General features: G+C 55.7%; 103 protein-coding genes, 9 tRNA genes, 3 rRNA genes and 2 other RNA genes (1 of these 117 running past the window's edge). 35 read left to right on the top strand and 82 right to left on the bottom strand.

What is annotated here, in order from left to right; all coding sequences use genetic code 11:
- The 6 genes from tuf to H0S68_RS01300 form a co-directional block, all read right to left on the bottom strand.
- Positions 1-320, bottom strand: the beginning of a protein-coding gene (tuf, locus tag H0S68_RS01325) for an elongation factor Tu (protein WP_020828747.1). 865 nt of this gene lie to the left of the window's left edge; the window shows 320 of its 1,185 coding nt (coding positions 1-320); the start codon lies at positions 318-320; its stop codon lies beyond the left edge, outside the window.
- Positions 321-429: 109 nt separating this feature from the next.
- Positions 430-505: transfer RNA gene (locus H0S68_RS01320), tRNA-Thr, on the bottom strand.
- A 6-nt stretch (positions 506-511) separates the two neighbouring features.
- Positions 512-586 (bottom strand) — tRNA-Gly (locus tag H0S68_RS01315).
- Positions 587-623: 37 nt separating this feature from the next.
- A non-coding RNA gene (locus tag H0S68_RS01310) (RtT sRNA) lies at positions 624-738 on the bottom strand.
- 46 nt (positions 739-784) lie between these two features.
- Positions 785-869, bottom strand: a tRNA-Tyr gene (locus tag H0S68_RS01305).
- 24 nt (positions 870-893) lie between these two features.
- Positions 894-969: transfer RNA gene (locus H0S68_RS01300), tRNA-Thr, on the bottom strand.
- Between the two features lie 398 nt (positions 970-1,367).
- Here H0S68_RS01300 and H0S68_RS01295 point away from each other — a divergent pair.
- Both H0S68_RS01295 and coaA read left to right on the top strand, forming a co-directional pair.
- Positions 1,368-1,916 carry a GNAT family N-acetyltransferase gene (locus H0S68_RS01295; protein ID WP_020828748.1) on the top strand — a complete coding sequence of 183 codons (549 nt, stop codon included), beginning with the start codon at positions 1,368-1,370 and terminating at the stop codon, positions 1,914-1,916.
- Positions 1,917-2,136: 220 nt separating this feature from the next.
- Positions 2,137-3,087 carry a type I pantothenate kinase gene (gene coaA / locus H0S68_RS01290; RefSeq protein WP_020828749.1) on the top strand — a complete coding sequence of 317 codons (951 nt, stop codon included), beginning with the start codon at positions 2,137-2,139 and terminating at the stop codon, positions 3,085-3,087.
- A gap of 45 nt (positions 3,088-3,132) precedes the next feature.
- On the opposite strand, the gene birA is transcribed toward coaA, so the two are convergent.
- From birA to H0S68_RS01235, 11 genes are all read right to left on the bottom strand, one after another.
- Complete coding sequence (birA, locus tag H0S68_RS01285; protein ID WP_046374700.1) at positions 3,133-4,095, bottom strand: bifunctional biotin--[acetyl-CoA-carboxylase] ligase/biotin operon repressor BirA; 963 nt, start codon at positions 4,093-4,095, stop codon at positions 3,133-3,135.
- Positions 4,092-5,129, bottom strand: a complete 1,038-nt coding sequence (murB, locus tag H0S68_RS01280) for a UDP-N-acetylmuramate dehydrogenase (protein WP_128865730.1) — start codon at positions 5,127-5,129, stop codon at positions 4,092-4,094. Before murB ends, birA begins: the two co-directional genes overlap by 4 nt.
- A 449-nt stretch (positions 5,130-5,578) precedes the next feature.
- Positions 5,579-5,694 (bottom strand): 5S ribosomal RNA (rrf, locus tag H0S68_RS01275).
- 103 nt (positions 5,695-5,797) lie between these two features.
- Positions 5,798-8,705, bottom strand: a 23S ribosomal RNA gene (locus tag H0S68_RS01270).
- Between the two features lie 233 nt (positions 8,706-8,938).
- Positions 8,939-9,014, bottom strand: a tRNA-Glu gene (locus H0S68_RS01265).
- Positions 9,015-9,159: 145 nt separating this feature from the next.
- Positions 9,160-10,700 (bottom strand): 16S ribosomal RNA (locus H0S68_RS01260).
- Together the 16S, 23S and 5S rRNA genes with 1 tRNA gene alongside form the textbook arrangement of a ribosomal RNA operon.
- A gap of 452 nt (positions 10,701-11,152) precedes the next feature.
- The gene (gene hemG, locus H0S68_RS01255) at positions 11,153-11,686 is read right to left on the bottom strand and encodes a menaquinone-dependent protoporphyrinogen IX dehydrogenase (protein WP_020824857.1); all 534 of its coding nucleotides are present in this window, start codon (positions 11,684-11,686) and stop codon (positions 11,153-11,155) included.
- Between the two features lie 22 nt (positions 11,687-11,708).
- The gene (gene trkH, locus H0S68_RS01250) at positions 11,709-13,160 is read right to left on the bottom strand and encodes a Trk system potassium transporter TrkH (protein WP_020824856.1); all 1,452 of its coding nucleotides are present in this window, start codon (positions 13,158-13,160) and stop codon (positions 11,709-11,711) included.
- Positions 13,161-13,195: 35 nt separating this feature from the next.
- On the bottom strand, positions 13,196-13,810 hold the full coding sequence (locus H0S68_RS01245) for an IMPACT family protein (RefSeq protein WP_046374702.1): 615 nt from the start codon (positions 13,808-13,810) through the stop codon (positions 13,196-13,198).
- Complete coding sequence (gene pepQ, locus H0S68_RS01240; protein ID WP_410529104.1) at positions 13,810-15,141, bottom strand: Xaa-Pro dipeptidase; 1,332 nt, start codon at positions 15,139-15,141, stop codon at positions 13,810-13,812. Before pepQ ends, H0S68_RS01245 begins: the two co-directional genes overlap by 1 nt.
- Before the next feature lie 117 nt (positions 15,142-15,258).
- Positions 15,259-16,455, bottom strand: a complete 1,197-nt coding sequence (locus H0S68_RS01235) for an MFS transporter (protein ID WP_041414122.1) — start codon at positions 16,453-16,455, stop codon at positions 15,259-15,261.
- Between the two features lie 233 nt (positions 16,456-16,688).
- Here H0S68_RS01235 and fadB point away from each other — a divergent pair, with 233 nt between their 5' ends.
- Positions 16,689-18,878 (top strand): fatty acid oxidation complex subunit alpha FadB, encoded by a 2,190-nt coding sequence (fadB, locus tag H0S68_RS01230; RefSeq protein WP_410529103.1) that lies wholly within the window; start codon positions 16,689-16,691, stop codon positions 18,876-18,878.
- 10 nt (positions 18,879-18,888) lie between these two features.
- Entirely contained in the window at positions 18,889-20,052 is a 1,164-nt protein-coding gene (gene fadA, locus H0S68_RS01225; protein WP_198639886.1) for an acetyl-CoA C-acyltransferase FadA, read from the top strand.
- Between the two features lie 168 nt (positions 20,053-20,220).
- On the opposite strand, the gene fre is transcribed toward fadA, so the two are convergent.
- The 3 genes from fre to pepE all read right to left on the bottom strand — a co-directional run bounded on the left by fre (position 20,221) and on the right by pepE (position 23,406).
- The gene (gene fre, locus H0S68_RS01220; protein WP_410529102.1) at positions 20,221-20,922 is read right to left on the bottom strand and encodes an NAD(P)H-flavin reductase; all 702 of its coding nucleotides are present in this window, start codon (positions 20,920-20,922) and stop codon (positions 20,221-20,223) included.
- 174 nt (positions 20,923-21,096) lie between these two features.
- Positions 21,097-22,617 (bottom strand): 4-hydroxy-3-polyprenylbenzoate decarboxylase, encoded by a 1,521-nt coding sequence (gene ubiD / locus H0S68_RS01215; RefSeq protein ID WP_020824849.1) that lies wholly within the window; start codon positions 22,615-22,617, stop codon positions 21,097-21,099.
- A gap of 63 nt (positions 22,618-22,680) precedes the next feature.
- On the bottom strand, positions 22,681-23,406 hold the full coding sequence (gene pepE, locus H0S68_RS01210; RefSeq protein WP_115057978.1) for a dipeptidase PepE: 726 nt from the start codon (positions 23,404-23,406) through the stop codon (positions 22,681-22,683).
- A gap of 244 nt (positions 23,407-23,650) precedes the next feature.
- On the opposite strand from pepE, the gene rfaH reads away from it, so the two are divergent.
- Positions 23,651-24,139, top strand: a complete 489-nt coding sequence (gene rfaH / locus H0S68_RS01205) for a transcription/translation regulatory transformer protein RfaH (RefSeq protein ID WP_020824847.1) — start codon at positions 23,651-23,653, stop codon at positions 24,137-24,139.
- A gap of 45 nt (positions 24,140-24,184) precedes the next feature.
- Here the strand turns inward: rfaH and hemB are convergent, their stop codons facing one another.
- The 12 genes from hemB to udp form a co-directional block, all read right to left on the bottom strand.
- Positions 24,185-25,207: a porphobilinogen synthase gene (gene hemB, locus H0S68_RS01200; RefSeq protein ID WP_020824846.1), complete on the bottom strand. Its 1,023-nt coding sequence runs from the start codon at positions 25,205-25,207 to the stop codon at positions 24,185-24,187.
- A gap of 14 nt (positions 25,208-25,221) precedes the next feature.
- Positions 25,222-26,004, bottom strand: coding sequence for a 3'-5' ssDNA/RNA exonuclease TatD (gene tatD, locus H0S68_RS01195; protein WP_128864859.1), 783 nt, complete (start codon positions 26,002-26,004; stop codon positions 25,222-25,224).
- 51 nt (positions 26,005-26,055) lie between these two features.
- A complete protein-coding gene (gene tatC / locus H0S68_RS01190) occupies positions 26,056-26,826 on the bottom strand; it encodes a Sec-independent protein translocase subunit TatC (protein WP_128864858.1) in 771 nt (256 codons plus the stop codon).
- A 3-nt stretch (positions 26,827-26,829) separates the two neighbouring features.
- Positions 26,830-27,396 (bottom strand): Sec-independent protein translocase protein TatB, encoded by a 567-nt coding sequence (tatB, locus tag H0S68_RS01185; protein WP_046374709.1) that lies wholly within the window; start codon positions 27,394-27,396, stop codon positions 26,830-26,832.
- Positions 27,397-27,399: 3 nt separating this feature from the next.
- A complete protein-coding gene (gene tatA / locus H0S68_RS01180) occupies positions 27,400-27,663 on the bottom strand; it encodes a Sec-independent protein translocase subunit TatA (RefSeq protein ID WP_020824842.1) in 264 nt (87 codons plus the stop codon).
- A gap of 80 nt (positions 27,664-27,743) precedes the next feature.
- Entirely contained in the window at positions 27,744-29,375 is a 1,632-nt protein-coding gene (ubiB, locus tag H0S68_RS01175; protein WP_259220048.1) for a ubiquinone biosynthesis regulatory protein kinase UbiB, read from the bottom strand.
- On the bottom strand, positions 29,372-29,980 hold the full coding sequence (locus H0S68_RS01170; protein WP_020824840.1) for an SCP2 domain-containing protein: 609 nt from the start codon (positions 29,978-29,980) through the stop codon (positions 29,372-29,374). The genes ubiB and H0S68_RS01170 overlap by 4 nt, the downstream gene beginning before the upstream one ends.
- A gap of 13 nt (positions 29,981-29,993) precedes the next feature.
- Positions 29,994-30,749 (bottom strand): bifunctional demethylmenaquinone methyltransferase/2-methoxy-6-polyprenyl-1,4-benzoquinol methylase UbiE, encoded by a 756-nt coding sequence (gene ubiE / locus H0S68_RS01165; RefSeq protein ID WP_020824839.1) that lies wholly within the window; start codon positions 30,747-30,749, stop codon positions 29,994-29,996.
- A gap of 79 nt (positions 30,750-30,828) precedes the next feature.
- Positions 30,829-32,376 carry a DNA recombination protein RmuC gene (gene rmuC / locus H0S68_RS01160; protein WP_201895834.1) on the bottom strand — a complete coding sequence of 516 codons (1,548 nt, stop codon included), beginning with the start codon at positions 32,374-32,376 and terminating at the stop codon, positions 30,829-30,831.
- A gap of 140 nt (positions 32,377-32,516) precedes the next feature.
- Positions 32,517-33,047 carry a DedA family protein gene (locus H0S68_RS01155; RefSeq protein ID WP_020824837.1) on the bottom strand — a complete coding sequence of 177 codons (531 nt, stop codon included), beginning with the start codon at positions 33,045-33,047 and terminating at the stop codon, positions 32,517-32,519.
- An 87-nt stretch (positions 33,048-33,134) separates the two neighbouring features.
- A complete protein-coding gene (locus tag H0S68_RS01150) occupies positions 33,135-33,917 on the bottom strand; it encodes a tyrosine-protein phosphatase (RefSeq protein ID WP_046374711.1) in 783 nt (260 codons plus the stop codon).
- Between the two features lie 172 nt (positions 33,918-34,089).
- A complete protein-coding gene (udp, locus tag H0S68_RS01145) occupies positions 34,090-34,851 on the bottom strand; it encodes a uridine phosphorylase (RefSeq protein WP_020824835.1) in 762 nt (253 codons plus the stop codon).
- Between the two features lie 512 nt (positions 34,852-35,363).
- Here udp and H0S68_RS01140 point away from each other — a divergent pair.
- Complete coding sequence (locus H0S68_RS01140; RefSeq protein ID WP_128864856.1) at positions 35,364-36,200, top strand: dienelactone hydrolase family protein; 837 nt, start codon at positions 35,364-35,366, stop codon at positions 36,198-36,200.
- Positions 36,201-36,292: 92 nt separating this feature from the next.
- On the opposite strand, the gene metE is transcribed toward H0S68_RS01140, so the two are convergent.
- Positions 36,293-38,584, bottom strand: coding sequence for a 5-methyltetrahydropteroyltriglutamate--homocysteine S-methyltransferase (gene metE / locus H0S68_RS01135; RefSeq protein ID WP_410529101.1), 2,292 nt, complete (start codon positions 38,582-38,584; stop codon positions 36,293-36,295).
- A gap of 90 nt (positions 38,585-38,674) precedes the next feature.
- Between metE and metR the strand changes: the two genes are divergently transcribed.
- Positions 38,675-39,625, top strand: a complete 951-nt coding sequence (gene metR, locus H0S68_RS01130; RefSeq protein WP_020824832.1) for an HTH-type transcriptional regulator MetR — start codon at positions 38,675-38,677, stop codon at positions 39,623-39,625.
- A 32-nt stretch (positions 39,626-39,657) separates the two neighbouring features.
- Here metR and H0S68_RS01125 read toward each other — a convergent pair whose 3' ends face one another.
- Positions 39,658-40,521, bottom strand: a complete 864-nt coding sequence (locus H0S68_RS01125; RefSeq protein WP_020824831.1) for a carboxylate/amino acid/amine transporter — start codon at positions 40,519-40,521, stop codon at positions 39,658-39,660.
- A 150-nt stretch (positions 40,522-40,671) separates the two neighbouring features.
- On the opposite strand from H0S68_RS01125, the gene H0S68_RS01120 reads away from it, so the two are divergent.
- On the top strand, positions 40,672-41,001 hold the full coding sequence (locus tag H0S68_RS01120; RefSeq protein ID WP_020824830.1) for a hypothetical protein: 330 nt from the start codon (positions 40,672-40,674) through the stop codon (positions 40,999-41,001).
- Here H0S68_RS01120 and H0S68_RS01115 read toward each other — a convergent pair.
- The 12 genes from H0S68_RS01115 to H0S68_RS01060 form a co-directional block, all read right to left on the bottom strand.
- Positions 40,982-41,938, bottom strand: coding sequence for an AEC family transporter (locus H0S68_RS01115; protein WP_142816108.1), 957 nt, complete (start codon positions 41,936-41,938; stop codon positions 40,982-40,984). The genes H0S68_RS01120 and H0S68_RS01115 overlap by 20 nt on opposite strands.
- Before the next feature lie 105 nt (positions 41,939-42,043).
- Complete coding sequence (gene ugpQ / locus H0S68_RS01110) at positions 42,044-42,790, bottom strand: glycerophosphodiester phosphodiesterase (RefSeq protein WP_048762269.1); 747 nt, start codon at positions 42,788-42,790, stop codon at positions 42,044-42,046.
- Entirely contained in the window at positions 42,787-43,863 is a 1,077-nt protein-coding gene (locus H0S68_RS01105; protein WP_201895838.1) for a sn-glycerol-3-phosphate import ATP-binding protein UgpC, read from the bottom strand. Before H0S68_RS01105 ends, ugpQ begins: the two co-directional genes overlap by 4 nt.
- A gap of 16 nt (positions 43,864-43,879) precedes the next feature.
- A complete protein-coding gene (ugpE, locus tag H0S68_RS01100) occupies positions 43,880-44,725 on the bottom strand; it encodes a sn-glycerol-3-phosphate ABC transporter permease UgpE (RefSeq protein WP_020824827.1) in 846 nt (281 codons plus the stop codon).
- Positions 44,722-45,609, bottom strand: coding sequence for a sn-glycerol-3-phosphate ABC transporter permease UgpA (gene ugpA, locus H0S68_RS01095; protein WP_041415156.1), 888 nt, complete (start codon positions 45,607-45,609; stop codon positions 44,722-44,724). The genes ugpE and ugpA overlap by 4 nt, the downstream gene beginning before the upstream one ends.
- A 162-nt stretch (positions 45,610-45,771) precedes the next feature.
- The gene (gene ugpB / locus H0S68_RS01090) at positions 45,772-47,091 is read right to left on the bottom strand and encodes a sn-glycerol-3-phosphate ABC transporter substrate-binding protein UgpB (RefSeq protein WP_020824825.1); all 1,320 of its coding nucleotides are present in this window, start codon (positions 47,089-47,091) and stop codon (positions 45,772-45,774) included.
- A 313-nt stretch (positions 47,092-47,404) separates the two neighbouring features.
- Positions 47,405-48,592 (bottom strand): PLP-dependent aminotransferase family protein, encoded by a 1,188-nt coding sequence (locus tag H0S68_RS01085; protein ID WP_048762265.1) that lies wholly within the window; start codon positions 48,590-48,592, stop codon positions 47,405-47,407.
- Between the two features lie 105 nt (positions 48,593-48,697).
- On the bottom strand, positions 48,698-49,399 hold the full coding sequence (gene livF, locus H0S68_RS01080) for a high-affinity branched-chain amino acid ABC transporter ATP-binding protein LivF (protein WP_020824823.1): 702 nt from the start codon (positions 49,397-49,399) through the stop codon (positions 48,698-48,700).
- Between the two features lie 3 nt (positions 49,400-49,402).
- Positions 49,403-50,170, bottom strand: coding sequence for a high-affinity branched-chain amino acid ABC transporter ATP-binding protein LivG (livG, locus tag H0S68_RS01075; RefSeq protein ID WP_020824822.1), 768 nt, complete (start codon positions 50,168-50,170; stop codon positions 49,403-49,405).
- Entirely contained in the window at positions 50,167-51,450 is a 1,284-nt protein-coding gene (locus H0S68_RS01070) for a high-affinity branched-chain amino acid ABC transporter permease LivM (protein ID WP_020824821.1), read from the bottom strand. The genes livG and H0S68_RS01070 overlap by 4 nt, the downstream gene beginning before the upstream one ends.
- On the bottom strand, positions 51,447-52,373 hold the full coding sequence (gene livH / locus H0S68_RS01065) for a high-affinity branched-chain amino acid ABC transporter permease LivH (RefSeq protein ID WP_020824820.1): 927 nt from the start codon (positions 52,371-52,373) through the stop codon (positions 51,447-51,449). The genes H0S68_RS01070 and livH overlap by 4 nt, the downstream gene beginning before the upstream one ends.
- 283 nt (positions 52,374-52,656) lie before the next feature.
- Positions 52,657-53,772, bottom strand: a complete 1,116-nt coding sequence (locus tag H0S68_RS01060) for a branched-chain amino acid ABC transporter substrate-binding protein (protein ID WP_046374714.1) — start codon at positions 53,770-53,772, stop codon at positions 52,657-52,659.
- 406 nt (positions 53,773-54,178) lie between these two features.
- On the opposite strand from H0S68_RS01060, the gene panM reads away from it, so the two are divergent.
- The 3 genes from panM (at position 54,179) to H0S68_RS01045 (ending at position 57,853) form a co-directional block, all read left to right on the top strand.
- Positions 54,179-54,571 (top strand): aspartate 1-decarboxylase autocleavage activator PanM, encoded by a 393-nt coding sequence (panM, locus tag H0S68_RS01055; protein WP_262244862.1) that lies wholly within the window; start codon positions 54,179-54,181, stop codon positions 54,569-54,571.
- Entirely contained in the window at positions 54,568-55,785 is a 1,218-nt protein-coding gene (locus H0S68_RS01050) for a DUF3142 domain-containing protein (RefSeq protein ID WP_400827285.1), read from the top strand. The genes panM and H0S68_RS01050 overlap by 4 nt, the downstream gene beginning before the upstream one ends.
- A 70-nt stretch (positions 55,786-55,855) precedes the next feature.
- A complete protein-coding gene (locus tag H0S68_RS01045) occupies positions 55,856-57,853 on the top strand; it encodes a hypothetical protein (RefSeq protein WP_260679877.1) in 1,998 nt (665 codons plus the stop codon).
- A gap of 59 nt (positions 57,854-57,912) precedes the next feature.
- Here the strand turns inward: H0S68_RS01045 and rpoH are convergent, their stop codons facing one another.
- From rpoH to ftsY, 4 genes are all read right to left on the bottom strand, one after another.
- On the bottom strand, positions 57,913-58,770 hold the full coding sequence (rpoH, locus tag H0S68_RS01040; RefSeq protein WP_020824815.1) for an RNA polymerase sigma factor RpoH: 858 nt from the start codon (positions 58,768-58,770) through the stop codon (positions 57,913-57,915).
- Between the two features lie 315 nt (positions 58,771-59,085).
- The gene (gene ftsX / locus H0S68_RS01035) at positions 59,086-60,039 is read right to left on the bottom strand and encodes a permease-like cell division protein FtsX (RefSeq protein ID WP_020824814.1); all 954 of its coding nucleotides are present in this window, start codon (positions 60,037-60,039) and stop codon (positions 59,086-59,088) included.
- Positions 60,029-60,700 carry a cell division ATP-binding protein FtsE gene (gene ftsE, locus H0S68_RS01030; protein WP_020824813.1) on the bottom strand — a complete coding sequence of 224 codons (672 nt, stop codon included), beginning with the start codon at positions 60,698-60,700 and terminating at the stop codon, positions 60,029-60,031. The genes ftsX and ftsE overlap by 11 nt, the downstream gene beginning before the upstream one ends.
- A gap of 5 nt (positions 60,701-60,705) precedes the next feature.
- A complete protein-coding gene (gene ftsY, locus H0S68_RS01025; RefSeq protein ID WP_410529100.1) occupies positions 60,706-62,361 on the bottom strand; it encodes a signal recognition particle-docking protein FtsY in 1,656 nt (551 codons plus the stop codon).
- 220 nt (positions 62,362-62,581) lie between these two features.
- Here ftsY and rsmD point away from each other — a divergent pair, with 220 nt between their 5' ends.
- Both rsmD and H0S68_RS01015 read left to right on the top strand, forming a co-directional pair.
- Positions 62,582-63,202 carry a 16S rRNA (guanine(966)-N(2))-methyltransferase gene (gene rsmD, locus H0S68_RS01020; protein ID WP_046374719.1) on the top strand — a complete coding sequence of 207 codons (621 nt, stop codon included), beginning with the start codon at positions 62,582-62,584 and terminating at the stop codon, positions 63,200-63,202.
- Positions 63,192-63,464, top strand: a complete 273-nt coding sequence (locus H0S68_RS01015) for a DUF1145 family protein (RefSeq protein ID WP_006317223.1) — start codon at positions 63,192-63,194, stop codon at positions 63,462-63,464. Before rsmD ends, H0S68_RS01015 begins: the two co-directional genes overlap by 11 nt.
- Before the next feature lie 27 nt (positions 63,465-63,491).
- Here the strand turns inward: H0S68_RS01015 and H0S68_RS01010 are convergent, their stop codons facing one another.
- The 4 genes from H0S68_RS01010 to H0S68_RS00995 all read right to left on the bottom strand — a co-directional run bounded on the left by H0S68_RS01010 (position 63,492) and on the right by H0S68_RS00995 (position 66,269).
- The gene (locus H0S68_RS01010; RefSeq protein ID WP_128864846.1) at positions 63,492-63,848 is read right to left on the bottom strand and encodes a DUF2500 domain-containing protein; all 357 of its coding nucleotides are present in this window, start codon (positions 63,846-63,848) and stop codon (positions 63,492-63,494) included.
- A gap of 127 nt (positions 63,849-63,975) precedes the next feature.
- Positions 63,976-64,656 (bottom strand): helix-turn-helix transcriptional regulator, encoded by a 681-nt coding sequence (locus H0S68_RS01005; RefSeq protein WP_142816116.1) that lies wholly within the window; start codon positions 64,654-64,656, stop codon positions 63,976-63,978.
- A gap of 598 nt (positions 64,657-65,254) precedes the next feature.
- The gene (locus tag H0S68_RS01000) at positions 65,255-65,941 is read right to left on the bottom strand and encodes a hypothetical protein (RefSeq protein WP_198639901.1); all 687 of its coding nucleotides are present in this window, start codon (positions 65,939-65,941) and stop codon (positions 65,255-65,257) included.
- Between the two features lie 22 nt (positions 65,942-65,963).
- Entirely contained in the window at positions 65,964-66,269 is a 306-nt protein-coding gene (locus tag H0S68_RS00995; protein WP_128864842.1) for a hypothetical protein, read from the bottom strand.
- 146 nt (positions 66,270-66,415) lie between these two features.
- Here H0S68_RS00995 and H0S68_RS00990 point away from each other — a divergent pair, with 146 nt between their 5' ends.
- The 3 genes from H0S68_RS00990 (at position 66,416) to H0S68_RS00980 (ending at position 69,039) form a co-directional block, all read left to right on the top strand.
- Positions 66,416-66,973 (top strand): tyrosine-type DNA invertase, encoded by a 558-nt coding sequence (locus H0S68_RS00990; protein ID WP_122076541.1) that lies wholly within the window; start codon positions 66,416-66,418, stop codon positions 66,971-66,973.
- A 637-nt stretch (positions 66,974-67,610) separates the two neighbouring features.
- A complete protein-coding gene (locus H0S68_RS00985; protein WP_122076538.1) occupies positions 67,611-67,991 on the top strand; it encodes a CaiF/GrlA family transcriptional regulator in 381 nt (126 codons plus the stop codon).
- A gap of 292 nt (positions 67,992-68,283) precedes the next feature.
- On the top strand, positions 68,284-69,039 hold the full coding sequence (locus H0S68_RS00980; RefSeq protein WP_142816118.1) for a LuxR C-terminal-related transcriptional regulator: 756 nt from the start codon (positions 68,284-68,286) through the stop codon (positions 69,037-69,039).
- A 94-nt stretch (positions 69,040-69,133) separates the two neighbouring features.
- Here the strand turns inward: H0S68_RS00980 and H0S68_RS00975 are convergent, their stop codons facing one another.
- Positions 69,134-69,691 carry a tyrosine-type DNA invertase gene (locus H0S68_RS00975; RefSeq protein WP_369982314.1) on the bottom strand — a complete coding sequence of 186 codons (558 nt, stop codon included), beginning with the start codon at positions 69,689-69,691 and terminating at the stop codon, positions 69,134-69,136.
- Between the two features lie 427 nt (positions 69,692-70,118).
- Between H0S68_RS00975 and H0S68_RS00970 the strand changes: the two genes are divergently transcribed.
- Positions 70,119-70,745, top strand: coding sequence for a lysoplasmalogenase (locus H0S68_RS00970; RefSeq protein ID WP_020824800.1), 627 nt, complete (start codon positions 70,119-70,121; stop codon positions 70,743-70,745).
- Between the two features lie 39 nt (positions 70,746-70,784).
- On the opposite strand, the gene H0S68_RS00965 is transcribed toward H0S68_RS00970, so the two are convergent.
- Both H0S68_RS00965 and H0S68_RS00960 read right to left on the bottom strand, forming a co-directional pair.
- Positions 70,785-71,162, bottom strand: coding sequence for an AprI/Inh family metalloprotease inhibitor (locus tag H0S68_RS00965; protein WP_122076532.1), 378 nt, complete (start codon positions 71,160-71,162; stop codon positions 70,785-70,787).
- 55 nt (positions 71,163-71,217) lie between these two features.
- Entirely contained in the window at positions 71,218-72,681 is a 1,464-nt protein-coding gene (locus H0S68_RS00960) for a serralysin family metalloprotease (RefSeq protein ID WP_020824798.1), read from the bottom strand.
- A 671-nt stretch (positions 72,682-73,352) separates the two neighbouring features.
- Between H0S68_RS00960 and H0S68_RS00955 the strand changes: the two genes are divergently transcribed.
- The 4 genes from H0S68_RS00955 to H0S68_RS00940 all read left to right on the top strand — a co-directional run bounded on the left by H0S68_RS00955 (position 73,353) and on the right by H0S68_RS00940 (position 79,164).
- Positions 73,353-75,668, top strand: a complete 2,316-nt coding sequence (locus H0S68_RS00955) for a zinc/cadmium/mercury/lead-transporting ATPase (protein ID WP_410529099.1) — start codon at positions 73,353-73,355, stop codon at positions 75,666-75,668.
- A 174-nt stretch (positions 75,669-75,842) separates the two neighbouring features.
- Complete coding sequence (locus H0S68_RS00950; protein ID WP_262255953.1) at positions 75,843-76,907, top strand: hypothetical protein; 1,065 nt, start codon at positions 75,843-75,845, stop codon at positions 76,905-76,907.
- Positions 76,907-78,043 (top strand): BamA/TamA family outer membrane protein, encoded by a 1,137-nt coding sequence (locus H0S68_RS00945; RefSeq protein ID WP_122080564.1) that lies wholly within the window; start codon positions 76,907-76,909, stop codon positions 78,041-78,043. Before H0S68_RS00950 ends, H0S68_RS00945 begins: the two co-directional genes overlap by 1 nt.
- Positions 78,043-79,164 carry a DUF4056 domain-containing protein gene (locus tag H0S68_RS00940; RefSeq protein ID WP_201895847.1) on the top strand — a complete coding sequence of 374 codons (1,122 nt, stop codon included), beginning with the start codon at positions 78,043-78,045 and terminating at the stop codon, positions 79,162-79,164. Before H0S68_RS00945 ends, H0S68_RS00940 begins: the two co-directional genes overlap by 1 nt.
- Positions 79,165-79,177: 13 nt before the next feature.
- On the opposite strand, the gene tusA is transcribed toward H0S68_RS00940, so the two are convergent.
- The gene (gene tusA / locus H0S68_RS00935; protein WP_020824793.1) at positions 79,178-79,429 is read right to left on the bottom strand and encodes a sulfurtransferase TusA; all 252 of its coding nucleotides are present in this window, start codon (positions 79,427-79,429) and stop codon (positions 79,178-79,180) included.
- A 220-nt stretch (positions 79,430-79,649) separates the two neighbouring features.
- Here tusA and H0S68_RS00930 point away from each other — a divergent pair, with 220 nt between their 5' ends.
- The 3 genes from H0S68_RS00930 to H0S68_RS00920 all read left to right on the top strand — a co-directional run bounded on the left by H0S68_RS00930 (position 79,650) and on the right by H0S68_RS00920 (position 81,434).
- Positions 79,650-80,315 (top strand): 7-cyano-7-deazaguanine/7-aminomethyl-7-deazaguanine transporter, encoded by a 666-nt coding sequence (locus H0S68_RS00930; RefSeq protein WP_020824792.1) that lies wholly within the window; start codon positions 79,650-79,652, stop codon positions 80,313-80,315.
- 40 nt (positions 80,316-80,355) lie between these two features.
- Positions 80,356-80,790: a GNAT family N-acetyltransferase gene (locus H0S68_RS00925; protein ID WP_259220060.1), complete on the top strand. Its 435-nt coding sequence runs from the start codon at positions 80,356-80,358 to the stop codon at positions 80,788-80,790.
- A gap of 80 nt (positions 80,791-80,870) precedes the next feature.
- A complete protein-coding gene (locus H0S68_RS00920; protein WP_048762234.1) occupies positions 80,871-81,434 on the top strand; it encodes a DcrB family lipoprotein in 564 nt (187 codons plus the stop codon).
- 46 nt (positions 81,435-81,480) lie between these two features.
- On the opposite strand, the gene glpC is transcribed toward H0S68_RS00920, so the two are convergent.
- From glpC to glpA, 3 genes are read right to left on the bottom strand one after another with little or no spacing between them, the layout of a single operon-like run.
- Positions 81,481-82,680: an anaerobic glycerol-3-phosphate dehydrogenase subunit GlpC gene (gene glpC, locus H0S68_RS00915; protein WP_410529098.1), complete on the bottom strand. Its 1,200-nt coding sequence runs from the start codon at positions 82,678-82,680 to the stop codon at positions 81,481-81,483.
- Entirely contained in the window at positions 82,677-83,948 is a 1,272-nt protein-coding gene (glpB, locus tag H0S68_RS00910) for a glycerol-3-phosphate dehydrogenase subunit GlpB (protein ID WP_128864863.1), read from the bottom strand. The genes glpC and glpB overlap by 4 nt, the downstream gene beginning before the upstream one ends.
- The gene (gene glpA / locus H0S68_RS00905) at positions 83,938-85,581 is read right to left on the bottom strand and encodes an anaerobic glycerol-3-phosphate dehydrogenase subunit A (protein WP_020824787.1); all 1,644 of its coding nucleotides are present in this window, start codon (positions 85,579-85,581) and stop codon (positions 83,938-83,940) included. Before glpA ends, glpB begins: the two co-directional genes overlap by 11 nt.
- A gap of 365 nt (positions 85,582-85,946) precedes the next feature.
- Between glpA and glpT the strand changes: the two genes are divergently transcribed.
- Together glpT and glpQ are read left to right on the top strand one after the other, a co-directional pair.
- On the top strand, positions 85,947-87,302 hold the full coding sequence (gene glpT / locus H0S68_RS00900; protein ID WP_020824786.1) for a glycerol-3-phosphate transporter: 1,356 nt from the start codon (positions 85,947-85,949) through the stop codon (positions 87,300-87,302).
- A gap of 83 nt (positions 87,303-87,385) precedes the next feature.
- Positions 87,386-88,465, top strand: a complete 1,080-nt coding sequence (gene glpQ, locus H0S68_RS00895; RefSeq protein ID WP_020824785.1) for a glycerophosphodiester phosphodiesterase — start codon at positions 87,386-87,388, stop codon at positions 88,463-88,465.
- A gap of 35 nt (positions 88,466-88,500) precedes the next feature.
- Here the strand turns inward: glpQ and yigL are convergent, their stop codons facing one another.
- Together yigL and pldB are read right to left on the bottom strand one after the other, a co-directional pair.
- Entirely contained in the window at positions 88,501-89,301 is an 801-nt protein-coding gene (gene yigL, locus H0S68_RS00890; RefSeq protein ID WP_128864836.1) for a sugar/pyridoxal phosphate phosphatase YigL, read from the bottom strand.
- Positions 89,302-89,312: 11 nt separating this feature from the next.
- Positions 89,313-90,350, bottom strand: a complete 1,038-nt coding sequence (gene pldB, locus H0S68_RS00885; protein WP_046374738.1) for a lysophospholipase L2 — start codon at positions 90,348-90,350, stop codon at positions 89,313-89,315.
- Positions 90,351-90,485: 135 nt separating this feature from the next.
- On the opposite strand from pldB, the gene rhtB reads away from it, so the two are divergent.
- Positions 90,486-91,106, top strand: coding sequence for a homoserine/homoserine lactone efflux protein (gene rhtB, locus H0S68_RS00880; protein ID WP_129941176.1), 621 nt, complete (start codon positions 90,486-90,488; stop codon positions 91,104-91,106).
- A gap of 51 nt (positions 91,107-91,157) precedes the next feature.
- Here rhtB and rhtC read toward each other — a convergent pair whose 3' ends face one another.
- The 3 genes from rhtC to pldA are packed head-to-tail and all read right to left on the bottom strand — an operon-like array spanning position 91,158 to position 94,556.
- Entirely contained in the window at positions 91,158-91,784 is a 627-nt protein-coding gene (gene rhtC, locus H0S68_RS00875; protein ID WP_020824781.1) for a threonine export protein RhtC, read from the bottom strand.
- A gap of 12 nt (positions 91,785-91,796) precedes the next feature.
- Positions 91,797-93,629: an ATP-dependent DNA helicase RecQ gene (recQ, locus tag H0S68_RS00870; protein ID WP_020824780.1), complete on the bottom strand. Its 1,833-nt coding sequence runs from the start codon at positions 93,627-93,629 to the stop codon at positions 91,797-91,799.
- A 48-nt stretch (positions 93,630-93,677) separates the two neighbouring features.
- Positions 93,678-94,556 (bottom strand): phospholipase A, encoded by an 879-nt coding sequence (gene pldA, locus H0S68_RS00865; RefSeq protein ID WP_020824779.1) that lies wholly within the window; start codon positions 94,554-94,556, stop codon positions 93,678-93,680.
- Positions 94,557-94,757: 201 nt separating this feature from the next.
- Between pldA and H0S68_RS00860 the strand changes: the two genes are divergently transcribed.
- Both H0S68_RS00860 and rarD read left to right on the top strand, forming a co-directional pair.
- A complete protein-coding gene (locus H0S68_RS00860) occupies positions 94,758-95,228 on the top strand; it encodes a thioesterase family protein (protein ID WP_020824778.1) in 471 nt (156 codons plus the stop codon).
- A 64-nt stretch (positions 95,229-95,292) separates the two neighbouring features.
- Positions 95,293-96,180 (top strand): EamA family transporter RarD, encoded by an 888-nt coding sequence (gene rarD, locus H0S68_RS00855; protein WP_020824777.1) that lies wholly within the window; start codon positions 95,293-95,295, stop codon positions 96,178-96,180.
- Positions 96,181-96,187: 7 nt separating this feature from the next.
- Here rarD and H0S68_RS00850 read toward each other — a convergent pair whose 3' ends face one another.
- Positions 96,188-97,246, bottom strand: coding sequence for an AbrB family transcriptional regulator (locus tag H0S68_RS00850; protein WP_046374739.1), 1,059 nt, complete (start codon positions 97,244-97,246; stop codon positions 96,188-96,190).
- Positions 97,247-97,357: 111 nt separating this feature from the next.
- Positions 97,358-98,308 carry a magnesium/cobalt transporter CorA gene (gene corA / locus H0S68_RS00845; RefSeq protein WP_020824775.1) on the bottom strand — a complete coding sequence of 317 codons (951 nt, stop codon included), beginning with the start codon at positions 98,306-98,308 and terminating at the stop codon, positions 97,358-97,360.
- A gap of 445 nt (positions 98,309-98,753) precedes the next feature.
- Here corA and H0S68_RS00840 point away from each other — a divergent pair, with 445 nt between their 5' ends.
- Positions 98,754-99,233, top strand: coding sequence for a WbuC family cupin fold metalloprotein (locus H0S68_RS00840; protein ID WP_020824774.1), 480 nt, complete (start codon positions 98,754-98,756; stop codon positions 99,231-99,233).
- A 56-nt stretch (positions 99,234-99,289) separates the two neighbouring features.
- Here H0S68_RS00840 and uvrD read toward each other — a convergent pair whose 3' ends face one another.
- The 6 genes from uvrD to lptM form a co-directional block, all read right to left on the bottom strand.
- Positions 99,290-101,452: a DNA helicase II gene (gene uvrD, locus H0S68_RS00835; protein ID WP_410529097.1), complete on the bottom strand. Its 2,163-nt coding sequence runs from the start codon at positions 101,450-101,452 to the stop codon at positions 99,290-99,292.
- A 77-nt stretch (positions 101,453-101,529) separates the two neighbouring features.
- Complete coding sequence (yigB, locus tag H0S68_RS00830) at positions 101,530-102,246, bottom strand: 5-amino-6-(5-phospho-D-ribitylamino)uracil phosphatase YigB (RefSeq protein ID WP_115057958.1); 717 nt, start codon at positions 102,244-102,246, stop codon at positions 101,530-101,532.
- Positions 102,246-103,157, bottom strand: coding sequence for a tyrosine recombinase XerC (gene xerC / locus H0S68_RS00825; RefSeq protein WP_020824771.1), 912 nt, complete (start codon positions 103,155-103,157; stop codon positions 102,246-102,248). Before xerC ends, yigB begins: the two co-directional genes overlap by 1 nt.
- On the bottom strand, positions 103,154-103,858 hold the full coding sequence (locus H0S68_RS00820) for a DUF484 domain-containing protein (protein ID WP_020824770.1): 705 nt from the start codon (positions 103,856-103,858) through the stop codon (positions 103,154-103,156). Before H0S68_RS00820 ends, xerC begins: the two co-directional genes overlap by 4 nt.
- The gene (dapF, locus tag H0S68_RS00815) at positions 103,855-104,679 is read right to left on the bottom strand and encodes a diaminopimelate epimerase (protein WP_020824769.1); all 825 of its coding nucleotides are present in this window, start codon (positions 104,677-104,679) and stop codon (positions 103,855-103,857) included. The genes H0S68_RS00820 and dapF overlap by 4 nt, the downstream gene beginning before the upstream one ends.
- Positions 104,680-104,737: 58 nt before the next feature.
- Positions 104,738-104,944, bottom strand: a complete 207-nt coding sequence (lptM, locus tag H0S68_RS00810) for an LPS translocon maturation chaperone LptM (RefSeq protein ID WP_020824768.1) — start codon at positions 104,942-104,944, stop codon at positions 104,738-104,740.
- A 78-nt stretch (positions 104,945-105,022) separates the two neighbouring features.
- Here lptM and cyaY point away from each other — a divergent pair, with 78 nt between their 5' ends.
- A complete protein-coding gene (gene cyaY, locus H0S68_RS00805; RefSeq protein WP_044554409.1) occupies positions 105,023-105,343 on the top strand; it encodes an iron donor protein CyaY in 321 nt (106 codons plus the stop codon).
- 49 nt (positions 105,344-105,392) lie between these two features.
- On the opposite strand, the gene H0S68_RS00800 is transcribed toward cyaY, so the two are convergent.
- Entirely contained in the window at positions 105,393-107,945 is a 2,553-nt protein-coding gene (locus H0S68_RS00800; RefSeq protein WP_046374741.1) for a class I adenylate cyclase, read from the bottom strand.
- A 316-nt stretch (positions 107,946-108,261) separates the two neighbouring features.
- Here H0S68_RS00800 and hemC point away from each other — a divergent pair, with 316 nt between their 5' ends.
- The 4 genes from hemC to hemY are packed head-to-tail and all read left to right on the top strand — an operon-like array spanning position 108,262 to position 112,285.
- Positions 108,262-109,203: a hydroxymethylbilane synthase gene (gene hemC / locus H0S68_RS00795; protein ID WP_410529096.1), complete on the top strand. Its 942-nt coding sequence runs from the start codon at positions 108,262-108,264 to the stop codon at positions 109,201-109,203.
- A complete protein-coding gene (gene hemD / locus H0S68_RS00790; protein ID WP_128864833.1) occupies positions 109,200-109,940 on the top strand; it encodes a uroporphyrinogen-III synthase in 741 nt (246 codons plus the stop codon). The genes hemC and hemD overlap by 4 nt, the downstream gene beginning before the upstream one ends.
- 23 nt (positions 109,941-109,963) lie before the next feature.
- On the top strand, positions 109,964-111,088 hold the full coding sequence (gene hemX / locus H0S68_RS00785) for a uroporphyrinogen-III C-methyltransferase (RefSeq protein WP_115057955.1): 1,125 nt from the start codon (positions 109,964-109,966) through the stop codon (positions 111,086-111,088).
- 3 nt (positions 111,089-111,091) lie between these two features.
- Positions 111,092-112,285, top strand: coding sequence for a protoheme IX biogenesis protein HemY (gene hemY, locus H0S68_RS00780; RefSeq protein ID WP_116691461.1), 1,194 nt, complete (start codon positions 111,092-111,094; stop codon positions 112,283-112,285).
- A 509-nt stretch (positions 112,286-112,794) separates the two neighbouring features.
- Here hemY and H0S68_RS00775 read toward each other — a convergent pair.
- The 7 genes from H0S68_RS00775 to thrP form a co-directional block, all read right to left on the bottom strand.
- Positions 112,795-113,061 (bottom strand): hypothetical protein, encoded by a 267-nt coding sequence (locus H0S68_RS00775; RefSeq protein WP_410529095.1) that lies wholly within the window; start codon positions 113,059-113,061, stop codon positions 112,795-112,797.
- A gap of 36 nt (positions 113,062-113,097) precedes the next feature.
- Positions 113,098-113,226: non-coding RNA, RtT sRNA (locus H0S68_RS00770), on the bottom strand.
- 31 nt (positions 113,227-113,257) lie between these two features.
- Positions 113,258-113,334, bottom strand: a tRNA-Pro gene (locus H0S68_RS00765).
- Positions 113,335-113,408: 74 nt separating this feature from the next.
- A tRNA-Leu gene (locus H0S68_RS00760) sits at positions 113,409-113,495 on the bottom strand.
- A 43-nt stretch (positions 113,496-113,538) separates the two neighbouring features.
- Positions 113,539-113,614: transfer RNA gene (locus tag H0S68_RS00755), tRNA-His, on the bottom strand.
- 62 nt (positions 113,615-113,676) lie between these two features.
- Positions 113,677-113,753: transfer RNA gene (locus H0S68_RS00750), tRNA-Arg, on the bottom strand.
- A gap of 135 nt (positions 113,754-113,888) precedes the next feature.
- Complete coding sequence (gene thrP / locus H0S68_RS00745; protein ID WP_410529094.1) at positions 113,889-115,292, bottom strand: bifunctional threonine/serine APC transporter ThrP; 1,404 nt, start codon at positions 115,290-115,292, stop codon at positions 113,889-113,891.
- Between the last annotated feature and the right edge of the window lie 51 nt (positions 115,293-115,343).

The following is a 115,343-nucleotide window of genomic DNA, read 5'->3' as shown; positions in this document are numbered from 1 at the left end:
GCAACAACCAGGATAGCGCCGTCCATCTGAGCAGCACCGGTGATCATGTTTTTAACGTAGTCGGCGTGCCCTGGGCAGTCAACGTGCGCGTAGTGACGAGTCGGGGTGTCATACTCAACGTGAGAAGTGTTGATGGTGATACCACGAGCTTTTTCTTCTGGCGCGTTATCGATCTGGTCGAAAGCACGTGCAGAACCGCCGTAGGTTTTAGCCAGAACGGTGGTGATTGCTGCAGTCAGGGTAGTTTTACCGTGGTCAACGTGGCCGATAGTACCGACGTTAACGTGCGGTTTTGAACGTTCAAACTTTTCTTTAGACATCGATTGTCCCTCTAAGACACGGATAAATCGGTGGTATCACCACATCAACCAAGCATTTGCTTGTTGAATCCAGAACAGAAAGAAAATCAGGGGGCGAGATAATAAGAAGTGGTGCTGATAGGCAGATTCGAACTGCCGACCTCACCCTTACCAAGGGTGCGCTCTACCAACTGAGCTATATCAGCACATCTTGGAGCGGGCAGTGGGAATCGAACCCACATCATCAGCTTGGAAGGCTGAGGTAATAGCCATTATACGATGCCCGCATCCTGGAACTCGGCTACCTGACTTTTCTGTAGAATTTTAAGGGAGGAGAAGGATTGTTTATCGCTTAACTCTCACCCTTCGAGTTGTTTGCGCTATGCGCTGTACAACTCGAACCTTGCGAAGGCTTTCGCCTTCTCCTTCTGCAAGTCAACCGTTGCGAGATTATCGCTGGCCAGTTAACTGCCTAAGGCAAGATATGGTGGTGGGGGAAGGATTCGAACCTTCGAAGTCTGTGACGGCAGATTTACAGTCTGCTCCCTTTGGCCGCTCGGGAACCCCACCAGATTTTAACTACTGTGACTTGATTGGTGCCGGCTACCGGAATCGAACTGGTGACCTACTGATTACAAGTCAGTTGCTCTACCAACTGAGCTAAGCCGGCATCAAGTGCAGCGCATTCTAGGTAGACCGGACGACCTATGCAACAAAAAAATTGCGTTAGTTGCACTTTCGCTCACAAATCACCCAATTTTGCACGGTGTCTTGCAATTTACTGCGCGTAGCGTGCAAAGATTCATCAACTGCAGGCATCATTCTCTACAATTTAATCCACTTTTTGCAAGTATTGACCCTTTCTTTCCCCGTGCCCGTTATCTCAAATCCGTAAACCCAAAACAGGAAACTGTGAGTGATATCGATGCACCAAAAAAGGGATGAGTGCCCCACGTAATGACATCAACTATCATTATTTCTCACCGCTTTCGCTGCCACAGCACCCACCACCGCTCTGGCGCAATTATTGCTTGTCTTCATTACCCCCTCACCCAGGAGGAATGACCGATGAAAATTGTCCTGATTAATGCCGCCACGCTGCCCATTTACCGAAATGAACTGGCTCGCCTGTTGACCGATGCGGTAACGCATGGGGCCTCAGTGGGCTACGACACACTGATCCCGCATGAAGACGCCGAGAGTTACTTCCACAGCCTGAGGCCTGCCTTGGCCAAAGGAGAGCTGTTGTTGTGGATTGCCAGAGACGAGCGCGGCGTCATTGGCACAGTACAACTGGAGCTGTGCCAGAAACCGAATGGACGCAACAGGGCTGAAGTACAAAAACTATTAGTCCACAGCCGGGCACGTCGTAACGGTGTCGGACAAGCCCTGATGAAAGCATTGGAACAGTCAGCACTTCAGCAACAGCGCGGCCTGCTTTATCTCGACACGCAGGCAGGTTCCGCTGCAGAGGCGCTGTATCGCTCATTGGGCTATCGCTGCCTCGGAGAGTTACCCGACTATGCCGCCGCACCCGATGGCTACTATCACCCGACGGTCATTTACTACAAACGCCTGTTCGCGGTTAACCAAACCTCCCCTGCCATCGCCAGCTAGCATGAAAGCGGTATCATTTCCTAGCGATACCGCTTTGCAACGCCTCTGCCATCAACTGCGCGCCGCTTCTCACAATTGACATAAACTGCCGCCAATCGATAACTTTTGCGAAAAAAGTCTACGCCAAAAACGAAGCTGTCTATAATATGCAGCTTGTTTATTATCTGGAGTTGGCGTCCGGCGCCTTTCCCAACCTGCGTTAACAGGCAGAATTTGGCTTATGATAAAAAGAGATCAATCTTTAGCGACGCCCTATCTTCAGTTCGATCGTACCCAGTGGGCTGCGTTGCGAGATTCGGTGCCGCTGACACTGTCAGAAGAAGAGATTGTTAAACTGAAAGGGATTAACGAAGATCTCTCTTTGGAAGAGGTGGCTCAGATTTATCTGCCGCTGTCGCGGTTGTTGAACTTCTATATCAGTTCCAACCTGCGCCGTCAGGCCGTACTCGAGCAATTTCTCGGAACCGATGGACAAAAAATCCCCTACGTTATCGGCATCGCCGGCAGCGTTGCCGTAGGCAAAAGTACCACCGCACGTTTATTACAGGCATTGCTCAGCAGTTGGCCGGAACACCGTAGCGTTGAGCTGATCACCACTGATGGTTTCCTGCATCCCAATAAAGTGTTGAACGAACGCGGGCTGATGAAGAAAAAAGGTTTCCCGCAGTCTTACGATATGCACAGCCTGGTCAAGTTCGTTTCTGAAGTGAAATCCGGCGCCAAACGCGTCACTGCTCCGGTATATTCCCACTTGATTTATGATGTTGTTCCTGAAGGAAATAAAGTCATCGAGCAGCCGGATATTCTTATTTTGGAAGGGCTCAACGTTTTACAAAGCGGTATGGACTATCCTCATGATCCGCATCGCGTATTTGTTTCTGACTTTGTTGATTTTTCTATATATGTCGACGCACCGGAAGAACTGTTACAGTCTTGGTACATTAACCGGTTCCTTAAATTCCGTCAGGGAGCGTTTTCTAATCCTGATTCTTATTTCCATAACTATTCCAAGCTGCCAGAACCTGAGGCTGTAAATATAGCCACTCAGCTGTGGAATGAAATCAATGGATTGAATTTACAGGAAAATATCCTTCCAACACGCGAACGTGCGAGCCTGATCATGACCAAGAGCGCTAATCATGCAGTCGAGAGCGTTCGTTTGAGAAAGTAATTTCATTAGCAACAAGGGGCCTAAGAGCCCCTTATTAATAATAATTTACTCTGCACTACGTAGCGATATTTCCCCGCCAATGAATGGCTTAATAACACCATTTTGCTCAAGCAATAATGCCCCTTGCTGATCGATACCGCGAGCAGTACCGAATATTTGCTGCTCACCGATTAATAGCTTAACAGGCCGATCAATAAAGTTATCCAACGCATGCCAGCGTGAAATAAAGGGAGTCAAACCCTCAATCTCAAACTGACGCAGCGATTGACGTAGCTCATTAAGCAAGGTCGCTGCCAGCTCATTGCGATCGATATTAATCCCCGCTTCCTGCAGGTTTATCCAGCCTTGATTAATGGCATTGGCATTAGTTTCACGCATCGCCAAATTGATACCTGCACCGATGACCAGCTGTGCCGCATCACCGGTTTTCCCTGTCAATTCGACCAAGATCCCAGCCAACTTACGATCGTTAAGATATAAATCATTCGGCCATTTGACTCTGACATCCTGCGCGCCGAGGCCTTGCAACACTTCGGCCATCACTATACCAATCACCAGGCTCAGACCCATTGCGGCGGCAGGCCCCTGCTCGAGGCGCCAAAACATTGAAAGATAGAGATTGGCGCCAAATGGAGATATCCATTGACGTCCACGTCGACCACGTCCGGCTTGCTGATACTCAGCGACACAGGCATCACCCGACTGCAGCTCAGCAATACGCTCCAATAGGTATTGGTTGGTAGAATCCACGACCGGCAGCACGGTGACACGCTTATCTGCCAATTGGCTGAGAATACGTTCGGCATCCAGCAATTGGATTGGAGCAGGCAGACTGTAGCCTTTTCCGGGTACGGTAAACACGTCCAGGCCCCACTCACGGATGGTCTGTATATGCTTGTTAATGGCTGCGCGGCTCATCCCCAGTAATTCACCAAGGTGCTCGCCTGAATGGAAACCACCATCGGCCAGTATTGCAATCAGCTTGAGGGGAACTTTGGTATCCTTCATGACAGAACCTCTACGGCATTCAACTCGCCATCCTTACCGATAAAGCGTACTTCTGGCTCTAACCAGACATCAAATTTTTTCGCTACGGTATTACGCACATGGCGTGCCAAGGCGACCACGTTTTGACTGGTGGCACTATCCACATTAACCAGAACAAGCGCCTGTTGACTATGTACCGCCGCACCGCCAATACGATAACCTTTCAGCTCACACTGATCGATCAACCAGCCAGCTGCCAGCTTCACCTGACCATCCTGCTGTGGGTAATGCGGCATACCAGGATATTCGAGCATCAGCGCAGCGGCCTTTTCACTACTGACCAACGGATTTTTGAAGAAACTACCGGCATTACCCATCACCTTAGGATCCGGCAGCTTACTGCGACGCATGGCGCACACTGAATCAAAGACCTGACGTGGGGTCACCGTTTGCGGATCCAGTTTTGCCAGCTCGCCATAATTAAGCATCGGGTTCCATTGTTTGTTCAGGCGCAAGCCTACGCCAACAATGATGTGCCCCTTCTGAAAATGATGTTTGAAAATGCTTTCACGGTAGCCAAACCCACAATCTGACGCTGAAATGCGATCGATAGCTCCCGTACTCAGATCCAATAGATCAACGTAGTCACATACGCTTTTGAGCTCGATGCCATAGGCGCCGATATTCTGAATGGGGGCAGAACCGACCAGGCCAGGGATCAGAGCCAAATTTTCCAGGCCAGGAATGCTGATATCCAGGGTCCGACAAACCAGGCCATGCCAATTTTCACCTGAGCTGACGTGGAGGAACCAGGCATCCTTTTCTTCTCTAATATCAATGCCTTTCAATTGATTGATCATGACCGTACCGGCAAAGTCTTCAAGAAACAGGACGTTACTTCCTTCACCGAGTACCAGCAGCGGCTCTTGGCGCTTTTGCGTTTTCTGCCAAACCTTGATCATTAATTCGATAGTGTTGGCAATGACCAGATGCGCTGCGTTGACCGGGAGCGCAAAGGTATTGTGGTTTTTTAATGACGCGCCTTCAGTAGACATAACGATAAATACCTATACGGAAATGAACCTCCACCTAGTCTACTCGATTCGGTACGTCAGACTAATATTTGTTTTCATTGATATTGCTTTTATCTGGAGATCATCCATAGATGAAATATTTCTAATTGTTTTATAAGGTAATTTCTATATAAATTAATTAGGTAATACATTAGAGATAATGGTTAAGGTGATTAATAAAAGTTTTTCTTGGTGGGTGCGCTTATTGTTGAGAGCCAAACCAATCCAATTAGGGTTGATTTACATTCATCTGAAAACAGTTATGTTTTTTAAACATTAACCATATTTATAATCGCGAATATAACTGGCAGGAATTTATTCGTAGGAAAGTGCAGATTATCGGCTAACAAGGCGCAGCCTAGCTGCGCCTTTTTTTCTTTTGCACACAGCAAAAAGGCCATCCTTGCGGATGGCCTCTTGGCTTATTTGATGCCTGGCAGTGTCCTACTCTCGCATGGGGAGACCCCACACTACCATCGGCGCTACGGCGTTTCACTTCTGAGTTCGGCATGGGGTCAGGTGGGACCACCGCGCTATTGCCGCCAGGCAAATTCTGTTTCATTCCAACCGCCACTCCCGTAGCCATTGAAACCAATCTCGGAACTCGCTGAAAATCTCTACAATCTCTCTAAAAACACCTTTGGTGTTGTAAGGTTAAGCCTCACGGATCATTAGTACTGGTTAGCTCAATGCATCGCTGCACTTACACACCCAGCCTATCAACGTCTTAGTCTTAAACGTTCCTTCAGGGACCTTAAAGGCCCAGGGAAGACTCATCTCGAGGCAAGTTTCGCGCTTAGATGCTTTCAGCGCTTATCTTTTCCGCACTTAGCTACCGGGCAGTGCCATTGGCATGACAACCCGAACACCAGTGGTGCGTTCACTCCGGTCCTCTCGTACTAGGAGCAACCCCTCTCAATCTTCCAACGCCCACGGCAGATAGGGACCGAACTGTCTCACGACGTTCTAAACCCAGCTCGCGTACCACTTTAAATGGCGAACAGCCATACCCTTGGGACCTACTTCAGCCCCAGGATGTGATGAGCCGACATCGAGGTGCCAAACACCGCCGTCGATATGAACTCTTGGGCGGTATCAGCCTGTTATCCCCGGAGTACCTTTTATCCGTTGAGCGATGGCCCTTCCATTCAGAACCACCGGATCACTAAGACCTACTTTCGTACCTGCTCGAGCCGTCACTCTCGCAGTCAAGCTAGCTTATGCCTTTGCACTAACCTCACGATGTCCGACCGTGATTAGCTAACCTTCGTGCTCCTCCGTTACTCTTTGGGAGGAGACCGCCCCAGTCAAACTACCCACCAGACACTGTCCTCACCCCAGATTATGGGGCCGAGTTAGAACATCAAACATTAAAGGGTGGTATTTCAAGGTTGGCTCCACGCAGACTGGCGTCCACGCTTCAAAGCCTCCCACCTATCCTACACATCAAGGCTCAATGTTCAGTGTCAAGCTATAGTAAAGGTTCACGGGGTCTTTCCGTCTTGCCGCGGGTACACTGCATCTTCACAGCGAGTTCAATTTCACTGAGTCTCGGGTGGAGACAGCCTGGCCATCATTACGCCATTCGTGCAGGTCGGAACTTACCCGACAAGGAATTTCGCTACCTTAGGACCGTTATAGTTACGGCCGCCGTTTACTGGGGCTTCGATCAAGAGCTTCGCCTTGCGGCTGACCCCATCAATTAACCTTCCAGCACCGGGCAGGCGTCACACCGTATACGTCCACTTTCGTGTTTGCACAGTGCTGTGTTTTTATTAAACAGTTGCAGCCAGCTGGTATCTGCGACTGGCTTCAGCTCCGAGAGCAAGTCTCTTCACCTACGCGCCAGCGTGCCTTCTCCCGAAGTTACGGCACCATTTTGCCTAGTTCCTTCACCCGAGTTCTCTCAAGCGCCTTGGTATTCTCTACCTGACCACCTGTGTCGGTTTGGGGTACGATTCTGTGTTACCTGATGCTTAGAGGCTTTTCCTGGAAGCTTGGCATCAACTACTTCTGCACCGTAGTGCATCGTCATCACGCCTCAGGGTTGATAAGTAACCGGATTTACCAGGTCACTCCCCCTACACGCTTAAACCGGGACAACCGTCGCTCGGCTAGCCTAGCCTTCTCCGTCCCCCCTTCGCAGTAACACCGAGTACAGGAATATTAACCTGTTTCCCATCGACTACGCCTTTCGGCCTCGCCTTAGGGGTCGACTCACCCTGCCCCGATTAACGTTGGACAGGAACCCTTGGTCTTCCGGCGAGCGGGCTTTTCACCCGCTTTATCGTTACTTATGTCAGCATTCGCACTTCTGATACCTCCAGCAACCCTCACAGGTCACCTTCAACGGCTTACAGAACGCTCCCCTACCCAACAACGCCTAAGCGTCGCTGCCGCAGCTTCGGTGCATGGTTTAGCCCCGTTACATCTTCCGCGCAGGCCGACTCGACCAGTGAGCTATTACGCTTTCTTTAAATGATGGCTGCTTCTAAGCCAACATCCTGGCTGTCTATGCCTTCCCACATCGTTTCCCACTTAACCATGACTTTGGGACCTTAGCTGGCGGTCTGGGTTGTTTCCCTCTTCACGACGGACGTTAGCACCCGCCGTGTGTCTCCCGTGATAACATTCTTCGGTATTCGGAGTTTGCATCGGTTTGGTAAGCCGGGATGGCCCCCTAGCCGAAACAGTGCTCTACCCCCGAAGATGAGTTCACGAGGCGCTACCTAAATAGCTTTCGGGGAGAACCAGCTATCTCCCGGTTTGATTGGCCTTTCACCCCCAGCCACAAGTCATCCGCTAATTTTTCAACATTAGTCGGTTCGGTCCTCCAGTTAGTGTTACCCAACCTTCAACCTGCCCATGGCTAGATCACCGGGTTTCGGGTCTATACCTTGCAACTATTCGCCCAGTTAAGACTCGGTTTCCCTACGGCTCCCCTATACGGTTAACCTTGCTACAAAATATAAGTCGCTGACCCATTATACAAAAGGTACGCAGTCACACCACGAAGGTGCTCCCACTGCTTGTACGTACACGGTTTCAGGTTCTATTTCACTCCCCTCGCCGGGGTTCTTTTCGCCTTTCCCTCACGGTACTGGTTCACTATCGGTCAGTCAGGAGTATTTAGCCTTGGAGGATGGTCCCCCCATATTCAGACAGGATGTCACGTGTCCCGCCCTACTCATCGAACTCACAATTAATGCATTTTAGTGTACGGGACTATCACCCTTTACTGTGCGACTTTCCAGACGCTTCCACTAACACAAGAACTGATTCAGGTTCTGGGCTCCTCCCCGTTCGCTCGCCGCTACTGGGGGAATCTCGGTTGATTTCTTTTCCTCGGGGTACTTAGATGTTTCAGTTCCCCCGGTTCGCCTCATACGACTATGTATTCATCGTATGATAGTGCAACGAATTGCACTGGGTTTCCCCATTCGGGTATCGCCGGTTATTACGGTTCATATCACCTTACCGACGCTTATCGCAGATTAGCACGCCCTTCATCGCCTCTGACTGCCTAGGCATCCACCGTGTACGCTTAGTCACTTAACCTCACAACCCGAAGGTGTTTCCACTTTCGCGCTGCTACATTTGAGAGACTCTATGACAGGTTAATCCTTACCCCAATACTTCTACGGAGGGATAAGTTTCAGCTGTCATGTTTCAATTTTCAGCTTGTTCCAGATTGTTAAAGAGCAATATCTTAAACACGACTCGCAAGAGTCATCTTTAAGATGTTTTCGGTTCCAAGAACCGGTGATAATGTCTTTCACTCATTATCGGATTGGCGTCCCCAAGGGGATTCGAACCCCTGTTACAGCCGTGAAAGGGCAGTGTCCTAGGCCTCTAGACGATGGGGACACGAAAATCCGATTAAACTGACTGTCTTAATCGGTTCGTATCAGCATGAGTCAGTGACTCATTACATCAACAGGTAGCGCTTTTGCTCATTACGTTTCTATCAGACAATCTGTGTGAGCACTTCACGCGAATCAATATCATTAGGTAAGGAGGTGATCCAACCGCAGGTTCCCCTACGGTTACCTTGTTACGACTTCACCCCAGTCATGAATCACAAAGTGGTAAGCGCCCTCCCGAAGGTTAAGCTACCTACTTCTTTTGCAACCCACTCCCATGGTGTGACGGGCGGTGTGTACAAGGCCCGGGAACGTATTCACCGTAGCATTCTGATCTACGATTACTAGCGATTCCGACTTCACGGAGTCGAGTTGCAGACTCCGATCCGGACTACGACGTACTTTATGAGGTCCGCTTGCTCTCGCGAGTTCGCTTCTCTTTGTATACGCCATTGTAGCACGTGTGTAGCCCTACTCGTAAGGGCCATGATGACTTGACGTCATCCCCACCTTCCTCCGGTTTATCACCGGCAGTCTCCTTTGAGTTCCCGCCATTACGCGCTGGCAACAAAGGATAAGGGTTGCGCTCGTTGCGGGACTTAACCCAACATTTCACAACACGAGCTGACGACAGCCATGCAGCACCTGTCTCAGAGTTCCCGAAGGCACTAAGCTATCTCTAGCAAATTCTCTGGATGTCAAGAGTAGGTAAGGTTCTTCGCGTTGCATCGAATTAAACCACATGCTCCACCGCTTGTGCGGGCCCCCGTCAATTCATTTGAGTTTTAACCTTGCGGCCGTACTCCCCAGGCGGTCGACTTAACGCGTTAGCTCCGGAAGCCACGCCTCAAGGGCACAACCTCCAAGTCGACATCGTTTACAGCGTGGACTACCAGGGTATCTAATCCTGTTTGCTCCCCACGCTTTCGCACCTGAGCGTCAGTCTTTGTCCAGGGGGCCGCCTTCGCCACCGGTATTCCTCCAGATCTCTACGCATTTCACCGCTACACCTGGAATTCTACCCCCCTCTACAAGACTCTAGCTTGCCAGTTTCAAATGCAGTTCCCACGTTAAGCGCGGGGATTTCACATCTGACTTAACAAACCGCCTGCGTGCGCTTTACGCCCAGTAATTCCGATTAACGCTTGCACCCTCCGTATTACCGCGGCTGCTGGCACGGAGTTAGCCGGTGCTTCTTCTGCGAGTAACGTCAATGCAATGTGCTATTAACACACTACCCTTCCTCCTCGCTGAAAGTGCTTTACAACCCGAAGGCCTTCTTCACACACGCGGCATGGCTGCATCAGGCTTGCGCCCATTGTGCAATATTCCCCACTGCTGCCTCCCGTAGGAGTCTGGACCGTGTCTCAGTTCCAGTGTGGCTGGTCATCCTCTCAGACCAGCTAGGGATCGTCGCCTAGGTGAGCCATTACCCCACCTACTAGCTAATCCCATCTGGGCACATCTGATGGCATGAGGCCCGAAGGTCCCCCACTTTGGTCCGTAGACGTTATGCGGTATTAGCTACCGTTTCCAGTAGTTATCCCCCTCCATCAGGCAGTTTCCCAGACATTACTCACCCGTCCGCCGCTCGTCACCCAGGAGCAAGCTCCCTGTGCTACCGCTCGACTTGCATGTGTTAGGCCTGCCGCCAGCGTTCAATCTGAGCCATGATCAAACTCTTCAATTAAAAGCTTGATTTGCTTCAACTCGTGAAGCGATGCTCGAAAATTAACTTTCGTAATATTCATCAGTTAAACACGTCAACTAAATGAATTATTGCTTGGTCACTCTTCAAGACTTGATATTTTTTTGAACCCGAAGGTTCTGGATATCGTCTTGTGGAGTGCCCACACAGATTGTCTGATAAATTGTTAAAGAGCAGTGAGTTAGGTTGCTAACTCGAGGTGGCGTATATTACGCTTTTCACCTGAAGAGTCAAGCTTTTTTCTTATTAAGAAACGGTGTTTTCACCGGCTTGAATCTTTCTGGCTGGGCGACTGGTTCTCGTTAGAGGAGTCGTTGTTCCCGGTCAGTGGAGGCGCATTATAGGGAGTTCTCAGAAGGCCGCAACCCCTAAATGCAAAAAACTTTTCAAGCGCGGTATTTTTCGACAAAACGCTGCACAAGCCAGCGTTTTCGTCACTTTTCATACTGAATATGGCCAAACTCCTGGGCAAAACGTTCCACTTGCTGCCAATCGGTGTATTCCACTTCTTTACTGCTGTCTGTTTCACCCCCGGTCATACGCATAATAAGTTGAATCATTACGCGATCGAGCCAGCGATAACGTGGATAACGAAGTGCGCCGGCAAACACGGCGCACTGTTTTGGCTGCCAAGGCGACGCAAGCAGGAACTTGCGGGTATAAGCATTGGTCTGCGGGGAACGTTTGTCCGCTTTACGGGCGGTCAGGTTGACGCTAAAGAATGCGCTCGGCATCCGGTTCAATTGTTCAGCATGGCGTTTGACGAACTTTCCCAATGTCGGATGGAAATGACCATAACGCACCGATGCGCCAATCAATACCTGCTGATACTGCGTGAGGTCAATATTATCCGCCTGCAGCAAATCGATCACATCGCAGCGCAGCGTATCCTGCAGTTTGTTTGCTATATAAGAGGCGATAGAACGTGTTTGCCCATCACGGCTAGAATAAAGAATCAGTGCCTTCACGGCGTTACTCCTTTTATCAAGGTCATTCGCGCCAGAACGTCGGCGTAAACAGAACCAGCAGTGTAAAGACCTCAAGGCGACCAAACAGCATCGTCAGAACCAGGATCCACTTTGCCGGTGCAGGCATGGTAGTAAAGTTATCCGCCACCACCCCCAACCCCGGCCCCAGGTTGTTCAGCGTCGCCGTCACAGCAGCGAAGGCAGAGAAATCATCCACACCGGTTGCGATAATGGCCAGCATGCTGACGATAAAGACCAACGCATAAGCCGAGAAGAATCCCCATACCGCCTCCAGGATCCGTTCCGGCAGTGCGCGGTTACCCAATTTTATCGTGTAAACCGCGTTAGGGTGCACCAGCCTTTTTAGCTCACGCGAGCCCTGCAAATAGAGCAACAGAATACGGATCACTTTCAGACCGCCCCCCGTCGAGCCGGCACAGCCACCGATAAAGGCAGAGCAAAGCAGCAACATCGGCAAGAATAACGGCCATTTGGAAATGCTGTCGGTAGTAAAGCCCGCCGTCGTCGCCATCGACACCACCTGGAAGAATGCCTGATTGAGCGTTTCCATACCGGTTTTGTAAACACCATGCCCCCAGAGTACGCCAGTGCAGACCACCACCAGCGTCAACTGGACGGCGATAAACATGCGAAACTCAGGATCACGCCAGTACACTTTCAGGCTGCGCCCGCTCAACAAGGCAAAGTGCAGGCCATAGTTACAACCGGAAATCAGCAGGAAAATAGCAATAATGGTGTTGATGGTGGGACTGGCGTAGTAACCGATGCTGGCATCGTGGGTAGAGAAGCCGCCAATGGCGATGGTCGAGAAGCTATGGCCTATGGCGTCGAACATCGACATGCCTGCCCCCCAGAGCGCCAACGCGCAGGCAATGGTCAGCAGAACATAAATCAGCCACAGGGTTTTAGCCGTTTCGGCAATGCGCGGGCGCATTTTGTTATCTTTCAGTGGACCCGGCATTTCAGCCCGGTACAACTGCATCCCCCCGACACCGAGGATCGGCAGTATTGCTACGGCCAACACGATGATCCCCATCCCGCCCATCCATTGCAGCATCTGCCGATAGAACAAGATGGCTTTGGGTAACGAGTCCAACCCCACCAAAGTTGTCGCCCCCGTGGTGGTCAAACCGGAAAACGACTCGAAGAAGGCATCGGTCAGCGACAAGTTAGGCCGCTCCGAAAATAAAAACGGCAATGCCCCGACGCTGCCCAGCACCGTCCAGAACAGCACCACGATCAAAAAGCCTTCCCGCGGCTTCAACTCGTGCTTTTGTTTACGGTTAGGCCACCACAGCATCAGGCCAATGGTCACCGCCACAAAGAAGGTCTGGCTGAACGCCCGCCCTGCCCCATCGCGGTATATCAATGCCACCAGACCAGGAATAAACATCGTCCCGGAGAACAGGATGACCAACAAACCCACGATACGGGTAATAGCGCGAAAATGCATTTCAGCACGATCCTTAGCAATTCAGTTGGGGGGAATTATTGCGAAATGGGGGTTAATTGCAAATTACCGCGACTGAGATCACGTAATTTATTCCCGAACGCCTCAACGCCGGTGACCGGTAAAGCCAGATGCAGCACGACGGAGGCACCATATTCCCCCTGTACAATCCGCCCTTCTGTTTGCTGCAACAGATTTTCTACCAGCGCCAACTGAGCATAGTCGCATTGCAAAGTATATTCGGCCTGCGGGATCTTGTAGCTTACGGCCAACTGTTTTAATGCCTGCTGCACCCCGCTGCCGTAGGCTCTTACCAAACCGCCGGTGCCCAACTTGATACCGCCGTAGTAACGTACCACTACGGCGGTGATTTCGCCTATGCCACTACCCATAAGCTGCGCAAGGATAGGTTTACCCGCCGTGCCGGAGGGCTCCCCGTCATCTGAGAAGCCTAATTGCTGAGAATCGGTCGGCGGCCCGGCGACAAATGCCCAGCAATGGTGCCGCGCTGCCGGGTGCTCATCACGTACCTGCTGAATAAACGCCTTGGCCGCATCAACCCCGCTGGTCGGCGCCAGCAGGGTGATAAAACGGCTCTTCTTGATTTCCTCGCTGACGCTAATGGGGCCTGCGGGGATCGGATAAGGCTGCATCAGGCCAAGTTCAGATCGCGCGTCATGTTCTCAATGCGCTTTTCATGGATCACGATATTGTCTTCAATACGGATACCACCATAAGGTTTCAGCGCATCGATACGCTCCCAGGCAAAGTGATGGCTGAATTCGCCGCTGCGCCACGGTGCCAGCAGGGATTCAATAAAGTAGAGGCCAGGTTCGATGGTCAACACCATGCCAGGTTGTAATACGCGGGTGCAGCGCAGGTATGGGTACTTAGATGGCGCCGCCAGGTGAGTACCTTGTTCATCCTGCATAAAACCGGCTGAGTCGTGTACCTGCAGACCCAGAGGATGGCCCAAACCGTGCGGCAGGAATGGCGTGGTAAGCCCTTGTTCCACCATGGCTTCTTCGCTGATACCGCTCACCAGTTTGTGGCTTTTAAGCAATTTGGCGATGCGCTGGTGCATCTGCACATGGTAATCGGTGTAACGCACACCGGCTTTGATGGTTTCCATCAGCGCCAACTGCTCGTTATTAAGATCTTTAATCAACTGGGCGAAATCGCTGCCGCTCTGGCCAGCATAAGTACGAGTCAGATCGGCCGCATAGCCGTTATATTCCGCACCAGCATCGATCAAAAAGCTCAGCATTTCAGCCGGCGGTTGGTGATCCAGCGTGGTGTAATGCAGTACCGACGCATGCTCATTCAGCGCAACGATATTGTCGTAAGGCACATCGGTATCGCGATGGCCTGTCGCCGTGAGATAAGCCAGGTTGATATCAAACTCACTCATGCCTGACAGGAAAGCTTCGTGGGCAGCACGATGCCCCATAACCGCGGTCTTCTGCGCTTCACGCATGCAAGCCAGCTCGTAGCCGGTTTTGATTGAGCGATGGAAGTCGAAGTAGTTCAGCACCGCTTTAGGGTTAACGTTTTCTGCCGAAATACCGAGATCGCGAGCGCGCTGTTGCGCATAACCGATATAGCCCACGCGCTCACGCTGGGCTGGCAGCTGCTGAGCGATATCGTCAGCATTGGCCAGCGGTATCAGTTCAACAGATTTGGTCCAGAAACTGTCCGGCAGCGGCTCAACGCTATGCCAGTAATCGACCGGCGAATAGAACCACAGCTTCGGTTTGTTAACGCCGTCCACCCACAGCCAGCAGTTTGGAACCGAAGTCACCGGTACCCAGGCTTTAAAATGCGCATTCACTTTGAACGGATAACTGCGGTCGTCCTGGAATATCCGCTGCAGTTCCCCTGAGTGAATCAGCAACGCGTCCAGTTTGTTGCGCGTTAACACTTCACGCGCGCGTTTTTGCAGTTCTGCCAGGTGGTCGTTATACAAAGAAGCCAGTGTTTCCATCACAATACCCTTTTACATACCATTAGAACGGAATGCCTCATCTTAGCACACCGTTCCTGCGTACCAACCTCATCGCCTCTGGCATGCGGGGCGCTTCGCAAATCACTGTAAATGTCGTTACATCCGCAGCTTAACAATTAACCAGGCGATAAAACCTGACGAGGCGATCGCGGCGGCCCACAGACCGTGATGCTCAAGCAAAACGGCACCGGCCGCAGCGATACCCGCCAGGCACTGCTGCAGAAACCCACACAACGCCATGGCATAGGCACCCTGCTCTTTGGCATCGCTGACGGCCATCGCCATACTGTTAGGGAACAATACCGCCTGGCCAAAAATCGTCAGGCAGTACAGCACAATGAATAACGCCATGCCGGAAAGCCCCACCAGCACACCGCTCCACCACAGCAGCATGATCGCGACGGTCGTCATAGCGACAATACTCGCTCCTACCTGCATTAGCCGTTTGCCGCCGAAACGCGCCACCGTCCGATTCACCGCCATCGCCCCGGTAAAGTAAGCTACGCCGATCACCAATCCTAGTGCCCCAAAGGCCGTCACGTTCAGACCAAACCCCTGCTGCATAATAAACGGGCTCACCTCTTGCAGGGTTACCGTAGTAGCGAACCCCAATCCACCGACGCATGCCGGCCAGAAAAACCCCGGCCGACGCAAAATGCGCCAATAGGCCGTGGCCATCGGCGGACGAGGCCCCGCCCCCCTGCCAGCTTCCAACGGCAGCGTCTGCATAAGCAGCAGGATCGCCAGCCCGGTGAGCCCCATCAGTACAAAGCCCATTTGCCAGTGCGAATATTGGCTCAGCAACCCACCGATAAACTGCCCACCGCCCAACGCGGCGATAAAGGCAATCGACAATACCGAAAGGCGTCGTGCCAGCTCGTCGCCGCTCCAGTTATCGCGAACAATAATGCGTGCGATGATCGCGGCGCCCCCGGCGGCAATGCCCTGCAGTGCCCTCAGCACCAATAATTGGGTGCCATTGCTGCAAAACGCCAGCAGCGCGCTGCAACTGATAAACAACGCCAACGACAACGTCAGCGGCAGGCGCCGCCCAAAGCGATCGGCCGCCGCGCCCCAGAACAGCACCGGTAGCGCGGCGCCAATGACGAATATTGATATCGATAGCTCGGTGGCGCGGCGCGTCATCGACAATTCCTGCATCACCGTCGGCAACGAAGGCAGATACACCGTTGTCGCCATCTGCGCCATGAAGACCAGCAAGCAGGCCAGCGTCATGGTTCTGGCGGGAAGACTCCAAAACCCACTCTGTTTTGCACATACCGCCTTACTCATTTCGCACCTCTGGGTGTTTAGCGCTTCGCTCCGGCAAGTGTATGAGGGGTTTCCCACACCAGCAAATCACCATAACGCATAAAATATAACTTCGTTATAAATCAAAATATTAACCCAGAGCCATGTGATCCGCCCTGCAAAAATGCAATCTCTTATTTGCATATTGTTAACATAAAAACCACACTCCTCATCATCTGGTCATACCAGATCAAACGCTGATTCAGGAGATAGACATGCTCTACCAAGGCGAAACATTACAACTGCACTGGCTCGACAACGGCATCGCCGAGCTGGTGTTCAATGCCCCAGGTTCTGTAAACAAGCTGGATACCCGCACCGTTGCCAGCCTGGGCGAAGCGCTCACGGTTTTGGAAAAGCAGACCGAGCTGAAAGGCCTACTGCTGCGTTCCACGAAAGCCGCCTTTATTGTCGGCGCCGATATCACCGAGTTCCTTTCTTTATTTGCGGCTCCAGCAGAAAAACTGCAGGAATGGCTGGTCTTTGCCAATAGCATCTTTAACCAGTTGGAAGATCTGCCGGTACCGACCATTTCGGCCATTAACGGCTATGCGCTCGGCGGCGGTTGCGAATGCATTTTGGCTACCGACTTCCGCGTCGCTTCACCGGATGCACGCATTGGCCTGCCGGAAACCAAACTGGGCATCATGCCCGGTTTCGGCGGTTCCGTACGTCTACCACGCCTGTTGGGTAACGACAGCGCATTGGAGATCATCGCCGCCGGTAAAGACGTCAGCGCCAAAGACGCACTGAAGGTTGGCCTGGTAGATGCAGTGGTTGCCCCGGAAAAATTGGTCGATGCCGCGCTGAAAATGCTGCAACAGGCGATCGACGGCAAACTGGATTGGCGCGCTTATCGTCAGCCAAAGCTCGAGCCATTGAAGCTTAGCCCAATCGAAGCCGCCATGAGTTTCACCACCGCCAAAGGCATGGTGATGCAAACCGCGGGCAAACATTACCCGGCACCGATGACCGCGGTCAAAACCATTGAGGCCGCTGCCAAGCTGGGTCGCGATGAAGCGTTGAAATTGGAAACCGCCAGCTTTGTGCCATTGGCCCGCTCCAAAGAGGCGCGCGCCCTGGTCGGCATTTTCCTCAACGATCAGTTTGTGAAAAGCCAGGCGAAGAAGCGGGCGTTGAATGCTGAAGCACCGAAGCAAGCTGCTGTGTTGGGGGCCGGTATCATGGGTGGCGGCATCGCCTACCAGTCCGCGCTGAAAGGCGTGCCGGTGATCATGAAAGACATCAGCGACAAATCCCTGACGCTCGGCATGAATGAAGCCGCCAAGCTGCTGAACAAGCAGCTGGAGCGCGGCAAGTTGGATGGCATGAAGATGGCCCAGGTGCTGTCGACCATTCAGCCAACGCTGGACTATGCCGGTATCGAGCGCGCACAGGTCATCGTCGAAGCCGTGGTCGAGAATCCTAAGATCAAGGCGGCAGTGCTGTCCGAAGTGGAAGGCCTGATTGGCGAGGATACCGTCCTGGCCTCCAATACGTCGACCATTCCGATTAATCACCTGGCGAAATCGCTGAAACGTCCGCAGAATTTCTGCGGCATGCATTTCTTTAACCCGGTACACCGTATGCCGCTGGTAGAAATCATCCGCGGCGAGCAGACCAGCGACAACACTATTGCTGCGGTGGTGGCCTACGCCAGTCGCATGGGTAAAACGCCGATTGTGGTGAATGACTGCCCGGGGTTCTTCGTCAACCGCGTGCTGTTCCCGTATTTCGCCGGTTTTAGCCTGCTGCTGCGCGACGGCGCGGATTTCCGCCAGATCGACAAAGTGATGGAAAAACAGTTTGGCTGGCCAATGGGCCCGGCTTATCTGCTCGACGTGGTGGGGATTGATACCGCGCACCATGCCCAGGCAGTGATGGCTTCCGGTTTCCCTGAGCGTATGGGCAAAGATTACCGTGACGCTATCGACGTGATGTTCGATAACCAGCGTTTCGGTCAGAAAAATCAGTTGGGCTTCTATCGCTACAGCCAGGACAGCAAAGGCAAGCCGCGTAAAGACAACGATGAGCAAACCGATGCCCTGTTGGCGACCGTCAGCCAGCCACGTCAAACCGTCAGTGACGAAGAAATCATTGCCCGCATGATGATCCCGATGATCAATGAAGTGGTGCGTTGTCTGGAAGAAAACATCATCGCCAGCCCGGCCGAGGCCGATATGGCACTGGTCTACGGCATCGGTTTCCCGCCGTTCCACGGAGGGGTATTCCGCTACCTGGATACGCTTGGCACCACCCATTACGTCGAAATGGCTCAGCGTTACGCGCATCTTGGCGCTCTGTATCAGGTGCCTGCCGGCCTACGCGCCAAAGCCGAACGTAATGAAAGCTACTACCCGGTGGCAGCGCCGCTGTCCGATGTCTCCACTGGCCAACCGGCATGAGGTCATAAAGATGGAAAACGTAGTTATTGTTGATGCCGTACGCACGCCGATGGGCCGCTCCAAGGGCGGAGCCTTCCGCCAGGTACGAGCCGAAGATCTTTCCGCTCACCTGATGCGTGCCGTACTGAGCCGCAATTCGGCGTTGGACGCAGCCGAAATTGACGACATTTACTGGGGTTGTGTGCAACAGACGCTGGAGCAGGGCTTTAACATCGCCCGTAACGCTTCGCTGCTGGCTGAGATCCCGCACAGCGTACCGGCCGTAACCGTCAACCGGTTATGCGGCTCCTCCATGCAGGCGCTGCACGATGCAGCGCGCGCCATTATGGTCGGCGACGCGCACGTCAGCCTGATTGGCGGCGTCGAACATATGGGCCACGTGCCGATGAACCACGGCGTGGATTTCCACCCGGGGCTCAGCCGCAGCGTGGCAAAAGCCGCCGGCATGATGGGCCTTACTGCCGAGATGCTGGCCAAGATACACAATATCAGCCGTCAGATGCAGGACGAGTTCGCCGCGCGTTCACACCAACGTGCGCATGCCGCCACCCTGGCCGGCTACTTCAAGAATGAAATTATTCCCACCACCGGCCACGACGCCGACGGTGTGCTGACACGTTATGACTTCGACGAAGTGATCCGCCCGGAAACCACCGTTGAAAGCCTTGCGGCACTGCGCCCGGCATTCGATCCGGTCAACGGCACTGTGACCGCCGGCACCTCTTCGGCCTTGTCCGACGGGGCATCCGCCATGCTGCTGATGAGTGAATCTCGTGCCAAAGCGCTCGGTCTGAAAGCCCGTGCACGCATTCGCTCAATGGCGGTCGTCGGCTGCGATCCGTCCATTATGGGCTACGGCCCGGTGCCTGCCAGCAAGCTGGCGTTGAAGCGCGCCGGCCTGACCGTGCGGGACATCGACCTGTTCGAACTGAACGAAGCCTTTGCTGCACAGTCATTGCCATGCATCAAGGATCTGGGCCTATTGGACAGCATCGATGACAAGATCAACCTGAACGGCGGCGCCATTGCGCTGGGTCACCCGCTGGGTTGCTCGGGCTCCCGCATCTCGACCACCCTGCTGAATAACATGGAACGCCGCGATGTGCAGTTCGGTCTGGCGACCATGTGTATTGGCCTGGGCCAGGGGATTGCCACCGTCTTTGAACGCGTTTAGCTGTGTCTATTTGGCCTGACTGCGTCACACTTTAAACCGCAGCACGCCAACAAGTTTAGTTGCCGTACTTCCCGCCTGTCAGGGGCGGGTTTTTTTATGCCTGAAATCCGCAGACGGCCAATAAAAAAGGGCAGCCATTGGCCACCCCATTTTTTCCCGCTTCGCCGCTTAGATAAACGAGAAGGCGTCGCCAAACATGTGCGCTTCCAGCGCGCCACGTTCGGCACAGAAGCGTTCACGAGCGATTTTCGCCATCTCGAAACGACCGGCAATATAAATGTCGTGCTCCGCCAGCGTACCGAAATCCTGCAATACCGCACTGAGCACCGTGCCGCTGCGGCCACGCCACTCTTCTTCCGGTTGTTCAACCACCGGAATGACTTTCAGGTTCGGATGCTGCACTGACAGCGCTTCCAGCTCGCTCAAATCATACAGGTGCTTGAGCTCGCGCCCGCCCCAATAGATAGAGATATCGCGGTCAGGCTGCTGCTCGAGTGCGGCCAACAGAATCGAGCGCGCATATGAGAAGCCGGTGCCGCCGGCGATCAACACCAGTGGACGGCTGCCCTCTTCACGCAGCCAGGCGTCACCGTGCGGAATATCAACGGTAATCGCCTGCTCTTTCAGAATGCGATCCATCACTGCCATGGCGTACAGATTCAGTTCCGAAGCACCGATATGCAGTTCAATATAATCCTGCTCTGTCGGGGTCGATGCCAGCGAGAACGGACGCTTGTCGCGCTCATCCATCACCACCAGCAGATACTGCCCTGCCTTGAAAGAAAACGGCGCCTCTGGCACCAAACGTACCCGGTAAACCGTATCGGTAATGGCCTCTACGGAGGTCACTTTACAGCTCAATATTGTCATGCGTTCCCTCTGTCGGGTCATCAATGCAAAACTGAGAACAGAGCCTGACATACCCTTCATATTTGAAGCTGCATCTTTGTTGGCTTTTCTCGCTTACCCCAGTCACTTACTCAAGTAAGCTCTTGGGGTGCGCTGCGTTGCCGCCGCAATGCAACTCCAATTATTTTGGGTACATTATAATGTCGGTTCTCTGTCACTGAAAATTGCGAGCTCATCCCAGATGTCATCGATGCGCGCACGCACCTTTTCATCCATCTCAATCGGACGGCCCCATTCGCGCTCGGTTTCACCCGGCCATTTATTGGTGGCATCCAGCCCCATCTTCGAACCCAAACCGGAAACCGGTGAGGCGAAGTCCAGATAATCTATCGGCGTATTCTCCACCATCACGGTATCCCTTGCCGGATCCATTCTGGTGGTAATCGCCCAAATCACATCATTCCAGTCACGCGCATTGACGTCATCGTCGCAGACGATAACAAACTTGGTGTACATAAATTGACGCAGGAACGACCAGACGCCCATCATTACGCGTTTAGCATGACCAGCATACTGTTTCTTGATGGTCACCACCGCCAGACGATAAGAACAGCCTTCAGGCGGCAGATAGAAGTCGACAATTTCCGGGAACTGCTTTTGCAGAATGGGAACGAAGACTTCGTTCAGCGCCACGCCCAGCACCGCAGGCTCATCCGGCGGACGGCCGGTGTAGGTCGAGTGGTAAATGGCATCGCGACGCTGGGTGATGTGAGTGATGGTAAATACCGGGAAGTGGTCGATCTCGTTGTAGTAACCGGTGTGATCGCCATACGGGCCTTCCGGCGCCATTTCACCCGGTTCAATGTAGCCTTCCAACACGATTTCCGCGCTGGCCGGCACTTCCAAATCGCAGGAGAGGCACTTGACCACTTCGGTTTTGTTGCCGCGCAGCAGCCCGGCAAAAGCATATTCAGACAGGGTATCCGGTACCGGCGTCACCGCGCCGAGGATAGTGGCGGGATCCGCCCCTAATGCCACCGCAACCGGGAAACGCTCACCGGGATGCGCCTGACACCATTCCTGATAATCCAACGCGCCGCCACGGTGGGACAGCCAACGCATGATCACTTTATTTTTGCTCAGCACCTGCTGGCGATAGATGCCCAGATTCTGGCGCTCTTTTTGCGGTCCGCGGGTTACCGTCAGCCCCCAGGTGATCAGCGGCGCAGCGTCTTCCGGCCAGCAGTGCATCACCGGGATACGGCTGAGATCAACGTCATCGCCCTGCCATACTTGTTCCTGACAAGGGGCTGAACCCAACACCTTGGTCGGCATGTTCAACACTTGTTTGAACTTCGGCAGTTTGTCGAACAGATCGCGAAAGCCCTTCGGCGGCTCTGGCTCTTTCAGGAACGCCAGCAATTTGCCGACCTCGCGCAACGAGCTGACATCTTCCTGGCCCATGCCCATCGCAACGCGGTTGGCGGTACCGAACAGATTGCACAACACCGGCATATCGTACCCTTTAGGGTTTTCGAACAGCAGTGCAGGGCCGCCCGCACGTAAAGTACGATCGGCAATTTCTGTCATTTCCAGATAGGGATCAATCGGCTGGCTGATGCGTTTTAGTTCCCCTCTCTTTTCCAGCAACGAGAGGAAATCGCGTAAGTCACGGTATTTCATGCTGATCATTATAACGGCCAGTGAGGAGGGCATTATAAGCCCTCTTCACAGTTGTTGCTGCACTTTTGTTAAACACCGGTAAAGACATCGTCGGCGTTAGTGGCAGGTAAAGGGCACCAGCGGACGCAATGCCCGGGTATCGCGATATTCCTGAGTTTCCACACCGTGGCGGAACACCTTGAAACCTTGATCTCTGGCGCTAAAGTAACGCAGATCATTACCCTCAACGTGCAACAGGCTGCCCTCGCGCAGCGCCACCACGGATTCGCTCGGGTTAACCGCGCAGAACTCGGCCAGGCGTTCATCACGGGTTTCCCCCATGTGGCCGCTAATATGGGCGTCGATGTAATGCGGGTTAATCTGCACCGGGAACAGGCTCAGTGCCGGCAGTACGACGCTGTTACGCACCGGCATGTCATTGGTGGTGCGAATACTTGGTGTGGCAACGTTACACCCGGCGCTCCACCCCACGTAGGGCACGCTACGTTCACGAACCGCCCGTTGAATCGGGACGATTAGGCCGTTTTCATGCAGCATCTGGTTCAGCATCCAGGTATTGCCGCCGCTGACCAAAATGCATTCTGCCTGTTCAATCGCCGCCGCGGGAGAGTCGGCGTGGTGAATACTGGTGACCTTGATGCCGAGAATTTTCGCCAGTTCCTGTGCACGCTGATCGTAATCGCTGCGGATCATGGCATAGGGGATAAATACGGCGGACGTAATGCCACGGCGCGCGATCATCGCCAGCAAGTGGCTCTTGGCATAACCCAGCAGCTCATCCTCACCGGACAGCTTGCCGTTGCTCAACAAAAATAACTCCATTTTTCCCCCTCAATCGAAAACGATGAATAACGTCACACCCGACGAAAGCAGCACAAGGCATACTTCGACGGTAACAAATTTTTAGCCCTCTGTTATACCCAAGCCGTGCGAATAAGTGTGTGACCCCTCGCTAATTGCCAACGATTCATGCAGATAGCGGCCGTTACATGCTGAAACTTGCATCACTATGTATCCGTAATGGCTTTTGATATGCTTACCGGCTGACAGAAAGGCATGTGAAATTATGGAATCTTGGTACCTACTGTATTGCAAGCGCGGCCAACTTTTACGGGCGCAGGACCATTTGGAACGGCAGGAAGTGAACTGCCTGAGTCCGATCATAACGCTGGAAAAGATCGTACGCGGTAAACGCATTGCGGTCAGCGAACCCCTGTTTCCGAACTACCTGTTTGTGAAGTTCGATCCGGAGCGCATCCACACCACCACCATCAGTGCAACTCGTGGTGTCAGCCACTTTGTACGCTTTGGTTCAACGCCGACCACTATCCCGCAGAAAGTCATCGAAGAGCTGCAGACGCATACCGGTGAAACCTACGTCGATCCGGAAACGCCACAGCCGGGTGATAGCGTGTTAATCGTCGATGGCGTGTTCGAAGGGCTGAAGGCGATTTACACCGAGCCGGACGGCGAAGCCCGTTCGATGCTGCTGCTGAATCTGATCAACAAGCAGGTCAGCCAAAGCGTGGATAACCGGCAATTCCAAAAACTGTAATGCAAAAAGGCGCCCAGGGCGCCTTTTACATAGATGACTTACGCCTTAGCGCTGCATCGCTTCGTCATGCATCCACTGAGCGACTCGCTTGGCGAAGTAGGTCAGTACGCCATCGGCGCCGGCACGCTTAAAGCACATCAGCGATTCCATCACCGCCGGTTGCTCCTGCAACCAACCGTTTTGAATCGCCGCCATGTGCATCGCATACTCACCGGAAACCTGATAGGCGAAAGTCGGCACGCCAAAGGTATCCTTCACCCGACGCACTACATCGAGATACGGCATACCTGGCTTCACCATCACCATATCCGCGCCTTCCTGCAGATCCTGTGCGATCTCCTGCAGCGCTTCGTCGCTGTTGGCCGGGTCCATCTGATAGGTTTTCTTGTTGCCGCCTTTCAGATTACCGCTGGAACCGAGCGCATCGCGGAACGGGCCATAGTAGCAAGACGCATATTTGGCGGAGTAAGCCATGATTTGAGTATTCACCAGGCCCTGATGTTCCAGGCGATCGCGGATCGCGCCGATACGGCCGTCCATCATGTCACTCGGTGCCACGATCTCTGCCCCGGCTTCCGCGTGAGACAGCGCCTGACGAACCAGGATCTCTTTGGTGATGTCGTTAATGACATAACCTTGTTCGTCAATAACGCCGTCCTGACCGTGAGTGGTGTAGGGATCGAGCGCCACGTCCGTCAGAATACCCAGCTCAGGCACCGCGTCTTTTAATGCACGCACCGTACGCTGTACCAGACCTTCCGGGTTATAAGCTTCTTCCGCATGCAGTGACTTCAGGCCAGGTTCAATCACCGGGAACAGGGAGATCACCGGCACGCCAAGCTTGGCGATAGCTTCCGCTTCTTTGATAAGCAGATCGATGCTCATGCGCGATACGCCGGGCATCGATGCCACCGCTTCCTGACGGTTACTACCTTCCATAACAAATACCGGATAAATCAGGTCGTTAACCGTCAGTTGGTTCTCGGCCACCAGGCGGCGGCTGAAATCGTGACGGCGCACACGGCGCATACGGCGACCCGGGAAGGTACCCGGAAATGCATAGCTCATAGTTTTCTCCTAACTCATTCCAGCCGGAATAGCCGGCGGGCGTTCTCATCGGTTTTCTGCCCCAGCCATTCGGGATCTTCTTGTCGCCAGGTAGCCACCTGCCGGACGATATGAGGCAAAAAACAGGGTTCGTTGCGGCGAGATGCAGGTTTCGGATGTAAATCCCGGGGCAACAGATAGGGTGCGTCGGTTTCCAACAACAGACGTTCGGCGGGGATCTGCGGCAGCAATGCACGCAACTCCAGGCCACGTCGCTCATCACAGACCCAACCGGTAATCCCGATCGACAGGCCCAGCGACAAGCAACTTTCTAATTCTTCGGCGGTGCCGGTAAAACAGTGCACCACCGCCGCGGGCAGTTTATCCAACCACGGCGTCAACAGTGCGGCAAAACGTGCGTGCGCATCACGGCAGTGAAGAAAAACCGGCATCTCCAGCTCCGCCGCCAGCGCCAGTTGGGCGCTGAATGCCCTCTCCTGCTGCTCTGGGGTAGAAAAGTTACGGTTAAAGTCCAGCCCGCATTCACCTATCGCTACGACCTGCGGCTGCGAGGCCAACTCGCGGATCCGCTCCGCGGTCTGCTCATTCCAACTGCTGGCCTGATGGGGATGCACACCGGCGGTGGACCAGCAATAACCAGGATGCTGCTGCGCCAGTTCACAGGCAGCCTGGCTTTCCTGCAAATCAGTACCGGTAATCAATAGCCCTGTCACGCCTGCGGTTCGTGCGCGATCCAGCACCGCTGGGCCGTCTTTGGCAAACTGTGAACTGGTGAGGTTTACGCCAATATCAAACATGGTTTTCCCAATGCAAAAGCCGCCCATCGGGCGGCTCAGGAGCAAACAAATTTAAGGTGTCGGGGGTTCGTCACCCTCGTCTTCTTCTTCCGGCTGCGGACGACGTTTACCGGTGTAGAAACGAGCAAAGAACACGCCCACTTCAAACAACAGATACATCGGAATGGCCAGCAGGGTTTGCGAGAACACATCCGGCGGGGTCAGAAGCATGCCGACCACGAAAGCCCCGACCAGAACGTAAGGACGTTTCTTTTTCAGATCTTCCGGTGAGGTGACGCCACTCCAGCACAGCAAAATAATGGCAACCGGCACCTCAAACGCCACGCCAAACGCCATAAACAGCGCCATGACGAAGTCGAGATAGTTATTGATGTCGGTGGCAATCATCACCCCGGCCGGCGCGGTTTTGGCAAAAAAGCCGAACGCCAGCGGGAAGACGATAAAGTAGGCAAAGGCCATGCCGAGATAAAACAGCAGGCTGCTGGAGACCAGTAAAGGCATCATCAGGCGACGTTCATGCTTATACAACGCCGGCGCGATGAAGGACCAGACCTGATACAAGATAACCGGTGCGGACACGAACACCGAGACGATCATCGTCAATTTGATCGGGGTAAAGAAAGGTGAGGCCACGTCTGTGGCGATCATGCTCGCCCCGGCAGGCAACTGCTTGATCAGCGGCGCGGACACCAGTTGATAAATATCATTGGCGAAAAAAACCAGCACCAGGAAAATCGCCAGTATGCTGATAATCGAGTTTAACAACCGCTTACGCAGTTCTATCAGATGACTGATAAGGGGTTGGGTATCTTCAACAGCCATGTTTTAACGATCGCCACTAGGTTGGTGAGACGCTGGGGTTTTATCCACAACAGGTTCTGGGGTTGCCTGAACAGCCGGCTCGACCGGTTGTTTCACCGGTGCAATGACCGGCTGCGCAGCCTGCGGCGTTGCCGTTACAACCGGCTCCGGCACTGCAGCCGGAGAGGATGCTACGGCCGCGGCTTCCGCCGGCGTCACGCCGTCATGAATGGCTTCCGGGTCTGTGACCAGAGGGTTATGGATGGTGTGCGCAGGTTCGGTTTTGGTGCCACTGTCGCCCTGATAAGAGCGTTTCAGCGATTCCGCTGCGTCTTTCAGCTCATCCATTGACGCCTTCAGCTCCGGCGACAAATTCTGCATGCCGGCCTTCTCTACCTTTTTCAGGCTGTCCTGCAGTTCCTGCAGCTTCAGTTCCTGAGAAAGTTCGTTCTGCACCGAAGCCGCAAGCGAACGCAGCGCGCGGATCCAGCCCGAAACTGTTCTTACCGCTACCGGTAACCGTTCTGGCCCAAGTACCACCAGGCCAATCACCAGAACCAGCAGCAGTTCACTAAACCCAATGTCAAACACGGTTTATACCTGCTCTTTGTTCTTCGACTCTTCCGCTTTCACTTCCGGCTGCTTATCGGTAATAGGCTTGGCCGTGAAGTCAGCGTCATCCAGGCTGCTTTTCTCAGCCGTGTTGGTCGGCGGCGTGTTGTCATCGCCGATCGCCTTTTTGAAGCCCTTGATTGATGCACCGAGATCAGACCCCAGAGTACGGAGTTTTTTGGTACCAAACAGCAGCACCACGATCACTGCGATGATCAACAATTGCGTAATACTAATACCGCCCATTGCAATTACCTCTATTTTTACAGGGTTTTTTCAAAATCCGTCGCATTATACGGCAGATTTTACCAGAGTTTCGAATCAATTCAGGTGGTTCGCTTCCAGCCAATCACCCAGGATACGATGCCGGCTGCCATCAGCCATGCGGGAAACACTTCGACGTCCCCCAACAGCAAAATCGTACCGCTTACTAACAGTGTAGCGCCAACGCCGAACAAATAACGTGATTGCCCTTGGCGACCGCGCTGAGCCTGCATCTGGTTGGTGAGCTTATCAACGCTTTGTTGCAACAGCTTATGTTGCTGCAGGCTATCGTAAAATAATTCAGGCAGTTCGGGCAGTTTCTCCGCCCAAAACGGCGCTTTTTCTTTCAGTGCCCGGATCACCGCCGGAATACCGACCTGATCGCGCATCCAACTTTCCAGGAAAGGCTTGGCGGTAGTCCACAAATCCAACTGCGGATAGAGCTGGCGTCCCAGACCTTCAACATACAGCAAGGTCTTCTGCAATAACACCAGTTGGGGTTGTACTTCCATATTGAAACGGCGAGCGGTGTTGAACAGGTTTAACAAGACGTTGCCGAACGAAATTTCCGACAGCGGTTTTTCGAAAATAGGCTCGCACACGGTGCGGATAGCGAATTCGAAATCCTCCACGTTGGTGTCGCGTGGCACCCAGCCTGAATCAACATGCAGCTCTGCCACCTTACGGTAGTCGCGATTGAAGAAGGCGATAAAGTTTTCCGCCAGATAGCGCTTATCATCTTTGTTCAGCGAACCGACAATACCGCAGTCAATGCCGATATAGCAGGGATCTTCAGGATGCTCATAGCTGACAAAGATATTGCCGGGGTGCATGTCCGCATGGAAGAAGCTGTCGCGGAAGACCTGGGTAAAGAACACCTGTACCCCGCGTTCGGCCAACAATTTCATGTTGGTGCCCTGCTTCTCCAACGTAGGAATATCCGAAACCGGAATGCCGTAGATCCGCTCCATCACCAGCACGCTTTCGCGGCAGTAATCGGAATAAACCTCGGGCACATACAGCATCGGACTGCCGTCGAAATTACGGCGCAGTTGAATGGCGTTGGCCGCTTCGCGCAACAGGTTCAGTTCGTCCAGCAAGGTCTTTTCATATTCGCGCACTACTTCACGCGGGCGCAAACGGCGACCGTCTGGCATCAGTTTCGGCACCCAGGCCGCCAGGCGATACATCAGGCGAACGTCGGCCTTGATGATCGGCCCGATATCCGGCCGGATCACCTTCAGCACCACTTCCTGCCCGGTGGTTTTCAGCCGTGCGGTATGGACCTGCGCTATGGATGCCGAAGCCAGCGCCTGTTGGTCAAAATCATCGAACCAGGTTTCCAGTGGGCCGCCCATCGCCAATTCGATATGCTTGCGCGCCAGAGCGCCGTCGAAGGGGGCAACCCTGTCCTGCAGCAACGTCAGTTGATCGGCAATCTGTGGCGGGAACAGGTCACGACGGGTAGACATCATCTGACCAAACTTAATCCATACCGGCCCCAGTTCCTGCAAGGCCAGCCGCAGACGCTCCCCCAGCGGTTTATCCGCGTGGCGGTTTGGCATCCAAAACAGCAGACGTCGGCCAAAGCGCAAAGGCAACGTCAAACGCATCTTGGGGATCAGTTCATCCAGGCCATAACTGAGGAAAACGCGGACGATCAAATACAGGCGGCGTAGTTCGCCAGGGGTCATCGTTTACCCTCCAACTTGTCCATGCGAGCAATCAGCGCTTCAGCACTGCGAACGGTGGCGTCAACTTCCTCGTTAAACCACACCACTTCCAGCGGGCCAGGAGCCACACGCCACTCTTCCGTCAGGGTTTCGGCCACGTAATGCTGTTGACGCTGCAAGCCTTTCTTCAGCAAATTCGCGCCCTTGCCGAACGCCTGAGTGACGCCTTGTGCGGCAATATCGCCGATATAAGGCGCCAGCCATTCCGCCGGATCCCACTCAGCCAGATCAAGCAGGCCAACCAACTGCTGTACCACCTGAATATCACCTTCAACAATCAGCTCGCCACTGCGCATCAAGGGCGAAAGCTGTTGGCGGTCCCGCAGTTTCAACAGTACCGATATGCGGCTGCGCACCGTGCAGTCGGCGGTATCGTCAGACTGACCAAGCACATCGACTCGCTGCTCACTGAAGATCAGCACCAACGGCGAAGCAAGCTCCTGCAACTCTATGCGCAGCACCTTGCCAGCCAGGCGAAGACGGGCTGCCTTCATGCTGCGATCGCGGAACAGCAGGCTATTGAGCGATGTTTCCAGCACGCCGGTCAACAAAGGGGTTAGCAGCATCGGCATGTCCATATCAGAATTTGAAGCCGCGATGCAGGGCAACAATACCGCCGGTCAGGTTAAAATAGGTCACGTTGTCAAACCCGGCTGCGCCCATCATGCCCTTCAGCGTTTCCTGATCGGGATGCATGCGGATCGACTCAGCGAGGTAACGGTAGCTTTCTGGATCCTTTACCACCAGTTCGCCGATTTTCGGCAACACGTGGAAAGAATAAGCGTCGTAAGCCTTGCTCAGCGGGGCTAGCAAGGGTTTGGAGAACTCCAGCACCAACAAACGGCCACCCGGTTTCAACACGCGGAACATGGAGCGCAGTGCCTTGTCTTTGTCGGTGACGTTGCGCAGACCGAAGGAGATAGTGATGCAGTCAAAATAGTTGTCCGGGAACGGCAGCGCTTCGGCGTTGGCCTGCACATAGCTGACGTTGCCGACAATGCCGCGGTCCCGCAGCTTCTCGCGCCCCATTTTCAGCATGGAATCGTTGATGTCCGCCAGCACCACCTGCCCCTGCTCACCGACCATGCGGGAGAACTTGGCGGCCAGATCACCGGTACCACCGGCCAGATCCAACACACGCTGCCCACGGCGCACGCCGCTGCAATCAATGGTAAAACGCTTCCAGATACGGTGGATACCAAACGACATCAGGTCGTTCATCACGTCATACTTTGCCGCTACCGAATGAAAAACGTCTGCCACCATGGCCTGCTTTTCGTCTCGAGCTACGGTGCGAAAACCGAAATCGGTGGTTTCCTGCGGTTGATCTGCCATTGTCCTGCCTGCTATTCAGTCAATTTAGTGTGGTTGAGTGTACCAGAACCCCACGAAATACCCCACCTCGCCGCGGCTGTCATGCCTGCGATGCGGAGCGTGGTTGCTCTGCGGCGTCGTCATCCTCCGCCCCCGGCAGCGCGTCAATGTCATCTTCGCCCGCTGCCTCGAATTCTTCGTCATGCTGTGCGCTGGCCTGCTGGGCCAGCAGCGGGTTGATAGGCCTTTTCACCTCAACCCCCAGCGCGCGGAACCCCTCGGTCTGGCCGATAAGATTACCACGGCCTTCACTCAGTTTGTTCATCGCCTGGCGATAACTCCCTTGAGCCTTGTCCAGGCTCTGCCCAAGCGCCAACATGTCGTCAACGAACAACCGCATTTTGTCATACAGCCGCGCAGCCCGGTCGGCAATGCGTTGAGCATTCTGGCTCTGATGTTCATAGCGCCACAGGTTGGTGATGGTGCGCAGGGCGACCAGCAAGGTGGTTGGGCTCACCAGCATAATGTTGTGCTTGAGCGCTTCGCTAATCAATTCCGGCTCACGGTCTATGGCCAAAAGGAAAGCCGGCTCCACCGGTATAAACATCAACACGTAGTCCAGTGAACGCAGGCCGGGCAACTGCTGATAATCCTTACGACCCAGCAGACGAATATGGCCACGTAGCGAGGCAATATGCTCACTCAGCGCCGCCTCACGCTCCACTTCATCTTCGCTGTTGAAGTAACGTTCATAGGCCACCAGCGACATTTTTGCATCGATCACCACGTCCTTGCCCTGCGGCAGGCGAACAATAACGTCGGGCTGCATCCGACTCTGATGGTCCAGCCGCACGTTGACCTGCGTTTCGTATTCGTGCCCTTCCCGCAGGCCAGAGGCCTCCAGCACCCGACTTAATACCACCTCGCCCCAATTGCCCTGGGTTTTATTATCCCCTTTCAGGGCCTTGGTCAGGTTAATAGCCTCACGCGCCATTTGCGCATTAAGCTGCTGCAGGTTGCGTATTTCGTGGGTCAGCGTATGACGTTCGCGAGCTTCCTGGCCAAAACTGTCCTGCACCTGGCGGCGAAAACCGTCCAGTTGCTCACGCAACGGCAACAGCAGACGATCCAGACTTTGCTTATTTTGCTCATCCACCTTGCGACCGCTGTGTTCAAAAATGCGGTTGGCCAAATTTTCAAACTGGGTGGTGAGACGCTGCTCGCTATTGATCAACAGGCGCTGCTTCTCTTCCGCCGCCATGCGGGTTTCCTCCAGACGGATGGTCACCTCACGCAGCTCGGCTTCTTGGGCGCTGTTCACTTCACGCTGGGCACGCAGTTCCTGGTTCAACAATTCGCACTCGTTGCGCCAGTGATTAAGCTGCTGAAGCTTTTCGTGCCCTGCAGCCAGCTGGCTGTGCAAATTGCGCAGCTCCATATCGTTCTGCCGCATTTGCTGTTCATTGCGCAGGAGCGTCTCTTGCCGGGCTGCCGTTTCCTGCTGCGCCTGTTGCAGCGATTGTTCCAGCAGCCGCAGCTCGGTTTCATGCTGCGCATGGGACTGCTGCACCCTCAGGCTGGCGATTAACCAGCCCAACAGCAGGCCTACCGTCACCCCGCCTATACCGTAAACCAAACTGGTATCCACCCTGCCTCCTGTTACACCTGACCGTTCCGGCGTTTTATCCGCCCGCTGCCCGTCACGTTAAGGGGATGCTGTATGGATGTCCAGCCTGATTTCGTCCCAACGGCGCATTATTGCGAACCGCTGCGCAAGTCAGGCAAAGATTAGCCAAACCACTGGCTTAACCACTTGATGCCAAACGCCCCCGGCGCGAGAATGCCGAACGCCCAGATCATCGCCGAAGTAATATTCGCCACCTGAAAATAACGCTGGGGCATACCGCAAATGCCACCAACCAGCGGGACCACGGCCCGCAACGGACCAAAGAAGCGGCCAATGAAAATGCCCAGCACGCCCCAGCGCTCAAAAAACGCATGGCCGCGCGTCAGCAACTGCGGATTACGCGATAGCGGCCACATGTGCGCCACGCGATCTTGATAGTGGTAGCCAATCCAGTAAGAAAGCCAGTCACCAAAGAAAGCGCCCGCAGCGGCAGCAGCCCAGATAGGCCAAAAGGCAATGCCGCTTTCGCCAATCAGCGCACCCAGCGCCAGCAAGATCACCGTGGCCGGCAACAGCAGCGACAGGAACGCCAGCGATTCGCCAAACGCCAGGAAGAAGATAATCGGGATGGCCCAGCCTTCGTGCTGACGCACGGTCTCGCTGATCCAGTGGATAATGTCATTGAGGCTCAATACGGGCTCCTGATGCGGGATTTACTGCCCCAAGGATACGCAATGCCAGCCGGCGTCGGTTAAACCCCGGCTAAACATCCACGCGGTTTACTCGAGGTAGAACGCCTGTAGCGCTGCTCGCTGGCTTTGCCCCAGCCCGTATTCCGCCTCCAGCCAACGGTCGGTGGAACCGTATTGGTCACGGATGCAACCCAGGGCAGTCATCAGGAACTCTTCTCGGGCGCTAAGCACATAGGCAAACTGCCCCAATGCCGAGTCACTTAAACGAATCGACAGTTGATCCAACATTTGTTCACGGAAGGTCGCCAACGTGGTTTCGGTCAGCAGGTAATCTTCCACCACCGTCGCCTCATCGGCACCCAGTGCGAACAATACCAACGCCGATCCGACCCCCGTACGGTCCTTACCGACTGCACAGTGCTGGACGATAGCACCGTTATCGGTATGGCTCAGCAACTGAGTCAACTGTTGGTAGGCCGGATTGCCGAACGGCAGTCGGCGATATAACTCCAGCATAAACGCCCGCGCATCGAAACCGGCCAGCGTTTCGCTGGTCAGTTTTTCCAGGTTGGCATTAACCTCATTGCTCAACGGGTTGGCAGGAAAATGGTGGTAATCCGCGCCCTGCCACAGGATATCGGGCTTGGCCTGCACTTCATCGGGATCGCGGTAATCCAGTACCGATCGCACCGGCACGCCGGCCAGGAAGGCGCAGTCGTTTTCCGTCAGGCGCTCCAGCGACCCGGAACGGAACAGTAATCCTCGCTTGATGCGACGGCCATCAGCAACGCTGTTACCACCAAGATCGCGAAAGTTAATGCCGCCATCAAGCGGTGCCAATGAAGGATGAAGCAGGATCTGGGCGGTCATAGACGTCCTCGTGTTTATTGTCTGATAAAACGCAACCTGAGAGCCAAGGTAAAACCGGGCTCAACGGGTCAAAGAGGTGGCCAGTTAAGATGGCGCTGATGATGATAACCGTAACAGATTACGGCTGAATGGAAAAACGGACCGCGTGGCGGCCCGTTGAATTGCGGAGGGATTACAGCAGGCGACGCGCCGCATCAACCACGATCTGCACCGCTTTGCTCTCGGTGTTTTTCATGGTTTCCGCGTTCGGAATTTCCTGCTGGGTACGGTTAACGATCACACCGGCAACCATACCGGCACGCAGGCCCTGGCTGGCACACATGGTCAGCAGCGTGGCGGATTCCATTTCATAGTTCATCACGCCCATCGATTGCCATTCTTCCATCGAACCTTTGAAACGGCTAACGACGCGCCCGGAGAAGGTATCGTAACGTTCCTGGCCTGGATAGAAGGTGTCGGAAGACGCGGTTACGCCGATGTGCGTGGTCGCGCCTGCTGCCTTGGCAGCTTCGACCAGGGCGGTAGTACAGGCGAAGTCGGCCACCGCCGGGAACTCCATCGGCGCGAAGTGCAGGCTGGCACCGTCCAGACGAACCGCCGCGGTGGTGACCAGCACGTCACCTACATTGATGTCTGACTGGATCGCACCGGTGGTGCCGATTCGCAGGAAGGTACGAATACCCAGCTGTGCCAGCTCTTCAACCGCGATAGACGTCGAAGGACCGCCGATACCGGTGGAACAGACGATCACTGCCTTGCCGTCCAGCTCTGCACGCCAGGAGGTGAATTCACGATGGGAAGCCAGGTGCACCGGATTTTCCATCAGCTTGGCAATTTTCTCTACGCGCTGCGGATCGCCAGGAACGATGGCAAGCTGGGCCCCTTGTAAATCGTTTTTGGTCAGGCCGAGATGGAAAACGTCAGATTGAGACATACGAGACTCCTCATAGATCATGTTTATTGGGAGGAACAAAAAAGTACTCTACTGAAAATCGCCACGCAATTTCGTGACGGCAATCACTACAGACAAAGAAACAGAATGCAATCTACATAACTCTTGTGACTAAAGTCACAAAAATTAGCAAGAAGGCCCGCCTGATGGCCCCAGTAGCCACCAGTCTAGTCGACAAATCGCACCGCCGGTTTCCCCTGCTACTCGGAGTTTATCAAGGCGGTTTGCCAAAAAATCCCCTATGCAGTCACAGAAAAATAGCCTTGGTTTGTCGGGGACTTAGCCCGAATAAGCGGAACTAACGCACCTTATGGTACTAATGCAGGTCAACTTGCGTAATAGCATGATAAAAAGACAATAAAAACGCGGTAAAGCCGGATATTTAATCGTTTTTTACAGACTTGACTGAAAATGCTCCACTCGATGCCAATAACGGGTAATCTTTCCTATAGTTAATCGCAGCGCTTTTCTCTATTGATTGCACGGAGACCGCAATGAAAACCGATCATGTGATGACATTAAAACAGGCCCAGGGGGGATTCACCCCGGCCGTAACCCCCCTGGCGGCTTCTACCATCCTCACCGACGAGCAGGGCATTCATACCGGGGAAACCACCATTCCTTCTCAGGGTGACAACCTGCCTGCCTATATCGCCAAACCGGCGGACCACAGCGGCCCCTTCCCGGTCGTTCTGGTGGTACAGGAGATATTTGGCGTACATGAACATATTCAGGATGTGTGCCGTCGTCTGGCGAAGCAGGGTTATCTGGCGATAGCGCCGGAGCTGTACTTCCGTCAAGGGGATGCCCGGGAATACACCGATATCAGTGAACTGTTCCAGAATCTGGTGAGCAAGGTGCCGGATCGTCAGGTGCTGGCGGATCTGGATCATGCTGCCCATTGGGCAACGCGCCACGGCGGCGATGCCGGCAAGCTGGCGATTACCGGTTTCTGCTGGGGCGGGCGTATTAGCTGGCTCTATGCCGCGCACAACCCGCAGTTAAAGGCTGCGGTGGCCTGGTACGGTAAGCTGGTGGGTGAAAAAACGCTGAATTCGCCAAAACACCCGGTCGACGTTGCGACACAGCTGACGGCACCGGTGCTGGGACTTTACGGCGGCCAGGACAGCAGCATCCCGCTGGAGACGGTGGAAAGCATGCGTCAGGCGATCCGCGCCGCCAACGCCAATGCCGAGATCGTGGTGTATCCCGAGGCCGGCCATGCCTTCAATGCCGACTACCGGCCCAGCTACAACGCCGAAGCGGCAGAGGATGGCTGGCAACGTATGCTGGCTTGGTTCGCGCAGCACGGAGTGCCAGGCGTCAAATAGCCTCTCGTCTTAAGGCTGCCCGATCGGCAGTCATTTTCGATATGAAAAAGGGCGCCGAAGCGCCCAGAATAATCTACACCCAAATGTCGCTATCAGACCTGCTGTTCACGCAGGCGCTGTGCGGCCAGCACCATGTTGGTCAGCGACTGACGGGTTTCCGGCCAGCCGCGGGTTTTCAGGCCGCAGTCCGGGTTCACCCACAGGCGCTCAGCCGGGATGTTCTGCGCAGCTTTGCGCAGCAGCGCTTCGATCCATTCCACGCTTGGCACGTTCGGCGAGTGGATGTCATACACGCCCGGGCCAATCTCATTCGGGTACTCAAACTCTTTGAAGGCTTCCAGCAGATCCATATCAGAACGCGAGGTTTCGATGGTGATCACGTCGGCATCCAGCGCCGCGATGGAGTCCATAATGTCGTTGAACTCGCAATAACACATGTGAGTGTGGATCTGCGTGTCGTCTTGCGCGACAGCGGCGTTCAGTTTGAAAGCCTCCACCGCCCAGTTCAGATAGGCAGCCCAGTCGGATCGACGCAGCGGCAAACCTTCGCGCAGTGCAGGCTCATCAATCTGGATAATGCCGATACCGGCTTTTTCCAGATCTTCCACTTCGTCGCGCAGCGCCAGGGCAATCTGTTTGGCGATCACTTCGCGGGTCACATCTTCACGCGGGAACGACCAGCAGAGAATGGTGACCGGACCGGTCAGCATACCTTTTACCGGCTTGTCGGTCAGCGACTGAGCATACTTCGCCCACTCGACGGTGATGGCTTCAGGGCGACTGATATCGCCAATGATCACCGGCGGTTTTACGCAGCGGGAACCGTAGCTCTGTACCCAGCCGTTTTGAGTGAACACGAAGCCGTCGAGGTTTTCACCAAAATATTCCACCATGTCGTTACGCTCGGCTTCGCCGTGCACCAACACGTCCAGCCCCAGGCGTTCTTGTTCAACGATCGCCTGTTTGATGTGTTCGCTAATGCTGGTGCGGTAGTTATTGCCGTCCAAACGCCCCTGCTTGAAGTCCAGGCGCAGGCCGCGAATTTCCGTGGTTTGCGGGAAAGACCCTATCGTGGTGGTCGGCCAGGCCGGCAGGTTAAAGCGCGCACGCTGTGCCTGAGCACGCTCGGCATAAGGACGCTGACGTTCGCTGTCCTGCGCGGTAATCGCCGCCAGGCGTTGGCTTACCTGCGCATTATGCACGCGGCTGGACTGGCGACGAGCGCGGATTGGTGCGCTATAGGCGTCCAGTTCGGCCTGCTTTTCTGCGCTCGGTGCGTTCAGCGCCGCGCTCAACAGGGCCACTTCGGCGCATTTTTGCAAAGCAAAGGCGAACCAGCTTTGCACCTCTTCGTCCAGGCGAGTTTCCACGCTCAGATCGATAGGGCTGTGCAGCAGTGAACAGGAAGTGCCGATCCACAGTGGGCGGCTGCCGACCAACGGCTGCAGGCGTTCAAACCAACTGCTCAGATCCGCACGCCAGACGTTGCGACCATTGATGACGCCCAGAGACAGCAGCCACTCTGTTGGCAGCGCCTTGTTCAATGCGTCGATATCGTCATGACCGGCAACCAGATCAACGTGCAGCCCCTGAACCGGTAGCTCGCGGACGGTGTCGAGATTATGGCCCACGCTGTCGAAGTAGGTGGTCAGCAGCAGTTTTACCTGACCTTGCAGCGCTTCGTAAGCCGGCTTGAAGGCGTTCAGCCATTCCTGCGGCAATTCCAGCACCAGTGCTGGCTCGTCAATTTGTACCCACTCCACGCCGCGTTGCGCCAATTCAGCCAGCACCTGCTGGTAAACCGGCAGGATGTCTTTCAGCAGCGACAAACGGTCAAACGCTTCGCCTTTCACTTTACCCAGCCACAGATAGGTCACCGGCCCCAGCAACACCGGCTTGATTTTGTGGCCCAGAGCCAGCGCTTCGTCCACTTCTTCCAGCAGTTGGGTCCACCCCAGTTTGAACTGCTGGCCTTTGTGAAATTCAGGCACCATGTAGTGGTAGTTGGTGTTAAACCATTTGGTCATTTCTGCCGCCGCTGCCGGTTTTCCGGTTGGTGCGCGACCACGGCCGATGCGGAATAGCGTGTCCAGATCGATTGAGCCATCCGCATTCTGATGGCGTGCCGGCACGTTGCCCAGCAGCAGGCTGGTGGTCAATACATGGTCGTACCAAGCGAAATCGCCGACCGGCACCAAATCCACTCCGGCCTGCTGTTGTTGTTGCCAATGGCGAGCGCGCAGCTCGCGGCCAACCGCCAACAGTTCTTCCTGCGTTGAGTTACCAGCCCAGTAGCTTTCCTGAGCTTTTTTCAGTTCACGTCTTAGCCCAACGCGAGGAAAACCCAGTGTGTGATTTAAAATTGCCATCGTCATATTCCCCATTTAGCCGTCCAGATGTTTACACATCCATAATCCGCAGGTACTGTATTAACCACAAGCGCAATTTATTCACTGTCACTGTGAAGGACTCTCATGATCGAACTGAAACACTTACGGACGCTGCAGGCGCTGCGCAATACCGGCTCGCTGGCGGCCGCGGCGGCCCAACTCCATCAGACGCAGTCTGCTCTGTCGCATCAGTTCAGCGATCTGGAGCAGCGTCTGGGCTTCAAGCTGTTCGTTCGCAAAAGCCAGCCGCTGCGCTTTACCGCGCAGGGAGAGATCCTGTTGCAGTTGGCAGAACAGGTACTGCCGCAAATCCAGCACGCGCTGCAGGCGTGTCACGAACCTCATCAGGCCACGTTGCGCATCGCCATTGAATGCCACAGCTGCATTCAATGGCTGACGCCCGCGCTGGACAACTTCCGTCAGAGTTGGCCGCAGGTGATCATGGACTTCAAATCCGGCGTGACCTTTGATCCGCAGCCGGCGCTGCAACAGGGTGAACTGGATCTGGTGCTGACCTCCGACATTCTGCCGCGCAGTGGGCTGCACTATTCACCGATGTTTGATTTCGAAGTACGACTGGTGCTGGCGCCGGATCATCCATTGGCCAGCAAGCTGCACATTGAGCCTGAAGATTTGATTGACGAAACGCTGATGATTTACCCGGTACAGCGTCAGAGACTGGATATCTGGCGCCATTTCCTGCAGCCCGCAGGCATCAGCCCGGCGCTGAAAAACGTGGATAACACCCTGTTGCTGATCCAGATGGTATCGGCCCGCATGGGGATCGCGGCGTTGCCGCACTGGGTGGTGGAAAGTTTTGAACGCCAGGGGTTAGTGGTGACCAAAACCCTGGGGGATGGGCTTTGGAGCCGCCTGTACGCGGCGGTACGCGACGGTGAACAACGCCAGGCCGTCACCGAAGCCTTTATCCGCTCGGCTCGGCAACATGCCTGCAACCATCTGCCATTCGTGCGTGATGCTGCACGCCCAAGCGCCGGTGTCGCCAGCGTCAAACCGCTGGCTTCGCAACCCTGAATATCAGGGCAGCTCGCGCTTGGGCTGCCCGTTTATTTGCTGACTATTTTAGGCGCCACCCAACGGCGATGCACCCACAGCGAAGCGACAATGACCGCCCCGCCGATAATGAAACTTGGCCAATGCGGCTGTTGCTGCCAGATGGCCAGATTAACCAACAGTCCTGCCGGCACATGCATGTTATTCATGATGCCCAAAGTACCGGCATCCACCTGCGTTGCGCCGTAGTTCCACATGAAATAACCCAGCCCGGAAGCCACTACGCCCAGCCAGACCAGAATGCCCCACTGCAGGTTAGTGGTTGGCAGCTGCTGCGGATTGCCCCACAGGCACCAGGCGACCACCGCCACGACCAAGGCCCCCAGATAGAACCAGGAAAATGCGGTGTGTTGCGGCAGCGGATGCACTTCCATCAACCGTTTGTAACCGACCATGCCGATGGCAAAGCTGATGTTCGCCGCCTGCACCAGCAACAGCCCCCACCAAAAATGCTCGCTCAATTGATGATATCGAATAATCGCAGCGCCCAGCACTGCCAATAGCGCACTGAACACATAACCCCAGCGCAGGCGCTGTCCGCTGATCAAGTCATAAATCAGCGTAACGTACAGCGGCGTCAGCACGGTAAACAGCAGGAATTCCGGCACCGTCAGGTACATGTACGCGCGGAAGCTGAACAGATACATGATGCCAAGCTGGCAAGCACCCACCAGCATGTACAACAGGATCACTTTTGGCTTGATGTTGCGCCAGCGCAGGAAAGGCAGGAACACCGCCGCCGCCAGGCCGATGCGCATCAGCACCGAGAACCAGCTGTCGACCTGGCCCGCCAGGTATTCGCCAATCAGGCTGAAAGAAAATGCCCACAGGATGGTAGTAATCACCAGAAGCAGCACGATGGGTTCACCCTAAAGATTCAGAAAGGGCGATTGTAACGGAAGGCAGAAAGGGGTGTAGTGAAAAGAAGGTTTACATCTGAGCAAAATACAAACTTTCAGCAAATTTGCATCGCTGGGTTAGGCTTAATAAAAGACGAGGAGAACATCATGAAAAGTTATCATCTGCTCTATGGCCTGTTGCTGCTGTCCGGATTGGCCACCGCGGCCAACGGCGTCACCGAGCTCAGCTCGCAACAGCAGTTTCTCAACCAACGCACTCAACAGGCGCAGCAACAGCGCATGCTGAATAATCAGCAGCTGGATCAGCGCCGCCTGCAACAGCAGCGGCAGTTCGATAATAACCAGCAACAACTGCAGCAAACGGCGCCAAACGGTGGGAAGTTGTTACCCAACGGCAACCAGCCGCGCAGCCCATTTAACCGCACAGCACCTGCAGTCCCCCAGGCACCGCTGCCGGCTAGCCCCGCACGCCCATGATGGTCAGGATCAATGGCGTAGTCACTGCTGCCAGCACGGTGGACATCACCAGGCTGGTGGCGGCAGGCCCGGTCAATACGTTGAACTGGCGTGACATCAGGTAAACATTGACCCCGACCGCCATCGAACCCAGCAACACCACCACCCGGGTTTCCATCGGCGGCAGGTCCATCATCCAGGCCAGTAGCCAGATGATCAGCGGTTGAACAATCAGCTTGAGGAAACAGATGCCGCTGCTGAGGCGCCAGCCTTCGCTGATGCGATACTCCGCCAGCCCCATACCCAGCACCACCAGCGACAGCGGTGCGGCAACCTGACCAAGCATGCTGACCGGCTGGTCGACAAACGTCGGCAGCGGCAAGCCGCTCAGGCTGAACAGCGTGCCGGAAAGAATGCCGATAATCAGCGGATTGGTCAGCACGCTACGCGCTGTTTTGATAAAGCCCTGCAGCGTCGGCGAACCATTGCGCGCCCATTCGATGGAGATAGTCACCAGCGTCCAGAGGATCAGGCCGTTAAACACCAACACCAAGGCCACCGATGGGATTGCCGCCTCGCCAAGCATGACGCTGGCGATGGGCAGGCCCAGCATCACGTTATTGGAGAAAATTCCACCCAACGCGAAAACCGATCCCGCCACTCCATCCAGTTTAAACACCCGACGCGCGGTGATGCGACCGATCACGAACACAATCAGGCAACTGCCGAAAAAGGCGATCAACAGGCGGGCATCTACCGCTGGACGCTGCGAAAAGTCGCACATCATGCGGAACAACATGGCGGGGAGAGCCAAAGAGAAGACAAAACGCGTTAAACCGTCGGTGATGGTCGCTGGCCATTTACCCCAGCGGATAAGCCCATATCCCAACACGATCAGAACAAATAGCGGCAAAGACAGCGCTATTTGATGCCATAACGAACCCATAAAAACAGACATCACATCCCTTCCGTTAGCGCGGCGGCAAAGGACTGACGTCGCAAAATTCAACAGGCGCCGACGGCTTTCTCACGGACGCAGCAAACTGCGTCCGTGGCAACGGGATCACGCGTTGGGAAAGTCCGGGCCGATCAAATCTATCCGGTCAGTGCAAATGCAGTCAACGCCCCAGTTCAACAACAAGCGCGCACGCGCCGGCTGGTTAACGGTATAAACCAGGATGCGCAGCCCTGCGGCTTTCAGCGCCGACACCCGTTCGGCCGTCAGTTCTTTATGGTTGATGTGCAACGAAACGCAGCCCAATCGTTCGGTCAGCGCCTGCCAGTTGTCGTCCCACTGATCCAGCAACAGGCCGCGCGGGAGTTCCGGCACCGTACGCTGCGCCGCCTCAAGCGCCTCAATCGAGAAAGAAGAGAGCAGCGGATCGGTCTGCCCTTGCCACAGCAAACGTGCGGCTAGCGCCACGACACGACCGGTTTCATCATCGCTGCCGGTGGTAGGCTTGATTTCAATGTTCGCCATCATGCCGTGCTGCTGGCAACGCTCCGCCACTTCGGCCAACAGCGGTAAACGTTCGCCCTTGTAAGCGGAGTTATACCAGTTGCCGGCATCCAGCTGTACCAGCTTGTCCCACGGCAGCTCACCCGCCACGCCCCAGCCGTTGCTGGTGCGATCCAGGGTATCGTCGTGCAACAGAAATATTTGCCCGTCCTGCGCCAGCTTGGCGTCGAACTCAATCATTTTATGACCGTGCCGTGCGCCGACATCGATCGCCGCCAGGGTATTTTCCGGTGCCAGAGAACCGCCGCCGCGGTGGGCGACGATGTGGGGGTAAGGCCAGGCTGTGGTCATGATTCCATCCGTAATCCGCTATCGGTATCAAAAAAGTGCAGCGCCTGTGCAGGCAACTGCAAATATAGCGTGCTGCCCGCCGTCGGCATAGTTTCATGCGACAAACGCGCAATCACGCCGTGACCGCCCCACTGCCCATGCGCCAGGTTATCTGCGCCCAATAACTCCAGCGTTTGCAGCGCCAAGGGCACGCCCCCTTGCTCGGAGGAGGTCAGTTGAAGATGTTCCGGGCGGATGCCAAGCGTCAACCGGCGACCGCCCCACTGCGCTTTGGGTTGCGGTAAATTCAGCGTCATCCCCTCTGCCAGTTGCAGTTGGCTGCCGTCGGCGCTCAACGTGCCGGGCAACAGGTTCATCGCCGGCGAACCGATAAAGCTGGCGACGAACAGCGACGCCGGGCGCTGATAGACCTCACTGGGGGTGCCAATTTGCTCTGCCACGCCTTTGTTCATGACAATCACCCGCTGTGCCAACGTCATCGCCTCCACCTGATCGTGGGTCACGTACAGGCTGGTGGTTTTCAGCCGGCGATGCAGTTGTTGCAGTTCCAGGCGCATTTGGACGCGCAGCTTGGCATCCAGATTCGACAGCGGTTCATCAAACAGGAATACCGCCGGCTCGCGCACGATAGCGCGCCCCATCGCCACCCGTTGGCGTTGGCCGCCGGAAAGCTCGCGCGGCTTGCGTTGCAACAACGGCTCCAGCTCTAAAATGCGCGCGGCTTCCTCCACCCGCTGTTGAATATGCTGTTTGCCGAAGCCGCGAATTTTCAGTCCATAGGCCATGTTGTCGTATACGCTCATGTGCGGATACAGCGCATAGTTCTGGAACACCATCGCGATACCGCGATCTTTCGGCTCCATATCCGTTACGCGTTGACTGTCGATATAAATATCGCCGCTGGTGGTGCGTTCCAGCCCGGCCACCATGCGCAACAGCGTCGATTTACCGCAGCCGGACGGGCCGACCATCACGATAAATTCGCCGTCCGCCACGTCGAGGTCAATTTGCTTGATCACCGGCGTTTTACCGTCGTAAGACTTGGTGACTGCCTGTAGTTTTAAACCTGCCATGTGAAAATTTCTCTCGTTACTTTTCGCTATCAACCAGGCCGCGTACAAACCAGCGCTGCATCAGAAGAACCACCGTCAGCGGTGGAATTAAAGTCAGAATCATCGCCGCCATCACCTGATTCCACTGGGTCGGCGCGCCGGAGGTGGAGATCATGCTCTTGATACCCGCCACTGCGGTGCCCATCGAGGCATCGCTGGTGATCAGAATCGGCCACAGGTACTGGTTCCAGCCGTAGATAAAGGTGATGACAAACAGCGCCGCCAGATTGGTCTTCGACAGCGGCAGCACGATATCCCAGAAAAAACGCATCGGGCCGGCGCCGTCAATCCGCGCCGCTTCCAGCAGTTCGTCCGGTAACGTCATAAAGAACTGGCGCAGCAGGAAGGTGGCGGTCGCCGACGCCATCAGCGGCAACGTCAGGCCGGTGTAGCTGTCCAGCAGGTTGAGGTTGGAGATAACCTCCACCGTCGGGAAAATACGCACCTCAACCGGCAACATCAGGGTGAGGAATATCAGCCAGAAGAACAGGCTACGCAGCGGGAAACGGAAATAAACGATGGCATAGGCGGACAACACCGACACCACAATCTTGCCGAAGGTGATGGCCAGCGCCATCACCACGCTGTTCAGCAGCAGCAGCGAAAACGGCACCTTAAGGTTGCCCACGCCACCCTGCCAAATATTGCTGATGTTTTCCCACAGGTGACCGCCGGGGATCAGGGTCATCGGCACCTGAAACACCTGTTTGTCGTCCAGCGTAGCCGCCACAAAGGCCACGTACAGCGGGAACAGCACCACCAGCACGCCGATAATCAGCATTACGTGGCTGAAAATGTCCAGCCCGCGTCGGTTCTCAATCATTGGTAACGCACCTTACGTTCGACAAAACGGAACTGGATCACCGTCAGGCCAATCACCAGCAACATCAGGATCACCGACTGTGCCGCGGAGCTGGACAGATCCAGACCGGCAAAGCCTTCACGGTAAATCTTGTAGATCAGCGTGGTGGTGGACTGTACCGGTCCGCCGCCGGTCGCAGCATCGATCACCGGGAAGGTATCGAAGAAGGCGTACACCAGATTCACCACCAGCAGGAAGAAGCTCACCGGCGTGATTAACGGCAGCACCAGATTGAAGAAACGCCGTACCGGGCCGGCACCGTCAATGGCCGCTGCCTCAACCAGAGAGCGTGGAATTGACTGCAACGCGGCCAGGAAAAACAGGAAGTTATAGCTGATTTGCTGCCATACCGAGGCCAGCACCACCAGGAACATCGCCTGCCCGCTGTTTTGCGCGTGGTTCCAGCTGTAACCCAGTCCGTTGAGGAAGTGGGTAATCAGCCCCAGGCCGGGGTTGAACAGGAAAATCCACAGCACCGCCGCCACCGCGGGCGCCACGGCGTAAGGCAGGATCATCAGCGTCTGGTAGATCCGGCTGCCGCGCAGCACGTAATCCACTAACGCGGCGAAGAACAGCGACACGACCAGCCCGATACCCGCCACCAGGAAACTGAAAATCAGCGTGGTGTAAAACGAGTCCAGGTAGTAAGGGTCGTGGAACAGTTGGGTAAAGTTGTCCAGCCCGACAAACTGGCTGGACAGGCCAAACGGGTCGAGGCTTTGCACCGAATACCACAGCGCCTCACCGGCGGGCCACAGAAAGAATATTGCGGTAATCAGCAACTGTGGCAGCACTAAAACATAGGGCAGCCAACTGCAGCCGAAACCGGGACGATGTGAACTCATCATTAGGGACTCATGAAGACAAAAAACGGGTGACTCGAAGCAGGGCGTCGCGAGCAAAGCCAGTCTGGGTGCGGACAGCGCACAGCTCCCGGAGTGGACATAAAGTCCATGAGGAGAGCGAGCACTGCCCAATCCCAGAATGGCAAAGCGCAGTAGCTGCTATTACTTAGTCTGAGACTCGAAGCGACGCAGCAACACATCACCGCGCTGTACGGCGGCATCCAATGCCTGCTGTGGCGTTTTCTTACCGGTCCACACGCCCTCCAGCTCTTCATCCACGACGGTGCGAATCTGCGGCATATTGCCCAAACGCAGCCCCTTGGTGAACGGCAATGGCGGCTTGTTCAGCATTTGACGCGTCGCCACGTCCGCCCCTGGGTTCTTGTCATAGAACCCCTGTTGTTTGGTCAGGTCGTACGCTGCGGTGGTGATCGGCAGATAACCGGTCTTCTGGTGCCACTCGGCGGCGATTTCCGGCTGTGCCAGATACTGCAGGAACTCGGCTACACCTTTATAGGTGGCGGCATCTTTACCGTTCATCACCCACAGGCTGGCGCCCCCGATAATGGCGTTCTGCGGTGCATTTTTGGCATCGGCGTCATACGGCATCATGCCCACGCCATAGTTGAATTTGGCGTAATGCTTGATGTCCGCCAGCGAGCCGGATGAAGCGGTGGTAATCGCACAGTCACCGCTGTAGAACTTCTCGGTGGATTCGTCTTTACGGCCGAAATAGGTGAAGTCACCTTTTTTGTTCATCTCTTCCAGCAGTTGGATATGCTTGACCTGCAACGGCTTGTTGAACTCCAGCTTGGCGCTCGCGCCACCAAAGCCATTGTTTTCCGTGGCGAATGGCACGCCGTGCCAGGCGCTGAAGTTCTCCAGTTGGATCCAGCCCTGCCAGCCGCTGGCATAGCCGCATTTCATGCCGGCTTCACGCAGTTTGGCGGTGTCCGCCGCCAGCTCCTGCCAGGTTTTTGGCGGCTGGTCTGGGTTCAAACCGGCTTTCTTGAAGGCATCTTTGTTGTAATACAGCACCGGGGTGGAGCTGTTGAACGGCTGCGACAGCAGGTGTCCGCTTTTGTTGTCGGTGTAGTAACCGGACACCGTAGGCACGAATACCGATTCGTCAAAGCTGATGCCCGCGTCTTTAAACACTTCGTACACCGGCTTGATCGCCTTGCTGGCCATCATGGTGGCCGTACCCACTTCATACACCTGCAGGATCGCCGGCGCTTTACCGGAGCGATAGGCCGCGATGCCCGCCGCCAGACTTTGTTCGTAGTTGCCTTTATAAACCGGAACAATTTTGACGTCGGTGTGCGACTGGTTAAAGCGGTCCGCCAGGGAATCCACTTCTTTACCCAGTTCGCCCTCCATCGAATGCCAGAACGGGATCTCGGTCGCCGCCAGTGCCTGAGTGCTGACCGCCAGGGTCAACGCGACGCACAGCGTGGTTTTGCGAATAGCGTAGGTGAGCATGCCTAACTCCTGAAAAAGCTGGTGTATCCCCTGCATCTTTCACGCCGCAGCCGTGTTGGTTTCCCGCCATCACCTCAGTCATTTACCTATGTAAACTCCTGAGGATTCTGGCGGTCACCGCCTTGCTGCTACGTGAAATCTATTGGGGCAATAAGCGCGTGAGCGAAAAGAATCAGTTTTTTGTTCGGAAGCTAACATGCCATGCTCGGATGACAGAAAAATAACCGTTAGATGACAGCCATATGACGGAAGAGTGAAGTGCAGATTGCGGTTTGATGTCGGCGACGGGGAAAGATCCCCGCCGCCGTGAGGATCACAGTGAACGGCGCAGGCGGGCAACCGCTTCCTGCATTTGCTGTTCAGTGGCGGTGGCGAACGACAGGCGGAAGGTAGAACGGTCCGGATTGTCTGAGAAGAAGTATTCTCCCGGCACAAACACCACGCCCTGCTGCAGGGTGGTTTTCAGCCATTCGGTGGCGTTGAACGGCTGACGGAAACGCGCCCACAGGAACATGCCGCCTTTCGGCATATCGAAGCTGATATGGTCACCCAGCTCTTTTTCCACCAGCCCGGCCAGGATCTCACCCTTTTGTTTGTAAGCCGCGCGGATCTTTTCGATCTGCGCCGGCAGGCGATCCAGCCCCAGGTAACACTCTACGATGCTCTGCGACAATGCGCTGGCATGCAGATCCGCCGCCTGCTTGATGATTGCCACTTTATGCAGCAAAAACGGCGGCAGGATAGCCCAGCCCAGACGCAACCCCGGAGCCAGGATCTTGGAGAAGGTCGAGGTATAGATAATGTTATCGGTATGGCCCAGCACCTGCTGCGAAACCTGGTGCAGCGTCGCGTTACGCTCGTCGGTAAAACGCAGTTCGCCGTACGGATCATCCTCGATGATCAGGAAATTGTGCTCGGCCGCCAGCTTGACCAACAGTTCGCGACGCGGGGCGCTCAGGGTAATGCCGCTTGGGTTGCCGAAGTTCGGCACCACATACACGCCCTTGATGCGCTGCGTTTTCAACAGCTCGGCCAGTTCTTCGACCACCATGCCATCGCTGTCGGACGATACCGACATGATGTTGGCTTCCGCCAGTTCCAGCGTCTGCAACGCCGCCAGGTAGGTCGGACGTTCCACCACGAACACGTCGCCCGGGTTCACAATGGCGCGCATCACCAGATCCAGCGCCTGCTGGGAGCCGGCCGTGACCATCACTTCATCGGCGGTGGCGGTGACGCCGCGTTCGGCACACAGCTCGCAGATGCGTTCACGCAGCACCGGGCTGCCTTCGGTCAGACCGTACTGAAAAGCGCTTTTCGGCTGTTCGGTGATCGCCTGATGAGTGGCGATGCTCAGCCCTTCGAAATCAAACAGGGCATCAGAGGGGATGCCGCCCGCCAGCGAAATGACGTTTTCCATCTTACTGTGCTTGAGCAATTCACGGATTGCCGAGCTTTTTACTTTTACGATGCGCTGCGCGAGTAACCCTTCTGTGTTCATTTCTTATTCTTCTCGTAATCGTTAAAAATGTTGTAGGGGTCCGATACGCTGCGCCCGAGTCGCTCGGGGCGAAGATATTCGCCCCCTACCGCTTCGACGGGTATTTCAACCGCCCAGATACGCCGACCTAACTGCTTCGTTTGCTAACAATTCGGCCCCCGTATCTTCCAACACCACGCGCCCGTTTTCCAGTACATAACCGCGATCTGCCAGTTTCAGCGCCTGATTGGCGTTTTGTTCGACCAGGAAGATGGTCATGCCCTCTTCACGCAGCTGTTGAATGATGTCAAAAATCTGCTGAATGATGATCGGCGCCAGCCCCAGAGAGGGCTCGTCGAGCAACAACAGCTTCGGCTGGCTCATCAGTGCACGGCCTATCGCCAACATCTGTTGCTCTCCGCCGGACATGGTGCCCGAGCGCTGTGTACGGCGTTCCAGCAGGCGCGGAAACAGGCCAAACACCCTTTCGATGCGCTGTTGATATTGGTGACGGTCGGCAAAGAAACCGCCCATCGCCAGGTTCTCCTCCACCGTCATGCGCGAGAATACCCGCCGGCCTTCCGGGACGATCGCCACCGCTTCGCGCATGATGCGCGACGTCTGCCACTGGGTAATGTCCTGATCGAGAAAGGTGATGCTGCCTTCGCTGGCGCGGGGTTCACCGCACAGCGTGCCGAGCAGCGTGGTTTTACCGGCGCCGTTAGCGCCGATCAGAGTGACAATCTCGCCCTGCTTTATGTTCAGGCTAACCTGATGCAGCGCCTGGATTTTGCCGTAATGGGCGGATACCTGATTAAATGACAACATAAATTATTCGCCCAGATAGGCCCGGATCACGTCCGGGTTGTTACGGATTTCTGCCGGGGTGCCCTGCGCCAACGGCGTGCCCTGGTTCACCACGTAGATACGATCGGAGATGCCCATCACCAGTTTCATGTCGTGCTCGATCAGCAGCACTGACACCTTATGCTGATTGCGCAATTCGACGATCAGGTGATCCAGCTCGTCGGTTTCCTTTGGGTTCAGGCCCGCCGCCGGCTCGTCCAGCATCAGTAATTCCGGCCGGGTGACCATGCAGCGCGCAATCTCCAGCCGCCGTTGCTGGCCGTAAGCCAGATTACCCGCCGAACGGTTCGCCATCTCCAACAGGCCCACCCGTTGCAGCCAAACCGAGGCACGCTCCAGCGCATCGGCTTCGGCACGGCGGAAGGCCGGCGTTTTCAGCAGCCCGGCGAACACGCCGCTTTTCAGATGCTGATGCTGTGCGACCAACAGGTTTTCGATCACCGTCATCTCGCGAAACAGCCGTACGTGCTGGAAAGTCCGCACCACGCCCATCCGGGCGATGGCCTGGCCGGGCAACCCTTCCAGATGGCGCTCACGCAGTTTGATGGTGCCGCTGGTCGGACGGTAAAAGCCGGTCAGGCAGTTAAACACCGTGGTTTTTCCGGCACCGTTCGGGCCGATCAGCGAGACAATCTCGCCCTCGTTGAGCGTCAGCGCCACGTTATTGACCGCCAGCAGGCCGCCGAAACGCATCGACAGCCCTTCGACCTTCAGCAAAGGTTGCATGCTCATACTTGCTCCCCCTTGCCTGCTTGCATATCCGCCGCCTTCAGTTTTAGCTGTGGCCGCTTCATCGGCAGCAGCCCCTGCGGCCGCCAAATCATCATCAATACCATTAAGGCACCCAGCAACAGCATGCTGTATTCGTTCAGGTCACGCATCAATTCGCGCGACACCACCAGCAGGATCGCCGCCAGGATCACCGCGAACTGCGATCCCATGCCGCCCAAGACCACGATCGCCAACACGAAGGCCGACTCGACAAAGGTGAAGGATTCCGGGCTGACGAAGCCCTGGCGCGCAGCGAACAGCGTGCCGGCAAAACCGGCGAAGGCGGCGCTGATGGTAAAAGCGGTCAGTTTGATTCTGGTCGGATTAAGCCCCAGCGAACGGCAGGCGATTTCATCTTCGCGCAAGGCTTCCCAGGCACGGCCCAGCGGCATGCGCAGCAGGCGGTTGATCACAAACAGCGTCAGCACCACCAGCAACAACGCCACCAGGTACAAAAAGACAATGCGATCGCTCGGATCATATTTCAGGCCAAAGAAGTTATGGAAGGTATCCCAGCCGCCGTCACGCGCGCTGCGGTTGAACTCCAGGCCGAAAAAGGTTGGTTTCGGGATCTGGCTGATGCCGTTCGGCCCGCCGGTGATCTCGGTATTGTTCAACAACAGGATGCGCACGATCTCACCGAACCCCAGCGTGACAATCGCCAGATAATCGCCGCGCAGGCGCAGCACCGGGAACCCGAGCAGAAAACCGAAGAGGGCGGTGACCATACCCGCCAGCGGCAGGCTCTCCCAGAAACCCAGGCCGTAATAATGGTTCAGCAGTGCGTAAGTGTAAGCGCCAATCGCATAGAAACCGCCGTAGCCCAATACCAGCAAACCGGACAGCCCCACCACCACGTTCAGGCCCAGGCCCAACATCACGTAGATCAACGTCAGCGTGGCGATATCTACCGAGCCGCGTGAGACCAGAAATGGCCAGGCAACCGCGGCGATAATGATCGCTGCGGCCAACAGCTTCTGCCGGGCGGTCGTGCCATCGAAGCTCGGTAATACCCAGGCCGGGCCTGAGATTTTTTTCAGCCCGTGCTGCATCAGCGGGCGCAGCAGTTGGAAGAAAAACACGATGACGCAGCCGATGCCGATCCACATCCAGCGCACTTCCGCTGCGCCGTGCACCACCAGTTTGGTACCGTCCAGGCTCAGCTGCATGCCCATCAGGAATGAAGCCATCACAAACAGCACCAGGGTGGCGATCAGCGCGTTGAGCAAATTGAGTTTCATACCTTCTCAACCTCCGGACGCCCAAGGATGCCGGTAGGCATGATCAGCAGCACCACAATCAGCAGCGCGAACGACACCACGTCTTTATATTCGGTACTCAGGTAAGCCGAAGTCAACGCCTCTGCCACCCCCAATACCAGGCCGCCAATCATCGCGCCGGGGATGCTGCCGATGCCGCCCAACACCGCCGCGGTGAAGGCCTTCATGCCGGCCATAAAGCCGATATAGGGGTTAATCACTCCGTAGAATTGCCCGAGCAGTACGCCGGCGACCGCCGCCATCACCGCACCGATCACAAAGGTCAGCGAGATAACCCGGTCGGTATTGATGCCCAGCAGGCTGGCCATCTTCAAATCCTCCGCACAGGCGCGGCAGGCGCGGCCCATACGTGAATAACGAATAAACATCGTCAACGCCAGCATCGCCAGGAAAGTGACTACCCAGATAATCAGCTGCATGGTGCTGATAGTGGCGGCAAAGCCGTTGCTTTCCCCCAGCACCCATTGCCCGGTGACCAGGCTTGGCAACGCCAGGTCGCGCGAGCCCTGGGTCAGGCTGACGTAGTTTTGCAGGAATATCGACATCCCTATGGCGGAAATCAGCGCGATCAGGCGTTTGGAGTTGCGTACCGGCTTGTAGGCCACCCGCTCGATGCTCCAGCCGTAAGCGCTGGCGATCACGATCGATACCAGGAAAGCCGCGCCAATCAGCAGCCAACCGACGTCGATGCCGATCATCATCAGGGCGGCGATAACAATAAAGGAGACATAGCTGCCGATCATATACACCTCGCCGTGGGCGAAGTTGATCATGCCGATGATGCCGTAGACCATGGTGTAACCGATGGCGATCAATGCATAGGTGCTGCCCAACGTGACGCCGTTGAACATTTGCTGCAGAAAATAGAGAACCTGCTCAGACATACTCTAACCCTTGGCTGTGCTTTCTATACCCATCACACTTGAAGCTGCATTTGTGTTGGCTGCACTCATTCACCCGAATCGTTCCCTTGCCGCCTTGATGCAACTTCAATTTATTTTGGGTAAAGCAAACCTGAAATGACAATCATTAAAAACGCTTATACCCAATGGATTTCGCGTTGCAGCTAGGCGGCAAGCGGGTAAATCCCCAGGAGCTTAGTAAACTAAGTGACTGGGGTGCACCCGTGAAGCCAACAACGCTGCAACGTGAAAGACGACGGGTATATTATTTAATCGGCGTTGAAGTGCCGTCAGCATGCCATTCGAACACGCCGAACTCGAAGCCTTTAAGATCGCCTTTGTCATCCCAGCTCAACGGCCCCATCACGGTGTCCACCGGCTTGCCGGTTTTCAGGTCCTTGACGATGTCGGCCGGTTCCTGGCTGCCGCTGCGCTCCATCCCGGCAGTCAGAGATTGCAGCGCCGCGTAAGTGGTCCAGACGAACGGTCCGGTTGGATCCAGCTTTTTGGCTTTAAGCGCATCTACAACAGGTTTGTTGGCAGGGACCTGATCGTAACGTTTAGGCAGGGTCACCAGCATGCCTTCAGAGGCGGCACCGGCGATATTGGACAGTGAGGAGTTGCCCACGCCTTCCGGCCCCATAAAGCGGGTGGTCAAACCGGCCTGTTTAGCCTGACGCAGGATCTGGCCCATTTCCGGGTAGTAACCGCCAAAGTAAACGAAATCGACGTTTTCTTTCTTCAGGCGCGCCACCAGGGTGGAGAAATCTTTATCGCCGGCGGTGATACCTTCAAACATCACCACGTCGGTGCCCTGCTTTTTCAGGCTGTCGCGCACCGAGCGCGCCAGGCCTTCGCCATACTGCTGCTTGTCGTGAACCACGGCAATGCGCTTGGGTTTGATCTCGCTGAGGATGTATTTCGCCGCCGTCGGCCCCTGATCGGAATCCAGGCCGGTGGTACGCATGATCATTTTGTAACCACGGGTGGTCAGATCGGCGTTAGTGGCCGCCGGGGTGATCATGATGACGCCTTCATCTTCATAGATGTCGGAAGCCGGCTGCGTCGAGGATGAGCACAGGTGGCCGATCACATAGCGGATACCGTCATTGATTACCTTGTTGGCGACGGCTACCGCCTGTTTTGGATCGCAGGCGTCGTCATATTCCACGCCGACCAGTTTGTCGCCCTTGATACCGCCCTTGGCGTTGATATCGGCAATCGCCTGACGGGCGCCGGTGAATTCCATATCGCCATACTGCGCCACCGGGCCGGACATCGCCCCGACGATCGCCACCTTGATGTCTTTCGCCATTGCCGCATGCCCGATAGCCATCGCGATACAACCCGCCAACAGCGCCTTACCTTTTGTTAATTTCATCCGCAAATCCCCATCTGTCGTTGTGAACGTACCTGTTGTGTTTGCCGACACCCGACCCTTATTTACTGCTTTTATTCATAAGTAATAATGATTTAGGTGTTTTTGTGGCAATATTTTCTAATAAGACTTTATTTTTCATGCCATTAAACAGGAATTTTCTGCTGCAAATCAACTTACACAATCAGAAACAAGCGGTGTAAACAGCATAAAATCCGGATTAAATCTGCGCTGTTTTGCATCAGGCACAGCGCGTTATGCTGGTTCTCGATCGATTAACTACATATTTACTCGGAAAATGCGTCCTGCAAAAAACATTTTGCGCAGTAATCGTACAGAAAAACTTACACAACGCTCTGTGCAAGATCTATTACACTGTCGGCATCGATTAGCCGTTCGGAAATCCTGCATGAAACTGACTATTGAGCGATTAACCACGCTGTCCCAGCAAGACCTTATCGACCTTGGCAAAATCTGGCCGCATCAGCAGCCGGAACAGTGGCAAAGCGGGTTGAACGGCAATAAAGCGCTGTTCGCCGCACGCTTCAATGAGCGGCTGTTGGGGGCGGTGAAACTCGAGCTGGACGGTGAACGTGCCCAACTGCAGGATTTGCTGGTGCGTGAAGTCACGCGCCGTCGCGGCGTCGGGCTGTATCTGGTGCAGGACGTGCAGCGTCAGTTACCGCAGATAACGCATTGGCAGCTTTCGACCACCGGTCTGACCCCACGCGAGCGGGGCGAGGTGGATAACTTTATGCGCGCCTGCGGTTTCACTCAGCAAGGCGAACTCTGGCAACGATGAAGCGCAGGTTCCTCGCACTGTTGGTGCTGGTGCTGGCGTTAATCGCCTGGTTCGGCGGCCGCCAGCAGGCGCTGCGGATACAGCCGACCTGGGATAATCAGGTCTACGTCTGGCAACGCGTTTGGACGCCGCAGCATGTTGCCGCACTGGCGCAAAGCCGCGATCTGTTCCCTACGCTGCGGGTGCTAGGTTTACAAGTGCACCCGCGTGAGGGCTGGCGGGAAATCCCGGTCAATCTCCCCTTACTGAAACAAGATGGCCGCCCGCTGTGGCTGGTGGCCCGTCTGGATGGGCAGTTAACGCAACTGGATGAAGTCGCGATTCGCCAACGTTTGCTAAAACAGGTGCAACGCTGGCAAGCCGCCGGGCTGCAGGTGATCGGCGTTGAAATCGATCATGACGCAGCTACCGCACGCCTGCCTGCCTATCAGCATTTCCTGCAGCAGTTGCGTCAGCAATTGCCCTCCTCACTGCAACTGGGCATTACCGCATTGCCGGCCTGGATCGGCTCAGCTGCGCTGCCCGGTGTCTTGCAACAGGCAGACAGCTCCGTGCTGCAGGTGCATGCCGTACTGTCGCCCGAACAAGGCCTGTTTGCTGCCCCGCTGGCACTGCGGTGGGTAAAACAGTACGCACAAATCACGCCAAGACCTTTCCGGGTGGCGCTGCCTGCCTATGGCATGGGTTTGGTGGGGTTCGATACGCAAGGCTCGCAGGTGGAAAGCGAAGCCTCCGTGCGCGTGGCGGGTACCTCGCGCGAGCTGACGGTCGCGCCGCAGCAGGTGGCCGATTTTCTGCGCCAGTTGAACACACGGACCACACCACACCTGCTGGGCCTGATCTGGTTCCGTTTGCCACTGGCGGACGATCGCCGCGCCTGGTCACTGGCTACGCTGAGGGCGGTAATAGAAAAGCAACCGCTCGACGTCAGCTGGCAGGTAAAATTTAGCCCTCAGGCGCTGCAAAATGGGCTGAATGATCTGATAATTCAAAATAACGGGCCGGTGGATGCACCGCTGCCGCATGAAATCGTCATCACCGCCAGCGAGTGCCTGGCGGCGGACGCGGCAGGCAACTATCGGCTGGAAAGCGAGCCTCAACGACTACGCTTTGTGCTTACCCGCAGTGACCAGCTGCGCGCCGGGCAGTCCCGGCCGTTGGGCTGGATCCGCTGCCAACAACTAACGCCAGGAGGCACCCTTGTCACACCGTAATGCACGCGCTACACGGACTCTGCGCGGCCGAACTCTTCCACTGGCTGCCCTGATCGGCTCGGCGCTGGCGATGCCACTTAATGGCTACGCCTGCGGGCCGGATTTCCCTAACCGTTTACTGGTCGATCGCAACGGCACGCTGCTGTATATGCCGGAAGGCAACTTTGCCTTTGAAGCCGGGCGTCTGGTCGCAGTGGATAAACAGCTGCCGTTGTGGAAAGCACCGCCACCGGCGATGCCACCGAAACCGATGCCGCTGTCGCCGGAAACTATCATCATCGAGAAAATGCGTGCGGCAAAAACCGTTGAAGAGGCCGATGCGGTCAATAGCCAGGGGCTGTCTGACGCGGCCCGCCTTTACCAACTGGGTGCAGTGGCCTTCGCCGGTAAAGACCCGCGCGCCAGCGAGTACTTCCAACAGGTTCTGGCGCTACCTGCCGCAGATCAAGGTGACTGGGGGCTAAGGGCGCAGTATTCACTCGGTCGGTTGTTGATGGGCGATTACGGCACGCCGGAAAACGAAGGTGACGGCTCGAGCATCGCAGTCGAACATCCCGCGAAGCCCCAGCTCGAGCAGGCGTTAGCGGCCTTCCAGCAGGTGATTGATAAAGTGAAAGGCGGTACGGCCGATCCAGATCAACTGGCACTAAGCAGCCTTGGGCAGCAGGCCCGCATTCATTTCTGGCTCGGCAACGTCACCCAGGCAGCGAAGTTATATGCTCAACAGGCGGCACAGGGTGACCAAAATGGGGCACTGTCGCTGCAGTACGTCTCCAGTTACCTGGTCAATCCGGATCACTTCGATGCTCTGAAGCAGACAATCGCCGATCCGCTGATCCAACAACTGGTCACCATTGAGCTGTTTGCCCGCAGCAGTAATCTGCAAATGACCGATACGGACGGCACCGGCACTCGCTCTGCACAAATCATCAGCCAAATCCTGACGCTGCTGGACGCCTCGGTGAAAAGCGGTTTCAGCGGCAGCGATCGGCTGGCGGCGCTGGCCTACCGAGCAGGACAATACCCAATGGCGGCCAGCCTGCTGAAACACGCTGGCGACAGTGGCCTGGCCTGGTGGTTACGCGCCAAAATGGCGCTGCGCGACGGGGATGTTAAAGCCGCCACCGCAGACTACGCCAAAGCGGCGGCCGCATTCCCCTCCAATGAAAGCTGGGGCGAACAGCGTAATGCGGACTTTACGCCAGAAACCATCGTGCCCGAATGCCGGGTGGCGGGGGAGCAGGCTATTCTGGCTCTGGATCGCGGCGACTATCTGCAGGCAATGGACTTCCTTTATCGCGGCAAAGATATTTACTGGGCGGACGTCGCCGACGTGGCCGAACGCGTACTGACCATCGATGAACTGAAAGGCTTTGTTGATAAGCATGTGCCGGCCCCAGCTACACCGTTGAAACCGGTCAATCCCGACGACTACAACGGCCAGCCGCTTACGCCGGAGGTGCAACTGCGCGAGCTGCTGGCGCGGCGGCTGATGCGCGCCGGACGCCCTCAAGAAGCAATGGCCTACTTTGATATCCCGAACTATCGTCAGGTTGCCCAACAGTACGCCGATACGCTGAAAACGGCGCAGGATAAATCCGCAGACAAGCTGGTGCGGGCCAAAGCCTACTATCAGGCTGCAACGCTGCTGCGCAGCCAGGGATTGGTGTTCACGGGTTATGAGATGACGCCGGACTATGCAATTTATGACGCCGGTTATTCCTATCTGGGGGATGCATTTGATACGCGCGAGCTCAAGCATAAGAGCTGGATCAGCAGTGCCGAGGCAGCACGGGCCAAAGCGGCGTTACCGCCACAGGATAATCGCTTCCTGCACTACCGCTGGCAGGCGGTTGATCTGGCGCAGCAGGCCGCCGACTTACTGCCGCCAAAAAGCCAGGCCTATGCCGCCGTGTTGTGTAATGCCGCCGGTTGGGTGATTAAACGTGACGCGAAAACCGGCCGGGCGCTGTATCAGCGCTATATCAATAACGGGACGCGCTATGCCTGGGCCAACAAGTTTGGTTATGACTGTCCGGCACCCGATTTTGCGGCGATCGCGCCGTAACGCCGAATTTCAGGCACAAAAAAGCCCGGCTAGCCGGGCTTTTTAACGCTTATGCGGGATTAGGCTTCGATCGCCATTTTCAGTTTCTTCATGGCGTTCTTTTCTAGCTGGCGCACACGCTCAGCGGAAACACCGTACTGATCGGCCAGCTCTTGCAACGTGGATTTATTGTCGTCATCCAACCAACGGGCGCGAATGATATGCTGGCTACGCTCGTCCAGACCTTCCAGCGCATAGGCCAGTTTGTCTGCGGCGTTGCTTTCCCAGTTATCCTCCTCGATGCCTTCGGCGAAGTCCGAGCTTTTATCCTGCAGATACAGCACTGGCGCCATAGACTGGCCATCACGGGCTTCGTCGTCCGGCGTAGGATCGAACGTCATGTCCTGCGCCGCCATGCGGGATTCCATCTCGCGGACATCCTTGCTGGTCACACCCAACTCGCGAGCAACCAATTCCACCTCATCCTGATTGAACCAGCCCAGACGCTGCTTGGTTTTACGCAGATTAAAGAACAGCTTGCGCTGTGCTTTGGTGGTAGCCACTTTGACGATACGCCAGTTGCGCAGTACGTACTCGTGAATTTCTGCCTTGATCCAATGCACCGCAAAGGAAACCAGACGCACACCAACCTCTGGGTTGAAGCGGCGAACAGCTTTCATCAGGCCAATATTACCTTCCTGGATCAGGTCTGCCTGAGGCAGGCCGTAACCGGAGTAATTACGGGCAATATGAGCGACAAAGCGCAGGTGAGACAGGATGAGCTGCTTAGCGGCTTCCAGATCGCCCTGATAATGCAGCCGTTCAGCCAGCTCCCGCTCTTCCTCTGCCGTCAGCATCGGATAGGTGTTGGCGGCCCGGATATAGGCTTCCAAACTGCCCTGGGGCACTAAAGCTAAAGTTTGCATTTCTTTGGTCATTCAACCCCTCTCTTGAAAAAACAGGTCATGCAGGTGATTGTCACGGCGGGGAAATGATTGATTCTACGGCAGTTGCTATTGCAAAAGCGGTCCACACGCCGGGCACCATAACATTTTGCTGCAGATTTTGACCGCGTTCCGTCCTATTAGTTCACAGTTTTTCGATCGCATTGCCCATGACAATACGTGACGAATATTCAGGCCGATAGGGAATTTGTGCGCTAAGAAGAGACTGGATGGTGCTTAAGTTAGTGCCGGTAGCTCTTCTCCCGCAACACGCTCGGAGCAGCAGGAGAAGAGTATACCAAAAAATCTTTATTGTGGTGTAAATCGGCGTAAATGTTGCACCGTCGCCAGCCAGGCGGCGATCCAGCCGATCATCGCGGAAACAATCAGCAGCAGTAACGCCTCATCCCAACCCAGGCCGTGCAGGGTAAAGGTGGTGCCGAACACCTTGGCCACGCCGGTGACCACCGACTCCAGTCTCCACACCATCGCCCCGGACAACACCAACGACAGCAATGCGCCAAAGAAGCCCAGCATCGCACCGCCGTTCAGGAACGGCCGCAGGATGAAACCGTCGGTGGCGCCAATCAGCTTCATCACGTTGATGGTATCGCGACGGCTGAAGATGCTCAGACGTACGCTGTTGCCGATCACCAGGAACACCGCCACCACCATCAGCACGCCGATCATTGCAGCCACTTGCCCCACCAGCCCGGTCAGTGCAGCCAGACGAGCAAACCAGCTGTCGTCCATCCGCACTTCATCCACCCCCTGCACCGCCGCGACGCGATCGCGCAGGGTATTGAGGGTGTCGGAACTTTGGAAGCTCATTTTCGGCGTGATGATAGCGACCGCCGGTAACGGGTTCTCTTCCAACATATCCAGCGCGCCGCCAAAGCCGGACCAGTTGCGGAATTCGCCCCGGGCCTCTTCACGCGACAGGTAATTCACTTTCTCAACGCCGGCTTCTGCTTTGATGGCGTCGAGCACTTTCACCGCCGCGTCGTCATCCAGGGATTTATCCAGGTACACCGTTAACTGCGGCGTAGGGTACCATTGCGTCGCCGCGGTGCTGACGTTTTTCCAAACGATATAACACACGCTTGGCAGCGTCAGGGAGATGGCGATGACCATCACCGTCAGCAGCGTCGCCAGTGGCTGGCGCAGCATATCCTTGACGGCGTTCATCCAGGCGTAGCGCCATTGTTCCCGCCAGCCGCCACGCAGCGCTTTACTCTTGGCGGTTTTTGCATTATTCGCCATGATGCGCTCCTCCAGCCATGCGGCCCTGGCTCAGGCGCAGAATGCGGTAATTGCGACGGGCGATCAGCCCGGTATCGTGGGTGGCCATCAACACGGTGACACCCACGCGGTTAAACTCTTCGAACAGACGCAGAATGCCTTCCGACAGTGCATCGTCCAGGTTACCGGTAGGCTCATCCGCCAGCAGTACCGCCGGCTTGTTCACCACCGCGCGGGCGATACCCACACGCTGCTGCTCACCGCCGGAAAGCTGAATCGGGAAGTTCTTCGCCTTATCCAGCAGCCCGACCTTGTCCAACGCAGCGGAAACGCGGCGACGGATGTCTTCGGTGCTGGCGCCGGCAATAATCAGTGGCATTGCCACGTTGTCATACACCGTGCGATCCAGCAGCAGATGGTGATCCTGGAAAATCATGCCGATCTGACGACGCAGGAACGGCACCTCGCGGTTTTTCAACCGGCTGATGTCATGGCCGCCAAACCAAATATGGCCGGCGCTTGGCCGTTCGATACCACAAATCAGTTTCAGCAGGGTACTCTTCCCCGCGCCGGAATGGCCGGTCAGAAACGCCATCTCTGCCGGGCGCAGATGGAAATCCACCCCCTGCAGGGCCTGCCGTCCGCCCAGATAAGCTTTACTGACCTGTTCAAAGCGAATCATCCGTATTAATCCTCTCGGGCAAAAAGTGCCTCAATAAAATCGTCAGCCTTAAACGGCCGCAAATCTTCGATGCCTTCCCCAACGCCGATATAGCGAATCGGGATACCGAACTGATCGGCAATGGCGAAGATCACCCCGCCCTTGGCGGTACCGTCCAGTTTAGTCAGTGTGATACCGGTTAAGCCCACGGCTTCATTAAATAATTTTGCCTGGCTGACAGCATTCTGTCCGGTGCTGGCATCAAGAGTCAGCATAACCTCATGGGGGGCCTGGTCGTCCAGTTTTTTCATGACGCGGACAATCTTCTTCAGCTCTTCCATCAGGTGCGCTTTGTTCTGCAAACGCCCTGCCGTATCGGCCAGCAGCACGTCGATGCCGCGGGCCTTGGCGGCCTGGACCGCATCGTAAATCACCGAGGCGGAATCCGCGCCGGTATGCTGCGCCACCACCGGAATACGGTTGCGCTCGCCCCACACCTGCAGTTGCTCTACCGCCGCGGCACGGAAGGTGTCCCCCGCCGCCAGCATCACCGATTTGCCTTCCGCCTGGAACTGGCGAGCCAGCTTACCGATGGTGGTGGTTTTACCCACGCCGTTCACCCCAACCATCAGAATGACATACGGGTTTTTACCGCCAACATCCAGCGGCTGATCAACTTTAGCCAGAATTTCGGACATTTCCTCCTTCAGCTTGCCGTATAACGCATCGGCGTCTTTCAACTGCTTGCGGCTGGCATGCTGAGTCAGAGAGGTAATGATTTTACGCGTGGTTTCCACGCCGACGTCGGCAATCAGCAGCTGTTCTTCCAGCTCTTCAAACAGTTCGTCGTCAATTTTCTTGCCGCGGAACAAGCCGACAAAACCGGATCCCAAATTTTGCTTGGTTTTCACCAGGCTACGTTTCAGCCGGGCAAAGAAGCCTTCTTTGGTCGGACGTTCCTGCTCCTGAGTAACCGCAGGGGCCAGCAGCTCGGGCTCTTTTTCTTCTTCTTCGATAATGGCCGGCGCGACAATAATCGGTTCCAGCGCCACGCTGGCCGACAATGGCTCTGGCTCTGGCTCTGGCTCTGGCTCTGGCTCTGGCTCTGGCTCTGGCTCTGGCTCTGGCTCTGGCTCTGGCACGATAGTAGGTTCAGGCTCAATTACTTCCAGTTCGGGCACCATCACCGGTTCCGGTTCAACCACTTCCGGTTCTGGCGCAATAATCGGCTCTGGCGTAACCACTTCGGGTTCTGATACCGCGGTCGTTTCTGGCTTAGGCTCGATGACAAGTTCGGGTTCAGGCTGAACCACGGCCACAGGCACGGCAATCTCTCCCGCTGCCGGCTGTTGCTGTTCTGCCGCCACCTGTTCAGTAAGGGTGACAATCTCTTCCGCCAGCTTTTCTGCCGGGGCAGTGTGTTCGACGATGGCCGGCACGCTTTCTGCAATATGTTCGCCGGTCAGACTGCCGTCCCACTCCCCAGGCGTCTCTACGGAAGCGGCAGGTTCAGATTCCTGCGCGGGGAGCTGGTCATCCAGCTTGGGAGCGACCGGTTCAGCCGGGGTCTCCACGGCCTGATTTTCCGCCGCTTCTACCGGCATCTCAGGTTGCTGTTGCTCTTCTTCCTTCTGGCCGAAGCCCAGCCAGGAGAAAAACCCGCGTTTCTTATCTTTTGCCATGTTATGACTCTACTCCGTACCGAAGGCTTGCTTATGCTGACAATAATTCGCCGAGTCTATCACTTTCCCTCGTTCAGCAACACGCATCCGGCATGCTTTCCACTGTGAAATCAGGCAACAAAGTTTTACCGTTTCCCCCAGCGCCTCTCACCGGTAGAATAGAGGCAACTTATCGCCAACTCATTCGGCCTCACCGCCAGAAAACAATCAAAGCAAACCTATGACAAGACTATCGCCACGGGCATCGGCAAAAAAACCGCCTCAGGCTGCGGCCGGGCAGATCCGCATTATCGGTGGCCAATGGCGCGGGCGAAAACTGCCGGTACCCAACAGCCCCGGGCTGCGTCCGACCACCGATCGCGTTCGGGAAACCCTGTTCAACTGGCTGGCGCCGGTGATCCAGGGCGCACGCTGCCTGGACTGCTTCGCCGGTAGCGGCGCACTCGGCCTGGAAGCGCTGTCGCGCTATGCCGGCAGCGTCACGCTGTTGGAGTTTGAACGCCCAGTGGCGCAGCAACTGGAAAAAAATCTGGCCCTGCTGCAGGGCAATGGCAAGGTGGTCAATACCAACGCGCTGAGCTGGCTGGCGACCCCCGCTCAGCCGTTTGACGTGGTGTTTCTCGATCCGCCTTTTCGCAAAGGTTTGCTGGCTGAAACCGTCACGCTGCTGGAGCAGCAGGGCTGGCTGGCCGATGAGGCCTGGATCTATGTAGAGGCCGAAGCCGAAAGCGCCGCCGCTGATGTCCCGGCCAATTGGCAATTACACCGTGAAAAAGTCGCCGGTCAGGTGGCTTATCGTCTTTATATCCGTTCGCAAGAGAAAACCGAAAATGCTGATTAATCTGGGTCGCCTGCTGATGCTGTGCGTGTGGGGCTTTCTGCTCTCCAACCTGTTTCACCCCTTTCCCAAGCCGCTGAAATATTTCATCGACGTGGCGCTGTTCTTTATGGTGGTGATGCACGGGCTGCAGCTGGTTCTTTTGAAGTCCACGCAACCGAAAGATCAGCCGATAAGCTACTGGCAAGAAGCCAAGATCTTCATCTTTGGCGTCTTCGAACTGCTGGCCTGGCAGAAAAAACAGCCGCCAATCAAAAGAAAATAACCCCACATGGGCACCGGATCCGGTGCCCTACGGCTGGGCAGTAAATGAGACGAAGCGCGTGCCCTGCATGCTCAACGTGCCCTGTGCGCCTTTTTCAATCGGATTATACTGCCACGGCTTCAACCGCAGCCGGATCTCTTCGCCACCGCGCTGCGGGCTAAACACCACCTCATAATGCATCGGTTCATTGACCAGCGGCTCACGCTGCGGTGCCCGGGTCTTGGCGACCGGAAACTCACGTTTATCACTCACCGTGACCTGCAAACTGCGTACCGGCGCACGATCGTTATCCGCTTCAATACGGCGCTGATTGAAATAGCGGTGCGTCGCCAATATGGCGATCAACGCGATCACAGCGATAAAAAACAGCGGTGGCTTACTCATCTTACTTCCCATCTCCACGCGGTGAAATCAGCGTAAACATAGCACACCTCCTGAAATGGCATCGCAGTTGCCCCGCATACCGGCGTTCACTCCTCACTACGCAGCTTATCATCGGCATTAGATTGAGTTACGCCGAGTACCCCCCCAAGGGGGCGTGGGGAATGTTGATGCCCGCATAGCGCAGAATGTCCAGCAGGCGGTTTTCCCCCTGATGATGAAACAGTCGCCGATCGCTACTGGCACCCAGCTTGTGCAAGGCCTGGACCTTGTGTGAGCTGATGGTTTTTTCACTGCGGCCCAAGCGCCGCGCCAGCTGCTTTTGCGGTTCGCCATGCGCCAGTGCACTGATAACCAAAAGCTCTTTTTGCGTCAGGTGACAGCAGACGCACATCTGAGTCCGCCGATATTCGGCCAAAAAATGCTGATGCCCAAGCCGATGGCGCAGCACCAGCAGCGAATTCAACTCGGCCGGCCCCAGCTTTTTTTGCAGGCAAACCGGCGGTTTCAGCCTGGAAGACAGGCCCGATAAGAAAGGGCCATAACCGTCGCTCCACATCAGCCAGGTCACATGAGAGAGCCTCTTGCAAAACTCCCTGCGAAAGACAAAGTAGTTATCCAGGCTTTCACCCTTACCGTGAGTGTCTGACAGCAACAGGTCAAATGGCTGTTTCTGCACCAGACCCTGCAAATCCGACAGCCGGTCAGTGACCCCGCAAACTTCAAACTGAGCCGGAAGCGAGGCAAGCACCGACAACACCCCGAGCCGAAACCAGGGATCCGGCTCCATAACCATCACTTTTAGACGCATTATTGTTTCTCCTTAAACAGGGAGCCTTAGTGGCCACCGTACGATAATCCACTTCAGCCATTCCACCCTGTGGCAAAAACAGCTGGTCCAACAGGTACCTGCCAACCTGCTGATGCAACAGACTACAGAAGTGATACAGCTCGCAACGCTGGCGGCGGTTCAACGAAGCACTGGCATCTGTGGCTGGGCCGATCCCCCATTGAGCAAACCGGTCATTCAGCGCGTGGAGATAACGTCCGGAGTGACGTGCGGGCGATGTATCGAGCGCGCTCGCATCATGGCGACACTGCGCCACTATCTGCGGCAATGCGTTCTTCCGGCAGTTGCCAATAAAAGAAGTCGGCGAGCGGCCCACCCACGTGCTCGCCTCAGCCGGAGAGGAAAACAATACGCCTCCCAACAACGCCGCCGCCATCCCAACGGCGAGCGTATAGCCCTGAGGGGGTAAGCACCCGTTGATAAATTGTTTCAACAGTCGGCCAGGCCATCGCCCACCGGCCATTAAAGACCGGCAAATTTCAACGCGCACCAAATGACCCCCCACCAAAAAATGCCACAAACCAGCAACATCGCCAGCCAGGTGTAGCGACGGATACGTTTATCCCTGGCTGACGACCACATCCGGGCTCCTCCTGGCTGGGCATAGCCGAGATCCATGCAGCAACGCATGGAGTTGTTGATCGCAGCACACACCCAGTTTGCGCATCGCGCTGCGCTTATGGGCGCTCAGGGTCTTCGTCGTGAATCCGCCCGTCGACGTAGTGAGATGTTCCAGTGCACCACAGACAAAATGACTGAGAACCTGCAGCTCGGGCCAGCTGAGCACAATATTTGCCGGCATCCGGGGAAACGAGTCGCTGTTCATAAAGGCAAGGTGGCTCATTGCCTGGCGTTTCTGCAGCAAATCATGCAGCAGATGTGGCTGCAGATCATGCGGCAGGCACAGCGGCCCTTCATGGGGAGCCAACGGGCTGAGGGTGGTTAGCAACGGCGTAAGGGGTTCGCTGTACAGCAGCCAGGTTGTATCGATGTTGAAGCGCAGATAGTGGGAATAGAACAGGAAAAAGTCGCGTAGCCTGTCGCGATGCCCGGAGAGGCCGGTGAGGATGACATCCGCTCCGCCTTGCGACAACGTCTGTCGCAGAGTCAAAAGATCGTCGACCACGGTTAACGATGCGATTGCCTGGCGGGCCAGTTCGAGTACCCGCAGGGTGCCTTCGCGCATCAACCCCGGTGCCATCATCACGACCACGCGCAAACGCGGTGGAAGGGAGGTTGCAGACATAAGTTAGTCCTCTGCAGTGGATTCAGGGTTGCTGGCTATCGGCCTGATAGCGTTGACGTACCAGCAATTGGGTGGCCGGGTGCGAACAATGCCGCTGGCGTAACTGGGCATAGCGCCGTTCATTTTCAGCCAACCAAGGGGTCTCACTGACGCAACGCCACAACTCCGCGGCCTTGCGCAAAGCGCACAACCAGTCTTCTACGCCGTAAGCCATCCCGCTGAGTTGCATGATGCGCCGCTCCAAACTGGCGGCTTTGATGGCAACGGCACGGGCGGCCTTGCGGGTGAGTATCGTGGGTGCGGCCATCGCGGTTATTTCCTGCTGCATGGTGGTTTTTACTCCTCCTGTCAGATCACCTGCCGCCATTTATTTGCAAAGAAAATAGATGCGTAAAAAAATGGAAACAGGCTATTTTCTCTCCAGTAAGATCCTCATACGGCATCGGGCCGGAGAGGCTATATGGAGCCAAAATAATGAAAACTCGAAAACACCTCACTCTCGGTGAAATAAATGACATCCTGCTTGCCACGCACATTGGAAAACATCCGGAGCGTGACCGTTGTTTAATACAGATGTGTTTTATCCACGGGCTGCGCGCCAGCGAAGCCTGTCAGTTAAAAATATCTGATATCGATCTGCGCGATAACGTGATTTATATCCGCCGCCTGAAGAACGGTTTTTCGACCGTGCATCCCCTGGCGCCAGATGAACTGCCGCACTTGTTGTGCTGGCTGAATTTGCGTAACAAGTGGCGCGATGCTGACAGCGAGTGGTTATTCCTGTCGCAAAAAGGCGGCCAACTGACGCGTAAACACGTGCATTACTTGATTAAACGCTACGGCGAGGCCGCCAATATTACGGTGGCATCGCACCCACATATGCTGCGACATGCCTGTGGCTATGCGCTGGCGGATTCGGGCGTCGACACCCGTTTGATTCAGGATTATCTGGGTCACCGGAATATTCGACATACGGTGATATATACCGCCAGTAATCCCAATCGCTTTATTGGATTATGGCAAAAAAAGTGAGGTGGAAAATAGGTCATTTTGGACCAAAGTGTTACATATCTTAGTTTTGTACGATTTCAAGTCAATAAGAATACCCCCCACTTTCACGCAACAATTTTATTTCCTTCAATATCAACAACCCACTAAACAAAATAAAAAAGGCTCACCGAAGCGAACCTTTGTTAAATAAATTAACGCAATTAAACAGCGAAGCAACGTCATTTTGTTTTCAGATACATACACTGACAAATCCGTCAGCACTCCACGAAAACTAAAACATTAGCCCGCGGGGATACCTAAAAACAGATTAATTATCTGAATGTCACAATTTGGTCCAAAATGTCGCATTTTCAGCACGATAAAAACCAATACATCACACTGAAATAAAAGGAGAAAATAAAAAAATAACTTTAATTGATATACCAAAATGAAATTCTGCATCTCTGCACCAGTTCCCTTTAAAACAGCAAAGGTAGAAATACTGGTGGATACATGCTCGTGAAGAAAATACGCAATAGTGGCGACAGATTCACTCTTGTTTTTTTCAAGTCACCCAACACGGGTTTCAGCATTAATCGAAAGCACCGGGCACAAGACAATTTATCCATGGCAAAGCCACACCAACAACTATTGATTGTACAAGGAGACAGGGGGTTTTATGAAGCTTCAGCATGACGAGAATATCACCCTGCCGGATACGGTAGCGCACCTGGCCGAACAGCCGTTATGTCGCATTGTGGCCACCTGGGGGTTGCTGCAAAACCACTATCTGAATCGCCAACGCATCATGCAGGCCTTTAACGTACCGCGCCGTAAAGCGGGTTACATTCTGCGCTATATCGTACACAGCCCTTGCATCACCTGCGATCAACACGTTTATACCCATCCGCGATCGCACCGCCAGGAACTGCGGGTCTGGATCCGCACGGTAAGCCAACCTGTGCCATTACGAACAAAGAGTACCAGGGTTCGCAATGAAGACAGGCAAAGCGTCTGGGCACAACTGCTTCAGCGGCCGTGGAGCGAACTGCATCTGTAATAACCGGCCCTTTTCGCTCCCCCTCATTGGAGAGGTTGCCTATAGACAACTTTTTCCCACCGGGGCCAAGCCGTAATGACATGAACAGCGTTGCGTCTAACCGGCCCCGACTTTTTCAAACCAAGGGGGAATGACCCTGTCTTGACCAAAAGAACCTTGTATCACCTGGAGCGGCTTGTCTGGAACCTGATGCTTACCCACAGTGCACTGCTCTGGTGTCTTTTTGCGCTGCTGCTCTACTGGTTTTTTTAACCCCGGCACAATTTTTTCATTTGATTGCAGGAGAGATGATATGCGTTTGACCGTTAACAATCGTACCGGCTATTTCCCCGCTTCCAAGGAGCTGGACCTGCTTCGTAATATTGCCACGGCGGACAGTCTGCCCAGCATTGTTCTCAAACTGCAGCCCGCCGCCGAAAGCGCCGTGCGGCTAGAGCCCCTGCCCCATACCGGCGGCGTCAACTGGCTACCGCTGCTGTGGCAACTGGTGGTGCTGAAGTCTTGCCGGCATGACCTGGAACTGAGTCTGCAAGCACCGTTTTCCACCCCAGCCTGGCACCGTCTGTTAGGCGTGCTGAACATCTCTCCCGGTCTGGCCACCAAACAGCCACAGAGCCTGCCACTTTTGACGCTAACAGAGAGTCGTGTGTTGCTGACATTGCTTGGCGGCATGCACCCCTGGCAGCTGGCTGCCCGCATGAACCGAGATATCCGCACCATTTCCAGCCATAAAAAACGGGCCATGGACAAAGCCGGTTTGCAACATAACGGCGAACTCTATGCGCTGGGGGCGCTGCTTTACGGCCCACAGCATGCAACCGCGCAGATTGCCTTACCGGCAGCGGAACAGCAAGTGTTGGCCGCCCTGCTGCGCAACGGCAGCGTCACGGCGACCGCGCAGTTGCTGGGGAAAAGCGTCAAAACGGTGAGTGGCCAAAAACACAATCTTATGCGCCGACTTAATGTGCCCCATGAGGTGGCACTGTTTGCCGCCGCCGAACACTACCATGCCGGGCCCAAAAAAAACTGCCTCGTCCACTCTGAATAGGCCTTAAACATTAAATCAATGGCCAATAGGAAAAAAGCTATCGCTTAATTATCACGCTGTGACCATTTCGCGCGAATTAAGCCCTGGCCGAAAGTTAAAATTCAATTCTTTTGAATCGTTGGGCATTGCTGGCGGTATAGAGTACCGTATGCTGAATATTCCGGTGGCCGAGATAGTCTTGTATCAACCGGGTATCCATACCTTTATTTGCCAGGCTATAACCGCAGGCGTGACGCAACATGTGAGGATGGGCAGGTAATTCGAGACAGGCCGCTTTACCGTAATCGCGGATCAGTCGGTAGATTTGCTGGCGCGATAGCCGGCCGCCCTTGCGCGACAAAAACAACCAGGGCTGGCCGGCATGCGGGCTGTCTTTACGGTCATCCAGCCAGCGTTTAAGCATCAGGGTCTCATCCGGTTGTAATGGGTGCTGAACCGACAGACCATTTTTCAGTCGCGAAATAAAAACCCGCCGCTCGGCGAGTTCTATATTGTCCAGCGTCATACGGCTTAACTCGCTGGCCCGCAAACCGTGAACAAAGCACATGGTGATCATACAACTGTCCCTGACCGAGTTTAGTCCTCCCTTTATATTTTTTATCATTTTTTTTATTTCTGATTCATTCAGATATTTTCTTATTTCCAATTGCATAACTCCCCAGAAACATCATGTATCAAGCAGGACCGATGGCGGGTTTAAAAAACAGCCAAAAATGCAAATACAGTTACCAAACGTGCTAAATAGTAATGAGACTCTAAGATTAATCCTTAGCTATTATTGTCACGCGCAGCATTAATTACTAATTAATTAGCATTCGCATCAATTACTAATTAATTAGCATTCGCATCGGGCAGTTATTGTTCTTAGAAAATGATTCACGGCGGTCGAGCAGCCATTGTCAGTAAATTTTCCCGAGAAAAACCACGGCTCCCTTTCTTACTCTGCAAATAAGTTACAGTTCATCAGCAAGAAAGCATTGTCGATCGCAGAGGCGCTGCCTACACTGCAAACAGGAAGTGACACTGGTAACAATTTGGAACCGGTTGCTGTGGTTCCCACAATGAATAAGGAAGACATAATGAGTTGGCCGTTCCTTGCCGTATTCTTTTCCGGTTGGCTGTTCGTCGATGCCTCCTACCGTGGGCCTCGCTGGCAGCGCTGGGTGTTTAAGCCCATCACTCTGCTGCTGTTGTTATTGCTGGCCTGGCAAGCGCCGGTGTTGGGGCCTGCAGGGTATTTGATCGTCCTCGGCCTGCTGGCAACCTTAATCGCCGACACCTTGCTGCTGCTGCCGCGCGAACGCGTGCTTTACGCCATCGGTGCCTTTTTCCTGTCGCACTTGCTGTATACCCTGAGCTTCGCCAGTCAGATGACCTTCAGCCTGTTTTGGCCGCTGCCGCTGGCGCTGCTGATTATCGGCGTGCTGTTACTGGCAACAATTTGGACGCGACTGGAAGAAATGCGTTGGCCGATCGCCACTTATGTAGCGATGACGCTGCTGATGGTGTGGCTGGCGGGTGAGCAGTACTTTATGCGCAGCACCGATTTCGGTTTCTCGCTGCTGGCGGGCACTTCACTGCTGCTGCTGGCCAACGTGGTGTGGCTGGTTAACCGCTATCGCTGGACCTTCCGCGCCGCGGATGCGCTGGTGGCCTTCTGCTATTTCTCCGGCCATTTCCTGATCGTACGTTCGCTGTATCTGTAAGGCTGCTCAGGGCGGGTTCGACTGCCGAACCCGCTGTTGTTATACCAGCGCTTTCAGCGTCAGCCCATCATCCGCGCCAAGCTGGTTGCGGTAAATATCGCCATCGCGCGAGAAGAACGCCAGCGTACTGCCATCCGCCCGCAGCAAAGCGATGCCGTCCGGTGCCGGGCGCCAACCGACCACCTCGGCGGTTAACACCTTTTCCAAACAGTGCTGCCGATCAACCAATGAGTAGCCGTTGATTTCACTCTGTTCACCGGCCAAAAACTCAATCTGACATTGTTGTTCGGCATTGGCGACCAGCCATTGCCCCGCCAATGATTGCGCGCTGGGAAGAACCAAACTGCTGGCCATAACTGCCCCCGTAACCATCATGCCGCCTGCCACTAAGGCGGCGTGCGCTAAGCTGCCCTTCATATCGTCTCCTGTATAACGCCCGGCCAACCGGCGCCGGGCGTTAGCACCTGCACTGTTAAACGATAAAGTCAGTGGCGACGTCAACCTGGCCGACGATCTTCACCAGGAAGTCCGGGGCCTGATGGCCGCCGATATTCAGGGCCAGATCGCTGACGTTATTCGACGCATTGTAAGACAGTAAGGCTTCGCCCGCTGCGCCACTGAAATGATCGACGAAGTGGATCTGATCGCCACCCTGCGCGCCCTGATTGAAGAATGACAGGTCGATTTTATCGATGCCTTTCTGGAAATCCTTGATCCAGTCGGAGGCACCCGGCGCAGAATCGCTGACCGCAGAGAAGACAAAGGTGTCTTTGCCCGCACCGCCCCACAGCTCATCAGCCCCACCACCGCCGAACAGCACGTCGTTGCCCGCGCCACCTTTCAGCACGTTGTTGGCCGCATTGCCGACGATCACGTCATTGCCTGAACCGCCAATCGCGTTCTCGATGGTCACACCTGCGGCAATGGACACGTTGCCTTTCAGCCCACCCACGTCGGAGAAAGATTTCTCGTTCAGATTAATACGCTGGTTAGCGGTGTAACCGGAGAAATCGAAGGTGTCATTGCCGCCCGCATCCCAGGCCGCAAAAATCACTTTTTGCGAATTGCTGGTGGTACTGAGGAAGTCACGGCCGGTATTTGAGTTGAAGCCATACACGGTATCGCCGGTACGGGTGGTCTGGTTGGCACCATACAGATGCTGAATAGCGGAAATGTCATCCAGCAGTGGCGCCGCAGCGTAGTGCCCGCCGTTGTCGCCACCGGTGTTGGTTTCGCTCCAGTAACTCATCAGGCTGAACTCACGAGTATCTTCGGCGTAGCTGGCGTCTCTGTAGGTCGGGTTGCCTTCACCGGCGTTGTAATCGCCCGGATGGCTCAAGCCCAACGCATGGCCAATTTCGTGGGTAAAGGTCTGGCGGCCGTAGTCTTCGCTGGCCGGATGTTTCACGTTGGACTGGTTGACGTTGTACCAGGTCTGCCCGCCCAGGTTTTGGCCCTGATAAATGGTGTTCGGCAGGAAGGCGTAAGCCTGGGTATCGTAGTCATAATGGCCGGGACGATCCTGGCTGTAGTTACCGAAGGTGATATTGGCCTTCTGGCCGGCACCAACTTCGGTAAAGGTGATATTGGCCACGTCAGACCAGGACTGCAGCGACAGCTTAGCCTGCTGCTGCTGTTCCGCGCTGAATTTGCTCAGTCCGGTATCGCCGGCGACGTTGGTGGAAGAGAATTTATAATCCGGGAAAGAGAACGTTAATTTAACCGGTTGGCCAAAAACTTTATAACCGTTCCAGGTTTGGTTCTCGCGGGTAATAAACAGCCCGGCTTGCTCGGTAGAAAATGAGTCCTTGCCATTAACCTGAATCCCGTTGCCTCGCTCATGATAATGCAGCAAATCATCTACTGCATTGTAAGCGGAGCTCGCAGCCGCAAGGCTGGATTCAGTAATTTCAATTGCCTTTTTAGTAGATTGCATTGGTTCGATTCCACTCATTAGCTGATTGTTTTCAATCAGACAGATAGACATAACCTGCCAGGAAGCCACGGAGAACGAACCGTACGCTTACGGGAAGGAGTTTATGCGCCGTTGCCGGCAGTGTGTTAGAGAGAATTAATGCATATATATCAGCAAATAAGATTACCACCATAAATGGTAATCGATTCCAATTATAGGCAGCGGCATAAAACTGCACATAAAATAATCAGCCATTTATTATCGTTTCGAAGGCGATTTATGCTGGTTTTTTACGTTCTTTACAATATTAATGAAACTTAAATGCCATGAGTTGGTAACAAACTCCAACAAAAATGCGGCCTGCAGAGCCAAGCGAATCGTGCTGGGATTTAGACGGCTAAAAGTTAAATTTTGCTAAAGCGTTATAGATTAATAACTCTTTATTATTAGCCGCCAGTACTTTTTAGTTCCCGCAGGAATAACATTTTCTTTTTTTGACTAATCACCTCGTGCCTTCCGAGTCCTTCACGCTCGTCGCCCCCTGATAAACGACATGGGAAAAAAGAAATACCCCAATTCTCCCTCCGGTGCGCCATTAGCAATAATTCTCATCCGTCGCTTGACTCTGGAGTGGACTCCAGGGTGTAGAGTTGGTTTCAAGAAGTTCATTAACTGCCCTGAGGGGGGACGTTATGCATAACCATGAAAATCACAATCATCAGGAACATAACCATGCCGAAGGTGGCTGCGGGTGCAATCACAGCCACAGCAAAACCCAGCACGGTTGCAGCAGTGAAAAACAAAACGCCGTCAACCCTGGCGAACACACTCATGCTCACGATCATGGCGCCAGCTGTTGCAGCGCTGACGATCATGGCGATCCGGACGAGGAAAGTGACAGGCTCGCTGCCGCCCCTCTCTCCGGCAGCGAGCGCTACAGTTGGAAAGTCACGGGTATGGACTGCCCCAGCTGCGCTAAAAAGATTGAAAATGCCGTTACTGCCATCCCGGGTGTCGTAAATGCACGGGTGTTATTCGCCACCGAAAAGCTGGTGGTAGACGGCCAGTCGAACCTTAGCCTGCGCATCCAGGACGCAGTGCAACAAGCCGGGTTTACCCTGCTCGGCACCCAGGAAAACCAAGCCGAGCCGCCTAAACCTTCACGCCTGGGGGAATTCGGCCCGTTGCTGCTGCTCACCGCGCTGATGATCGTCAGTTGGGCACTCAGCCTGGTCAACCCTGAGCTGAGCCGCATTGCCTTTATCGCCACCACGCTGGTGGGGTTGGCACCGGTCGCCACCAAGGCGATACGTCTGATCCGCTCCGGCACGCCGTTTGCCATCGAAACGCTGATGAGCGTGGCAGCCATCGGCGCGCTGTTTATCGGCGCTACCGCCGAAGCGGCCATGGTGCTGTTGCTGTTTATGGTCGGCGAAATGCTCGAATCCTACGCCGCCAACCGCGCCCGTCGTGGCGTGAAAGCGTTGATGGAGCTGGTTCCTGAAGATGCCCTGCTGCTGCAGGGTACCGAGCGTAAACGCGTGCCGGTCTCCAGCTTGCGTCCCGGCGATGTGATTGAAATTGCCCCCGGCGGTCGCCTTCCGGCCGATGCCGAACTGCTCAACCCGTTCGCCAGCTTCGATGAAAGCGCCCTGACCGGCGAGTCGGTCCCGGTCGAGCGTCAGCAAGGTCAGAAGGTGGCGGCGGGCAGTTTGTCGGTCGATCAGGCCGCGCAGATGAAGGTGATTTCCGAGCCGGGCAAAAACGCCATCGACCGTATCCTGCAGCTGATTGAAGAAGCCGAAGAGCGCCGGGCGCCGATCGAGCGTTTCCTTGACCGTTTCAGCCGTTACTACACCCCGGCCATTATGCTGCTGGCCATCGCGGTAATTCTGGTGCCACCGTTGATGTATGCTCAACCCTGGGATGTCTGGATTTATCGCGGCCTGACCCTGTTGCTGATCGGCTGTCCTTGTGCACTGGTGATCTCCACTCCGGCAGCCATTACCTCCGGACTGGCGGCGGCAACCCGTCGCGGCGCGTTAATTAAAGGTGGCGCGGCGCTGGAACAGCTCGGCCAGGTGCAAACCATCGCCTTCGATAAAACCGGTACCCTGACGGAAGGCAAACCGACGGTGACGGATGTGCTGCCGCTTAACGGCATCAGCGAACAGTCACTGTTGATCCTTGCCGCAGCGGTAGAAGCCGGCTCCCATCACCCATTGGCACAGGCCATTATCAATCGCGCCGAACAATATGGTGCTCCTTTGCCGCCGGCACAGAACCGTCGTGCGTTAGCCGGCGTCGGTGTGGAAGGCATTGTCGACGGTAAAACCGTGCTGATCAGTACACCGGCCAAACTGGCTGCAGGCTTGCTCAATCAGCAAGGTGCTAACCAGGTGGAACGGTTGGAAAATGCCGGTAAAACGGCAGTAGTGGTACTGGAAGATGGCGTGCCGATCGGCCTGCTGGCCCTGCGCGATACGCTGCGCAGCGACGCCAAGCAGGCGATTGCCGAACTGAATGCGTTGGGGATCAACGGCGTAATGTTAACCGGCGACAACCCTCGAGCGGCCGCAGCGATTGCCGCCGAGCTGGGGCTGGACTACCGTGCCGGTTTGCTGCCGGAAGATAAAGTGAGGGCGGTAACCGAGTTGAGCGAGCTGCGCCCAACGGCGATGATCGGCGATGGCATCAACGATGCGCCGGCAATGAAAGCCTCCAGCATCGGTATCGCCATGGGCAGTGGCACCGACGTGGCGCTGGAAACCGCCGACGCGGCGTTGACGCACAATCGGCTGCTGGGCGTGGCGGAGATGATCCGCATCTCACGCGCTACACACGCCAATATCCGCCAGAACATCACCATTGCGTTGGGGCTGAAAGGGATATTCCTGATCACCACCCTGATGGGCCTGACCGGGCTGTGGCTGGCGGTGCTGGCGGACTCTGGCGCTACCGCGCTGGTCACCGCCAACGCCCTACGCTTGCTGAAGAAACGTCAGTAATAAGAACCACATATCAGGATGCCAGCAATGGCATCCTGATTCACTTAGCCGAAAAATAACACCGGCAAGTCGCACGTAATAACCATAAAACCAGCATGCCTTTCTATATTCTTCCGCCACCTATTCCTGAAACCCGATAAGCCTACTTAACTTATCAGAGTCATGGCCGAATGAATGAAACCGCTATATTTTAAAATCCTGAACCTGATCGTCGTCCCTTTTATCCCTACACTGGCTCTGGCGCAGCAGCCTGATTCTGCCGCCACAGAGCAACTCATTGATAGCGCCGATCGCCCCCTTTTCACCACCCCTAACGCCTTACCCGCAGCCCAGCATAACGATGCGCCCAAGGCAAAAACCCAGCCTGAGCATCGCCTGTTGCCGATTTGGGGGGATGAAGCACGCGCCCGTGGTTATGATCTGCCGGAACCCTTCGGGATCGGCATCAACTACATGAACATGCGGCAAAATATCGATGTCGACAGTATCCAATTTTCCGGCCTCAGCCTGGGTAAAACTCCCTTGCCATCCAATTTGTTCAACATCGACGTGGGCAAAACTCGCGAGAAAAGCAAAACGGAAACCATGCGTCTGGACACCTGGGTACTGCCATTCCTCAATGTTTACGGCATCATCGGCCATACCAAAGGCAGCTCGTTGTCCCAGGTCTCCGTAGACGCCGATCCCAGTCAACAAAAAGGGATGGATAAAGTCATCGCCAGAATCGTACACGGCATGAACAAAAGCGGGCAACTGCGCGATCTGGATTTTAAGCTCGATTTTAAAGGCACCACTTACGGCGCCGGTTTCACGCTGGTTGGGGGATATGAGAACTGGTTCACCTCGGTCGATACCAACTACACCCGCACCAATTTCGATATCCTTGATGGTCAGATTTCCGCACTGACGGTGTCGCCTCGGGTAGGTTACCGCTTCCTGGTGCCCGGTATCAGTGGCCAAACCCATCTCAACCTGTGGGTCGGCACCATGTATCAGGACGTCCAGCAGAGGTTCAAAGGCAGCCTGAGTGATTTAAAAATGCCAACCGAACTTCAGAGCCTGATGATGATGGCCAATCAGCAGGGTGAAGGCCGTTTTGACGTGAAACAGCACCTGCAATCGCCGTGGAACGTACTGATTGGCACGCAATACGAGATCACCAGGCACTTTAACCTGTTGACCGAATTTGGCTTTAGCGAACGTAACAGCTTTATGGTCTCCGGTGAATATCGCTTCTGATGGCAATATCGATCCGCAGTTTGCCGCTGGTATTGTTGGTTCTGCTACCCGGAGCTCACGCCACTTTGTTGTCACGCCAGCAAATAGATGAAATGTTGGCCCCTTTGGGGTCTGACAACCAATTCGACAGCAGCAAAGCCATCGATTGGGGAGTCTTGCCCGGCCCGTTCTATACGCCAGAACTCGGTCTTGGCATCGGTACCGCCGTCGTGGGAATATATCGCCCGGACAGCCAGGATAAAGTCAGCCAAAACTCGACGCTGGCGTTAAAGGGCTTTTTCAGCACCACCGGTGCCTTCGGCGTCGGTTTCCAAAACCACAGTTTTTTCGCTGACGACCAATGGCGTTTTTTTGCCGACGGCTCGCTGAATAATATGCCCACCTATTTCTGGGGCACCGGTTACCAGGCTGGGCATAACAACGGCAACAAAGAAAAGTACACGCAGCAGGCATTCCAGATAGCCCCACAGCTGCTGTATCGCATTGCCAATGCCACCTACGCGGGGGTGGGCTGGGATTTTTCCTCGACGCACGCCAGCAAAACTGATGAGGATGACAGCAGCCTGTTAAGGGCCCAAAAAGCCGGCGTTTCATCACTAAGTTCAGGAGTCAGCGGTTCGCTGAGTTACGATACGCGCGACTTCGTTTCTAATGCCAGCCGTGGCCAGTATCTTCGCCTGAGCGACACCTATTTTGCGCCAGAATTGGGCGGCGACAGCCGTTTCAATGCTGTAGAAGGCCAGTACAATGCCTACCACAGCTTGAGTGCGAAAAGCGTGCTGGCGTTAGACGCTTACAGCCGCCTGACGACGGGCGAGGTGCCTTGGGACAGGCTGTCCGGCCTGGGTGACGACAAACGCATGCGCGGCTATTATCAAGGCCGCTATCGCGACAGAAATGTGTTCAGCAGCCAGATCGAGTATCGTCGCAAGCTGAACTGGCGCCACGGTTACGTTCTTTGGGCCGGTGCGGGAACGCTAAGTAGCAAGGCCGGCGATTTGGGCCAGGGGCCCTGGTTACCCACGCTGGGAGCGGGTTACCGTTTTGAATTCAAACCGAAAATGAACGTGCGGCTCGATTTTGGCATCGGACGTGGCAGCAGTGGATTTTACTTTCAGGTTGGGGAAGCTTTTTAATGCGCTCTGTTGTACTGCTGGTTTTGTTGTCGTTTACTTCCGCGCTATCTGCCAAACCCGTGGAAACGTTGGTGACCTCGCAACCCATCAACGAAAGCCGTATCGCCTGGCCGGTGGCTGCGCCGCTGTCCCCGCCGGATGGTTTGCGCCCCTGCTGTGCCTTTGGCTACAACCTCAAAGCGCAAGTTTGGGGTATCCCAGTCCCCTTTTATCAGTTGGGTAACCTGGTGGATGCCGACCGGCTTGGCCGTCACCACTATAACGACAGCGCTTTCAATGCCGTTAGCAACTTGATGGGACTTGGCAGCGAGCAATTGGGGGTGATGTACACCCGCCGCGGGGGATTTATCGATATCGCTCACGTACGCGACACCGCCGACAATACCCTTTTCCTGTTCAGCCAACTGCTACCCCGATTGGGCCAGCAATGGAATATCGATCTTAGCCCCGAGTTGGCAATACGCCGTATCCAGCTGAACGCCTTTACCCCACCTCAGGATGCTGCGCAGCGCTATACGCTCGCGGCGTATTTGGCAGGAGAACTCGCCTTTCAAATGGCGGCGTGGCATGAAGTGGCACAGTGGTATGGCTATCAGTCGGTACCGGGGTTTTCTGAGGAGGTTTCGGCTTTTTCACCGGAAGATTTGTATTCCAACCTGCTGGGATCACGGCTGGCGATCGATGCTATCTTGCAGGGGCAGGCGGTTTCCCTAACGGCCTACAACCAGGCCATGGAGAATTTGCTCCCCCAGGCCCTGCACCAGCTTGGCGCCGTCTCCATCAGGGCAACTCAGCGGCAGTTTGACGGGATTGACGGCGACTGGTGGGACAGCCATCGCCGGGTACCGGAGAAGTTTCTGGTCTTAAAACGGGATTACACGACCGGCAGCAATCGCCTGCCGGCTCTGCCGCCGTTCGAAAACACCGCCCCACAACGCCTGATGTTACCGCTGCAGGTTCAGGGGTTCTGGCTGGCAAAGCTGGGTGAACTGCAACTCTGGCCGACGGATGCGATGCATTCTCTGCCGGTGCCGTCCCACTATTACCGCCCGCAGGATTTCAGGGGGCTGGCAATGCATGCTCGCGCATCGGACGCACAGCAAATACTGCAAAAACGCTAGGCAAAATCGGCGATTAGCGCTCAACACCTTTGCGCAATAAATAGCGGTAAGGCGTTTTTTCAGTTTCCTGCGCCACCAGCGTGTGCTCCATAAAACGGCAAAAACCCGGAATATCGCGGGTGGTGGCCGGATCGTCAGCAATAATCAGCAGGGTTTCACCGTTATCCATATGGCGCACGGTTTTACGCACCATCATTACCGGTTCCGGACAGCGCAGCCCCAGCGCATCAAGCGTCTGGTCGGCCTGGGCAAACAAGTCAGTCATGCAATTTTTCTCGGTCAAAAGCGATCGGCGTACGCTCGCCGCATCTCATTAGCGCCTAGTTTACGCCGGTAGTTTTTCTGCGCAAGATGCGTTAACGTTTGCGTTAAATTTAACCATTGCATTGGTTGCGCAAACGCGTATCATGCGGCCGCGCAGCTTATTTCGCTGCACAGACAAGACATTCTGGGTTCCCTCACCCCACTGCTAAAAAGGCTACAACATGTATTCGTTTACCGCTCGACAGCGCCTTACCGCGTTGGTCTGGCTATCGCTGTTCCATATTGTCATCATTACCTCCAGTAACTACCTGGTGCAGTTGCCGATGTCCATTTTCGGTTTCCATACCACCTGGGGTGCGTTTACCTTCCCATTTATCTTTCTGGCAACCGACCTGACGGTGCGTATTTTTGGCGCCCCGCTGGCGAGACGCATCATTCTTTCGGTGATGGTGCCGGCCCTGTTTATCTCGTACGTCATCTCCACCGTCACCTATCAGGGGGAATGGCAGGGGTTTGCCGCACTGGGTAGCTTTAACCTGTTTGTCGCACGTATCGCCGTCGCCAGCTTTATGGCTTACGTGCTCGGTCAGATCCTCGACGTACACGTTTTCAACCGGTTACGCCAGCGCAGCGCCTGGTGGGTGGCCCCTGCCGCGGCCATGTTCCTCGGCAATATCAGCGACACGCTGTCGTTCTTCTTTATTGCATTCTACAAGAGCAGCGACGCCTTTATGGCCAACAACTGGGTCGAGATTGCACTGGTCGATTACAGCTTCAAAGTGCTGATCTGCATGCTGTTCTTCCTGCCAATGTACGGCGTGCTGCTGAATATGCTGCTCAAACGCATTGCCGCTCGCCAGGGCGACAGCAGCCTGCAACCGAGCTGACCCGTGTTATCATTGGCGGCCTACCCATCCGGAGGCCGCCATGACCGTCACCACCCGCCACGCCACCCTCGAAGAAATTCATCGTCTGTATCAGCAAATCCCCGAATTCGGCAATCTGCACAACCTCAACGATCTGCAACAGCGCATCGGCTCACTCCCGATGGCCGCACTGATCGCCGAAGTCGACGGCCAGGCTACCGGTTTCAAGCTCGGTTATCAGCAACAAGACAGGGTGTTTTACAGCTGGTTGGGTGCCGTATTGCCGGCTTATCGCCGTCATGGTGTGGCAATGGCGCTATTGGCCGAGCAGGAAAACTGGGCACGGGCGCAGGGTTATCACCAGTTGAGGGTGAAAACCCGTAATCAGTTCCGTGCGATGCTGATGATGCTTATCAACAATCACTATCAGATTGTTCAACTGGAAAAGAAAGGCGAAGTGGCTGATTATCGGCTATTACTTGAGAAAACCTTGTGACAACATCTGCCTTGCATTTCACCCTGGAATAGGTTGCGATACGGCAGTGAAACCCTACCTGAAAGGAAGAAGGAAGCCCAATGCGTAAAGTAGCAAAATTGATGGGTATCAGCCTGTTAGTGCTTGGCCTCGCGGCCTGCGACGGCGAAACCAAAGACACCAAAGCGCCGGCGGGCGATGCCGCAGCCAGCGCACCGGCCGGGCAACAGGTAAGCTTGCTGGAGGGTAAGCTGGCGTTCACCCTGCCGGTCGGTATGGCGGACCAAAGCGGCAAGCTGGGTAATCAGGCGAACAACATGCACGTTTACGCCGACAGCACCGGCCAACGCGCAGTGATCGTGATCCTCGGCGACAAAACCGCCGACAGTCTGGAAACCCTGAGCAAGCGTCTGGAAGATACCCAGCGCGCGCGTGATGCGAACCTGCAGGTGGTCACCAACAAAGCCATCGACGTAAACGGCGTGCCGCTGCGTCAGTTGGACAGCATCATTACCAGCGGCGGCGAGAAGGCCTACTCCTCCATCCTGATTGGCACGCTGGATAACAACATGCTGACCATTCAGGTGACGCTGCCGGCGGATAACCAGCAGCAGGCGCAAAGTGAAGCCGAAGGCATCATCAAAACGCTGAAACTGAACAAGTAAACTTTTACTGACTCAGCCTATAGGGCGCAGTTCACACTGCTGCGCCCTACGCCAGGGCCTGTGCCAACAGGGTAATCGGGTGTTCGCAGCGCTTGCTGGTCGACATCTCGATTTGCCATTTACAGGTTTCGCAGTCCGTCACCACCAAATCGACCCCACTCTCCTCAATCTGGCTAAACAGCGATGCGCCAATCCCTTGCGAAGTCGCATAGTTCTCGGATTTAAATCCGTAGGTGCCGGCAATGCCGCAACACTGCGAATCCAATACCACCAGCTCCAGCCCCGGTATCTGCCGCAATAATTCCAGCGTATAGGCCGTCCAGCCCATTTTCTCCATGTGACACGGCGTATGGTAGGCCACCCGCAACGGCGTGCGCTTCAGCGGCAGGCTGCGCCCCTGATTGAGCAGGCGGTACAGATAGCGCGTCGCCAGCTCCACCCGTTCACGCACCGCCGAGGTATCCACCTCCAGCAAATGCGGGTATTCGTCACGCAGCGTAAAAGTACAGCTCGATGATGTGGCCACAACAGGGATGCCGCGCTCCAACACCGCCTCATGCAGCGATTCGGCATTCACCTTGGCCTGTTTCTTGGCCTGGGCGATAAAGCCGTTGGCAATCAGCGGCACACCGCAGCATTTTTCGCGCTTAAGCAGCTGCACGCCGATATCCATCGCATTGAAGACTTTGATCAGATCCTTACCCAGCTGTGGATGGTTGTAATTGACGAAGCAGCCGTGGAAAAAAGCCACCTGCTCGGCGTAACGCTGTTGGGCCTGCGCTTGCTGGCGGTACCAGCGGCGGAAGGTGCCGAACGAGTATTTGGGCAGTTCGCGACGGTGATCAATTTTCAACGCCTTGTCCAGCAGAACGCGCACCGGCTTTAACCCGGTGGCAGCGTTGACGATCGGCGCAAACGGCGTCGACAGTGAGCCCATGATATCGGTATGACTGAGGATGGCGTCGCGCAGCGTCGGCTTGCTCTGGGCAAAGTCGGCACGCGCCCGCTGAATGATATCGCCAATTTTGACGTCGGACGGGCAGGCCACCTCACAGCGTTTGCAGTTGGTGCAATACTTCAGCGCTTCGTCGTACAGCGCCGGAGCTTTTAACCGTAGGCGTTCGCCGTCCGGCCCCGCCTGCTTGGGCCCGGGATAAAGCGGATTGACCTTGGCCACCGGGCAATAGGTTGTGCAGACGGTGCACTTGATGCAGTTCTCAAAACTGTTGTCTTTGTGCAGGCTCATGGTTGCTCCTCCTGTGCCGCAATCTGTTGCGCGACATGCAATGCTCCCACCAACGAAACACCTGCACCGCAGCCCTGCTGCAGCGGATCGTAGCCGCCGGTTACCGCCCCTATGGCATACAGGTTACTCAAAGGCTCTCCCTGCCTTAGGGCACGCAGCTGGTTATCGGTGCGTACCCCAAACTGCAAATAGGGTTGCGGAGCAAACAGCTCGCGACAACTCCAGTCTGCACGCTCCGCCTTACTGTCGACATCCAGTCCAAATACCGGTTCACGTATGCCGTCGAAGTCCGCCACCAGCCCATTACTGAAAAAACTGCCGCTGGCCAGCACCACCTGCTGCGCCACCAACGGAATGTCGGTGTGGTTACGGGTATAAACACCGGTGACTCGCCCGGCTTCAATATCCGCCCGCAGCACGCTGTCCCCCGGCATAAAAACGCCGCCCAATTGCTGTAATCGCGAACGCAGTGCCTGGTGCAACCGCATCCCGAGCACTGAAGGCGGCAGCGTCGGCAGCAGGCGAATCGGTTTGCCGACCGCCGCCTGCAGCGCCGCCAATGGCGCGTCATCCTCCAGCCCCAGACAGGCCGGCAAGAATATCGCCTCGGCGTCCGCAGCCAACCGCCGAAGCTCGTCCGCCATTGGCGTCAGGTTTTCCGGCAGATCCAGTACCCTGGCGATATTTACCGCTCGGAACTCACTGGGGTTATTGCGCAGCCGGTCCAGCGCCGGCAAGTGCATATCCGCCACCTCAGCCCGAACGTCCAGGGCCTGCGTCAGGGAACTGGCGGCCAACTGTGGCTGAAAATCCAAAAATCCTTCAATGCCGATCACCGCAATGTGCCGCCACGGCAGTTCACCGCCTAACGGCGTAACGGGGATAGCCTGCGGGCTGAGCCAGGTGGCCCGGCGCGTGCCCAGCGGTGTGATGCGCAGATGATTGCGTTCGCTGTCACCCTGCAGAGCAAGCCCACAGCGCTGCAATAGTGAAGCGGCTTCACCCGACAGCGCCGCCACCCGCTCGGCACCGATCAACGCATAGGGATGCCGGGGTGCCTGTGTTGCCAGTGCGGACAGCGCCGCCAATGGCTCTGTCACCGGGGTGCCGTCGGGCAGTTGCGCCAGCAGATCAAGCGAGCCGGATGAAAAATAGAGTGCACTCTGGCCAGAACTGACCACCGCACAGCGCTTGCCCTGTTCCGCCAGGCGGATGGCGCAGGCCATACCCGCCAGGCCACCGCCAATCACCACTACGTCAAATCGCATCATCGGCCTCCTGTTCCCCCCGGGCATCGAGCCCGCACAATCCTTGGTAAACCCAACTGGTAAATTCACTTTCGCGCAGCGCATCGCCCCAGGCGATAGGCCGGACGCCTTTCCAACGCTCGTTGAGGAAATGCGATAGCTGGTCGATCGACTGCTGCGGGGTGGTGACGTTAAAGCGTGTCAGCAGCCCCGCGGCACGGCAGGCGCAAAGCTCCCCCTGGCAGGTGCCCATGCCAACGCGGGTACGGCGACGCAAATCGACCAGGTTATTGACGGTGAGAGAGTTAACCGCATAACGCACCTCGCCGGCGGTCACCGCTTCGCATTCGCACACCAGGCTATTGTCCAACCGATCCCCCGCCGGTACGCGGTTTGCACGGTCGCCGTGGCGATAAACCGCCGAGCCACGAATACTGGCAGGCAAAGACACCACGCTACGCACCGTTTCTTCCGCCGACTGACGAGAACCCGGCAACGCCTCCTGTGCGGTAGTGCAGGGGCTGTCTACCCGAAGCTTTTCGCACACTTTATCGGTCGCCCACTGCGCCATCAGCCGGTAGGTCATCAGCTTGCCGCCGGTGATGGTGATAAAGCCTTCCAGACCGTCGCGGCTGGCATGATCGAGCAGCACGATGCCACGGCTGACGTTGCGACCGCTAGGGTCGTCGTCACTGGCTACCAGAGGCCGAACGCCGGCATAAGCACGCAGAATTCGGGTTTGCGCCAATTCAGGTGCCAGCAGCGCGCCCTCGCGGATTAAAATGTCCACTTCCTGCGGGGTCACCAGCATGTTGTCGATCTGGTCATAATCAATGTGGGTGGAGGTGGTACCAATCAGCGAGATGGTGTCGCCCGGCACCAGAATGTCGGCGTCCGCCGGCTTGCGGCAGCGGTTGATCACCATGTTGTTGATGCGATGACCCAGGATCAGCAAAGCGCCCTTGGCCGGGAACATGCGAATTCGCAGATCGGCATATTCTGCAATCTGCTGACCCCAGATACCGGCGGCGTTGACCACCACTTCGGCGTGAATATCGTAACGGCGCGACGATTGATGGTCGAAAACCCGCACTCCGGTAACGCGATCGCCCGTGCGTAATAAACCGACCACCTGGTGATAAGTGAGGATCTGCGCGCCGTGCTCACGGGCATCGAGCATATTGGCGGCGGTCAAACGGAAAGGATCGACAGTGCCGTCCGGCACGCGCACGGCACCGATGAGCGCCGGATTAGCCGCCGGCTCCAGCCGCAACGCCAACTGCGGATCAATAGCTTCAGCGTTGATACCGGCGCTGTGGCAGGAGACAATAAACTGCTGTTGGTAAGCCAGTGAATCCTGCGGCAGGGTGATAAACAGCCCGTCGGTTCGCTCGATACAGTGATGCGCAATGCGTTTGAGGATACGGTTCTCTTCTATGCATTCGCGCGCCGATTCGCCGTCGGTTACCGCATAACGCGCACCGCTGTGCAGCAGACCGTGGTTGCGCCCGGTCGCGCCGGTGGCGATATCATGACGCTCCAGCAGTATGCAACGCAGTCCGCGGCGTGCGCAGTCACGAGCAATGCCCGCGCCGGTCGCGCCGCCGCCAATGATGATCACATCCGTTTCGTTTTCTGCTGAATGGCTGCTCATGACGCTCCCTCTGGATCCGTGGTTATTGCCCTATTGGGCCACAGTCATTGGGGTCTTTGTTTGATAAGGAACAATAACGAACTTAAAACGAAAGTAAAATGTCCACAAAAAACCACGAATGTGATCACAATCACGATTTTTAGGCGTTTTTCTATTTCATAACGTTAACGAATCGCTCAAAATCCGCCGGTGTTTCATAAAAGTGTAACATTTGCGCCATTCATCACAGCGACACCAGGCGGTTTTGACTAGGATGACGCTCGTTATGGAACAAAAAAACACCACATTCGATATCCGCTCAATCATCAAATGAACGTAAAAGATCATATTGATGTGATAACTAGATAAAGCCATCGGAGGCGCTCATGTTGAGTATTTTTAAGCCGGCAGCACACATTTCACGTGTGCCGGTCGACAAAGTCGACCCGCTGTACCGTAAATTGCGCTGGCAAATATTTATGGGGATTTTCTTCGGTTATGCCGCCTACTACCTGGTGCGCAAGAACTTCACCCTGGCCATGCCTTACCTGATTGACCAGGGCTTCAGCCGCGGTGACCTCGGTTTCGCGCTGTCCGGTATTTCCATCGCCTACGGTTTCTCCAAATTTATCATGGGGTCGGTTTCTGACCGCTCCAACCCTCGCGTGTTCCTGCCCGCAGGCCTGATTTTGGCTGCTGCGGTCATGCTTTTCATGGGCTTCGTTCCATGGGCGACATCGAGCATCGCGGTCATGTTCGTGCTGCTGTTCCTGTGCGGTTGGTTCCAGGGCATGGGCTGGCCGCCTTGTGGCCGTACCATGGTGCACTGGTGGTCGCAGAAAGAGCGTGGCGGTATCGTTTCGGTCTGGAACTGCGCCCATAACGTGGGTGGCGGCCTGCCACCGCTGCTGTTCTTGCTGGGTATGGCCTGGTTCAACGACTGGCACGCGGCGCTGTACATGCCGGCCTTCGGTGCCATTCTGGTAGCCCTGATCGCCTTTGCCCTGATGCGCGACACCCCGCAATCCTGCGGCCTGCCGCCGATTGAAGAATACAAAAACGATTATCCGGACGACTACACCGACAAAGCGGAAGAAGAGCTGACGGCCAAGCAGATCTTCATGCAGTACATCCTGCCGAACAAACTGCTGTGGTACATCGCCGTAGCCAACGTGTTCGTTTATCTGCTGCGTTACGGCATTCTGGACTGGTCACCGACCTACCTGAAAGAAGTGAAACACTTCGCGCTGGACAAGTCTTCATGGGCTTACTTCCTGTACGAGTATGCCGGTATTCCGGGCACCCTGCTGTGCGGCTGGATGTCGGACAAGGTGTTCAAGGGTAACCGTGGTGCCACCGGCGTGTTCTTCATGACGCTGGTGACCATTGCCACCGTCGTTTACTGGCTGAACCCGGTCGGTAATCCTGGCATCGATATGGCCTGTATGATCACCATCGGCTTCCTGATTTACGGCCCGGTCATGCTGATCGGCCTGCACGCACTGGAACTGGCACCGAAGAAAGCCGCCGGCACCGCCGCAGGCTTCACCGGTCTGTTCGGTTACCTGGGCGGCTCTGTTGCAGCCAGCGCCATCGTCGGCTACACCGTTGACTACTTCGGTTGGGACGGCGGCTTTATGGTGATGATTGGCGGTAGCATCGGCGCGGTAGTGCTGCTGTTGCTGACCATGATGAGCGAGAAAAAACACCACGCGGAAATCGCTGCCAACAAACGCGGTTAAGCGTCATACAACTTTCGCATTATTTAAAGGCCGCCTTGCGGCCTTTTTAATACCCCTGCACCTACAACATGGAGAACAACAATATGCGGACTCAAGTCAAAGCCCTGCTGGCAGGGATTATCCTGGCCACCTCAATGGTCAGCGCCGCACAAGCCGCCGACAAGGTGGTGATCGCCCACCGTGGCGCCAGCGGTTATCTGCCGGAACACACGCTGCCGGCGAAGGCCATGGCCTACGCGCAGGGCGCGGATTTCCTCGAACAAGATCTGGTGATGACCAAGGACAACGAGCTGGTGGTGTTGCATGACCACTACCTCGATCGCGTCACCGACGTAGCAGAGCGTTTCCCGGACCGCGCGCGCAAAGACGGCCGTTATTACGCCATCGACTTTACGCTGCCTGAAATCAAGTCGCTGAAGTTCACCGAAGGTTTTGAGATCGAAAATGGCAAGAAGGTACAGGGTTACCCGGGTCGTTTCCCGATGGGTAAATCCGACTTCCGCGTCCATACCTTCCAGGAAGAGATCGAATTTGTGCAGGGTTTGAATCATTCAACCGGCAAAAACATCGGTATTTACCCGGAAATCAAAGCGCCGTGGTTCCATAAGCAGGAAGGGAAAGACATTTCCAGCAAGGTGCTGGCGGTTCTGAAACAGTACGGCTACACCGGCAAGGGCGATAACGTTTATCTGCAATGCTTCGATGCCAACGAGCTGAAGCGGATTAAAACCGAGCTGGAACCGAAAATGGGCATGGATCTGAAGCTGATCCAATTGATCGCCTATAACAAGTGGCAGGAAACCTACGAGCAGAAAGCCGACGGCAAATGGGTGGAATACGACTATGACTGGATGTTCAAACCGGGCGCGATGAAGCAAATCGCCCAGTATGCCGACGGCATCGGACCGGACTACCACATGTTGGTGGTGGCGGAAAAATCCAAGCCGGGCAAGGTGGTGCTGACCGACATGGTGAAAGAAGCGCATGCCAACAAGTTGGCGGTGCACCCATTCACCATCCGCGCCGATGCGCTGCCAGACTACGTGACCGACGTGAATCAGCTGTATGACGTGATTTACAACCAGGCGGGCGTGGACGGCGTGTTCACCGACTTCCCTGACAAGGGCGTGCAATTCCTGCAAAAGCAGGGCCAGCACAAGTAATACCAATCAGGGCGCCGCAAGGCGCCCTGTTCATATCAACCCAGGAACATTTTCCGCAGGTAATGTGGCACCGCGTCGTCGACGTTTGAGCCAATGACTTCCAGCTCAGGCAGTTTATCTTTCAAACGCTGATGCGCGTCGCGCATGATGCAGCCTTTACCGGCCATCGACAGCATTTCCAGATCGTTCATGCCGTCGCCGAAGGCGATGCACTCTTTCAACGTATAACCGATGATCTTGGCCACTTCTTCCAGCGCATGCCCTTTTGACACGCCACCCGCCATCACTTCCAGACAGGTTGGGAACGAGAAGCTGACGTTAACCCGATCGCCCCAGCGTGCATTGATGGCATCTTCCAGCGGCAGCAGCTTTTCGTGATCGTCGCAGGTGAAGTACACCTTGCACACACCGTCGGTTTCCAACAGGCCCGGTTCGAACAACTGATACTGGAAAACGGATTCCTGGAAAAACTCTTTCTGTTCAGGGCTTTCGCGGTTGATGTACCAGTCGTCGTTGCGGTAGACGTTGGTGGTGATATCGGCATCGTTATGCAGCATGCCGTAAAGGTCGCGGGCAATGTCTTCGGCCAGGTTATGGCTGAAAATCAGCTCACCGTCGGTGTTGTGCACGCGAGCGCCGTTGGACGTGATCATAAAGGCGCTGATGTCGAGGTTATCGCGGATCTGCGCAACGTCGATATGGTGACGCCCGGTAGCGAAGACGAAATGTACCCCACGCTGGGTCAGCAGCTTCAAGGTCTCTTTGGCGTACGGGGACAAGGTGTGGTCAGGTGACAGCAGCGTGCCATCTAAATCGGAAGCGACGACGTGATACATAGCGGTATGTTCTAACCTCTGATGGAGTGGTCGGCGGTAGGGGTACCACCTAAGTGTTGAGCAAAGAAACGCAGGATTGCGTTCAGTGCTTCGGCGCGCATCGCGTCCCGCTCAAACAGGATCTCATGCCGTGCGCCTTCGATAACCTGCGGTTTTTCCCCTTCACAAGGGTGCCCCGCTTCTGACAATGCCTGACAAAAAGCCTGGTGAGAGCGGTTGTCGACCACCCGATCCTCCCCGGCCTGCAATAACAATAGCGGCGTAGTGATGTTAGCCGCCTGAGCGATGATATCCCGACCGGCCTGGAGACTTTCTCGCACCCAATGGTAAGTGGGCCCCCCCACCTGCAACTCAGGATAGTCGGCGTAATAGCGCAAGCAGCGCCGATAACGTTCACGGCTGTGGGTCAACACGTTGACCACGTACGGCAGTGGGCGCCACTGGCCGGTGCCTATCGCATAGTACTCACGCACCTTCGGGTGCTTCTCCGCCCAGTCAAGAATGCGATTGGCCATCCAACCCGGCATCGGTAAATAAATGCCGAACATTGGCGCACAAAACGCGGCGGCGTCAAAGGCCTGCGGCTGACGAGCCAGGAATTGCGCCAGGATCGCGCCCCCCATTGAGTGCGCCAGCGCAAAGCGTTGCCGGTAACCGCGTGGCTTCACTTCCTGCTGATAAAACTGGGTGAAATCGTCGACGTAATCGCTGAAGTTTATCACATGACCACGGTGCGTATCCGCCAGCAAACGGCCGGAACGGCCTTGCCCACGGTGATCTAAAATCATCACATCATAGCCACACTGGAACAGATCGTAGGCAACCTCAGGATATTTAACGTAACTTTCGATGCGGCCGGGGCTTACCACCACCACCCGCTGATGACGCGCAGAACAGAATCGTACGAAGCGGATGGGTACGCCGCCAACGCCGATGAACTCGCCCTCCTCACGCAGCCGCCAAAAGTCCAGCAGCGGGCCGGTGGCGAAAGCAGCAAACTGCGTTTCACGCGTTAACCAGTCATCGGTGCTGAGAGTAAACGACGTCATCAAATGCTTTTCCCTGAGCCGCCAGCGGTAAAAATGTGACCGCTGGCACAAGAAATAATACTAGCGTATTGTGATTCAATTCCTACAAAAACCGAATCATTTTGGCACAAATTGGCGCTTTCAGGGAGCACTGCAATGACTTTGGACTGGTGGCTAACCTACCTGCTGACAACCCTTATCCTCAGCCTGTCACCCGGCTCTGGAGCGATCAACACCATGAGCACCGGCATCAGCCACGGTTATCGTGGGGCAGCAGCCTCGATCGCCGGGCTGCAGGTCGGGCTGAGCCTGCATATCCTGCTGGTGGGCATTGGCCTGGGGGCGCTGATCTCGCAGTCGCTGATGGCTTTTGAATTGCTGAAATGGCTGGGTGCCGCTTATCTGGTGTGGCTCGGTATTCAGCAGTGGCGCGCCGCCGGTTCGCTGGACTTGCATACGCTGGCGGGCACCATGCCGCGCCGCCGTCTGTTCCGCCGCGCCGTGCTGGTGAATCTGACCAACCCGAAAAGCATCGTTTTTCTGGCGGCGCTGTTTCCACAGTTTGTTTTGCCCAATCAGCCCCAAGCCGAGCAGTACTTGGTACTCGGCGTCACTACGGTGGTGGTCGATATCATCGTGATGATTGGCTACGCCACTTTGGCGACCCGTATTGCCGGTTGGCTGAAGACCCCACGCCAAATGCAACTGCTGAACCGCATCTTTGGCTCGCTGTTCATCCTGGTCGCAGGGCTGCTGGCCACGGCCCGAAAAGCCTGATGCAAAAGGGCCGAACATCGCTGTTCGGCCCTCTGGTTCACTGCCCCAAAATTAACGGGTAAAGATCAGGTGCAAGCCGAAACCGGTGAACAATACCCCCGCCAGTCCGTCGATCCATTTCGCCAGGCGTTGATAGCCCCGGCGCATTGCCGGTAGCGCAAACACCACAGCCACTAGGCTGAACCAGACAAAAGTCTCGGCGATGATCAACAGGAACAGCCCCCAGCGCGCACCGGCGCCCACGTCGTCACCGACAAACAGTGAGAACACGCTGCCGAAATAGATAACGGCCTTTGGATTTGACAGGTTGGTCAGAAAACCGCGAATAAAGCTGCGTCCCGGCTTAGGCAAGGCCACTTTCACTTCCGGCGCTGGCGTTGATTGCGCATTCTGAGAGCGTGCGGAGCGCAGCAGCTGCCAGCCCATCCAGCACAGGTAAATCCCCCCGCCCACCATAATAACCTGATGCAGCCAGGCCATTTTTTGCAGGATCAGGTGCAGGCCCATCAGCGCCACGCCCGCCCAGACAACGATGCCCAGCGAGATGCCCACCACCCCCATCATCGCCTCACGGCGTGAACGGCTGGCGGCGGTTTGCGAAACAAAAAAGAAGTCCGGCCCCGGGCTCATCAGCGCAATCAGGTGCACCAGCGCCACGGTCAGAAATAACATCAGCATGATTTACTGCCCTTAGTCTTCGTCATTATCGAGATGATCGCGGATCATCGCCATAAACGGGGCGCCAAAACGCTCCAGCTTACGCTGGCCAACGCCGTTAACGCTCAACAGATCGCCGGCCTTGATTGGCATCTGTTCCGCCATTTCCAGCAGCGTAGCATCGTTAAACACCACGTAAGGCGGAATATTTTCTTCATCGGCAATCGATTTACGCAGCTTGCGCAGTTTGGCAAACAGTTTGCGATCGTAGTTGCCGCCGTAGGATTTCTGGTTGGCACTGCCACGCGATTTCAGGCTTTGAATGCGTGGCACCGCCAGTTGCAGCTCCAGCTCGCCGCGCAACACCGGGCGTGCGGCCTCGGTCAGCTGCAATGCCGAATGCATGGCAATGTTCTGAGTAATAAACCCCAGGTGGATCAACTGACGCAGCACGCTGGTCCAGTGTTCGGTGGTTTGGTCGCGGCCAATGCCGTACACCGGCAGTTTTTCATGGCCGTATTCGCGGATACGCTGATTATTGGAACCGCGTAACACCTCGACAATGTAGCCCAAACCGAAACGCTGCCCGACGCGATAGACACAAGACAGTGCTTTGCGCGCATCTTCCAGCCCGTCGTAGCGCTTGGGCGGATCCAGGCAGATATCGCAGTTGCCGCAGTTCTGATGTTTGCCCTCGCCAAAATAGTTAAGCAGCACCAGCCGGCGGCAGGTTTGCGCTTCGGCAAATGCGCCCATGGCGTTCAGCTTGTGGCGCTCGATGTCCAACTGTTGTCCGGCAGGCTTTTCTTCCAGGCAGCGGCGCAGCCAGGCCATATCGGCCGGGTCATACAACAAGATAGCTTCGGCGGGTAGGCCATCGCGCCCGGCGCGGCCGGTTTCCTGATAATAAGATTCGATATTGCGCGGAATATCAAAGTGCACCACAAAGCGCACGTTCGGTTTATTGATGCCCATGCCAAAGGCGACGGTGGCCACCACCACCTGTAAATCGTCACGCTGGAACGCTTCCTGCACCTGGGCGCGGCGATCGTTATCCAGCCCGGCGTGATAGGCACCCACGCTCAGCCCACGGCTTTGCAAGCGCGCGGTGGTGTCTTCCACCTTGGCCCGGCTGTTGCAGTAAATAATGCCACTTTTGCCGCGTTGGTCCTGTACAAAACGCCACAGTTGATCGAGAGGTTTAAACTTCTCCACCAGCGTATAGCGGATGTTCGGCCGGTCAAAGCTGCTGACCTGTACCAGAGGGTCCTGCAGCGCCAGCAGGCGCACGATGTCGCCACGGGTAGATTCATCGGCTGTCGCCGTCAGGGCAATTACCGGCATCGCGGGGAAGCGTTGCTTCAACTGCCCCAAGGCACGGTATTCTGGGCGGAAGTCGTGGCCCCACTGCGAGATACAGTGTGCTTCGTCTACTGCCAGCAACGCCGGCGGACAGTGGTCGAGCAGATCGAGAAAGCTGTCCATCATCAGCCGCTCGGGAGCGATGTACAGCATTTTGATTTGGCCGCTGCGGCACCCCGCCATCACTTCGAGCTGCTGCTCACGCGTTTGCGTCGAGTTATAGCAGGCGGCTGAGACGCCATAGGCCAACAGCTGATCGACCTGATCTTTCATCAGCGAAATCAACGGAGAAACTACTAACGTCAGGCCATCCATCACCAGCGCCGGGATTTGATAGCACAACGATTTACCGCCGCCGGTCGGCATAACAACCAGGCAATCCTGCCCGCCGATCGCCGTGTTGATAATCGTTTGTTGACCCGGTCGGAATTGCTGATAGCCGAAGGTATCGCGTAATACCTGCTCTGCCAGCAACTCTTTGTTTATCACTGCTGCGGTTGACACACACTTCCCCATTTTTTGCTGCGTAGCGACGCCTGTATGACGGCCGGATTACATAATATCGTTAAGCATGACACCAACGCCAACCCGTGTCTGCCGGAAGTTGTAATCAATCAAGGATTCGCCGTAACCGCTGAAGACTTGCGTGTAGAAACGCACGTGCTTGCTGATCGGGTAGCTCCAACCCATTTCCGCGCCGCCGTAGCCGCTGTTCCAGTTATAGTGGCTGTCGACGCTGAAGATGCTGTCACCCCAGGCATAACCGACTTTCAGGCGGTAGTAGCCCATGTATTTGGTGATATCCGGGTTATCGTCGCTGCTGCTGCTTTCCGAGAAACGGAACCAGGGCTTCAGGTCCACCTGCCAGTTGCCGTTTTGCGCCATAAAGCGCGCGTAACCGCGGTTCCAACTGCGTGAGGTGGGATCAGAACGGCCGTTGGACTGGTGATTGAGGCCCACTTCCACATCGCGCAATGTCCAGCCGGCGAAGCGGTAATCGGTCGCCCAGCCGAGGAACACCTGCGGCTCGTAGTTGGTTTCGCGAAACGGTGATGATTCACCGTGGTTGGAAAGCTGCCACCAGGAGCGCTGAGTATAAGATGCACCCAGCACCGAGTTGTCGCCGGCAATGCCGCGCCACAGTGGGAATGCCAGACTAAGCTGGAACTTCACCTCGTCCTTGCGGGCGTTATCGGACCAGTTATAGGACTGGATGGCTTCTTTATTGATATTGCTGGTATCGGTATACAACACATAGTTGGTTTCATACGGATACAGCGTAAATGGGTTGTCGTGATCCTGCAGCATGTTGGCAATAATGCTGCCGCGTACCGCCGGTTTATCATGAATTTGCTGCTCTTTGGCTTCTTCCGCCTGTACCAGCAGCGGCGCGGCCAGCGTGGCCAAAACGATCCCTGACAAAATGCGCATAACGTTCCTCACCCCAACAAAAAATGACAAACTCTGAAATAAAAACAGGCCATTTTACACACAAAGGAGATTTTACAGCAGCGCGGCGTGTATTTATTGGATTAGTCTGGAAAGCAACAAAATATAGGCATAATATCAACAAACGGTTAACCTGGACTGACCAGTTTACTTCCCTACGACACAGAACAAGAATGGGTATTTATGTCTACCACACCACTCACACTAGAAGCCGCACGCCAAAAAATTGGCGAAATCTTTGTTTATCACATGCCGTTTAACCGCGAGCTGGGTCTCGAGCTGCGCCGCTTTGACGACGACTACGTGGAGCTGAGTTTCACCAATCAGCCCAAGCTGGTTGGCAATGCGGCCCAGAAGATCCTGCACGGTGGGGTGATCGCCTCGGTGCTCGACGTCGCCGCCGGGTTAGCCTGCGCCGGTAGCGTGCTGATGCGCCTGGATCCACTGATCGAAGAAGAAGTCGCTAGCCGTCTTTCGCGCATGGGCACCATAGATTTGCGCGTTGATTATCTGCGCCCGGGCCGTGGCGAGCACTTTATCGCGGCGGCCAGCGTATTGCGCAGCGGCAACAAAGTTGCGGTCGCCCGTGTTGAACTGCATAACCACGATGGCCTGCACATCGCCAGCGCTACCGCGACCTATCTGGTCGGGTGATTGTATGCGGTGAGGCTCTTCAGTACACTCACCGCATCTCCGTTTTTCCCATCTGAGTAACGTCATGGACGCACAGCAAACGCGGCAGGGCATCTTCTTTGCTCTGGCCGCCTATTTTATTTGGGGCATAGCTCCAGCCTATTTCAAACTGATCCAACAGGTACCTGCGGATGAGATCCTCACCCACAGGGTTATTTGGTCATTCTTCTTTATGCTGGCGCTGATCACGCTCGGGCGTAACTGGTCGCAGGTGCGCGCCGCCTGCCACAATCGCAAACGGCTGTTCTTGTTGGCGGTGACCGCGGTGTTGATCGGCGGCAACTGGCTGCTGTTTATCTGGGCGGTGAATAACCACCATATGCTGGAAGCCAGCCTGGGGTATTTCATTAACCCGCTGGTGAACGTGCTGCTGGGGATGCTGTTCCTGGGTGAACGTTTCCGCCGCATGCAGTGGATAGCGGTGGTACTGGCATTTGCCGGCGTGTTGATTCAGCTGTGGCAATTCGGTTCGCTACCGATTATCGGGCTGGGGTTGGCATTTAGCTTTGCGTTCTACGGTCTGCTGCGCAAGAAGATCGCCATCGACGCGCAAACCGGCATGCTGATTGAAACCCTGTGGCTGCTGCCGGTCGCGGCGGCGTATCTTTTCCTGTTCGCCGACAGCCCAACCAGTCACCTGAGCGCCAACCCTTGGTCGCTGAACCTGCTGCTGGTGGCAGCCGGCATCGTCACTACCGTACCGCTGCTGTTCTTTACCGCCGCAGCCACCCGCCTGCGCCTGTCGACACTCGGCTTCTTCCAGTATCTCGGCCCCACGCTGATGTTCCTGCTGGCCGTCACCTTCTATGGCGAAACTGTCGGCCAGGACAAGCTGGTGACCTTTGGCTTTATCTGGGCCGCACTGCTGTTGTTTATCCTCGACGCGCTCTATACCCAGCGCAAACTGCGTTGAAGCAGCGCTAAGTTGAAGCCGGGGTGGCGCGGTTAGAAATGAATCGTGCCATCGCCGGGCCAGTCAGCAAGATGGTGAACAAGCGCAGCGTCTGCATCGCCATCACGAAAGACATGTCTACCCGACTGCCGGCGGCGATGATCGCCACGGTATCCAGGCCGCCCGGGCTGGTCGCCAGATAGGCGGTCATCAAATCCACCGGCAGGAAGCGCGTCAGCATCCATGCCAGCAGACCGCAAAACAGCATCAGCGCGACGATCGACACCACCATCTGCGGCAAGGTACGCAGCGCCAACAAAAAAATCGGCCGGGTGAAGCGCAGCCCGACGCTCCAGCCAATCAGGGTATAAGCCAGGGCCAACAGCCATTCCGGCACCTGTAACGCCATGGTACCGCTGGAATGCAGCGTCGCGCCGATGATCATCGGCAGCAACAACGCGCCGGAGGGAATACGCAACCGGGGGCCAAGCCAGGCGCCGACCACGGCAATGCCCAGCGTCGCCGGGAAACGCCAATCCAGTGAAGGGAACCACTCCAGCATCGCGCCGCCATGCCCCGCTTCATCACCCAACCCAATGCGCGCCACCATCGCCGCCGCGGTTGCGACAAACAGCACCCGCAGGTATTGCATAAACGCCACCAGCCGCACGTCGGCACCGAAATCCCCGGCCATCGCCACCATCGCCGACGCCCCACCGGGCGATGAACCCCAGGCACCGGTTGGCCCCGGCAGACTGCTATAACGCACCAGACACCAGCCTGAAACTCCGCTGGCCAGCAGCGTAGCGATCAACACCAGCAGCACCAACGGCCAGTCATCCAGTAACGGTGTGAGAATAGCAGGAGAGAGACTTTGCGCGATCATGCAGCCCAGCACCGCCTGTGCGGCGATGAACAGGTAACCTGGAATGCGAACCGTGGCGCCCAGCAGCCCCATGGCCACGCCGACAATCATCGGCCCCAGCAACAGTGCAGCGGGAATATGGAATCTTTGCAGGCCAAACCCCAGCACCAGCGAAGCCAGCAGCAGGATCGACCATTGGATCAAGCGGGGAAACCTCTCCATCAAAACGCATGCCTTACGGACAGATAAGCCAAAGGGGCATTCTACCCCTATTTAGCAGGCTAAGCGTTGGTCGACAGCAGAAATATCGGGCGAACAGGTTCGCCCGTCAGCTTACAGCCAGTTCTTGCGTTTGAAGTACAGATACGGGGCCAGCCCCGCCAGGATCATCAGGCTGATGGCGCCCGGATAGCCGAACGACCACTTCAGCTCCGGCATAAACTCGAAGTTCATCCCGTAGCTTGAGGCCACCAGCGTCGGTGGCAGGAACACCACCGACACCACCGAGAAGATCTTGATGATGCGGTTCTGTTCGATATTGATAAAGCCCATCGCCGCTTGCATCAGGAAGTTCACCTTCTGGAACAACGATTCGTTGTGTGGCAGCAAAGATTCGATGTCGCGCAGCACTTCACGCGCCTGCTCCAACTGACCGGTCGGCAAACGCGCCTTACGCACCAGGAAATTCAGCGCACGCTGGGTATCCATCAAACACAGTCGCACTTTCCAGCCGATATCTTCCAGTTCGGCCAGCGTCGACAGTGCTTCGTCGTATTCATCGCCCTGATGGCCTTCCATGATTACCCGGCTGAGCTTTTCCAAATCGCTGTAGACGTTTTCAATTTCGTCCGCCAACTGCTCAATCTTGGTTTCGAACAGATCCAGCAACAGCTCGTAAGCGTTGCCGTCCACCATCGTCAGGTTACGTGCGCGCATGCGGTACAGGCGAAACGCCGGCAGCTCACGCTCACGCAGGGTATACAGACGCCCATCACGGATGGTGAAAGCTACGGTGGAGTTACCGGCATGGTCTTCCGCATCTTCAAAGTAGAAGAAGGAGTGAATATGCAGGCCGTCTTCGTCTTCGAAGAAACGCGCGGAAGCTTCGATATCATCCAGCTCCGGACGTGTCGCCAGGCTTTGGCCCAGCTCGTTTTGCACGCGTTCACGCTCGCCTTCTTCCGGCTCAACCAGATCAACCCACAGCGAGGTGGTGAGATCATCGGAGTCATCCAACTCCAGACGGGACAGGCGGCTTTTATCTAATTTAAACGCGCTCAGCATCTGCTAAAACTCCCTTAGGGTGACAGGGGTAAACAACGCGTGGAAGCACAGAAACAGAGGGGTGTTGCATCACCAGCTTGTTTCAGACCATGAAGGATCTGACTCGTAGCGACACTTAAGAGGTCGCCGACAACCACGAAGGCTATCAGCTCGATGGGATAGCCTTAGAAGTTGTACCTGTTGTTGTCCAGGTCAGTGAGCCAGTATCTACTGGGTGTGTCCAAGGCGTATGTCCTCATTGATAATAGTGCGCGCATGTTACGCCGAGAAGAAAAAGTCTGTCAACCGGTTAGGCCCGATAATTGCGCAACAATTCATCGCCATAACCAATGGGACAAAATCGGTTTAATCCGTGATAAAGGGTAACGAAAAAGTCGCGGGGATCTCTGACCGCGTCCGTGAATATTGCTAATATGAAGCCACGATAAGCTTGCGGACTTTAACGATGAAACAGATTACCGCCCACGACCTGACCGCCATGAGTGAGCAGGCCGCTAAAGTGGCTCGCCTGCGCGCGCACCGTACGTTACACGACGAGTTGAGCGAGCCGGTGCAGCGACTGGCGATTGCCATGGAACCTGGCACCTATATTCGACCGCACCGCCATCCACAAACCTGGGAACTGTTAACACCGCTGCGCGGCCGCTTTGTGGTATTGCAGTTTAATGAGGAAGGTGTCGTCACCCAACGCACGCTGCTGGGTGAAGAAACCAAAGTACTGGAGATGCCGGCGTTTACCTGGCATGCCGTGCTGTCGGTTGATCCCGGCGGCGTGGTGTTCGAAGTAAAACAGGGGCCTTATCAGGCGCTGTCGGAAGAGGACTGCATGCACTGGGCTCCTCCGGAAGGTGGTGAAGGCATCGAAGCTGTTATGCGCTGGTATGCCACCGCGCAAGTTGGCGATCGCTATACCCGTACGCTTTAAGCCTGAGTGCTGGGGCGAAGAGATTCGCCCCTTTGGGTTCGGCGGCTACTGCCCCGCTACACCGTTTCCAGTCTGGCATAGGCGGCCACCAGCCACTTGATGCCTTCCCCTGGGAACGCAATTTGCAGTCGACTGTGTTCGCCGCTGCCTTCCAGATTGACGATGGTGCCTTCGCCAAATTTAGGGTGACGCACTCGCTGCCCCAGCTGGTAGCCGGTATCGTTTTCACCGATCGGCGTGCCCATACGACGATGGCTCACCGGTCGCGATACGCTGGCACGCAACCGCACTTCTTCCACGCACTCCTCCGGCAGTTCACCGATAAAACGCGAAGGCCGATGGTAAACTTCCTTGCCGTACAGACGACGCGTTTCGGCATAGGTCAGCGTCAGTTTCTGCATGGCACGCGTCAGGCCAACGTAGGCCAGACGACGTTCTTCTTCCAGCCGCCCGCCTTCATCCAGCGACATCTGGCTCGGGAACATCCCCTCTTCCATACCGACGATAAACACCAGCGGGAACTCCAGCCCCTTGGCCGAGTGCAGGGTCATCAACTGCACCGCATCCTGATAGGCATCGGCCTGGCCTTCGCCCGCCTCCAGCGCAGCATGCGACAAAAATGCCTGCAGCGGCATCAGATCCTGATCTTCATCCTGATAGCTGTATTGACGGGTTGCCGTCACCAGCTCCTCAAGGTTTTCGATACGCGCCTGGCCTTTCTCGCCCTTTTCCTGCTCATACATAATGAACAGCCCCGAATCGCGGATCACCCGGTCGGTCTGTACGTGCAAGGGCATATCGGCGGTTTCATGCGCCAGGGAATCTACCAGTTCGGTAAAGCGCTGCAGCGCAGAGGCCGCACGGCCGGCCAGCACCTTGTCTTGCAGCAGGGCGCGGGTGGCCTGCCACAGGGTCAATTGACGATCGCGCGCCGTTCGACGCACTTCGTCCAACGTCCGGTCGCCAATGCCACGGGTCGGGGTATTTACTACGCGCTCGAACGCAGCGTCGTCATTACGGTTGGCTATCAGCCGCAGATAGGCCAGCGCATCCTTGATTTCCTGACGTTCGAAGAAGCGTTGCCCGCCGTAAATGCGGTAAGGCATGGCGGTTTGCAGCAGCGCCTCTTCCAGTACGCGCGACTGGGCGTTGCTGCGGTAAAGGATGGCGCAGTCATTCAGTGCGCCGCCATTTTCCTGCCAGGTTTTGATGCGGCCGACGACAAAGCGCGACTCGTCGAGTTCGTTGAACGCACAGTAGATAGAAATAGGTTCGCCATCCCCGCCCTCTGTCCACAGGTTTTTACCCATGCGCCCGCCGTTGTTGGCGATCAGGGTGTTGGCTGCCTTTAGAATATTGCTGGTCGAACGGTAATTTTGTTCCAGAAGGACGCTCTGCGCACCGGGGAAGTCCTTCAGGAAACGTTGAATATTTTCCACCTGAGCGCCGCGCCAGCCATAAATCGACTGGTCATCGTCACCCACGATCATCACGTTGCTGTTATTGCCGGCCAGCAGGCGGATCCAGGCATATTGAATGCTGTTGGTATCCTGAAACTCATCTACCAGTACATTGGTAAAACGTTCGCGGTAATGGTTGAGGATATGCGGTTTGTTCAGCCACAGCTCATGGGCGCGCAGCAACAGCTCGGCAAAATCTACCAGCCCGGCGCGATCGCAGGCTTCCTGATAGGCCTGGTAGATGCGCAACCAGGTTGCCTCCACCGGATTATTATAGGTCTCGACGTGTTGCGGGCGCAGGCCCTCATCTTTTTTGCCGTTGATGTACCACATCGCCTGACGCGGGGGCCATTGTTTCTCGTCGATATTCAACGCCTTGACGATGCGTTTGAGCAGGCGGAACTGGTCGTCGCTGTCGAGGATCTGGAAATCCTGCGGCAGATTGGCATCCATGTGATGTGCGCGCAGCAACCGGTGAGCCAGCCCGTGGAAGGTGCCGATCCACATGCCACCCTGACTGGTGCCAATCAGATGTTCGATACGGTGGCGCATTTCCGCCGCGGCTTTGTTGGTGAACGTCACCGCCATGATCGAATACGGCGAACAGTTCTCTACCGACAGCAGCCAGGCGATGCGGTGCACCAGCACCCGTGTTTTACCGCTGCCCGCGCCGGCCAGTACCAACAGGTTGCCACGTGGCGCCGCCACGGCTTCGCGTTGTTTTTCATTCAGGCTGTCGAGCAGATCGGAAACGTCCATAGGCACCATTAATTGGTAAGGGAAAGCGCGTCAGCGACGCGATTCCACTGGGAATTTATACAGAGTTCTGGCAGGGATTATAACAATGCTGTCAGCGATGCCAACTGCGAAATCTCAATATGTGGCAGCAGCCGGCTATCGGCAGCCTGCATCAGGCTGCGCTGACGGTCGTTGATCCAACAGGCCTGCAGGCCTGAGCGCAACGCGCCGGCGACGTCGGTGGTTAAATCATCGCCGACGTGGAGAATATGCTCAGGGGCGATGCCTAAACGCTCTGCGGCCAGTTGATACATGTCCTGATAAGGTTTGGCGCGGCCATCCGGCCCGGAGCGCAGCACAAACTGAAAGTAACCGTCCAGCCCGCACTGCGCGGGATCGGCATTGCCGTTGGTGATCGCCACCAGTGGGAAACGTTCACCCAATGCTTTCAACGTAGCGTGGGTAGCTTCAGGCACTTCGATGCGGCTGCGCCACAGCGCAAAATTCTGCATCGCCGCGTCAGCCCCTTCAGCTGCCTGGGCATCACGCAGCCCCTGACGGCTCAGCGCCAGGTGGATGGCACGCCAACGCCACTGGGTGACGTCGTGGTAAATCTCTGGATCCTGTTCACGTAACTCTTGGCGCAGGCGGTGAAAATCCGCCGACTGGAAGTGGTTCAGCCCGGGATGATAATTCTGCAGGAAAGCCACCGACTGCAATTCGGTCTGTTTGATCACCGGACGGTTGTCGTACAGCGTGTCGTCCAGATCGAAGGTCAATGCCGCCAGCGGGCGTAGCGGACGATAAAAGTGCATCAGGATTTCCCCCGTTTGGCGCGTGGATGCGCGGCATCGTACACGTTCGCCAGATGTTGAAAGTCGAGGTGGGTATAGATTTGGGTGGTGGTCAGATTGGCATGGCCAAGCAGTTCCTGCACCGCACGCAGATCGCCGCTGGACTCCAGCATATGGGTAGCAAAGGAGTGGCGCAGCTTGTGCGGATGGATATGGCTGTTAACGCCCTGCTTGACGCCCCATTCGGCAAAACGCTTTTGCACGTTACGGGTCGAGATGCGTTTTCCCTGATTGGACAGGAACATCGCATCGTCTGACGGCCCGAACAGGTCGCGCATCGCCAGCCAGTGTTCCAGCCAGGTCACGGCGGTGCGGCCGACCGGCAGCTTGCGTTCCTTGCTGCCCTTGCCCAAAACCCAAATTTCACCGGCGGCCAGATCGACGTGGCGACAGTCCAGCCCCACCAGTTCAGAAAGACGCAGCCCTGCCCCGTACATCACCTCAAGCATAGCGCGATCGCGTACCGCCAGCGGATCGTTGAGATCGATATCCAGCAGCTGATTCATTTCATCGACGTCGATGTTTTTCGGCAGATGACGGCCACTGCGTGGCGTGCGGATCCCTTTGGCGGGGTTGGCTATCAGCATGCCCTGGCTGACCTGCCAGTCGAGAAAACTGCGTAATGCCGACAAGCGTAACGCGAGGCTGGAAGACTGCAGGCCGGCGCGTTTACTGCGCGCCGCCAGCATCCGGACTTTGGCGGCGTCCAACGCCGGCCACTCCGTGATGCCCATATCCTGAGCCAGCGCCATCAGCGCCTGCAATTGGCGTGAATAGCTTAACTGCGTCAAGGGGCTGAGCTGGCGTTCCACCTTCAGATAGCGCAGAAAGGCATCGACCGGCTGTTGCAGGCTGGCCGCCAGCGGGGTCATGCGCGTTCGATCCAGCGTTCCAGCAGTTCCGGCAGCATGCGCGCCAGTTGATTAAGCATCACCGTGCCCATGCCCTGCTGATAATGTTGCGTATCGCGGCTGCTGAAAATCACCATACCCAGCTCGCCCTCATCACCCAGCATCGACAGCGCTACCGAGCCGACCAGTTTGGCCTGCGGCAGCAGCAACAACAACTCGGGGCCATTCAGGCTGCCAAGAAAGTGCTGTTGGTCACCCAGACGCTGAATGCGCAACGGTTCAAACGAAGAACGCGTCAGGGCAAGGTGAGTGAAATCGGAAGGTGCGCCGATTTTCCAGCTTTCGGAAAACAGGCGGATATTGGCGCCGGCCAAACCGAAACCGCGCGCCCAACGCTGCAGGCGGTTAAGCATATCCTGCAGGCTGTCGGCGGTGGCCAGGTTGGCCTGCAAATGCAGCAGGCTGGCAAACAGCGTTTCGTTGGCGCTGGCCTGCTCCATCAGCAGCGTGATTTCTTCTTCCAGCCGATGGATGTGATTGCGCTGGCGAGCCAGATGCCACTCGACCAACGATACGGTGCCGCGAACGGGATGGGGAACGCGCATCTGCTCCACCAACCGCGCGTTGCGCATAAAGAAATCCGGGTTTTGCAGCAGAAACTGCATCACGGCGTCGTCATCAAGCTCAATGCCTGCGACAGCCTGGTCCTCAACGCTCTTCATAGATGAATAAATCCGTCATATACATGGGTTGCCGGACCGGTCATAAACAGCGGGCTGCCCGGCCCTTTCCAGCGAATATGCAGGCTGCCGCCCGGCAGTTCTACATGCACCTCTTCTGACAGCAATTCCTGTTGAATCCCGACTGCCACGGCCGCACAGGCTCCGCTACCGCAGGCCTGCGTTTCGCCAGCACCGCGCTCATAGACACGCAGTTTAATGTGCTCGCGACTAACAATTTGCATAAAACCGATGTTAGCCCGTTCCGGGAAGCGCTCATGCCCTTCCAGCACCGGCCCGAGCAGCTCCACCTTGGCGGTTTTTACATCATCCACCTGTAAAACACAATGTGGATTGCCCATCGACACCACGCCGCACAGCACCGTATGCTCCGCTGCGCGCATGATGTAGGTCTTTTCTTCTTTAGTTGCGCGAAACGGCACTGCCTGGGGATCGAAGTTGGGCTCACCCATATTCACGCACACCAGATCATCGTCGGTCACGCTCAACACCATGCGCCCGGTCTGGGTACTGACGCGAATATCGCGCTTGTTGGTCAAGCCTTTTAGCCGTACAAAGCGGGCAAAGCAGCGAGCGCCGTTACCGCACTGCGCCACTTCACTGCCGTCGGCGTTAAAAATGCGGTAATGGAAATCCAGTTCCGGATCGTAAGGCGGTTCTACCACCAGCAGCTGGTCAAAGCCAACGCCCAAGTGCCGATCGGCCAAACGGCGGATCAACTCGGGTGAGAAATAGACATTCTGTGTAACGGCATCGACCACCATAAAGTCGTTGCCCAGACCGTGCATTTTGGAGAACTGCATATCATACTCCGCTATCCGTCTTGGGTTTGCGGTGACTCACGCCGCCGCAAACAAGGTGTTACTGGTCGCTCATCGACGGTTTTTGCTGAGAGCCAGAAAGTTCCTGCTGATTTTTCTGTACCTGATCGCCGGTCTGAACCTGGGTAGCCGGTTTCTTAGTGCTGGCCGGATCGGCTGGCGGGAAGTACAGCGGGCCCTTCAGGCCGCAGCCGGAGAGCCCGGCAAGCAGAACTGCCATCAGCGCATAGCGTAGTTGTTTTTTCATTTGCATTAATGCCTGTAATTCATGCGTCCAAGGTCTCTATAATCGCAGGTGGATCATGAAAAGCAATAGGAATTGAATATGAACGACAGTGAGTTTCACCAGTTGGCTGACCAACTGATGCTGAATATTGAAGAGACCCTGGACGATTTTGACGGCGATGCGGACATCGATTACGAAACTAACGGCGGCGTAATGACGTTAAGCTTCGAAAATGGCACCAAAATTGTGATCAATCGCCAGGAGCCATTGCATCAGATTTGGCTGGCGACCAAAACCGGCGGCTATCACTTTAACTACCGTGACGGCGTGTGGCTGTGCGATCGCAGCGACCGCGCCTTCTACCCCTTACTGAGCGAAGCGGCCAGCGCACAGGCCGGCGAAGAGGTGAAGTTTTCCTGAGAATGGCCGCATCCGTCGTCAAGGCTCAGCCTGCTGAACCTTGACGATATCAATGCAGCTGGAACTGCTGCTTCAGCGGTTGGACGGCGCTGTCGGTCAGGGGAACGCACAGGCTCGACAGCACATTGCTGCGGAACGGGATCACCTGAGTTCGGCCATCAAGATGCACTATCTGATAGAACTGGGGTAGGTTGAAGTTGATGAAGCTGGAGCCGTAGGTGAAGCGATCGTGCGAGGAAGAGTAGAAACGGCTAACGTCACGCACCAGTTCCTCTTTACTGCCTTCGCAATGGTGATAAACCTCAACCCGGTTAGACTCATCCAGAATATAGATGTTAAAACCTTTATCGTCCGTGGTGTCTTCGAAGAAGAACTGAATAATCCCTTCGCTGGCGAAACCGTCCACCACCGGCGGCAGATGCACCTGATCGGTTTCCACTTTGATCGACAGGCCGTGCAATTTGTTGTTGGAAATGGCGCCGTAGAACTCCACCGCGTTTTCCAGCTTCTGCACCGACACGCTCAGCCGTTCGAAGAACAAGCCCCAGGTCTGGCCGGCAACACGTACCGCTTTAAAACGGCCCGGCTCCAGTCGGGTGCTGGACAGGCGTAGCTCAATACACTCCGACACCAGCTGCTGTATACGGGTACGGATCAGGCCGCGCAGGTGCTGACTGTAGCAGAACACCTCGACCGATTCCGGCGGCGCGGCATCCTGGTGCATTTTGCCGAGAATGGTCTTCAACGCTTCAAGCACCGATTGCTCGCCGCTGAAATGCAAAGTACGCACTTCGTTCCAGGAGTTGCGATACAGCAGATCGATACTGCCCACCAGGCACTGCTGTTGCTGACCAAAGCTGAATACATCGAGCTTGCGGAAATCGAAATGCACCACCTGATTGCGGAAGGCGGCGGTCGGATCGTTTTCCAGATTGACGATTATCGCCAGGTGACGAATTTCGCACGGGCTGTACAGCGCTTTTGGCGTGGGGGCCGCCAGGCGCAGCGGGAAGTGGTGCGACACATCGGCCACCAGTTCCTGCAGTTTTGCGGTATCGCACAGGTTGCCGCTCTTGATGTGCAGACGGGTTTTCGGCGTCAGCAGCCCGTTGAAATAGGCCCAGGCCACCAGCTTGTTGAGGTAGCGGTTATATTCCAGCGGCTGATGGCTGACGATCGAGTCCATGGCCGGTGCCTGGTTATAAAGATACCAGCCGGTGCGGTTGGCGCGGCCAATCGGCACGTGAATAAAGGTCAAGTCGTCTTCTGACAGGTCCGGCGAAATCTGTGGGTTCACCAGCGTCACCTTGCCGGGCAGCGCTTCAAACGCGGCGTACAGCTTGCGTGTCAACACGCCGATATCCTGCGGGCTGGCGCTGACGCTAAGGTTGTTGCGGCGAGCGAAGCGGATCAGGTTGCGATAGCTTTGCATCATCGCATCCAACAGTTCGTTGTGAGCTTCACGTACCCGTTCGATTTTCCAGTTGGCGCGATTATCCAGGATCGCCAGACGCTCTTCGTCCCAGCCCCATTCGCTGACCAATTGGCTGAGAATTTCACGACGCCAGCCGACGCACGCATTGGCGCGGGACAGTTTTTCACAGACTTTCAGGTAGAAACAGCGGCGGACCAGGTCGAGGCGGGTAGTGTCGTTGATTTGATTCAGATAATGCGTAACGCGTTCGAGCATCATACAGTAGGCGTCGAGACCAAAGCAGACAATCTCGCCCTGATGCAGGCGCTGTTTGATGTCCATCGCCAGCAGTTGCGTATTCGGGTATTCCCAGGAATAGGCTTCCAGCAGCAGGGTTTTCAGCACCGCCTTGTAAGGCGAGTCGATGCTTTTGTACAGTTGCCACAGGCTGGCACCGAAATATTCTTCCGCCGACAGCGTGCTCAGACCGCCGAGATCCAGCCATTCGTTCGGCGTTAACGCGCCTTGCGAGTACAGCGACAGCACATACTCATCGTAATGTGCTTCTTCTTCGCCCGGCACCATGTTCCACAAAATACGTTTGCCGGCCAGGCGCACCGCGGTGCGGTAAAATTCGTCCAGCAGCAGGATATGTTGGGTGGAGCCGCAGTCTTCGCCCCCCAGGCTGCCGCTTTCGTTATGACGGAAGCGGTTTTCATCGATCAGGAAGAAGCTGACTTCCACCCCCATCGACGCCGACCATTTTTCCAGCAGGCTGCATTTTTGCTGCAGGCGGTTACGCTCTTCGTTGTCCAGCCAGGATTGGTGGCACACCCAGATGTCGAGATCCGAGCTGCAACTCTGGCCGATCGACGAGGTGCTGCCCATCGAATAAACCCCGGTAATCGGCAGTTCACCGCTGGCCATTTTGTCAAATGGGCTGCCCCATTTGTCTTCTAAATCATTGAGGTAATCTTGTTGAGTTTCATCAGGCGTGTAGAGGCAAACGCCATGGGGAACGTTACCGTTCAGGTAACCTGGCATCAGTGGGTGGTGGTGGTGCAATAAGGTAGGCAGCAGACTGTATACCCGTTGAAACGCGGGCTTCATGGCCGCTAGGGCGCGATCGATTCGTAATTGATTGATCGCATCCAGTCTCTGCTTCAGTGTCTCGATGTAGAGGTACAAGACGTCTCGCCTGATTATCCCGGTGTTTAGAAAAAAACCCGTATTCCATAAGTGCCGTTAGTGTTGGAAGAATATTTGGCAACTTATTGTTGGAAACGTGATCAATTTAACACCTTGCTGATTGACCGTAAAGGAAGTAACGCTTCACTATTATTGTAGCGCCACTCCAAACGATTTACCCGCAGTGTTAACTGCCCCAAAACACATCACACGTCCCGTTGATTCCGTTGTCCTTTCTTCGCCTGTGGCTTCTTGCACTGACAGTTTTCACACTCAGTGGTAGGATGAACGGCGAATTATAAAAACGGTAACAAGCATGTTAGACAAAATTATTCGAATTGCCACCCGACAAAGCCCACTCGCGCTTTGGCAAGCACATTATGTGCAGCAGCGCCTGATGGCCAGCCACCCCGGCCTGCAGGTCGAACTGGTGCCGATGGTCACGCGAGGCGACATTATTTTGGATACGCCGCTGGCGAAAGTCGGCGGTAAAGGGCTGTTTGTTAAGGAACTTGAACTGGCGTTATTGGACGGCCGTGCGGATATCGCCGTTCACTCAATGAAAGACGTCCCGGTCGATTTCCCCGAAGGCTTGGGTTTAGTGACTATTTGCGAGCGTGACGATCCTCGCGACGCATTTGTTTCCAATCGTTTCGCATCGCTCGATCAACTGCCGCAGGGCAGCGTGGTCGGTACCTCCAGCCTGCGTCGTCAGTGCCAACTGCGTGAGCGCCGTCCGGATCTGATCGTGTGCGATCTGCGCGGCAACGTCGGTACCCGACTGGCAAAATTGGATAACGGCGATTACGACGCCATTATTCTGGCGGTCGCCGGGCTTAAGCGCCTGGGGTTGGAACAGCGTATCCGCAGTCCATTGAGCCCGGAAGAGTGCCTGCCGGCCGTTGGCCAGGGCGCAGTGGGTATCGAATGCCGCCTCGACGACGAAACCACCCGCGCGCTGTTGGCACCGCTCAATCACGTTGCCACAGAAACCCGCGTACGTGCCGAACGTGCGATGAATACCCGGCTGGAAGGCGGTTGCCAGGTACCGATCGGCAGCTATGCCGAACTGGAGGGCGACAGCCTGTGGCTGCGAGCCCTGGTGGGCTCTCCAGACGGTAGACAAATGGTGCGCGGCGAACGCCGCGGTCCGGCAGCTCAAGCAGAGCAGATGGGCATTGAACTGGCGGAAGAACTGCTGGCGCAAGGCGCTCGTGAAATTCTGCAGGACGTTTATCAGGGGAATCCCCCTGCATGACGATTCTGGTAACCCGCCCCTCGCCTTCCGGAGAAGAACTGGTCAGCCGACTGCGTGCGCTCGGTCGGGTTGCCTATCATGCTCCGTTGATCGACTTCGCCCCCGGCGGCGATTTGCCAAAATTGCCGCAGACGTTACAGCAGCTTAATGATGGCGATCTGGTGTTCATCCTGTCGCAGCACTCGGTGAGCTACGCCCATTCTGTGATGGGCCGCGTCGGGCTGTCATGGCCTGCCAGGCTTGCCTATTACGCTATCGGTCGTACCACGGCGCTGGCAATGCACCGCATCAGCAGCCTGCCGATAGAATACCCGCGTGAGCAGGAGATCAGCGAAACATTGCTGCTGCTGCCGGCGCTGCAGAAGCTGGAAGGTAAACAGGCGCTGATCTTGCGCGGTAACGGCGGCCGTGAGCTGCTCGGCAACACACTGAGCGAGCGCGGCGCTGCGGTCAGCTATTATGAATGTTATCAACGCAGCCCGGTGCACTATGATGGCAGCGAGCAAAGCGCCCACTGGCAGCGTGCCGGTGTTGATACGCTGGTAGTCACCAGCGGTGAAATGTTACAACAGCTCTATACTTTAGTTCCTGATTACTACCGTTCTTCGTGGCTGTTACGTTGCCGCCTGGTCGTAGTGAGTGAACGTCTGGCTACCCTCGCCCAGGAACTGGGCTGGAGCACAATTCGGGTAGCTGATACCGCCGATAATGACGCGCTGATCCGCGCGCTACAATAAACCTGACTATGGGATGTGCCACTATGACGGAACAAAATACCCCATCCGCCCCGGTTGAAGAACCAACCTCTGCGGTTGAGAGCCCCCAGCAGCCAGACGCTGAAAAGCGTAAAGGTAAAAATACCGGCCCGGTGTTGGGCGCGATCGCGATCGTGCTGGTTATCGCTCTGGCTGCCGGCGGCTATTACCATACACATCGACAGGCGCAGCAGCTCATCGCCGCCAATCAAACGCTGCAGCAACAGCTGGAAACGCTGAAACAAAGCCAACAGCAAGAAAGAAGCGCGCTGGAAGGCCTGCTGCAGCAACAGGGCAAAACGCTGGACGCCGCCGATCGCGAACAGGCAACCCTGGCGCGACAGCTCAATGAACTGCAAGAGAAAGTCGCCATCATCTCCGGCAGCGATGCCAAAACCTGGTTGCTGGCGCAGGCCGATTTTCTGGTGAAAATGGCCGGGCGTAAGCTGTGGAGCGATCAGGACGTCACCACCGCCGCCGCGCTGTTAAAAAGCGCCGATGCCAGCCTGGCTGACATGAATGACCCGAGCCTGCTCGAGGTTCGTCGCGCCATCACCGAAGACGTCAGCACGCTGTCCACGCTGACTCAGGTAGATTTCGACGGCATCATTCTCAAGACCAATCAGTTGTCCAATCAGGTGGATAATCTGCGCCTGGCGGATAACGACAGCGACGAAGCGCCGATGGATCAAGACAGCAGCGAGCTGTCGAGCTCGATCGGCGAATGGCGGCAAAACCTGGCCAAAAGCTGGCACAACTTTATGGCCGACTTTATTACCGTCCGCCGCCGCGATAGCAATGCCGAGCCGCTGCTGGCCCCGAACCAGGACATTTACCTGCGCGAAAATATCCGTTCGCGCCTGCTGGTTGCCGCACAGGCCATCCCACGCCATCAGAACGAAGTGTATAAGCAGTCGCTGGAGACCATTTCCACTTGGGTTCGCGCCTACTTCGATACCACCGACCCGGCCACGAAAGCGTTCCTGGAAGAGTTGGATGCCCTGAGCCAGCAGTCGATCACCATGGACGTGCCGGATCAGCTGAAAAGCCAGCCGCTGCTGGAAAAACTGATGCAGACCCGGGTGCGTAATCTGATGGCCCAGTCCCCTGCCGCTCATCAGGAGGGATAAGCCATGTTACGCGTGCTATTTCTGTTCCTGGTGCTGATCGCCAGCGTGGTGGTTGGGCCGATGTTGGCCGGCCATCAGGGCTATGTGCTGATTCAGACCGATAACTACAATATCGAAACCAGCGTCACCGGCCTGGTTATCATGGGTATCTTGCTGTTTGTGGTGCTGCTGGTGATCGAGTGGATCCTGCGCCGCATCTTCAGCACCAGCGCCCGCACTCGCGGCTGGTTCCTGGGCCGCAAACGCAGCCGTGCGCGTAAGCAGACCAAGGCCGCACTGATCAAACTGGCCGAAGGTGATTACAAGCAGGTTGAAAAACTGCTGACGCGCAATGCCGATCACGCCGAACAACCGGTGGTGAACTACCTGCTGGCCGCTGAGGCCGCACAGCAACGGGGTGACGATTTCCGTACCAATCAGTACCTGGAACGCGCCGCCGAAGCCGCCGACACCGACCAGCTGCCGGTAGACATCACCCGCGTGCGCATCCAGCTGGCTCAGGGCGAAAACCATGCGGCACGTCACGGTGTCGATCGCCTGCTTAACCAGGCTCCGCGTCATCCCGAAGTATTGCGACTGGCGGAAATGGCTTATCTGCGCACTGGCGCTTTTGCCTCATTGCTGGAGATCCTGCCGTCGATGAGCAAGATCAATCTGCACAGTGAGGCTGAGCTGCAGGCGCTGCAACAACAGGCCTACATTGGCCTGATGAATCAGGCGATGGCGGATGAGGGCAGCGATGGCCTGAAACGCTGGTGGAAAGATCAGAGCCGCAAAATCCGGCATGAGGTGCCGTTGCAAATCGCGATGGTGGAACACCTGATCGAATGCAATGACCATGAACTGGCGCAAGAGATCGTACTCGACAGCCTCAAGCGCCAGTATGACGAACGCCTGGTGTTGCTGATCCCGCGTCTGAAGTCCGGCAACCCGCAACAGCTGGAGAAAGCGTTGCGTCAGCAGGTGAAGCAGCATGGTGCCACACCACTGCTAAACAGCACCCTGGGCCAGTTGCTGATGAAGCACGGCGAATGGCAGGCGGCGGCCGATGCATTCCGGGAAGCGCTGAAACAGCGCCCTGACGCCTACGATTACGCTTGGTTGGCTGACGTGCTGGAGAAGCTGCACCGCTCGGATGAAGCCGCACAGATGCGTCGTGAAGGCCTGATGCTAACGTTGAAGCAGAACGGCGAATAACGCACAATGCACTGTCTTCAAGGCGCGCCCACAGGTCGCGCCTTTTTTATCTAACGTTGTTTATACCCAAGATAGTTAGAGTCACAGCAAGGCGGCAAGCTCACGAATCCCCAGGAGCTTGGTCAACCAAGTGACTGGGGTGAGAGCGCGCAGTCAACGCAGCTGTGGCTTCAAATATGATGGGTATTAGGCAAAAAAAAACACTTGCCGCGGTGGCAAGTGTATAAAAAAGCAATCAGGTCTAGGACAACAGGGGCGGTGCCTCACTCAACGTTTTGCCCGGAGTGTGATGTCAGCCATTGCAAGCAACGCCGTCATCGTTCTGGTGGGCAATAGGCACCCTAAATCGGCTCTGCGTCATTCCCAGGGTTTATGAAGCCTAAGGCGAACATAAGAGGTGGAATGAGCATCTACATAGTGGATATTGCACTTGGCGTGCCAACTTTGGGAAAAATGCATCACCCCTTCAGGCGAAAAGCCTAATAATCTGAATTAAAACAGATTTAATCTCAGCACTTCGTTTCATTCCGCTCACTGCCCTTTCTGCTGCTATCACCTGACGCCTGCAGATATGTCGCCTTAAAACGACGACTTAAGCCAAAGTCATTTTTATTAAATAAAATCAATGTATTAAATGTCTCAAGCTGACGACAATGCGGCATGCCGATGTCGCCAGAAGCCAACACCAAGCCAAAAGCGTCCTGGCGGGATACGATAGCTAGCGGGCAGAGGCAAAACCAGAGCAGGAGGGTGTAAAGCGGAATGTCAGAAAGCAAAAAGCCCGTTCATTGCTGAACGGGCTTTTCTGAATGTGGTCGGCGAGAGAGGATGACTTGCATCTGCGATGCCGCCCTACGGGCCGTTGCTAAAGCAACGTTGTCTCGCTGCGCTCGGCTCAAACCTCCTTCGGAGGTGCTCATCCTATAAACTACAGATGTAAAAAAACCCGCTAAAAGCGGGCTTTCTTGAATGTGGTCGGCGAGAGAGGATTCGAACCTCCGACCCACTGGTCCCAAACCAGTTGCGCTACCAAGCTGCGCTACTCGCCGATTTCTTGTTGCAGATACTACTAAATTTTATCGCTTATGTCTATGTAAATATTAAATTTATTAGACATTTTGTGTGGTGCGAAGAGAGGGACTTGAACCCTCACGTCCGTAAGAACACTAACACCTGAAGCTAGCGCGTCTACCAATTCCGCCACCTTCGCACAGTCACAAAACAGCTTAAAATTCTTCACTTCTCTTAGGAAGTGGGGTGGCTAATGGGACTCGAACCCACGACAACTGGAATCACAATCCAGGGCTCTACCAACTGAGCTATAGCCACCATTACTTCTTAACTACTTCACGCGGTAATACTACCACCGCAGCTCTTGCACACAAACTTAATGGTGCGCCCGACAGGATTCGAACCTGAGACCTCTGCCTCCGGAGGGCAGCGCTCTATCCAGCTGAGCTACGGGCGCATAGCGCCGTTGCGGGAGGGGATACTACGGATTTAACCCAATCCTGTCTAGTGCTTTTTCGCAGAAATGTTGTGTTTGATTACGCTTTGCTCACTCCCGCGCAGGAAAGAGCTATCCGTAGCCCCTTTTCACCGGTTATTGCTGTGTTTCTGTCCGTTTTTCAGCCGGATGATGTTTCTTGTGCATGCCGAAAGCAAAGTAGCACAGGCTGACTGCCGCTAAGAAAATCGCCCCGACCAGCAAAGAAATTCGCGTATCCGGGTTAATTCCCATGCCGATCAGCACGCAGACCAAGAAAGCGATGGTCAGATAGTTCACATAGGGGAACATAATCGACTTAAAGCTGTGGGTTTTAATCGCTTCCTTATGGGCACGGCGGAAATACAGTTGGCTAATCAGCACCACAAACCACGGCACCATGCCCGGCAACACGCTGGCGCTGTAGACATAGACAAACACCGCCTGCGGATTGGGAATAAGGTAATTCAATCCGGAACCGACTAACAGACAGGCAATGGTCACGGCGATACAGTTAACCGGCACGCCGTTGGCGGACAGCTTGGTCAACGACGCCGGCAACTGCCGGTTTTTAGCCAGTGCGTACAGCATACGGCCACCGCTATACATCCCGCTGTTACAACCTGAAAGCGCGGCGGTCAACACCACAAAGTTAATGATACCGGCGGCAGCGACAATGCCGATTTTGGCAAAGGTCAGCACGAAGGGGCTGCCTGCGGTGCCAATGCCATTCCAGGGGAAGATGGTGACGATGACAAAGATAGCGCCGACGTAGAAGATCAGGATACGCCACAAAATATTGTTAATCGCACGCTTCAGAGTCACCTGCGGTTTTTTGGCTTCACCGGCAGTGATCCCCACCAGTTCAACGCCCTGATAGGACGCCACAACAATACAGAGCGCGAACAGGAAGCCCTTCCAGCCGCCGGCAAAGAAACCGCCGTGCTCGGTCAGGTTGGCAAAGCCAATCGGCTGCCCGCCATTCCCGAAGCCAAAGAAGATCACCCCCAACCCCACCAAAATCATCACAATGATGGTGGTAACCTTGATCATGGCAAACCAGAACTCCAGCTCGCCGTACAGACGCACGGCGGCCAGGTTGGCCAGCGCTACCATCGCCACGGCGATCAACGCCGGTATCCACTGCGGGATTTCCGGGAACCAAAACTGCACGTAGACCCCAACGGCGGTGATTTCCGAGATGCCTACGGCAATCCACATAAACCAATAGCCCCAGGCGGTCAGGTAGCCAAAATAGGGATTCATGTATTTATGGGCATAAACGGCAAAGGAGCCCGCGACCGGTTCAAGGAACAGCATCTCGCCCATCGAACGCATAATGAAGAACACGAACAGGCCGGCGATGATATAAGCCAGCAACACCGAAGGCCCCGCCCATTTCAGCGTACTGGCCGAGCCCATAAACAGGCCAACCCCGATGGTGCCTCCCAGAGCAATCAGCTCGATATGCCGGGCTTCCAGCCCCCGGTGTAGGCCTTGCGGTTTTTCTTTGTGTGCCATAAATCCTCAATATTATTTTTTTGATTGTGTTTGCATGCCGGCCGTTACCGG

It is taken from the genome of Serratia sp. AXJ-M, from assembly GCF_046531865.1.
Classification (GTDB): Bacteria; Pseudomonadota; Gammaproteobacteria; order Enterobacterales; family Enterobacteriaceae; genus Serratia; species Serratia liquefaciens.
This window is presented reverse-complemented; position numbering and strand designations above follow the sequence as displayed.

Excerpts from the sequence above, each read along its gene's own strand:
- livF (WP_020824823.1), bottom strand. The coding sequence starts at position 49,399 with ATGTTGTCATTTAATCAGGTATCCGCCCATTACGGCAAAATCCAGGCG.
- pepE (WP_115057978.1), bottom strand. The coding sequence starts at position 23,406 with ATGGAGTTATTTTTGTTGAGCAACGGCAAGCTGTCCGGTGAGGATGAG.
- fadB (WP_410529103.1), top strand. The coding sequence starts at position 16,689 with ATGCTCTACCAAGGCGAAACATTACAACTGCACTGGCTCGACAACGGC.
- H0S68_RS00970 (WP_020824800.1), top strand. The coding sequence starts at position 70,119 with ATGAGTTGGCCGTTCCTTGCCGTATTCTTTTCCGGTTGGCTGTTCGTC.
- trkH (WP_020824856.1), bottom strand. The coding sequence starts at position 13,160 with ATGCATTTTCGCGCTATTACCCGTATCGTGGGTTTGTTGGTCATCCTG.
- H0S68_RS01050 (WP_400827285.1), top strand. The coding sequence starts at position 54,568 with ATGAAGCGCAGGTTCCTCGCACTGTTGGTGCTGGTGCTGGCGTTAATC.
- H0S68_RS00995 (WP_128864842.1), bottom strand. The coding sequence starts at position 66,269 with ATGCAGCAGGAAATAACCGCGATGGCCGCACCCACGATACTCACCCGC.
- H0S68_RS01000 (WP_198639901.1), bottom strand. The coding sequence starts at position 65,941 with ATGTCTGCAACCTCCCTTCCACCGCGTTTGCGCGTGGTCGTGATGATG.
- tatD (WP_128864859.1), bottom strand. The coding sequence starts at position 26,004 with ATGTTTGATATTGGCGTAAACCTCACCAGTTCACAGTTTGCCAAAGAC.
- tatA (WP_020824842.1), bottom strand. The coding sequence starts at position 27,663 with ATGGGCGGTATTAGTATTACGCAATTGTTGATCATCGCAGTGATCGTG.
- ftsX (WP_020824814.1), bottom strand. The coding sequence starts at position 60,039 with ATGGCGAATAATGCAAAAACCGCCAAGAGTAAAGCGCTGCGTGGCGGC.
- birA (WP_046374700.1), bottom strand. The coding sequence starts at position 4,095 with ATGAAGGATACCAAAGTTCCCCTCAAGCTGATTGCAATACTGGCCGAT.
- ubiD (WP_020824849.1), bottom strand. The coding sequence starts at position 22,617 with ATGCCCTCCTCACTGGCCGTTATAATGATCAGCATGAAATACCGTGAC.
- hemC (WP_410529096.1), top strand. The coding sequence starts at position 108,262 with ATGTTAGACAAAATTATTCGAATTGCCACCCGACAAAGCCCACTCGCG.
- H0S68_RS01115 (WP_142816108.1), bottom strand. The coding sequence starts at position 41,938 with ATGTCTGTTTTTATGGGTTCGTTATGGCATCAAATAGCGCTGTCTTTG.
- H0S68_RS00985 (WP_122076538.1), top strand. The coding sequence starts at position 67,611 with ATGAAGCTTCAGCATGACGAGAATATCACCCTGCCGGATACGGTAGCG.
- rarD (WP_020824777.1), top strand. The coding sequence starts at position 95,293 with ATGGACGCACAGCAAACGCGGCAGGGCATCTTCTTTGCTCTGGCCGCC.
- ugpQ (WP_048762269.1), bottom strand. The coding sequence starts at position 42,790 with ATGACCACAGCCTGGCCTTACCCCCACATCGTCGCCCACCGCGGCGGC.
- H0S68_RS00850 (WP_046374739.1), bottom strand. The coding sequence starts at position 97,246 with ATGGAGAGGTTTCCCCGCTTGATCCAATGGTCGATCCTGCTGCTGGCT.
- H0S68_RS01010 (WP_128864846.1), bottom strand. The coding sequence starts at position 63,848 with ATGAGTAAGCCACCGCTGTTTTTTATCGCTGTGATCGCGTTGATCGCC.
- hemD (WP_128864833.1), top strand. The coding sequence starts at position 109,200 with ATGACGATTCTGGTAACCCGCCCCTCGCCTTCCGGAGAAGAACTGGTC.
- pepQ (WP_410529104.1), bottom strand. The coding sequence starts at position 15,141 with ATGGAAACACTGGCTTCTTTGTATAACGACCACCTGGCAGAACTGCAA.
- ugpE (WP_020824827.1), bottom strand. The coding sequence starts at position 44,725 with ATGATTGAGAACCGACGCGGGCTGGACATTTTCAGCCACGTAATGCTG.
- H0S68_RS00990 (WP_122076541.1), top strand. The coding sequence starts at position 66,416 with ATGAAAACTCGAAAACACCTCACTCTCGGTGAAATAAATGACATCCTG.
- H0S68_RS00820 (WP_020824770.1), bottom strand. The coding sequence starts at position 103,858 with ATGAAGAGCGTTGAGGACCAGGCTGTCGCAGGCATTGAGCTTGATGAC.
- tusA (WP_020824793.1), bottom strand. The coding sequence starts at position 79,429 with ATGACTGACTTGTTTGCCCAGGCCGACCAGACGCTTGATGCGCTGGGG.
- lptM (WP_020824768.1), bottom strand. The coding sequence starts at position 104,944 with ATGAAAAAACAACTACGCTATGCGCTGATGGCAGTTCTGCTTGCCGGG.
- H0S68_RS01140 (WP_128864856.1), top strand. The coding sequence starts at position 35,364 with ATGAAAACCGATCATGTGATGACATTAAAACAGGCCCAGGGGGGATTC.
- H0S68_RS00840 (WP_020824774.1), top strand. The coding sequence starts at position 98,754 with ATGAAACAGATTACCGCCCACGACCTGACCGCCATGAGTGAGCAGGCC.
- hemY (WP_116691461.1), top strand. The coding sequence starts at position 111,092 with ATGTTACGCGTGCTATTTCTGTTCCTGGTGCTGATCGCCAGCGTGGTG.
- H0S68_RS01045 (WP_260679877.1), top strand. The coding sequence starts at position 55,856 with ATGCCACTTAATGGCTACGCCTGCGGGCCGGATTTCCCTAACCGTTTA.
- H0S68_RS01170 (WP_020824840.1), bottom strand. The coding sequence starts at position 29,980 with ATGCTGCTAACCCCTTTGTTGACCGGCGTGCTGGAAACATCGCTCAAT.
- H0S68_RS00975 (WP_369982314.1), bottom strand. The coding sequence starts at position 69,691 with ATGCAATTGGAAATAAGAAAATATCTGAATGAATCAGAAATAAAAAAA.
- panM (WP_262244862.1), top strand. The coding sequence starts at position 54,179 with ATGAAACTGACTATTGAGCGATTAACCACGCTGTCCCAGCAAGACCTT.
- H0S68_RS01295 (WP_020828748.1), top strand. The coding sequence starts at position 1,368 with ATGAAAATTGTCCTGATTAATGCCGCCACGCTGCCCATTTACCGAAAT.
- H0S68_RS01005 (WP_142816116.1), bottom strand. The coding sequence starts at position 64,656 with ATGCGTCTAAAAGTGATGGTTATGGAGCCGGATCCCTGGTTTCGGCTC.
- fadA (WP_198639886.1), top strand. The coding sequence starts at position 18,889 with ATGGAAAACGTAGTTATTGTTGATGCCGTACGCACGCCGATGGGCCGC.
- udp (WP_020824835.1), bottom strand. The coding sequence starts at position 34,851 with ATGTCTCAATCTGACGTTTTCCATCTCGGCCTGACCAAAAACGATTTA.
- H0S68_RS00920 (WP_048762234.1), top strand. The coding sequence starts at position 80,871 with ATGCGTAAAGTAGCAAAATTGATGGGTATCAGCCTGTTAGTGCTTGGC.
- ugpA (WP_041415156.1), bottom strand. The coding sequence starts at position 45,609 with ATGAGTTCACATCGTCCCGGTTTCGGCTGCAGTTGGCTGCCCTATGTT.
- H0S68_RS00980 (WP_142816118.1), top strand. The coding sequence starts at position 68,284 with ATGCGTTTGACCGTTAACAATCGTACCGGCTATTTCCCCGCTTCCAAG.
- glpA (WP_020824787.1), bottom strand. The coding sequence starts at position 85,581 with ATGAGCAGCCATTCAGCAGAAAACGAAACGGATGTGATCATCATTGGC.
- rfaH (WP_020824847.1), top strand. The coding sequence starts at position 23,651 with ATGGAATCTTGGTACCTACTGTATTGCAAGCGCGGCCAACTTTTACGG.
- ftsE (WP_020824813.1), bottom strand. The coding sequence starts at position 60,700 with ATGATTCGCTTTGAACAGGTCAGTAAAGCTTATCTGGGCGGACGGCAG.
- H0S68_RS01060 (WP_046374714.1), bottom strand. The coding sequence starts at position 53,772 with ATGAAATTAACAAAAGGTAAGGCGCTGTTGGCGGGTTGTATCGCGATG.
- rhtC (WP_020824781.1), bottom strand. The coding sequence starts at position 91,784 with ATGCTGATGTTATTTCTGACCGTGGCGCTGGTGCACCTGATTGCGCTG.
- rsmD (WP_046374719.1), top strand. The coding sequence starts at position 62,582 with ATGACAAGACTATCGCCACGGGCATCGGCAAAAAAACCGCCTCAGGCT.
- H0S68_RS00925 (WP_259220060.1), top strand. The coding sequence starts at position 80,356 with ATGACCGTCACCACCCGCCACGCCACCCTCGAAGAAATTCATCGTCTG.
- hemB (WP_020824846.1), bottom strand. The coding sequence starts at position 25,207 with ATGAGCTATGCATTTCCGGGTACCTTCCCGGGTCGCCGTATGCGCCGT.
- H0S68_RS00930 (WP_020824792.1), top strand. The coding sequence starts at position 79,650 with ATGTATTCGTTTACCGCTCGACAGCGCCTTACCGCGTTGGTCTGGCTA.
- rpoH (WP_020824815.1), bottom strand. The coding sequence starts at position 58,770 with ATGACCAAAGAAATGCAAACTTTAGCTTTAGTGCCCCAGGGCAGTTTG.
- xerC (WP_020824771.1), bottom strand. The coding sequence starts at position 103,157 with ATGACCCCGCTGGCGGCCAGCCTGCAACAGCCGGTCGATGCCTTTCTG.
- glpT (WP_020824786.1), top strand. The coding sequence starts at position 85,947 with ATGTTGAGTATTTTTAAGCCGGCAGCACACATTTCACGTGTGCCGGTC.
- ftsY (WP_410529100.1), bottom strand. The coding sequence starts at position 62,361 with ATGGCAAAAGATAAGAAACGCGGGTTTTTCTCCTGGCTGGGCTTCGGC.
- H0S68_RS01120 (WP_020824830.1), top strand. The coding sequence starts at position 40,672 with ATGAAAAGTTATCATCTGCTCTATGGCCTGTTGCTGCTGTCCGGATTG.
- hemX (WP_115057955.1), top strand. The coding sequence starts at position 109,964 with ATGACGGAACAAAATACCCCATCCGCCCCGGTTGAAGAACCAACCTCT.
- cyaY (WP_044554409.1), top strand. The coding sequence starts at position 105,023 with ATGAACGACAGTGAGTTTCACCAGTTGGCTGACCAACTGATGCTGAAT.
- H0S68_RS01070 (WP_020824821.1), bottom strand. The coding sequence starts at position 51,450 with ATGAAACTCAATTTGCTCAACGCGCTGATCGCCACCCTGGTGCTGTTT.
- ugpB (WP_020824825.1), bottom strand. The coding sequence starts at position 47,091 with ATGCTCACCTACGCTATTCGCAAAACCACGCTGTGCGTCGCGTTGACC.
- yigB (WP_115057958.1), bottom strand. The coding sequence starts at position 102,246 with ATGCACTTTTATCGTCCGCTACGCCCGCTGGCGGCATTGACCTTCGAT.
- pldA (WP_020824779.1), bottom strand. The coding sequence starts at position 94,556 with ATGCGCATTTTGTCAGGGATCGTTTTGGCCACGCTGGCCGCGCCGCTG.
- pldB (WP_046374738.1), bottom strand. The coding sequence starts at position 90,350 with ATGACGTCGTTTACTCTCAGCACCGATGACTGGTTAACGCGTGAAACG.
- metR (WP_020824832.1), top strand. The coding sequence starts at position 38,675 with ATGATCGAACTGAAACACTTACGGACGCTGCAGGCGCTGCGCAATACC.
- coaA (WP_020828749.1), top strand. The coding sequence starts at position 2,137 with ATGATAAAAAGAGATCAATCTTTAGCGACGCCCTATCTTCAGTTCGAT.
- H0S68_RS01085 (WP_048762265.1), bottom strand. The coding sequence starts at position 48,592 with ATGAACACAGAAGGGTTACTCGCGCAGCGCATCGTAAAAGTAAAAAGC.
- murB (WP_128865730.1), bottom strand. The coding sequence starts at position 5,129 with ATGTCTACTGAAGGCGCGTCATTAAAAAACCACAATACCTTTGCGCTC.
- H0S68_RS01235 (WP_041414122.1), bottom strand. The coding sequence starts at position 16,455 with ATGAGTAAGGCGGTATGTGCAAAACAGAGTGGGTTTTGGAGTCTTCCC.
- glpC (WP_410529098.1), bottom strand. The coding sequence starts at position 82,680 with ATGAGCCTGCACAAAGACAACAGTTTTGAGAACTGCATCAAGTGCACC.
- ubiB (WP_259220048.1), bottom strand. The coding sequence starts at position 29,375 with ATGACCCCTGGCGAACTACGCCGCCTGTATTTGATCGTCCGCGTTTTC.
- H0S68_RS01245 (WP_046374702.1), bottom strand. The coding sequence starts at position 13,810 with ATGCAGCCTTATCCGATCCCCGCAGGCCCCATTAGCGTCAGCGAGGAA.
- H0S68_RS00960 (WP_020824798.1), bottom strand. The coding sequence starts at position 72,681 with ATGCAATCTACTAAAAAGGCAATTGAAATTACTGAATCCAGCCTTGCG.
- H0S68_RS00860 (WP_020824778.1), top strand. The coding sequence starts at position 94,758 with ATGTCTACCACACCACTCACACTAGAAGCCGCACGCCAAAAAATTGGC.
- rhtB (WP_129941176.1), top strand. The coding sequence starts at position 90,486 with ATGACTTTGGACTGGTGGCTAACCTACCTGCTGACAACCCTTATCCTC.
- metE (WP_410529101.1), bottom strand. The coding sequence starts at position 38,584 with ATGGGGAATATGACGATGGCAATTTTAAATCACACACTGGGTTTTCCT.
- livH (WP_020824820.1), bottom strand. The coding sequence starts at position 52,373 with ATGTCTGAGCAGGTTCTCTATTTTCTGCAGCAAATGTTCAACGGCGTC.
- glpQ (WP_020824785.1), top strand. The coding sequence starts at position 87,386 with ATGCGGACTCAAGTCAAAGCCCTGCTGGCAGGGATTATCCTGGCCACC.
- corA (WP_020824775.1), bottom strand. The coding sequence starts at position 98,308 with ATGCTGAGCGCGTTTAAATTAGATAAAAGCCGCCTGTCCCGTCTGGAG.
- tatC (WP_128864858.1), bottom strand. The coding sequence starts at position 26,826 with ATGGCTGTTGAAGATACCCAACCCCTTATCAGTCATCTGATAGAACTG.
- livG (WP_020824822.1), bottom strand. The coding sequence starts at position 50,170 with ATGAGCATGCAACCTTTGCTGAAGGTCGAAGGGCTGTCGATGCGTTTC.
- ubiE (WP_020824839.1), bottom strand. The coding sequence starts at position 30,749 with ATGGCAGATCAACCGCAGGAAACCACCGATTTCGGTTTTCGCACCGTA.
- dapF (WP_020824769.1), bottom strand. The coding sequence starts at position 104,679 with ATGCAGTTCTCCAAAATGCACGGTCTGGGCAACGACTTTATGGTGGTC.
- uvrD (WP_410529097.1), bottom strand. The coding sequence starts at position 101,452 with ATGGACGTTTCCGATCTGCTCGACAGCCTGAATGAAAAACAACGCGAA.
- H0S68_RS01150 (WP_046374711.1), bottom strand. The coding sequence starts at position 33,917 with ATGACCGCCCAGATCCTGCTTCATCCTTCATTGGCACCGCTTGATGGC.
- H0S68_RS00965 (WP_122076532.1), bottom strand. The coding sequence starts at position 71,162 with ATGAAGGGCAGCTTAGCGCACGCCGCCTTAGTGGCAGGCGGCATGATG.
- H0S68_RS00950 (WP_262255953.1), top strand. The coding sequence starts at position 75,843 with ATGAAACCGCTATATTTTAAAATCCTGAACCTGATCGTCGTCCCTTTT.
- H0S68_RS01015 (WP_006317223.1), top strand. The coding sequence starts at position 63,192 with ATGCTGATTAATCTGGGTCGCCTGCTGATGCTGTGCGTGTGGGGCTTT.
- H0S68_RS00955 (WP_410529099.1), top strand. The coding sequence starts at position 73,353 with ATGCATAACCATGAAAATCACAATCATCAGGAACATAACCATGCCGAA.
- yigL (WP_128864836.1), bottom strand. The coding sequence starts at position 89,301 with ATGTATCACGTCGTCGCTTCCGATTTAGATGGCACGCTGCTGTCACCT.
- thrP (WP_410529094.1), bottom strand. The coding sequence starts at position 115,292 with ATGGCACACAAAGAAAAACCGCAAGGCCTACACCGGGGGCTGGAAGCC.
- H0S68_RS00945 (WP_122080564.1), top strand. The coding sequence starts at position 76,907 with ATGGCAATATCGATCCGCAGTTTGCCGCTGGTATTGTTGGTTCTGCTA.
- fre (WP_410529102.1), bottom strand. The coding sequence starts at position 20,922 with ATGACAATATTGAGCTGTAAAGTGACCTCCGTAGAGGCCATTACCGAT.
- H0S68_RS00940 (WP_201895847.1), top strand. The coding sequence starts at position 78,043 with ATGCGCTCTGTTGTACTGCTGGTTTTGTTGTCGTTTACTTCCGCGCTA.
- glpB (WP_128864863.1), bottom strand. The coding sequence starts at position 83,948 with ATGCGATTTGACGTAGTGGTGATTGGCGGTGGCCTGGCGGGTATGGCC.
- H0S68_RS01105 (WP_201895838.1), bottom strand. The coding sequence starts at position 43,863 with ATGGCAGGTTTAAAACTACAGGCAGTCACCAAGTCTTACGACGGTAAA.